Here is a 115,343-nt window from a genome sequence, read left to right as displayed (position 1 = left end):
CCGGTCCGGCATTGCAAAAATCCGCACCCGCCTGCCTGGAAAGGGCGATGGGGTATAAAACTTGCGCAAAACGCAATCAGAATATGCTTGATTTCAACCTTGGTGGTGCTTGCTGATCGGCTTGGCCGAATGCTATGGCAAAGGCTCAATCCTCCAATTTGCTGGAAACAAGCCATCATGTCCCAACTTCTCCACCTCGTCATCGGCGGTCGTGTGCGTGACCCGCAGGGCCTCGATTTCGTGGACCTCAACGCGCTCGATTATGTCGGCGTGTTTCCCGATTACGCTTCGGCCGTGGAAGCATGGCGGGGCGCCGCCCAGCGCAGCGTTGACGATGCCGAGATGAAGTATGTCGTCGTCCACCTGCACAAGCTGCTGGAACCCGGCCACGAGCATTGATAGCTGTCTGGCGTTGATCCCCGCTCGCGATCAATCCGGTCAAAACAGAAAAGGCCCCACCGGATGGCGGGGCCTTTTTCCTTGAACATGTTCCCTTGAACAGGGACCCGATGGATCAGATGAATTCGATCTTTTCCACGACATAGAAGCGCTCGCCCGCAGGCACGCGCACCTCGATCTCATCCTCAACCTTTTTGCCGATCAGCGCCCGGCCCAAAGGCGAGACATAGCTGATCCGGCCCAGTTTCGCGTCCGCCTCATAGGGGCCTACGATCTGATAGCGCACCGGCTTGTCGTCATCGTCCAGCAAAGTGACGGTGGCGCCAAAAATGATCCGGTCGCCAGAAAGCGAGGTGGGGTCGATGATCTGGGCCCGGCTGATCTTGTCCTCAAGATCGGCGATCGTGGCCTCAACCTGCCCCTGACGCTCCTTGGCGGCGTGATATTCCGCATTTTCGGAAAGGTCGCCATGCGCGCGCGCTTCCTCGATCGCATCAACGATCCGGGGGCGCTCTTCCCGCAGCGCCTTCAGCTCGGCCGTCAGCTTTTCATAGCCAATCGCCAGCATCGGCAGCTTTTCGATACTTGCCATCCGTGAAACTTCCTTCATGGCCCTTCCCTCCGCCGGGACAGTCGGAGGCACCTCCCCGCATTTTGGTGAAAACGCGGGGTTTGCCTTCCAACTTTTGCGGAAAGGACGTGGTCGGTCAGCTATAATAGGCTTGCAACGGGCACACTTCAAGACTGGCCGAACGCATCGCGCCAATCGCTTCCACAGCCGCGACGCTGCCCGCCGCGGTGGTGAAATAAGGCACCTTGTTACCCAGCGCTGCCTGACGGATGCTCTGCGAGTCCTTCAGGCTCTGCCAACCCTCGGTGGTGTTGAACACCAGCGCCACGCCGCCATCGATGATCCGGTCCACGATATGCGGGCGCCCTTCGGCCACCTTGTTGACCAGTTCGACGGCCACACCGGCCTCGGCCAGGAACTTCTGCGTGCCGCCGGTGGCGATCAGCTTGAAGCCCAGATCGACCAGCTTGCGCGCGGCGGGCAGCACGACCGCCTTGTCGGTGTCCTTGACCGAAATGAACACCACGCCTTCTTGAGGCAGCTTGACGCCCGCGCCCAACTGGCTCTTGGCAAAGGCCGTGGCGAAATCCTTGTCGAGGCCCATGACCTCGCCGGTGGACTTCATTTCGGGGCTCAGCACCGGGTCGACGCCAGGGAAACGGGCAAACGGGAACACCGCTTCCTTGACCGCCATATAGGGCAGATCGCGGCGGAACGGCGGGAACGTGTCCAGCTTTTCGCCCGCCATCACACGCGCGGCGATCTTGGCGACCGGCTGACCGATGGCCTTGGCCACGAAAGGCACCGTGCGCGAGGCGCGCGGGTTGACCTCGATGAGGTAAACCTCGCCATCCTTGACCGCGAACTGGATGTTCATCAGCCCCTTGACGCCCAGCGCCAGCGCCAGCGCTTCGGCCTGACGCTCCATCTCGGCGATGATGTCGGCCGAAAGGCTGTAAGGCGGCAGGGTGCAGGCGCTGTCGCCCGAGTGGATACCGGCCTCTTCGATATGCTGCATCACGCCCGCCACGACGACCTTTTCGCCATCGCACAGCGCATCGACATCGCATTCGATCGCATCGCGCAGATACTGGTCGATCAGCACCGGCGAGTCGCCCGACACCTGCACCGCCGTGGCGATATAGTCATCAAGCTGCGCCACGCTGTCGACGATTTCCATCGCGCGGCCGCCCAACACATAGGACGGACGCATCAGCACCGGATAACCGATGCGATTGGCCACGGCCACGGCTTCGTCGCGGCTGCGGGCGATGCCGTTTGCGGGCTGCTTCAGACCAAGCTGTTCGACCAGAGCGGCAAAACGCTCGCGGTCTTCGGCAAGGTCGATGGCATCCGGGCTGGTGCCCAGAATGGGGATGCCCGCGTCTTCCAGCGCCTGCGCCAGTTTCAGCGGGGTCTGCCCGCCGAACTGCACAATCACACCGACCAGTTCGCCCTTCGACTGTTCAACCGTCAGGATTTCCAGCACGTCCTCGGCCGTCAGCGGCTCGAAATACAGGCGGTCCGAGGTATCATAGTCGGTCGAAACCGTTTCCGGGTTGCAGTTGACCATGATGGTTTCATAGCCGACCTCGTCCAGCGCAAAGCAGGCATGGCAGCAGCAATAGTCGAACTCGATGCCCTGACCGATACGGTTCGGGCCGCCGCCAAGGATCACGATCTTCTTGCGGTCGCTGGGATCGGCCTCGTTCTCGGCCTCGCCAAACATCGGCGCTTCATAGGTCGAGTACATATAGGGCGTGATCGCCTCGAACTCGGCCGCGCAGCTGTCGATACGCTTGAACACCGGGCGCACGCCCAGACGGTGGCGCAGCGCGCGCACTTCGGCCTCGCTGGTGGCGCCCACCATCGCTTCGACCACATCATGCAGCAGGCCCGAGCGCGCCATATTGGCGCTGCCCGCCAGCGAAGCGGACTGCACCGCCAGCTTGGCCAGACGCTTGTCCGAGAAGCCCATCGCCTTCAAGCGGCGCAGACCCTCGGCATCATTGGGCAGGCCATTCTTGGCCACCTCGGCCTCGGCCGCGATGATTTCCTCGATATGGGCCAGGAACCACGGATCATAATGGGTGATCCGATTGATGTCGGCGGCGGTGAAGCCTTCACGAAACGCCTGCGCCACCACCAGCAGGCGGTCAGGCGTGGCCCGCGACAGGGCGGCGGTGATCTCGTCGCGGCTTGCGCCCACCAGTTCGTCGACGCGGTTGAAACCGTCGAGACCCGTTTCCAGCCCACGCAGCGCCTTCTGCATCGATTCCTTGATGTTGCGCCCGATCGCCATCACCTCGCCCACCGACTTCATCGCGGTGGACAGGATAGGCTCGGAGCCCTTGAACTTTTCAAAGGCGAAGCGCGGAATCTTGGTAACGACATAGTCGATGCTCGGCTCGAACGAGGCAGGCGTGGCGCCCGTGATCTCGTTGGTCAGTTCGTCCAGCGTATAGCCCACGGCCAGCTTGGCCGCGACGCGCGCGATGGGGAAGCCGGTGGCCTTCGACGCCAGCGCCGAGGAGCGCGACACGCGCGGGTTCATCTCGATGACGATCAGGCGGCCATCGGCCGGGTTAACCGCGAACTGAACGTTCGACCCGCCCGTTTCCACGCCGATCTCGCGCAGCACGTTGAGCGAGGCGGTCCGCATGATCTGATATTCTTTATCCGTCAGCGTCAGCGCGGGCGCGACCGTGATCGAGTCGCCCGTATGCACGCCCATCGGATCGATATTTTCGATCGAGCAGATGATGATGGAATTGTCGTTGCGATCGCGCACGACTTCCATCTCATATTCCTTCCAGCCCAGCAGAGATTCCTCGATGAGGACCTCGGTGGTGGGACTGGCTTCCAGACCGCTCTTCACGATCTTTTCGAACTCGGCCTTGTTATAGGCGATGCCGCCGCCCGTGCCGCCCAGCGTAAAGGACGGACGGATGATCGAGGGCAGGCCCGTGCGTTCGAGAACGGCGAAGGCTTCCTCGACCGTGTGGGCGACGCCGCTGCGCGCGCTTTCAAGGCCGATCTTGTCCATCGCCTCGCGGAAACGCTGGCGGTCTTCGGCCTTGTCGATGGCGTCGGCATCGGCGCCGATCATCTGCACGCCGTACTTTTCCAGCGTCCCGTCCTCAAACAGCGCCAGCGCGGTGTTGAGCGCGGTCTGGCCGCCCATCGTGGGCAGCACCGCATCGGGGCGCTCCTTTTCGATGATCTTGGCGACCATGGCCGGGGTGATCGGCTCGATATAGGTCGCGTCGGCCATTTCCGGGTCAGTCATGATCGTGGCCGGGTTCGAGTTGACCAGGATGACCCGGTAACCCTCTTCCTTCAGCGCCTTGATCGCCTGCGTGCCGGAATAGTCAAACTCGCAAGCCTGACCGATGATGATGGGCCCCGCGCCAATGACGAGGATCGAGGAGATGTCTGTCCGCTTAGGCATCAGGCAATGCTCTCAATGAATTTCGTGAAAAGATAAAAGCTGTCCATCGGCCCCGGCGAGGCTTCGGGGTGATACTGCACCGAGAAGGCCTTCTTGCCCGTGATCTCGATGCCGCAGTTCGAACCGTCAAACAGCGACTTGTGGGTTTCCACCACGCCCGCGGGCAGCGTTGCCGCATCCACCGCGAAACCATGGTTCATACTGGTGATCTCGACCACACCTTCGGCCATGCGCTTGACCGGATGGTTCGCGCCGCGATGGCCCTGGTGCATCTTGATGGTCTTGGCCCCGGCGGCCAGCGCCAGCATCTGATGGCCAAGGCAGATGCCGAAGATCGGGATGCCCTTATCCAGCAGCGCCTTGATGACCGGCACGGCATAAACGCCCGTGGCCGCCGGATCGCCGGGTCCGTTGGACAGGAACACGCCGTCGGGCTTGAGGCCAAGGATGACCTCCAGCGGCGTTTCAGCCGGAACCACGGTCACACTGGCGCCAGCGGCGACCAGATTGCGGAAAATATTGTCCTTGGCGCCGAAATCCATCGCCACGACATGCGGGCGCGGATCGTGGGGGCTGCGCCCATAGCCCTTGCCCAGATGCCAGACGCTGCCTTCCCAGTTCTCCTGCCCCTTGCGCGACACGATCTTGGCCAGATCCATGCCTTCAAGGCCGGGCCACTGCTGCGCCTTGGCCAGCAGTGCGGGAATGTCGAATTCGCCTGCTTCATTATAGGCGATGACGGCATTGGGCGCGCCCGACAGGCGGATGCGGCGCGTCAGGGCGCGGGTGTCGAGCCCGGCGATGCCGATCTTGCCCTTGGCCTTCATCCAGGCGTCAAAGCGGCCTTCGGAGCGGAAGTTCGAAGGGTTGGTCACATCCTCGCGCACGATGCAGCCGACGGCGCCGTCAACGGCCGCTTCATTGTCTTCGTGGTTCACGCCGACATTGCCGATGTGGGGAAAGGTGAAGGTCACGATCTGGCCCGCATAGCTGGGGTCGGTCATGATTTCCTGATAGCCGGTGATGGAAGTGTTGAAACACACTTCGCCAACCGCGCTGCCCTGGGCGCCGAAGCCTCGGCCCCAGGCGACATAACCATCGGCCAGTACCAGGACGGCAGTGGCGCCAACTGGTTTAGGCGCAAGCGAAGGGGCGGGGTCTGCCATGGGGGCGCTCCGTGAGAAGTTTCAACAATGGGTGCTAAGGCCCGCCCGCTAGACCCCATACCCTTATCCGTCAACCTATCAAAACCGGAAAAATCCGGCTAGGGTTATGCGCCCAGCCGCGAAATGCGCAAAACTCCACGGGAAAGTTCAGAAAAATGATCCGCGATTCGATCAAGGCCGCGCAGGTGGCCGCCATGAAATCGGGCGACAAGGCCCGCCTTGCCGCCGTGCGCCTTATTCTGGCCAAGCTGAAGGATAAGGATATCGAGCTGCGCACCGCGTCCAGCATCCCGGATGACGATGTGATCGTGACCGATGTGCTGCAAAAGATGGTGAAGCAGCGCCGCGAATCGATCGCCATGTATGAACAGGGCGGCCGCCCCGAACTGGCCGCGGCCGAAGCCGCCGAGGTTGCGGTGATCGAGGACTTCCTGCCCGCCCAGATGGGCGAGGATGAAGTCAAGGCCGCGATCGAGGCGATCAAGGCCGAAGTGGGCGCCACCAGCATCAAGGATATGGGCAAGGTTGTCGGCGCACTGAAGGCCCGCCACGGCACCCAGATCGACATGGGCAAGGCCAGCGCTCTGGTGAAGGCAGCGCTGGCGTAAGATGAGTCTCTCGCCCCAGTTCCTTGATGAATTGCGCAGCCGGATCACGCTGTCCGCCGTGATCGGCCGGACCGAGCGCGTGACCAAGGCGGGGCGCGAGTTCAAGGCCTGTTGCCCGTTTCACCACGAAAAGACGCCCAGCTTCACCATCAATGATGAAAAGGGCTTCTATCACTGCTTTGGCTGCGGCGCGCATGGCGATGTCATCCGCTGGATGACCGATCAGCGCGGCCTGTCCTTTATGGATGCGGTGAAACAACTGGCCGAGGAGGCGGGGATGGAAGTCCCCGCCCCCGACCCAAGGCAGGCCCAGCGCGCGGAAAAGCAAAAGAGCCTGCACGATGTGATGGGCGCGGCGCAGGCGTTTTTCGTCGACCAACTGGCCAGCCCCGAGGGCGGACAGGCGCGCTCCTATCTGGCCTCGCGCGGGTTCTCGCAGGCCGTGTGCCGCGAATTCGGCTTCGGCTATGCGCCAGAGGGGCGGCAGGCGTTGAAAGGCGCTTTGGGCCAATTCCCCGAGGCGATGCTGATCGAGGGCGGCCTTCGCATCGTGGTCGAGGACAAGGAGCCGTATGACCGGTTCCGGGGGCGACTGATGCTGCCCATCCACGATCCGCGCGGGCGGGTGATCGCTTTTGGCGGGCGCATTCTGGCCACGCACAAGACCGATGCGCCCAAGTACCTCAACTCCCCCGACACGCCTTTGTTCGACAAGGGGCGCACGCTTTACAACCATCACCGCGCCTCCCCTGCCTCTCGGCAATCGGGGCGGATCATCGTGGTCGAAGGCTATATGGACGTGATCGCGCTGGCGGCGGCGGGATTTCACGATGCGGTGGCGCCGCTGGGCACGGCATTGACCGAGACGCAGATCGAGATGATCTGGCGCATGGTGCCGATGCCGGTGCTGTGTTTCGACGGCGATGCGGCGGGGCAAAGAGCGGCGATGCGGGCGGTGACGCGCGCCCTGCCCTTGTTGCGCCCCGGCCATTCCTTGCGCATCGTGCGTATGCCGCAGGGGCAGGACCCGGACGATCTGATCAAGGCGCGTGGCCCCGCCGCGATGGAAGAAGTGCTGGCGGGCGCGCAAAGCCTGCTCGACACGTTGTGGCAATTCGAAATGGATGCCGCCCCGGCGGGCAGCCCCGAGGAAAAGGCCGGGCTGAAGGCGCGGTTGATGGCCCATGTCGACACGATTGCCGACAATGACATCAAGGCGCTCTATCGCCGCGAATTGCTCGAACGCTTCTCCGCCTTCGCTTTTCCCCGGCGCGAGGACAATCGCGCGCCATGGCAACCGCGCCAGCCTTTTGTGCGCCAACAGCGCGGCGGGCGGTTCGGGCGCGACATTCCCCCGCCCCTGCCCCACGAGGAAACCACCCAGAGGCTTCAGCGCCCCGCCAACCCGTTCCGCGCGGCCACAATCGAGGCGGCGCTGGCGGGCCTGATCCGTATGCCCGGCGAAATCGCCCGCCATGCCAGCCTGCTGGCGCGCCTGGCGCAGGAGGATGCGCGATGCGATGCACTTCTTGATGCGCTCGATGATGGCGCCCCCCTTGAAAGCGCCGCCATCGGCACCATCTTGGCGGAGAAAGGCTTAACGCCTCCCGACACCACCGCGCGTCCCGGCATGGGATTTGCCTTCCTTTGCGAATCGGGGGAAGGCGCGAAAACCCAATTGTCCGACGTGCTCTGTGTGCTGGCGGAAAAGCCGATGGTGGAGGCAGCACTGGCCCAAACCCGCGAAAGCGGTGAGGTGACCGAGGAAAGTTGGGCAGAACAACAGAGATTGTTGGCGCGTTTGCGCGATTTGGAAAAAAGAGAGCTGGATTTGAAGGCGCGACTCGGCCAAATGGCGGTTGCACAGGATAATGCTGCGGCGGCATCGCCCGATGCCGCGCACCTCTAGATGGCGTATAGGATGGACGAAGAGATTTCTGGCGCGGACATGTCGGACGGCGGCAAGGGCGAAGGCGGCGACGCTCCCCTGATCGACCTCAATGAAGCCTCGATCAAGAAGCTGATTGCCCGCGCCAAGCGTCGCGGCATCATCACCTATGACGAATTGAACGAGGCGCTGCCTCAGGACCAGTTCTCGAACGATCAGATCGAGGACATCATGGCCGCCATCAGCGAGATGGGCGTCAACATCGTGGAAAGCGATGAGGATGCTGTCGAGCAGGACGATAACGCCGCCGACGATGTGGATGATTCCGACTCGATGATGGCCGACAAGCCTGCCATCGAGAAGAAGAAGGAAACCGTCGAGCGCACGGACGATCCGGTCCGCATGTATCTGCGCGAAATGGGCGCGGTCGAACTGCTGAGCCGCGAAGGCGAAATCGCCATCGCCAAGCGGATCGAGGCCGGTCGCGACACGATGATCCTGGGCCTGTGCGAAAGCCCGATCACCTTCCATGCCATCATCCAGTGGTCCGAAGCGCTCAACAATGGCGAAATGCAGCTGCGCGAGATCCTCGATCTCGACGCCATGCTGTCGAAAGAGCCGCAGCCGGAAAACCTCTCGGAAGACGGCGAAGAAGCCGATGGCGAGATTTCCGAAGCCACGGCCGGTCCTTCCTTCAAGGAGGAAGAGGACATTGAGGAAACCGAATCCGCCGACGAGGAGGATGAGGACGGCATCGAGCGCCGCGCCAAGCGCCCCGTTGAGGAAGAGGAAGAGGACAACACCCTCTCGCTCGCCCAGATGGAAGCGCAGCTCAAGCCCGAGGCGCTGGAGAAATTCGCCCTCATCACCGATCTGTTCTACAGCTTTGAAAAGGCGCAGGCAGAGCGGCTGGAATACATGGCCGTCGGCAATGACTATCCGGCGGACAAGGAACGCACCTATCAGCAATTGCGCGAAGACCTGACAGCTCAGGTCGAAAGCGTGCAGTTCCACGGCCAGAAGATCGAATATCTGGTCGACAATCTCTATGCCTTCAACCGCCGCCTGACCGCCCTTGGCGGTCAGATGCTGCGCCTCGCCGAGCGCCACAAGGTAAGCCGCAAGGACTTCCTTGAGGCCTATGTCGGCCGCGAACTGGACGACAACTGGTTGGCCAGCGTTCAGGGCAAGGACAAGAAGTGGACGGCCTTTGCCGTCAACGAAGGCGACGCCGTCGAGCGCATCCGCGCCGAAGTTTCGGACATTGCCAGCCAGACCGGCATGGCTCTGCCTGAATTCCGCCGCATCGTGAACATGGTGCAAAAGGGCGAACGCGAGGCCCGCATCGCCAAGAAGGAAATGGTGGAAGCCAACCTTCGCCTCGTGATCTCGATTGCCAAGAAGTACACGAACCGTGGCCTGCAATTCCTTGATCTTATTCAGGAAGGTAACATCGGCCTGATGAAGGCCGTGGACAAGTTCGAGTATCGCCGCGGCTATAAGTTCAGCACCTATGCCACCTGGTGGATCCGTCAGGCCATTACCCGCTCCATCGCGGATCAGGCGCGCACGATCCGTATCCCGGTGCATATGATCGAAACGATCAACAAGCTGGTGCGCACCAGCCGCCAGTTCCTCCACGAGCAGGGCCGCGAGCCGACGCCCGAGGAAATGGCCGAGCGCCTGAGCATGCCGCTCGAAAAGGTTCGCAAGGTGATGAAGATCGCCAAGGAGCCGATCTCCCTTGAAACGCCGATCGGCGACGAGGAAGATTCGCATCTGGGCGATTTCATCGAGGACAAGAACGCGATCATCCCCGTCGATGCCGCGATTCAGTCCAACCTGAAGGAAACCGTCACCCGCGTGCTGGCTTCGCTGACCCCGCGTGAGGAACGCGTGCTGCGTATGCGCTTCGGCATCGGCATGAACACCGACCACACTTTGGAAGAAGTGGGCCAGCAGTTCAGCGTGACGCGCGAACGTATCCGCCAGATCGAAGCCAAGGCGCTGCGCAAGCTCAAGCACCCGAGCCGGTCACGCAAGATGCGGTCGTTCCTCGACCAATAATTGCGGAAATCTTGATGCAAAAGGGCGCGATTCTATTGGGAATCGCGCCCTTTTGCATTGAAAAGCGATGGATAGCGGCGTCAGACATGCCGCCATGGCGCAAACGGGCCACGGATGTCGCAAAACTGCCGCTTTTGCCCCCCGATGGGGGTGGCCATGGCGCTCTTTGACGCCTAAGGAGCCGCCAAGACGACTCTGCGAGAATGAGCCAGACCCATGAAAATTGCCATCGCATCCGACCATGCCGCCGTCGGCCTCAAGGCCGAACTCGCCCAGTTCCTGCGCGATGAGGGCCATGAGGTTAACGACCTTGGCCCTGCAACCGAGGACCGGGTCGATTATCCCGACTATGGCTACAAGCTGGCCGAGGCGGTGGCATCGGGCGCGGCCGAGTTTGGCGTGGCCCTGTGCGGCAGCGGCATCGGCATTTCCATTGCCGTAAACCGCCACCCCGCGCTGCGCTGCGCGCTGGTGGGCGAACCGCTCTCGGCCGCGCTGGCCCGCGAGCACAACAATGCCAATGCCATCGCCATGGGCGCGCGCCTGACCGGCGTCGATATGGCCAAGGCCTGCCTCACCGCATTCCTGAGCGCGCAATTCGGCGGCGGCCGCCACACCGGCCGCGTCGAAAAGCTGACCAACCCCACCTTCTGATCCCCAAAAGGACAAGCCACCATGACCGACATTCGCCCCGACGATTTCTTCACCGGCACGCTGTCTGATCGCGATCCCGTGATCGCTGGCTGGATCAACAAGGAACTGGGTCGTCAGCAGGACAAGATCGAGCTGATCGCGTCGGAAAACATCTGCTCGACCGCCGTGCTTGAGGCCGCCGGTTCGATCCTGACCAACAAGTATGCCGAGGGCTATCCGGGCCGTCGCTACTATGGCGGCTGCGAATATGTGGATGAGATCGAGCAGATCGCCATCGATCGCGCCAAGGAATTGTTCGGCGCCGCTTTCGCCAATGTTCAGCCCAATTCGGGCAGCCAGATGAACCAGGCCGTGTTCCTCGCGCTGTTGACGCCGGGCGACACGTTCATGGGTCTGGACCTGAACTCGGGCGGCCACCTCACCCATGGTTCGCCGGTGAACATGAGCGGCAAGTGGTTCAACGTGGTGCCCTATGGCGTGCGCGAGGACAACCAGCTCATCGACATGGACGAGGTTGCCCGCATCGCCCGCGAGTGCAAGCCCAAGCTGATCGTCTGCGGCGGCACGGCCTATTCGCGTGAATGGGACTGGGCCGGTTTCCGCGCGATTGCCGATGAAGTAGGCGCCTACCTGCTGGCCGACATGAGCCACATTTCGGGTCTGGTCGCGGGCGGCGCGCATCCCTCGCCGGTGCCTTTCGCCCATGTGACCACGACCACCACGCATAAGAGCCTGCGCGGCCCGCGTTCGGGCATCATCCTGTCGAACGACGAGGCGATTGCCAAGAAGCTGAACTCGGCGATCTTCCCCGGCCTTCAGGGCGGCCCGCTGATGCACATCATCGCGGCCAAGGCGGTTGCTTTTGGTGAGGCGCTCCAGCCTTCGTTCAAGGCCTATGCGGCCCAGATCAAGGCGAATGCCAAGGCGCTGGCCGACAGCCTTCAAGCCGAAGGTCTGGGCATCGTGTCGGGCGGCACCGACAACCACCTGATGCTGGTCGATCTGCGCCCCTATGGCGCCAAGGGCAAGCATGCGGAAAAGGCGCTCGACCGCGCCAGCATCACCTGCAACAAGAACTCGATCCCCTTCGACGACGAAAAGCCCCTGCTGACCAGCGGCATCCGTCTGGGTACGCCCGCCGGGACCACGCGTGGTTTCCGTGAGGAAGAGTTCACGCAGATCGGCAAGTGGATCGCGCAAGTGGTTGACGGCCTTCGCAAGAATGGCCCCGAAGGCGATGCGCAGGTCGAAGCCCGCGTGGCCGCCGAAGTCGCCGAAATGTGCGCCCGCTTCCCGATCTATCCCAAGCTGGGCTACTGATCCTTGCGCTGTCCGTTCTGCGCCTGTGACAATACGCAGGTGAAAGATTCGCGCCCGACGGAGGACAACACGTCCATCCGTCGGCGCCGACAATGCGAAGGCTGCGGTGCGCGTTTCACCACGTTTGAACGGGTGCAACTGCGCGAAATCACCGTGGTAAAAAGCAACGACCAGCGCGAACCGTTCGACCGTTCAAAGATCGAGCAATCCGTCGCGCTGGCCTGCCGCAAGCGCGGCATTGCACAGGAACGGCTGGACCAGCTCGTTTCGGGCATCCAGCGCCAGATCGAGACGCTGGGCGACAGCGAAGTGCCGTCCAAGGCGATTGGCGAAATGGTGATGGAAGGACTGCGCGCATTGGACAGCGTGGCCTATATTCGCTTTGCCAGCGTCTATCGCGACTTTTCCGAGGCGCGCGATTTCGAGGAATTTGCCGGCAACGTGCGCGACGCGGGGCATAAGAAATGAAACCTGTTATCGTCCTCGTCCGCCCGCAACTGGGCGAGAATATCGGCAAGGCGGCGCGCGCCATGCTCAATTTTGGTCTGGTCGAAATGCGGCTGGTCAGCCCTCGCGATGGCTGGCCCAACCCCAGCGCAGGCCCGGCCGCAGCAGGTGCCGACATCGTGCTGGAACAGGCCAAGGTGTTCGAGACGCTGGCGGAGGCGGTGGCCGATTGCCCGCATGTCTATGCCACCACGGTGCGCAAGCGCGGCGTGACAAAGCCAGTGCTGACACCTGAGGCCGCCACGCGCGAAATCCACGCTCAGCCGGGGCGCAGCGCGATCATCTTTGGCCCCGAACGTTCGGGTCTGGAAACCGACGATGTGGCACTGGCCCGCGCGATTATCACCGTGCCGATCAATCCCGAATTCGGCTCGCTCAATCTGGCGCAGGCGGTGATCCTGTGCGCCTATGAGTGGTCGAAGGGTGTCGCGCTGGAGCAGCCCCCGGTCGAGGAAATCCTGCCCCCTGCCCCGCAGGAAGAGCTGGAGGGGCTGATCAATCATCTCGACAGCCTGCTGATCCCACGCGGCTATTATTTCCCCGAGGCGCGGGCCGATGCCACGCGGCGCACGCTGCGCACCATGCTGACCAAACCGGCGTGGAACCATCTGGAAGTGCGCACGATGCGCGGGGTTCTCTCCGCGTTGATGCGCCAGCCCGGCGTGCCGCCGCCGCCGCGCGTGAAGCCCGCTCCTAAACCGAAAGACGAATCCGGCAACACGGGGGATTGACAAAACCCGTCATTCCCGCCAAGGGCGCCCTTTCACAAGGATGGCGCCCACCCGGCGCCATATTCCATTGGCCCTGCATGTCCGGTGAAGCAGTGGCCGCCTGATGCTCAAATCGCATCAGGGTGCGCGCCGGAACCTGTCGATCATCACGGTCGGCAACAGAAGGCACGAGGCATTCCGCCCTGCGCCATGAAGCAAATGTAAGGAAGACTATGTCGAAGCGTCACGCCTCGAAGTACAAGATTGACCGCCGCCTTGGCGAAAACATCTGGGGCCGTCCCAAGTCGTCGGTGAACCGCCGTTCGTATGGCCCCGGCCAGCACGGTCAGCGCCGCAAGAGCAAGATCTCGGACTTCGGTATCCAGCTGCGCGCCAAGCAGAAGCTCAAGGGCTACTATGGCGACATCACCGAAAAGCAGTTCAAGCGCACCTATCAGGAAGCGTCGCGCATGAAGGGCGATACCGGTCAGAACCTGATCGGTCTGCTCGAACAGCGTCTGGACGCGGTGGTCTATCGCTCGAAGTTCGCCCCCACCATCTTCTCTGCCCGTCAGGTCGTTTCGCATGGTCACATCTATGTGAACGGCGTGAAGTGCAACATCGCCTCGCGTCGCGTTCGCCCCGGCGACGTGATCAGCCTCGGCAAGAAGGCCAAGGAAATGGCCCTCATCGCTGAAGCCCAGGCCCTGCCCGAGCGCGAAGTGCCCGATTATGTGTCGCAGGACGCCGACAAGGTGACCTTCGTGCGCGTTCCGACGCTCGACGAAGTGCCCTATCCGGTGAAGATGGAACCGAATCTGGTCGTCGAATTCTATTCGCGCTAATTCGCGTTTCCTCGCGGAACAGACAGGGGGTGGAGAGCTTCGGCTTTCCGCCCTTTTTCTTTTTTGTAACAGAGGTTTTCCGGCACGTTTCTGTCATCAGATCGTCGCCTTGGTCCGTCATCTCACCGCGATCAACGGAACCAACGCGAACCAGAATCGTATCATCGCCATGAACAAGCTCTATCGTTATGTCACCGCCCACCGCGTGGGCAAATGGTACCCCGACCTCGTCACCGCACAGCGCTTTGCCTTCAAGATCGGCGCTGGCTTCATGGCGGAGAAAAGCGGGCAGTTTTCCAGCTATATGGGAACCCGGCTGGAAGTGCTGCTGCCTGATGGGCGGGTTTTGGTGACGGCCTGAAGACCGGAAACAGGCCTCTGGCGGGCAAAGGGTGTTACACCCTTTGCAATCCCATGAGTGGAGGCCGGCTCGCAGCTAAGCGCTGATCGAGATGATTTGACTGCCTGCGGCGCGTTGAAGTTGCGCTAAAGGCGCCGCAGGCTTTAATTCCCTAAGGTCGCGCCCGACACCCTCTGGCCGAACCCGGCACACAACGCAGACACTAACGGGAGCGCGAGGGACGAGTCCCTCGCATCACCTTCGTTACTTCCCGGCAAAATACCTTGCCCGAAACCCTGCGGCAAAAGCGGCAAACCGCCCCTCGGCAATCGCGGCGCGCATCCCCGCCATCAATTGCTGATAAAACGCGAGATTATGCTCGGTCATCAGCATGGCGCCCAGAATCTCTCCCGCCTTGTTCAGGTGGTGCAGATAGGCCCGGCTGTAGGTGGCGCAGACCGAGCAGGTGCAATCCTCGTCAATCGGCCCGGTATCCTCGGCATGTTTCGCGTTGCGGATGTTCAGCGGCCCGCTCCACGTAAACGCCTGCCCATTGCGGCCGGAGCGGCTGGGCAGCACGCAGTCGAACATATCGACACCGCGCTCGACCGCGCCCACCAGATCGTCGGGCTTGCCCACGCCCATCAGGTATCGCGGCTTGTCCTCGGGCAATTGGCTCGGCGCAAAGTCCAGCGTGGCGAACATCGCCTCCTGCCCCTCGCCCACGGCCAGCCCGCCGATGGCATAGCCGTCAAAGCCGATCTCCTGCAATTTGCCCGCCGAAATCGAGCGCAGATCCTCGTTGAGCCCGCCCTGCTGGATGCCGAACAGGGCCGAGCGCGCGGCATGTTCCTCACCCGAATCGAAGCCCTCGCGGCTGCGCTTCGCCCAGCGCATCGACATCAGCATCGAGCGCTCGATCACATCCTTGGGCTGATCGGCGCGGGGGCATTCATCGAAAGCCATCACGATATCGCTGCCCAGCAGGCGTTGGATTTCCATGCTGCGCTCGGGCGTCAGATTGTGGCGGCTGCCGTCGATATGGCTGGCAAAGGTCACGCCCTCCTCGGTGATCTTGCGCAGATCCGACAGGCTCATCACCTGATAGCCGCCGCTGTCGGTCAGGATCGGGCGGTCCCAGTTCATGAACTTGTGCAGCCCCCCCAGCCGCGCCACACGCTCGGCGCCGGGGCGCAGCATCAGGTGATAGGTGTTGCCCAGAATGATGTCGGCACCGATCGAGCGCACCGTCTCGGGCTTCATCGCCTTGACCGTGGCCGCCGTGCCCACCGGCATGAAGGCGGGCGTGCGGATTTCGCCGCGCTGCATCTGGATGGTGCCGGTGCGCGCCTTGCCGTCGCGCGCGTGGATGTTGAATTGAAAACGGGTCATGGGCCCGCGCCTTACGCGGAAATGCGATAGGCTGCAATTGGCCCGCAAACTGGACGCGGGCGCGGCTCGCCGCTAGCGTGGCGGACATGAAAAAAGCCGCCCTGCTCCTCGCCCTTCTGGCCTCCCCCGTTCTGGCTGCTGACGATCCGCTGACCCGCCCGATCACCACCAGCTATACCGACCGCTGGATGCAGCCGCGCGCGCCGATCCCCATCTATGGCAAGACATGGATGGCAGGTTCGGTCCATCTCAACACGGCGGTGATCGACACAGGCGCGGGGCTGGTGGTGATCGACGCAGGCCTGCCGCAATTCGAGCCGCAGTTGAAGGCCCAGATCCGCAGCCTTGGCCACAAGCCCTCGGATGTGCGCTATATCCTCGTCACCGAGGCGCATTTCGACCATGCAGGTGGCGTGGCGGCTTTGGCACGCGATACAGGCGCGACCGTGATCGCCAGCCCCTATACGGTGGCCGCGCTGCGTAAAGGACAGACCGGGGTGGAAGACCCGCAGAACGGCGATCTCCAACCCTTTCCCGCGCCCAAGCGCCTGCGCGCGGTCCCCGACGGGGGCCAGATCAAATTGGGCGATACCGTCATCACCGCCCGCTTCACCCCCGGCCACACCGCCGGATCGACCAGCTGGACCTGGCAAACCTGCGCGCCCAAAACCGGATGCCGCGCCATGGTCTTCATGGCCAGCCTGAGCGCCACGGCGGCCGATACCTATCGCTTTTCGGCGCCCGAACATGCCGCCGTCGTCGCCTCTTTCCGCCAGTCCTTCGCCAAGGCCAGAGCCTTCCCCTGCGATTACCTGATCACCGGCCATCCCGAACACAGCCTGACCGATGATAAAGTGGCCGCCGCGATGCGCGCGCCCGGCAGCGTCAGTTGGGAGGACAAGGGGGCCTGCGCCGCGACCGTGGCCCGGTTCGAGGACCGCTTGAACACCACCCTCGCCCGCGAGGCGGCCAAGTGACGATGGATGTGATGTATCCCGCATTGACCGGCGTTGCGGCGGTGGCGGGTTTTGTCGATGCGGTGGCGGGGGGCGGCGGGCTGATCACCGTGCCCGCGCTGATCTACGCGGGCCTGCCCCCGGCGATGGTGCTGGGCACGAACAAGCTGCAATCCTGCAGCGGCACGGCGCTGGCCACATGGCGTTATCACCGGGCGGGTCTTTTCCGGCTGCGGCCCAATCTCGCGGCGGTCGCCTTCGTGCTGGTGGGTGCGGCGCTGGGCGCTTGGGCGGTGCAGCGGATCAACCCCGCCGTGCTCAAGCTGCTGGTGCCGGTGCTGCTGATCGCCATGGCGGCCTATACGCTGCTCAGCCCCAAGATGCATGACCATGAGGGCGAGGCAAAGATCGACGAGAAGACCTATCTGCCCGTGGCTGGTGGGATCGGTTTCTATGACGGTTTCTTTGGCCCCGGCACAGGTCAGTTCTTTGCCATCACCCTGGTTTCCCTGCGCGGCTTTGGCCTGACGCGGGCGACAGGCCTGACCAAATTGTTCAACCTGACCAGCAATCTGGCCTCGCTGACGGTGTTTGCGCTGGGGGGGCAGATCATGGTGGGGCTGGGCCTGTGCATGGCGCTTGGTTCGATGACCGGGGCATGGGCGGGCTCGCATATGGCCACTAGGCTGGGCGCGAAATTCATCCGCCCGCTGCTGGTGACGGTCAGCCTGTCGCTGACCGTCAAGCTGGTCTGGGGCTGGTTCGCGGGATGAACCAGCCCGAGGATTTTACTGCTGGATCAGGCGGATGAAATCCTGCTGATTGATCTGCGAGACATAGCTGCGCACAATGCCGCTGGCCACGCCCGGTGTCGCCGAGAGTTCGCGAATGGCAAAGCGCCAGAACGCAGCGCCCGCCGCGCGAAACATCTGCGCGCTGCCCTGCTTGGCCAAAGGCTTGGCCACATCATAGCAATCCGTCACCACCAGCCGGGTGAAGATCTTGGCCACATCCTTGTCGAGCGCCGCCTTTTTCTCGGCATCGACCGTGACCACGCCCGCCGCCGGGGCCGAGGAAGCGATCTCGACCGCCACCCATTTGGACAGGGCCGCCTTATCCTCGGCGGTGGCCTTGGTGGTCACGCATTCGGCCAGCTTCTGCGAGCCCTCATCCACCGCCGGCGCCTGCGCCAGAGCGGGCGCGGCGACCATGGCCAACAGGCTTGCGATCCCAAGTGTCTTTTTCATATCGGCCATTCCTATCCATCCTGACTTTTCGATCCTCGCCGAAACTGGCCGAGCACCCGCCCCAAGGCAAGCCGCAATTCAGCCCCCCGGTTCGGCCCGTGTCAGCCTTGCGGCAAAAGCAGGCTGGAATCGCCGTAGGAATAGAAACGATAGCCCGTGGCGATGGCATGGGCATAGACCGCCTGCATCCGGTCCAGCCCCATCAGCGCGGACACCAGCATGAAGAGCGTGGATTTGGGCAGGTGGAAATTGGTCATCAGCCCGTCAATCGCGCGGAAACGATAGCCCGGCGTAATGAAGATCGAGGTATCGCCGCTGAAAGGCCGGATCACCCCATCCTCTCCGCAAGCCGATTCGAGCAGGCGCAGCGAGGTTGTCCCCACCGCGATGACCCGGCCCCCGGCGCGGCGGGCGGCATTCAGCCGTTCGGCGGCCTCGGGGCTGATCGTGCCCCATTCGGCATGCATCTGGTGGTCGGTGGTGTCATCGGCCTTGACCGGCAGGAACGTGCCAGCACCGACATGGAGCGTGAGAAATTCGCGCGCGATGCCAGCGGCTTCGAGGCCCGCGATCAGTTCGGGCGTGAAATGCAGCGCTGCCGTGGGCGCGGCCACCGCGCCGTCCTTTTGCGCAAACATCGTCTGATAATCGCGCTTGTCGGCCTCGTCGGTAGGCCGCTTGCCTGCGATATAGGGCGGCAGAGGCATTCGACCGGCGCGCTCCAGCAGAACCTCGACCGGCTCATCCCCATGGAAGGCCAGTGTCCAACTGCCATCCTCATGGCGGGCCTCGGCCGTGGCGGCAACCTCGGCCGGAAAGGCGATCACATCGCCCTCGCGCAGCCGCTTGCCATTGCGGACAAAGGCCTGCCAGCGGCGCAGGTCGATGCGTTTGTGCAGCGTCGCGCCGATACGCGCCTCGCCCCGCTGGCCCTCAAGCTGGGCCGGGATCACCCGCGTGTCGTTGAACACCAGCACATCGCCCGCGCGCAGCAATTGCGGCAGGTCGCGCACCTGATGCTCACCAAAATCGCCGGTGGGGCCAGCCAGCAGCATACGCGCCGAATCGCGCGGAGACACGGGCCTCAGCGCGATATTTTCGGGCGGCAGGGCAAAATCAAACAGATCGACGCGCAAAACAGCCTCAGTTCGAACGCGAGTTGTTCAACTGGTCGATGCTGATCTTGGGCGCAGCCGTCGGCGCGGCGATCACCGGGCGCGGCTTGTTGTCCGATGCAATCGATGCCTGCAGGATCTTGGTCGGATTGCTGGGCGGTTCGCCGCGCACGATGGCATCGACAATATCCATGCCCGCAATTACGCGGCCAAAGTTCGTATATCGCTTGTCTAGCGCAAAGCGCGGATAAAACACGATAAAGAACTGGCTGTTGGCGGTGTCCGGCTCATTGGTGCGCGCCATCGACACCGAGCCGCGCACATGCGGGATCGAATTGAATTCGGCCTTGAGGTCCGGCAGCTTCGATCCGCCCGCGCCCGTGCCCGTCGGGTCGCCCGTCTGGGCCATAAAGCCTTCGATCACGCGGTGAAAGATGATGCCGTCATAAAAACCCTGACGGGTCAGCGTCTTAATGCGTTCCACATGGGTGGGCGCCCATTTCGGCATCAGGCGGATGGCTACGCGGCCGCCATTCGACAGATCGAGCAGCAGCACATTGTCGGGATCATGCGAGATATCCTGATCGACCTTGGCCGACAGGTTGTTCGCCGGAAGCGCCGCTTCGGCCTTCAGATTGGCCAGCTTGGGCGTCTTGTCATGATGGCGGGCGCAGGCCCCGGTGGACAGCATCGCAGCGCCCAGCAACACAGCAAGCGCGGTTTTGGCGAAATCAGGACGTTTCATGCGGCTCTCTTGCAAGTATGGCACCCAAGGCCCGGCTTGGGACCAATTGCGGCGGCGATAGACCGCCAAGGCTGTCGTGGCAATGAACCAGTCACCGAAAATTCGGCACGGTTCATCCATCGTCTCCCATTCGCCCGACTTTATCAATACGCGCCATGACATCGGCGCGCACGGCGGGGCTGACGAATTTGGCGATTTCGCCACCGAACAGCGCGATTTCCTTGACCAGTTTGCTGGCTATGGGCTGTAAAGACACATCGGCCATCAGGAACACCGTCTCGATCCCGGCGTTCAACTGCTGGTTCATGCCAGCCATCTGATATTCATATTCGAAATCGGCCACCGCGCGCAGGCCGCGCAGGATAACGCTGGCCCCCTGCCTCTCGGCAAATTTCATCAGCAGCGCATTGAAGCCCACCACGCTGACATTATCCAGGCCCATATCCGCCACTTCGCGCGTGACCATGGCCATCCGCTCTTCGGGGGCGAACAACGGGTTTTTCGAGGGATTGGTGGTCACGCCGATAATCAGCCGATCCACCAGCTTCGCCCCGCGCCGGATAATATCGGCATGACCCAGCGTGATCGGATCGAACGTGCCGGGATAGACGCCGACCCGCTCGGTGACGCCGTGAAGTATATTTGCCATGCCTGACCCCTGCGCTCCCCCGGCCTAAGATTGCCTTATGCGTAAAGCCGGAGAAGCAACCGGTCCAGCCTATTAACGATCACGCTCAACGATAAAGCGGGCCAGCGCGCGCAGCAGGTCGGCCTCGGGGCCATGACTTGCCAGATGGGCAATGGCCTGATCGATCAGCAGCCGCGCCTGTTCGCGCGCCCGCTCGGCGCCCAGCAGCGAGACGAAGGTTTCCTTGCCCGCTTCGGCATCCTTGCGCAAAGCCTTGCCCGCCAGCGCCGCATCGCCTTCGTGATCCAGCAGATCGTCCACGATCTGGAACGCCAGGCCGATATCACGGGCATAGGCGCGCAGATGGCGACGACCTTCCGGCGGAACCTTGCCCAGAATTGCGCCCAGTTCGACCGCCGCGCCCAGCAAGGCGCCCGTCTTGAGCTGCTGCAGGCGGGTCACGGTCGCCAGATCGAAACTGGCGGTTTCGGCGGCAATATCCATCATCTGGCCGCCCGCCATGCCGTTGTGGCCGCTGGCCGTGGCCAGCGTCGTCACCAGTTCAACCCGCACAAAGGGATCGCCGCTGGTGGCCACATCGGCCAGCAGTTCAAAGGCAAAACATTGCAGCGCATCGCCCGCCAGCACCGCCGTGGCCTCGTCAAAGGCCAGATGCAGCGTCGGCTTGCCATGGCGCAGCGCGTCATTGTCCATACATGGCAAATCATCGTGGATCAGCGAATAGACATGAACCGATTCGATGGCCGCCCCCACACGCACCGCCGCATTCCGGTCCACCCCGTACATTTCGGCCACCGCCGCCACCAGCAAGGGCCGCACCCGCTTGCCCCCGCCGATCACGGCATAGCGCATCGCCTCGAACAGGCGGGCGCGCGGATCCTCGGGAACCGGCAGCAACGAATCGAAAGCAGCGTCAATATCGGCCTGGATGCTTTTCAGCCCCTGAGCCAACAGATTATCGGTCACAACAGCCATGGCTTGCCCCTTCCCTTATTGTTCGTCGAGCGGGCGCAGACCGGCGGGCGCGCCATCGGGCCCGGCCACGATGCGCTCGATGCGCGCCTGCGCCGAATCCAGTCGGGCCTGACAGGCCTTGCGCAGCGATTCGCCCCGTTCATACAAAGTGATTGATTCATCAAGCGGCACTTCGCCGCCCTCCAGCCGCCGCACGACATCTTCCAATGCGCGCAGGGCATCCTCGAAACTAAGACCGGAAAGCTCGGGCGAACTTGCAATTTCTTGGCTCATGCACATTGCCATGGCCCCAATTGCCCGGCCCGGTCAAGGCTCCCCCAAGGGCATCGTGCAACTATACACGTTCATGAGCGACCGATACGCTCTGGAAATCTGCCTGCCATGGCGCTAAGGGCGCGGCCATGACAAACGCCGCCAGCACGATCACCCCCGAAGTTGTCGCCGCCCACGGGCTTAGCCCGGAGGAATATGACAAGGTTCTCCACGCGCTCGGGCGCGAGCCGAACCTTGTCGAACTGGGCATTTTCTCGGTCATGTGGTCGGAGCATTGCTCGTACAAGTCGAGCCGCCTGCACCTCAAGAAGCTGCCGACCGAGGCGCCTTGGGTCATCTGCGGCCCCGGCGAAAATGCTGGCGTGATCGACATTGGCGATGGTCAGGCCGCCATCTTCAAGATGGAATCGCACAACCACCCCTCGTATATCGAACCCTATCAGGGCGCCGCGACCGGCGTTGGCGGCATTCTGCGCGACGTGTTCACCATGGGCGCGCGCCCGGTGGCCAATATGAACGCGCTGCGTTTCGGCCGCCCCGATCACCCCAAGATGAAGCATCTCGTGCAGGGCGTGGTTGCGGGCATCGGCGGTTATGGCAATTGCGTGGGCGTGCCCACCGTGGGCGGCGAGACCAATTTCCACAAGGCTTATGACGGCAACGTTCTTGTGAACGCCATGACCGTTGGCGTGGCCGACACGGACAAGATCTTCTATTCCGCCGCCACGGGCGTGGGCAACCCCATCGTCTATGTGGGTTCCAAGACCGGCCGCGACGGCATCCATGGCGCCACCATGGCCAGCGCTGATTTTGGCGACGACATCGAGGAGAAGCGCCCGACCGTGCAGGTTGGCGATCCTTTCGTCGAAAAGCTGCTGATCGAAGCCTGCCTCGAACTGATGGCCACCGACGCCATCGTCGCCATTCAGGACATGGGCGCTGCGGGCCTGACCTCCTCCTCGGTGGAAATGGCCACCAATGGCAAGGCCGGCATCATCCTCAACATGGACAAGGTGCCCTGCCGCGAAACCGGCATGACGCCCTATGAAATGATGCTCTCGGAAAGCCAGGAGCGCATGCTCATGGTGCTGAAGCCCGGCAAGGAGCCGATGGCCGAAGCGATCTTCAAGAAGTGGGAACTCGACTTTGCCGTGATCGGTGAAGTGACCGATACCGGCCATATGGTGCTGACCTTCAAGGGCGAGGAAGTTTGCAACATCCCGCTCGGCCCCCTGGCCGAGGATGCCCCGCTCTATGATCGCCCCTCCACGCCCACGCCCAAGCCCGCGCCTTTGGGCGATGTGGCCGAAAGCGCCGACATTGGCGCGGATCTGCTCAAGCTGATCGGCTGCCCCGATCTGGCCTCGCGCAAGTGGATTTTCGAGCAATACGATTCGCAGGTCGGCGGCGACACGCTGCAAAAGAGCGGCGGCGATGCGGCCGTGGTGCGCGTGCATGGCACCGACAAGGCGCTGGCCATCAGCACCGACTGCACCCCGCGCTATTGCTTCGTCGATCCCTATGAGGGCGGCAAGCAGGCCGTGGCCGAAACGTGGCGCAATATCTGCGCGGTGGGCGCAACGCCGCTGGCGATCACCAACTGCCTCAACTTCGCCAACCCGCAGCGCCCGGAAATCATGGGCCAGATCGTGGGCTGCCTCGAAGGCATGGGCGATGCCTGCCGCGCGCTGGACTATCCCATCGTGTCGGGCAACGTTTCGCTCTACAACGAATCGAAGGCCACCGGCGGCGGTTCGGCCATCCTGCCCACGCCCGCGATCGGCGGCGTCGGCCTGATGCTGAACCACGAAAAGATGGCCACCGTGAAGTTCAAGAAGGCGGGCGATGCGATCTGGCTGATCGGGCCGGAAGGCTCGCATCTTGGTCAGTCGATCTGGCTGCGCGAAACCACCGGGCGCGAGGAAGGCCCCGCACCTGTGGTCGACCTCGACCTCGAACGCCGCAATGGTGAAACCGTGCGCCAGTTGATCGCCGATGGCGTGGCCACCGCCGTGCATGACGTTTCGGATGGCGGCCTGCTGGTGGCGATTGCCGAAATGGCGATGGCGGGCGGCATTGGCGCGCGACTCGACGTGACGTTCGACACTGCGCAGGCCTTTGGTGAGGACCAGTCGCGCTATGTCGTGACCACGGCGGGTGATGTTGTGCTCGAAGGCGCGGTGCGTCTGGGCACTGTTGGCGGCGCGGATGTGGCCGGCGTGCTGGTGTCGGATCTGAAGAAGGCCCATGAGGCGTTCTTTAAGGATTGGATGGAGGGCTGAGTTTAGCCTCCGGCGGGCAAAGGGTCTTGGACCCTTTGCCCGCCGGAGGCCCCCCCCCTTTTACTGAACCCAATCACTCTCCGCCACGCCCAGCAAGCGCAACACCGCCGTCAGATCCCCACGATCCACCCAGCCATTGGCCGCAGCGCGGGCCTTGGGCTTGGCTTCAAACGCCACACCATAAGCCGCCGCTTCGATCATCGGGATGTCATTGGCGCCATCGCCGGTGGCCAGAGCCACGGCCCCCTCGCCCAGCGCCGCCATTTCCTCGATCAGCGTCGCCTTCTTGGTGCCGCTGTCGCAGATCGGGCCATCAAGCCCGCCGGTCAGCCGCCCATCGGCCACAGCGAGGCGGTTGGCCACCACGCGCTCAAAACCAAGCTGCTCGGCCACCGGATCGGCAAACTGATGGAAGCCACCCGTCACCAGCACGGTGCGACACCCCTTTGCCTTGAGCGTTTCAACCAGCACCTTGGCGCCCTTCATCGGGGCGATGCGCTGATCGAGGCAATCGGCAATCGCCTGCGCGGGCAAGTCCTTGAGCAGTCCGACCCGCTCGGTCAGCGCCTGGGCAAAGTCCAGTTCGCCGCGCATGGCACGCTCGGTGATATCGGCGACGCGGTCCTTGATCCCGGCGAAATCGGCCAGTTCATCGATGCATTCCGCCGAAATCATCGTCGAATCCATGTCCGAGATGAAGAGTTTGGGAATGCGGATTTTATGATCCGCGATCAACGCGTCCGAGACGCCCACATGGGTGTCGATGGCCCCGCGCAGATCCTCCAGCGCCACGCCTTCGACAATGACTTCCCACACATTGCCGGGCAGTTCGCGCGCATCGGCCGAGGCCTCGCCCTCGCTCAAAGCCTCGAGCAACGTATCAATCCTTGCCGACAGGTCCCCGCAATCTGCTAATACGCGCGCAATGAGCACCGAAATATCCCTTCATTCCTCGACAGGCCCGTCAGCCCGCCCTTTGGTCGGCCTCATTGCAGGCCCGACCGCCAGCGGCAAGAGCGATATTGCCATGGGCCTTGCGCGCGCGCTGGAAAGTTCCGGGCGGCGGGCCGTCATCATCAACGCCGACAGTGCGCAGCTTTATGTTGACCTGCCGGTCCTCTCTGCCGCCCCCTCGGCGCAGGAGCAGGCGGAAATCCCCCACCGCCTCTATGGCGCATGGGATGGGGCGCAAAGCTGCTCGGCCGCCGATTGGGCGGCGCGGGCGCGCGAGGAGATCGCGGCCGCCCATAATGCCGGGATCACGCCGATCCTTGTCGGCGGCACCGGGCTTTATCTGCGCACGCTGCTCTATGGCATCGCGCCCGTGCCCGAAATCGCGCCCGAAGTGCGCGAGGCGGTGCGCGCCATGCCTGTGAGCGAGGCGCATGAGGAACTGAGCCGCCTTGACCCCGAACGGGCAGCCACCTTGCACGCCAACGACACCACCCGCGTCCATCGCGCGCTGGAGGTGGTCCGCTCAACCGGCCAGACGCTGGCCCATTGGCAGCAAAGGCTCGAGGGCGGGATTGGCGAAACGATCCGGCTGGCCCCGCTGATCCTGCTGCCCGACCGCGACTGGCTTTATGAACGCTGCGACCGGCGCTTTGGGCTGATGGTAGAGCAAGGCGCGCTGGCCGAGGTCGAGGCGCTGGTTGCGCGCGGGCTGGACCCGGCGCTGCCGGTGATGCGGGCCATCGGGGTTTCCTCGCTGGCGGCGCATCTGCGTGGAGACATGTCGCTGGACGAAGCGATCACCGATGGCGCGCAGGCCACGCGCCAATATGCCAAGCGCCAATATACCTGGTTTCGCCACCAGCCGCCGGCCGACTGGCCACGCGCAGGCGAAACAAATGTCGCCCTAAAAACCCATTTTGATATTTTATTTCACGATTAATCCTTGACGAGACATTTTGCATCACCTAGAGCCCGAGCCGTCATCGATAGACAGGCGTGGAAGCGCCTGTGTGCCGGTGGGGCATGAATGGGCAGACAGCCGCAAAATGGCTGAATTTCGGGGTTTTGCACCATTTCCCCTCTTGCGCAGCAGGCCAAGCTTGGCCATGGCCGCGCGATTGTCGTGAGCACGCACCCCATACGGGGCCGGTGGCCGCAAACATTGTGATAGAAGGATGTATTCCCGTGAGCCAAGAGCTGAGCGGTGCGAAAATTCTGGTTGAAAGCCTTGCCCGTCAGGGGGTCGAATGCGTATTCGGCTATCCGGGCGGCGCGGTGCTGCCGATCTATGACGCGTTGTTTAACGATGCACGCATGCGCCACATCCTTGTCCGCCACGAAGCGGGCGCGGCCCATGCCGCCGAAGGCTATGCGCGCTCCACCGGCAAGCCCGGCGTGGTGCTGGTCACGTCCGGCCCCGGCGCAACCAATGCCGTCACCGGCATTGCCGACGCCTTCCTCGATTCGATCCCGATGGTGGTCATCACGGGTCAGGTCGGTACGCCGCTGATCGGTTCGGACGCGTTTCAGGAAGCCGACACCGTTGGCATCACGCGCCACTGCTGCAAGCACAATTATCTGGTCAAGGATCCCGCCGATCTGGCCAAGGTGATCGACGAGGCGTTCCAGATCGCCACGACGGGCCGCCCCGGTCCGGTCGTGATCGACATTCCCAAGGACGTGCAGATCGCCACCGCCCATTTCCCCGAAGGCCCGGTCCAGCGCCGCAACCGCTATCAGCCGCGCATGGCGGGCAGCGAAAGCGAGATCACGCAGGCGGTTGAACTGCTGGCCAATGCCAAGGCGCCGGTGCTGTATACCGGCGGCGGCGTGATCAACTCAGGCCCCCGCGCCTCTGAATTGCTGCGCCAGCTTCAGGCGCTGACGGGCGCGCCGGTCACGTCTACGCTGATGGGTCTGGGCGCATTCCCGGCCGGGCATGACGACTGGCTGGGGATGTTGGGCATGCATGGCACGTATGAGGCCAACTGGGCGATGAATCAGGCCGACCTGATCCTGTGCATCGGCGCGCGCTGGGATGACCGCGTGACGGGCCGTCTGGACGCCTTTGCGCCCAATTCGACCAAGATCCACATCGACATCGACCGCTCCAGCATCAACAAGATCATCCGCGTCGATCTGCCCATCGTGGGCGATTGCGCGACCGTTCTGGGCCAGATGGTCGAGGCTTGGGGCAATCGCAAGCCGCAGGATCTGACCGCGTGGAAGGAGCGCGTGAAAGGCTGGAAGGCGAAGAAGAGCCTGTCCTATCCGCGCTATAACAGCACCATCGCACCGCAATATGCGATCGAGCGCCTGTTCGAGCTGACCAAGGACCGCGATCCCGTCATCAGCACCGAGGTCGGCCAGCATCAGATGTGGGCGGCCCAGTATTTCCACTTCTTCGGCCCCAACAAGTGGCTGACGAGCGGGGGCCTTGGCACGATGGGCTATGGCCTGCCCGCCGCCATCGGCGCGCAGCTTGGCAATCCCGACAGTCTGGTGATCGACATTGCCGGTGACGCCTCGATCCAGATGAACATTCAGGAACTGGGCACCGCGACGCAATATCGCCTGCCGGTCAAGGTGTTCATCTTGAATAACGAATGGATGGGCATGGTCCGCCAGTGGCAGGAGCTGACCTATGAAAGCCGTTATTCGAACAGCTATTCGGACTCGCTGCCCGATTTCGTGAAGCTGGCCGAAGCCTATGGCTGGAAGGGCATCCGCATCCAGAACGAATCCGAACTGGACGCCGGCATTCAGGCGATGATCGACCATCCGGGTCCGGTGATCGTGGACTGCTGTGTTCACAAGGAAACCAACTGCTTCCCGATGATCCCTTCGGGCGCGGCGCATACCGACATGATCCTCTATGGCGACAATGTGGCCGGGATCATCGACGATGAAGCCAAGGCGCTGGTGTAAGGAGGGCGAGAGAGATGATGAAGATCAAGCACGCCGCCGAGGAACGCCATGTCCTGATGCTGGTGGTCGACAACGAGGCGGGCATTCTGGCCAAGATCGCGGGCCTGTTCACCGCGCGCGGCTATAATATCGACAGCCTGACCGTGTCGGAAATCACCGAGGATCATTCGACCAGCCGCATCACCATCGTGACGCATGGCCCGCCCGATGTGATCGACCAGATCCATGCCCAGCTTGACCGCCTTGTGCCCGTTCACAAGGTGATCGATCTGACCGAGGAAGGCCCCTATGTCGAGCGCGAACTGGCGCTGGTCAAGGTGGTCGGCAAGGGCGAGAACCGGGTCGAGGCGCTGCGCCTTGCCGATGTGTTTCGCGCGCGGCCCGTGGACACCACCACGCAGAGCTTCATTTTCGAGCTGACCGGCACGCCCGACAAGATCGACATGTTCGTCAGCCTGATGAACGAGCTGGGCCTTGTCGAAACCGCCCGTACGGGTGTGGTGGGCATGGTTCGCGGAACCCGGAAATCCTGAACTTGACCGGGGCGGCAGTCTGATGCAGATGCCGCGCCAAATCTGAAACCCGCCACCGACAGGTGGCACCTGTCCAGCCCCTTTGGAAGCGCCATGCGCGGGGGCATGCAAGGGGAATTGCTGTGAAGGTCTATTACGACGCCGACGCCGATCTGAACCTGATCGTCAACAAGAAGATCGCCATCCTCGGCTATGGTTCGCAGGGCCACGCCCATGCGCAGAACCTGCGCGATTCGGGCGTGAAGGAAGTGGCCATCGCGCTGCGTCCCGGTTCGGCCTCGGCCGCCAAGGCGGAAGGCGCCGGCTTCAAGGTTCTCTCGAACGCCGATGCCGCCGCTTGGGCCGACGTTCTCATGATCCTGGCTCCCGACGAGCATCAGGCCGCGATCTATGCTGCCGACCTGCACGCCAACCTGAAGCCGGGCGCTGCTCTGGCTTTCGCGCATGGCCTGAACGTTCACTTCGGCCTGATCGAACCGCGCGCTGACATCGACGTCATCATGATCGCCCCCAAGGGCCCGGGTCACACCGTGCGCGGCGAATATGTGAAGGGCGGCGGCGTGCCCTGCCTCGTTGCCATCCACCAGAACGTGACCGGCAATGCCCATGACATCGCTCTGGCCTATGCTTCGGGCGTTGGCGGCGGCCGCAGCGGCATCATCGAAACCAACTTCCGCGAAGAATGCGAAACCGACCTGTTCGGCGAGCAGGCTGTGCTTTGCGGCGGCGCCACCGCGCTGGTTCAGGCCGGTTTCGAAACGCTGGTCGAAGCCGGTTATGCGCCGGAAATGGCCTATTTCGAATGCCTTCACGAGCTGAAGCTGATCGTCGACCTGATGTATGAAGGCGGCATCGCCAACATGCGCTACTCGATCTCGAACACCGCCGAATATGGCGACATCGTGACCGGCCCGCGCATCATCACCGACGAAACCAAGAAGGAAATGAAGCGCGTTCTGGAAGATATCCAGTCGGGCCGCTTCGTGAAGAACTTCGTTCTCGACAACCGCGCCGGTCAGCCCGAACTGAAGGCTTCGCGCATCGCCGCCAAGCGTCACCCGATCGAGGAAACCGGCGCCAAGCTGCGCGCCATGATGCCCTGGATCGGCGCCAACAAGCTGGTTGACCAGACCAAGAACTAAGCGTTCTTTCCTGATCGCACAGAAGCGCGCCCGGCAGTCTTGCCCGGCGCGTTTTCTTGTTTATGGCTGGCGCGATGATGATGCTCGCCGACCATATCCTGATCTGTTTCCACGATTTCAACCGGGGCGGCACAGAGCGTATTGCCCTTGGCATGGCGCGACGCTGGATCGATCTGGGGCGGCGAGTGACGATCCTGTGCGGCGCGCGCATGGGCGGGTTGGAGGATACGGTCGATCCGCGCATCGAGGTGGTCGAACTTGACCCACCGCTGCCGCGCAGCCTGACCTCACGCCTGCGACTCGGGCCAGCGATGGCGCCCTATGTCGAGCGCCTGAAGCCCGATGTGATCTTCCTGCCGGGCAATTTCCATTTCCCGCTGATCCCGGCTTTGGCCAAAGTACGTGGTGCCGCCGCGCTGGTGGCCAAGATTTCCAATCCCGCCGTGCCCAAAGGCATCGTGGCGGGGCCGGTGCGCTGGCTCTTGCGCCGCTTTGCTCGCAATCTGGACGGGTTTGCCGCGATGAACACCGGGCTTGAGGCAGAGATCCGCGCCATCGCGCCATGGGTCAATGTCTCGACGCTGTATGATCCGGTCTTTCTGGCCGATAAGCCCGCCCCGCATCGCCCCACCGGGGATCGGCTGGAGATCCTGTGGGCGGGTCGGTTTGAGCCACAGAAGGACGCGCCCCTTGCGCTGAAAACCATCGCCGCGCTGAACCGGATCGCGCCAGCCCGCCTGACCATGCTGGGCGACGGCTATCTGCGCCCGCGCATGGAGAAGCTGGCCGCGCGCATGGGTATTGGCGATACGGTGCGTTTCATGGGCCATGTCCCGGCCATCGACCCCTTTCTGGCCGAGGCGGATGCACTGTTCGTCTCCAGCACTTTTGAGGGCGGCCCCGCCGTGGCGGTCGAGGCGCTGGCCCATGGCGTGCCGGTGGTTTCGACCGATTGCTCGCATTTCCTGCGCGACATCATGGCCATTCCCGAGGCAGGCATGATCGTGCCCTGTCGCAAACCCGATCCGCTGGCCCATGGCCTGCTGACGGTGGCGCGCACGCCCCGCCCCTCGCCTGCGCTGCTGCGCCCGTTGATCGCCCATCTGGCGGCCGAGCCATGTGCGGACGCCTATCTGGCGTGGTTCGACCGGGTGGTGCATGATCGCAATTCCGCCATGGGGGGCACGGCATGAGCAAGAACGACGATTCCTTTGAAACGCGCGGCAGCATCAGCCGGGTGGAGGCCTTTTCCGACGGCGTGCTGGCCATCATCATCACCATTATGGTGCTGGAACTGCACGCGCCCAAGGAAGAAGGCTGGCAACCCCTGCTCCAGCTCTGGCCGGTGTTCCTCGCTTATCTTGTCAGCTTTGCCTATGTAGCGATCTACTGGGTGAACCATCACCGCCTGCTGGCGCATGCCACGCGCGTCACCAACCGGCTGGTGTGGAACAATATGGGGCTGCTCTTCGTCCTTTCGCTGGTGCCCTTTGCCACCGCTTATCTGGGCGAACACCATTTCAACCGTGACGCCACGATGCTCTATCTGGCCGTCATGCTGGCGCCGGCGATCTGTTATGTGCCGTTGCAGGCCGATGTGCGGCGCCATGGCCATCGCACCCCCGCCGCCGAGGCCTATTACCGCACCAGCACGCGTAAGGGGCTGGTTTCGGCCATTCTCTATATTGGCGGGCTTGGTCTTGCGCTGTGGGAACCATGGGCCGGCATCGGCTGCGCCGGGGCGGTGGCGGTGCTGTGGTTTCTGCCCGCAGGGCCGATCGACCGCCTGTTCGAGGCCTGCGGCGCGGAGTGAACGGTTTCGCATGGTGGGCCAATCAACACTTTACTTCGCGCCCTTCTGAGGTCATAGGCAAAGGCATGACCATCCATCTGGACCTTACCCTGCGACTTATCCGCCCTTGGGCGTGAGCTGGCGTGCCGGTTGAGCGCGCGCGGCGCTCAAGGGAGCAAGCATCTAGCCTCAAGTCGCACATCCAGCCTTACGAGATCCTGTCATGTCCATGCTGAAAGACCCTTCGGTCAAGTATCGTCCGTTTCCGCAGATCAACATCCCCGATCGCACCTGGCCGTCCAAGGTGATCGAGAAAGCCCCCCGCTGGCTCTCGACCGACCTGCGCGACGGCAACCAGAGCCTGATCGACCCGATGGGCGCGGAAAAGAAGAACCGCTTCTTCGACCTGCTGGTCAAGGTGGGCCTCAAGGAAATCGAGGTCGGCTTCCCCAGCGCGGGCGCGACCGAATATGATTTCATCCGCGGCCTCGTCGATCAGGGCCGCGTGCCCGAGGACGTGCTGATTCAGGTGCTGACGCAGGCGCGCGAGGATCTGATCAAGACCAGCTTCGAATCGCTGGCGGGCATCCATTCGGCCATCGTCCATGTTTACAACGCCGTTTCGCCGCTGTGGCGCAATGTCGTGTTCGGCATGGAAAAGCCGCAGGTGCGCGCCATTGCCGAAAATGCCGCCAAGCTGCTGCGCGACAATGCCGCGCGTTTCCCGCAGACCAAGTGGCAGTTTGAATATTCGCCCGAAACCTTCTCCACCGCCGAGCTGGATTTCAGCATCGAGTGCTGCGAGGCGGTGATGAACATTCTCCAGCCTACGCCGGAGAACCCGATCATCCTCAACCTGCCCGCGACGGTCGAATGCGCGACGCCCAATGTTTACGCCGACCAGATCGAGTATTTCTGCCGCAACCTGCCCAATCGCGAAAGCGCGGTGATCAGCCTGCACACGCATAATGATCGCGGCACGGGCGTGGCGGCGGCCGAACTGGGCCTGATGGCGGGCGCGGATCGCGTCGAGGGCTGTCTGTTCGGCAATGGCGAGCGCACGGGCAATTGCTGCCTGGTGACCGTGGCGATGAACATGTACACGCAGGGCGTTTCGCCGGGTCTGGATTTTTCGGACATTGACGAGGTGATCCAGACGGTCGAATATTGCAATCAACTGCCCGTGCCCGAGCGCCATCCCTATGGCGGCGAACTGGTGTTTACCGCCTTTTCCGGCAGCCATCAGGACGCGATCAAGAAGGGCTTTGCCGCACAGGAAAAGCGCAATGACCAGCTCTGGGCGGTGCCCTATCTGCCCATCGATCCGGCGGATCTGGGCCGCAGCTATGAAGCCGTCATCCGCGTCAATTCGCAGAGCGGCAAGGGCGGCTTTGCCTGGGTGTTGGAGCAGGATCAGGGGCTGAAGCTGCCCAAGAAGATGCAGGCGCATTTCAGCCGCCATGTTCAGGAACTGGCTGATCAACTGGGCCGCGAACTGGTGGCCAGCGACATCTGGGATGTGTTCCAGCGTGTCTATTACGTCAACGATCCGCAGCACCTGCAACTGGTCGATTACGAGGAAGCGCGCGCGCCCGACGGCACCCGCGTGTTCGCCGGCAAAATCGGCGTCGATGGTCAGGAACGCAGCGTCTCCGGGCGCGGCAATGGCCTGATCTCCTCGGTCGTCGCCACGCTGGCCGAGCATTTCGGGGTGGCGATTTCGGTGAAGGATTATTCCGAACATGCCCTCTCGGCCGGTTCGGAAGCCAAGGCTGCGGCCTATATCGAGGCTGTTGGTCCCGATGGCCAGACCGTCTGGGGCGTTGGTCTCGACAATGACATCGCCACCGCCTCGGTACGCGCAGTGCTGAGCGCGGCCAATGCGCTGAAGCCTGCCTGACGGATCACGGCATCAGTAGAAAATGGAAAGGCCGGGGAGCGATCCTCGGCCTTTCTGTTTGCGTCCGTTACGCCTCTCAGCGCGTCATGCTGGACGGGTTTGGGCCTGCAGCCTGGAATGGCCATCGCCCAACAAAAAGGGCGCCCCTTGCCTTGCGACAGGGGGCGCCCAATTCCTTAGCCGAAGCTCTGCTTAGCGATAGCAGACCTTCTTGACCGCCTCGATGATGCGCGGCGTGTTGATCAGCGCAGCCTTTTCGAGGTTCGCCGCATAGGGCAGCGGAACGTCTTCATTGCACACGCGAACAACCGGCGCGTCGAGATAGTCGAAGCCATCTTCCATCGCGATGGCCGCGATTTCCGAAGCGATCGAGCAGGTCGGCCAGCCTTCTTCCGCCACGACAAGGCGGTTGGTCTTGGCCAGCGAGGCCAGCACCGTTTCCTTGTCGAGCGGACGCAGCGTGCGCAGATCGATGACTTCGGCATCAATGCCTTCGGCGGCCAGCGCTTCGGCGGCCTCAAGGGCCAGACCCACGCCGATCGAATAGGACACGATGGTCACGTCCTTGCCCTCACGCATGATGCGGGCCTTGCCGATGGGCAGAACGTGGTCGTCCAGTTCGGGCAGTTCGAAAGAACGGCCATAGATCAGCTCGTTTTCCAGGAACACGACCGGATCTTCGCTGCGGATAGCCGCCTTGAGCAGGCCCTTGGCGTCCGAGGCGTCATAAGGCGCGATCACGATCAGACCCGGCACGTTGGCATACCACGGACCATAGTTCTGCGAGTGTTGGGCGCCCACGCGGCTGGCCGCACCGTTCGGGCCACGGAACACCACCGGGCAACGCATCTGGCCGCCCGACATATAGTTGGTCTTGGCCGCCGAGTTGATGATGTGGTCAATCGCCTGCATGGCGAAGTTGAACGTCATGAACTCGATCACCGGGCGCAGACCGCCCATCGCCGCGCCTGTACCGATACCGGCAAAGCCATATTCGGTGATCGGTGTGTCGATGACGCGCTTCGGCCCGAATTCGGCCAGCAGGCCCTGGGTCACCTTATAGGCGCCCTGATATTCGGCCACTTCTTCGCCCATGACAAACACGCGCGGATCGCGGCGCATTTCCTCGGCCATGGCGTCACGCAGCGCGTCACGCACGGTCGAGGTCTTCATGTTGGTGCCATGCGGGATGACCGGGTCGGCCGGACGGGGCGCGGCCACCGGCGCGGGGGCCGAGGTAGCCGCCGCCGGAGCGGCCGGAGCAGCAACGGAAGCCGAAGCGGCAGGCGCCGCCTCACCTTCGCCGCCGATCAGCGCGATGACCGTGCCGACCTTCACGCCTTCGGTGCCTTCCGCGATCAGGATCGAACCGATGGTGCCTTCGTCCACCGCTTCGAATTCCATCGTCGCCTTGTCGGTTTCGATTTCGGCCAGAATGTCGCCGGAACGCACTTCATCGCCAACCTTGACCAGCCATTTGGCCAGCTTGCCCTCTTCCATGGTGGGCGAGAGAGCGGGCATCTTGAGTTCAATCGCCATCTCAGTAAGTCTCCACCAGAACGTCGGTATAAAGCTCGTTCATCGCCGGTTCGGGCGAATTTTCGGCAAAATCGGCCGCTTCGGTGCAGATGGCGCGGATGCGCTTTTCGATTTCCTTGAGCTTGTCCTCAGGAATGCCGCGATCCAGCAGGTCCTTCTTGGCCGCCTCGATCGGGTCGCGGTGGTCGCGCACTTCGTTGACTTCCTCGCGGCTGCGATACTTGGCCGGGTCGGACATCGAGTGGCCGCGATAGCGATAGGTGTTGAGCTCCATCAGCACCGGACCATTGCCCGCGCGGACATGCTCAACCGCCAGATTGGCCGCGCTGCGCACTTCCAGAACGTCCATGCCGTTCACGTCCATGCCGGGGATGCGGAAAGCCGCGCCGCGACGATGGAAATGCGTTTCGGCCGACGAACGGTTGACCGCCGTGCCCATCGCATACTGGTTGTTTTCAACAACGAAGATGATCGGCAGATTCCAGAGAGCCGCCATATTGAAGCTCTCGTAAACCTGACCCTGGTTGGCCGCGCCATCGCCGAAATAGGCAACGCACAGGCCATTGTCCTCGTTATACTGATGCGCAAAGGCCAGACCCGCGCCCAGCGACACCTGCGCGCCCACGATGCCGTGGCCGCCGTAGAACTTGTGGCTGGTCGAGAACATGTGCATCGAACCGCCCTTGCCGCGGCTGATACCAGCCTCGCGCCCGGTCAGTTCGGCCATGATCACCTTGGGATCGATGCCATAAGCCAACATGTGGCCGTGGTCGCGATAGCCGGTGATCACGCTGTCGTGGCCTTCTTTCAGCGCCGACTGGATGCCGACGGCCACTGCTTCCTGACCGATGTAGAGGTGGCAGAAGCCGCCGATCAGGCCGAGGCCATACAATTGACCCGCACGTTCCTCGAATCGGCGGATGAGCACCATCTGCTCATAGAAATGCAGCAATTCCTCATCGCTGGCGGCATAGCGCCGATTGGCCTCATAGGCGGCCTGAAGTGCATTGAGGGAGTTATCGGCTGCGGCAGGTGCCGCATTCTGGATTTTGCCGGTTCTGGCCAAGACGCTTCCCCTGAAGGTCGTTATGTTCAGCCTTGCCTATAGGAGTTAGACTCCATCCAGCAAACCGTCACATACGAATTTTGTAATGACCGCGCATCACTTCCAATGGCCCACTTGACAGGCCGCAAGGAATCACCGCGCGATCAGTTCACCATCATGATGATCTCATCAGGATGCGCAACATTAAGATTTTTCCGCAGCAATTCTCCGGCCAGATCGGGGTCGGCATGACGCGGATCGAGCAGGTTGACACGGTTGCGCAATTCATCGCGCTGAACCGCCAGTTTCTGGATTTCCTGACGGCGCTGCTCCAGCAACTGGCGATTCTCGCTCCACGCCAGCAGGCCGCTGGGCCCGGCGATCGCCACGGCAAGCATGATCAGAAGCAGACACAGGGCCACGCCCTGCGCCACGGCTTCACGCGCCATTTTTGGCCTGTGCATTCTTTGTCGCATAATTACCAAGAATCATAATTGAGGTCCGCTTTCAAGCGGGAACGCGCAGGAAACCGGGCAAAACCGCCGAAATTTTCGACGAAACCCCGCCCTCCTTCCTCACACCTACGTAAACTAACCTAATCCCCGGTTCAGGCCAACTTTGTCGGACTGTTTTAGAGAATCAGACCGCATTCCGCTTCAGGACAAAGTTATGTCTCAGCTCGACACCACCAATGATCCCTATGCTGACCAGCGCAATGCCCCGCGCAACAATCTGCTGCTTTCCTCTGTCTGTCACTGGCCCAACCGCCAGTTGGATGAACGGGTCAAGATCCGCAATGTTTCGGCCACCGGACTGATGGCCGAGGGCACGCTGGGCGCCACTGTCGGGGAACAGGTCGTGCTGGAATTGCGCAATATCGGGGCCATCGAGGGCATTGTCGCCTGGGTTCAAAGCAACCGCTTCGGCGTGGCCTTTGCCCGGCCGATTGACCCCGTCCTGCTGCGCACCCCGGCCGAAGTCGGCGCCAAACAGAGCGAGACCCGCGATTATTACCAGCGCGGCCCGGTCTCGGTGCTGAACCGCCAAGATGAAACAAGGACCGACCGCCTGCGCCGCATCTGATCAACGGGGACGCAGCACCAGAGTAAACCCGTCGCGCGGGCGCAGGGTCAGCCGCGCCACCACCTCCGGCCTGCGCCGCCCGGCGGGAAATTCCAGCCGGAAATGGCGGATCACCTCGGCCAGAATCAGCGCAGCCTCCTGCTGGGCAAAGCCCGCGCCGATGCAGATTCGCTCGCCCTTGCCAAAGGGAATCCACGCCTCCTTCAGCGCCTCGGCCCCCTCGGGCGTGGCGAAACGGTCGGGGGCAAAGGCATGGGGGCATGCCCAATTGCCCGGATTGCGCTGAACCAGCCATGGCGCGACCAGCATCAACTCGCCCGCCCCGATTCGCTTGTCGCGCATGGTCACGGGCCTCTCGGATGTGCGCGGCAGAAACCCCACCGGCGGATAGAGCCGCAGCGCCTCGCGATAGAGGTTGCGCACTCCCTCCAGCGCTCTGACATGCTCATAGTCGAGCGGCCCGCCCCCCGTCGCCCCCTCGATCTCGGCATGAAGCCTTTCCTGCATCTCCGGGCATTCCGAGAGCAGATAAAGCGCCCAGCCCAGCGAAGTTGCCGTCGTCTCATGCCCGGCCAGAAAGATCAGCGCCAGTTGGTCCACCAACTCGTCGGCGGTGAACGGCGCCCCGCTGACCGGATGGCGCGCATCGAGCAAGGCGTCGAGAATGTCGCGTCGCTCGCCTCGCCGCTGCGCCACCCTCACCTCCACCATAGGCGCAAAAACCGCCCGCACCCTCTGCCCCAACCGCCGCGCCCTGCGCCCCAGCCCAAAGCCGGGCAGCCGATATAGGCGCAGCAGATGCGCCCGCTGCGACACGCTCTGATATTCGCCAAAGGCGCGATAGACCGCTTCGGCCTCCGCCTCGCCCAGTTTCACCGAAAAGATCGTGCGGAAAATCACATCCGCTGTCACATGCGTCATCAGCGGATCGACATCCACTGCCCGTCCGCCGGCGGCATCCGCCTGCCCCCGCATCCGCGCGATCATATCCCGCGTGGCCGCCGCCATCAGCGGAAAGGCGCGTTTCAGATTGGTGTGAACAAAGGCCGGATTGACCATGGCGCGCTGATGCGCCCATTCCTCGCCATTGCTGACAAACACGCTGTTGCCGATCATCGGGGAGAGCATGTCATGCACCATGCGATGCTTGGGAAATTGCGCCGCATCGTCCAGCACCTGCTCGACCAGGGCCATATCGTTGACCATGAACGCCCGCCCCGCTGGCAATTGCGTCACGCCCAGCTTCATCGTGTAGGCCCGGCCATGGAGCATATCGAGCCAGCTCTTGCACCAGCCCAGATAGAAGCGGCGTATCAGCCCCGGCTTTTTGGCCAGAGGTTGCGGATAGGGCGGAGTGAAAGGGCATTCATGCATGGCGCTGCGCCTCAAACGCGGCGATGGATTGGCCGATCCGGCGCCCCGAGGCCACCAGCCCCAGATAATCCACCGGCGATGCGCGATCCAATCGGCGCAGATAATCGAAATGGGTCTGATATTTATCGCGCCGCCTCCGCGCATAGCGGGCCGGATCGCAATAGACGAACCATCGCGGCGTGATCTGCACCAGCCCCTCCGGCGCCTCCCTCGCCCGCCCAAGGCATGGTGCGACCAGAGGCACACAGGCCCCATCGGTGACCGAGGCGATATCCAGCCAGCGAAAATCCCCGGCAGCCACCGCGTCCAGATCCGCGCCAAACCACGCCGCATCCCCCCGGCAGGCGATGAGCTGCACGACGCTGCCCAGCGTCACCAACGCGAAATGGTCCGGCATCGCCCCGCCCCGCCGCGCCAGCAGACGCGCCATCACCATCACCGACAGGATCGTCCCCGCCGAATGGGCGATCAGCAGCACCTCGTCCCAATCCTCCTCCAGCGCCGTAGCGATGCGCTCGGCAAAACTGTCGAGCCGCTCCTCCAGCCCCGCCGCCTCCCGGCGCGATACGATCGTGCTGAAGATCACAAAGCGCAGCAGCCACAGGCTGTGCAGCCGCTTCTGCAGCTCTATCGCCAGCGCCCAACCCAGAGCGAGCGCCACCGGCAAAGCCAGCCACCCGCGCCCCAGCAGGCCCCACAGCCCCAGCGCAAACAGCATGGGCAGCGCGATAAACAGCACGCCGGGCGAAAACAGCGTCACCCACCCCGCCCTTGGCCAGCGCCGCGCCAATTGCCAGTCCAGATGGCGACACAGGTGCCAATAGGTCCTTATCCCCTGCCAAAGCAGCGCGGGAGGATGTTTTGCCCATGTGGCCCGGACGATATCGTCCCACACCAGAAATTCATGCGCGCCCGACACCGCCCCATCCTCACGCGCCAGCGTCCAGGCCACATTGCACCCCGCCCGCCCCCGGCGCGAGAGCGTCAAGCCCTCCTCCTTGCGCGCCTCTTCGGCCAGCAGCGCGTGGTAATAGCGCGCCCCGCGCGGGTCATATCCGGGCAGGTAGAAGATTTTGCGCTTGAAAGCGGGCGCGGGCGCGGGTCTATCCATGGCCATGACCCAGCGCCGCTACTGCCTGTTCATGAATGGCCGGATCCACAACCGCAACATCGGGTGCAAACGGCATGACAATGCCTATGGCATCCGCGGCGGCGGCAATGGGGCGGACCGGCGCCGGGCGGACCACGCGCTCTATGCCCATATGCGCGAAAACCGCGATCCGCTGGCCCTGCCCGTACTGGGTTTCACGCGTCTGTTCGGGTGGTTCTTCTTCAACTATCATGGCAAGCCCTGGCGCGGACAACTGATCCGCAAGCTCTTTCCGGGCTACTGAATTTGCCTCCTGCGCAACACAGGGCTTGCAACCGAAACGGCGGCAAGAATCAGTGTTTATGGCTTTTTTAGGTGCAAGCCATGCGGGGGCTGGATAGGCTGGGTATCAGAAAAACAAAACATGCCGGCCTTTGTCTGGCTTTCCGATCCGCAACTTTGTGTGGTCGCCTTCATCATCAACCTATCCCTAAGCGATATGAAGGCGGCCCCTTTCCTTTGTGCCCGTTTTCCTTCCGGCCCCGCAATCAGACCGACGCGGGCACCAGCAGACGATAACCCACGCCCGGTTCGGTCAGGATCATCTGGGGATCGGACGGATTGATCTCCAGCTTTTGCCGCAACATGCCGATATAGACGCGCAGATATTGCGGATCGGCTTCTGAGCGGCCCCAGCCCGCAGCTAGCAGGCGCTTTTGCGTCACCACCTGCCCCGCGCTGTCGGCGAGCATACGCAGCAGATTGTATTCCTTGGGCGAAAGTTTGATAAGATCGCCGCGCAGACGCACCTCGCGCGTGCCGAAATCAATGCTCAGATGGCCCAGATCCAGCCCCTCGGGCACCTCGATCAGATGCTGCCGCCGCCGCAGCGCCGAACGCACCCGCGCCAGCAATTCGCCCAGCACAAAAGGTTTGTCGACATAATCATCGGCCCCTTCGTCCAGCGCGGCGATCTTCTCGGCCTCCTGATGGCGGGCGGAAATCACGATGATCGGGGTCGAGGATGTCTCGCGGATCTTGCGGATCACCTGCTTGCCATCCATGTCGGGCAGACCCAGATCGAGCAGCACGACATCGGGATCGGCCAGCAGGAAACTGGCCAGAGCGGCGGTGCCGTCGCTGGCCACGGTCACCTCATGGCCAACCGCGCGCAGGGCCGGGCGCAGCGCCGTCACGATGCCCACTTCATCATCCACCAGCAAGATATGACCGCTAACCATATGTTCCCTTATGCCTTCATGCCTGCCGCGCCCGGCGCCGGATCAACAGCGTCATCCGCCATATTGGCGCAAATATCGTCCTCATCCTCATCGGCCAACCGGCTCTGGTCCTGCTCCATCAGGGGCAGGATGATGGTGATGCGCGTTCCCTGCCCATCGCGCAGCGGCGATTCAAGTCTAATCCTGCCGCCCGAGGCCTGAACAAAGCCGCGCACGATGGCCAGCCCGAGCCCCGAACCTTGCGGCACGCGGGCATCGCGCGCAAGCCGGTAGAAGCGGTCGAACACCCTTTCCTGCTCGGCAGGAGGGATGCCATGGCCCTCGTCGCTGATGGCGATATGGCACCACCGGCCCTCGGGCATACAGGCAATGGTGATCGGGCTGCCCGCCGGACTGTAGCGGATCGCGTTCTGCAGCACATTGGTCACGGCCAGATCAAACAGCGTGGCATCGGTGCGCACCAGCAATTCCTGCGGCGGCATATGCAGCGTCATCGGGTGGGTCTGGCGATGCATCTGCACCCGGCCCATGATCGCGCGCAAACTCTCGCCCACCGGCAGCAGCGACCAGCTCAACCCCTCCTCGCCCGCCTCAAGCCGCGTCATCTGGAGCAGGTTGGTGGTCAGGTCATTGAGCCTTGCCGATTCTTTCACGATGCCGTCCAGCAGCTCATGCGAGGTTTCGCTGTCAAATTGCGCCCCGAAACTCAGCAGGCTCGCCGCCGAGGCGCTGATCGCGGTCAGCGGGCTGCGCAGGTCATGGCTGACCGAGGCGAGCAGCGCCGATTTCAGCTCCTCGGTGCGGGCATGGGCATGGGCCTCGGACAGGCGCAGCGACAGATCGATCCGCTCGAGCGCCAGCGCCGCCATCCGCCCCTGCGCCAGCATGAAGCCGATGCCGCGGGCCCGCGCCGTGGCGCGATCCACCACCATCGCCCCCACGCAATGTTCGCCCGCCAGCAATCGGCAGCCGATCAGATGCTCATCCTCCAGCCATTCCGGCTCCCACAGCATCGCGGCCTTGGCCAGCGCGATCCATTCCGGGCCCTCGGCGCTATGGCCCACCGGCGCGGCGCGGCCCTCGGTCATGCGGTAAAGGCCCAGCGACCCGCCCTGTTCGGCCAGCAGGCTTTCGCACAGGATGTCATGCACGGCCTCATCGCTGCTCGCGCTCTGCAACTGGCGCGAAAGGGACAGCAGGCTGGCCAATTGCTGGTTCGAACGGTTGGCGCGCGTCGCCTCGTCGCGCAGGCGGCCCGAGAGCAGGCCCGAAATCACCGCGCAAAGCGCAAAGACCACCGGCGGGGCAAGGTCGGTGGTGCGGCTGATCGCCAGTTCAAACACCGGCTCGGATACAAAGAAGTCAAAGAGCAGCGAGGACAGCAGCGCGCAGAGCAGCGAGGGCATCAGCCCATAAAGCGCCCCGACCATCGAGACGCCCACCACGAACACCAGCGAAGCATAGCCCTCGCCCAGCCAGGGGTTGAGCAGGATGCCCAAAAGGGAAAAGCCCGCAACCAGCCCCAGCGAGGCCAGATAGGGCCATAAGGGATGCGCGCGCATGGGATCGCCCTTGATCGCGGGGCGTTCGGGCTCTGTCACAGCCTTGAGGTCAAGAGAAAGGGGGCTTTTCACGCCCCCTTTCCTTTGCAGATCCAAGACCTGCGGGCAATGGTGTTGCCGTCCGCGATCAGACCGCCAGCGACATCGGGCTCATCGCATTGTTGCGATTGCCCGCAAGTTCACGGTTGGCCCACAGCGCGATCAGCGTGGCCGCCGCGCCCGAGAGCAGATAGGCCCCCGACGAGATCAGCCCATAGGTCGTGGCCAGTTTCAGCGCGATCAGCGGCGCAAAGGCGGCCCCCACCAGCCATGCAATATCGCTGGTCAGCGCCGAACCCGTATAGCGATGCTGGGTCGAGAAGCTGGACGCCACAGCGCCCGAGGACTGGCCAAAGGAGATGCCCAGAATGGCAAAACCGATGGTCATGAAGGCCACCTCGCCCCCGGTTCCCTGGCCCAGCAATTGCGGGGCAAAGCCGGAGAAAGCCGCAATCGCCGCCGCCGAAGCGCCCAGCACAGCGCGGCGCCCGAAACGGTCCGCCATATAGCCCGAGACGATGATCGCCATCACGCCGATCATGGCCGCACCCGTTTCGATAATCAGGAACGAGGCCGGGCGTTCAGGCGTGTTGAGCATCACATAGGAGAGCGGGAACACCGTGACCATGTGGAACAGCGCAAAGCTGGCCAGAGGCGCCAAAGCGCCGATCAGGATGGTGCGGCCTTCCTCGCGGATGGTGACGATGGCCTTTTCCGGCTGCAGGTCGCGGCTTTCGAACAGGCGCACGAATTCGGGCGATTCCACCAGACGCAGGCGAGCGAACAGCGCCACCACATTGATGGCAAAGGCCACGAAGAACGGGAAGCGCCAGCCCCAGCTCAGGAAATCCTCGGTGGGCAGCGACGAGACGAAAAAGGCGAACATGGACGAGGCCACGATCAGACCCAGCGGCGCGCCCAATTGCGGCACCATCGCAAACCAGCCGCGGCGGTCACGCGGCGCATTGAGCGCCAGAAGCGAGGCCAGACCATCCCAACTGCCGCCCAGCGCGAAACCCTGACCCAGCCGGAACAGGGCGAGCAGCGCGATGGCCGTCTTGCCTAGCGTGGCGTAGCCCGGCAGGAAGGCAATCGCCGCCGTCGATCCGCCCAGCAAAAACAGCGCGATGGCCAGCTTGGCCGTGCGGCCGTAGAGTCGGTCGATGGTCATGAACACGAACGTGCCCAAGGGCCGCGCGACAAAGGCCAGCGGAAAGATCGCGAAGGAATAGAGCGTGCCGGTATAGGCATCGGTGAACGGGAAAAAGAAGCTCGGAAATACCAGCACCGAGGCGATGGCATAGACGAAAAAGTCAAAGAATTCCGAAGTTCGACCGATAATCACGCCAATGGCGATCTCACCGGGAGAAACGTGATCGGAATGGCCAGCATGGCCCGAAACGACCCCTGCGGCCACCCCGTTTGAAACGGAGGTGGTCATGTTCAGCATCCCCAAAATCGGGCCGGTGTTTTCCCCAAGGAACAACCCGGCTTTTCTCTTTAATTATGGTCCGTCCACAAGGTTCCAAAACGCGCGGAAAACCGCAGATTTCAGGGCCTTTTGGCGGGCCTGAAATGAGACTGCATCAAAAGATCCATGATGGCAATCAAATTGATGGGACAATATGTCCTATCGCGGTTGCAGCATGAGCCTCCTACGCGCGGGCGCCATGAGCACGCAACCCACCCTCCTTCGTCACGCGAGCCGGCTCGGCAGCCTTGTCAGCCTCGCCTCGCTCTCCGCCTGTAGCCCGGTGGTGCTGAACCCCGCGGGCGACATCGCCAAACAGGAAGCCAGCCTGGTGGTCACGGCCACGCTGCTGATGCTGCTGATCATCGTTCCGGTGATGGCGTTGACCGTTTATTTCGCGTGGAAATACCGCGCGACGGCCGGCGCCCGCTATGAGCCCGAATGGAACCATTCGACCCAGCTCGAACTGGTGATCTGGGCCGCGCCGCTGATGATCATCATCGCGCTCGGTTCGCTGACCTGGGTGACCACCCACACGCTCGACCCGTTCCGTCCGGTGGCCCGCATTGCCGAGGGCAAGCCCCTTGCTGCAGATGCGAAGCCGCTTGAAATTCAGGTCGTCGCGCTCGACTGGAAGTGGCTGTTTATTTATCCCGAGCAGAAAATCGCCACGGTCAACGAACTGGCCCTGCCGGTGGACCGCCCGGTGCATTTCAGCATCTCGTCCTCTTCGGTCATGAACTCGTTCTACATCCCGGCGCTGGCTGGTCAGATCTATGCAATGCCCGGCATGACGAGCGAACTGAACGCTGTACTCAACAAGACCGGCACGTTCGACGGCTTCTCGGCCAATTATTCTGGCTCGGGCTTCTCGCACATGCGCTTCAAGACCTATGGCCTGGCCGACGCCGATTTTGACCAGTGGGTCGCCAAGGTTGCCAAGGGCGGCGACAAGGACAGCGCGGGCGCGCTCGACACCGTGGCCTATCTTCAGCTGGAACAGCCCAGCGAGAAGGAACCGGTCCGTCACTTCACCACCGTGGCCGACGGCCTGTTCGACAAAATCGTCAACCTCTGCGTCCGTCCGGGCAAGATGTGCGTGCGCGACATGATGGCGCTCGACGCACGTGGCGGCGCCGGCAAGGCTGGCATCTATAATGTCGCCGCGCTGACCTATGACAAGAATGGCCGCGAAACGACCATCCCCGTCATCCCCGGTCGCGCTGCAGCGCAGGCCGATGCCCGCACCAAGGCTTTCGTGCGCGCGATCTGCGTTCCCGATGGCGTGAAGACCCCCGTTCCTGCCGCCGCTGCCAAGCTGTCGCTGGCCGCCCCTGCGCGCACCCCTCTTAGCTGATAGCGAGATCCCATGATCCCGACCCATTCCCATTGGACACCGCTGCTGGGCCGCCTTGGCCCGGACGCGATCCCGACCGAGCCGATCGTGCTCGCCACCTTTGCGGCCGTTTCACTCGGCGGCATCGCGCTGGTGGCCGCGCTCACCTATTTCCGCCTCTGGGGCTATCTGTGGAAGCAGTGGTTCACCAGCGTCGATCACAAGAAGATCGGCATCATGTATATGGTGCTGGGCCTCATCATGTTCCTGCGCGGCTTTGCCGACGCGATCATGATCCGCAGCCAGCAGGCGCTCGGCTTCGGCGGCTCTGACGGCTATTTGAACAGCCACCACTTCGATCAGGTGTTCACCGCCCACGGCGTCATCATGATCTTCTTTGTGGCGATGCCTTTCGTCACGGGCCTGATGAACTATGTCGTGCCCTTGCAGATCGGCGCGCGCGACGTGTCCTTCCCCTTCCTGAACAACTTCTCGTTCTGGATGACGGCGGGCGGCGCGGTGCTGGTCATGCTCTCGCTGTTTGTGGGCGAATTCGCGCGCACCGGCTGGCTGGCCTATCCTCCGCTCTCTGGATTGGCGTACAGTCCCGATGTCGGCGTGGATTACTACATCTGGTCGCTGCAGGTGGCCGGTGTCGGCACCACGCTTTCGGGCGTCAACCTGATCGCCACGATCATCAAGCTGCGCGCGCCGGGCATGACCATGATGAAGATGCCCGTCTTCACCTGGACCGCTCTGGTCACCAACATCCTGATCGTTGCCGTGTTCCCCGTGCTGACCGTCGTTCTGGCCCTGCTGGGTCTGGACCGCGTGTTCCACACCAACTTCTTCACCAATGACTTCGGCGGCTCGCCGATGCTCTATGTCAACCTGATCTGGATCTGGGGCCACCCGGAGGTTTACATTCTGGTGCTGCCGGTGTTCGGCGTGTTCTCGGAAATCGTCTCGACCTTCTGTTCCAAGCGCCTGTTCGGCTACACCTCGATGGTTTACGCCACCTGCGTCATCGGCATCCTGTCCTATTCGGTCTGGCTGCACCACTTCTTCACCATGGGTTCGGGCGCGTCCGTGAACTCGTTCTTCGGCATCACCACCATGGTGATCTCGATCCCCACCGGGGCCAAGCTGTTCAACTGGCTCTTCACCATGTTCCGCGGCCGCATCCGGTTTGAACTGCCGATGATGTGGACGGTCGCCTTCATGCTCACCTTCACCATCGGCGGCATGACCGGCGTGATGATGGCTGTGCCCGCCGCCGACTTTGTGCTGCACAACTCTGTGTTCCTCATTGCCCACTTCCATAACGTCATCATCGGCGGCGTGGTCTGGGGCGTGTTTGCCGCGATGAACTACTGGTGGCCCAAGGCTTTCGGCTTCAAGCTGAACCAGTTCTGGGGCAAGGTGTCGTTCTGGTGCTGGGTTCCGGGCTTCTGGATCGCCTTCACCCCGCTCTACATCCTTGGCTTCATGGGCGTGACGCGTCGTATGCGCGTGTTCGACGCCAGCTTCGATCCGCTGCGCGTCTATTACTGGATCGCGTTGGCAGGGGCCTTCCTGATCGCAGCCGGTATCGGTGCGATGCTGATCCAGTTCGCCGTGTCGATCTGGAAGCGTGAAGAATACAAGGACGAAAGCGGCGACCCGTGGGGCGGCCGCACCCTGGAATGGGCGACCTCTTCGCCTCCGCCGGAATATAACTTCGCCTTCACGCCCAAGATCCATGACATCGACGCCTGGGCCGACATGAAGGCCAAGGGTGTTGCCCGCCCGATCAGCGGTTTCCAGGACATCTACATGCCTCAGGGCACCTGGGCCGGTATCGTGCTGGCGGGTCTGTCGACGGTCTGCGGTTTCGCGCTGATCTGGCAGGTCTGGTGGCTGGCCGTGGTGATGCTGGCCGGCATCGTCGGCACCGCGATCTTCCACACCTTCAACTATAACCGCACCTTCTATATCAAGGCCGACCATGTCGCCGAGGTTGAAGCTGCGCGCACGGCCCAACTGGCCGCGCTGGAAAAGGGAGCCGCGTAATGGCGAGCACCAACCTCACCGAGCAGTATTACGATCTGCACGAACACGCCCACCCGGACGGCTACAGCACCACGCTGGGCTTCTGGATCTACCTGATGAGCGACTGCCTCATCTTCGGCATGCTGTTTGCCACCTTCGCGGTGCTGGGCGGCAATTATGCCGGAGGTCCGGCGCCCAAGGATCTGTTCGACCTGCCGCTGGTGGCGCTCAACACCTCGCTGCTGCTCTTCTCGTCGATCACCTATGGCTTTGCCATGATCGCGATGCAGAACGGCAGCAAGAAGGGCCTGATCGGCTGGCTGATCCTGACCCTGTGCTTTGGTCTGGGCTTCCTCTCGATCGAACTTTACGAATTCCATCACCTGATCGAGGAAGGCGCCGGGCCGCAGCGCAGCGCTTTCCTGTCGGCCTTCTTCACGCTGGTCGGCACCCACGGTCTGCACGTGACCTTCGGTTCGATCTGGCTGGTGACGCTGTTGTTCCAGGTGGGCAAGCATGGCCTGACCGAGGCCAACAAGCGCCGCCTGTCCTGCCTCTCGCTGTTCTGGCACTTCCTTGACGTGGTCTGGATCGGCGTGTTCACCTTTGTCTATCTGATGGGAGTGCTGCGCTAATGGCTGACCATTCGCATGGCCACGGCCACGAATCGGCGTTTCACGCCACCACCAAGGATTACGTGATCGGCTTCGTCCTTTCCGTCATCCTGACCGCCATCCCCTTCTGGCTGGTGATGAGCGGCGCGATCGCCGACAAGTCGACGACCGCCATCGTCATCACCGCCTTTGCCGCGGTTCAGGTTGTGGTCCACATGATCTACTTCCTGCACATGAACGGCAAGATCGAGGGCGGCTGGAACCTGATGGCCGCACTGTTCACCATCCTTTTGGTGGCGATCATCCTGTCTGGTACTCTGTGGGTGATGTTCCACCTCAATGCCAACATGATGCCGGTCAAGATGGACGGCATGGGCTGATGAGGCCCAGCCCATTGGGCCAGCAAAAGGGGCGGCGCCGGATTCTTCCGGTGGCCGCCCTGCTGCTTTGTGCGGCGCTGTTTTCGGCGCTGGGCGTATGGCAGGTGCAAAGGCTGGCGTGGAAACGCGCGTTGATCGCGCATGTGAACGAGGTTTCGACCGCCAATCCGGTCGAGGCGCGGCTGCTGCCGATGGCGCCAAACCCGCGCGATCTGGCCGATCTGGAATATCGCCACGTCTGGGCGCTGGGGCGGTTTGAGCCGCAGGGCACCACGCTGGTCTCCGCGCTGACCGAGCGGGGCGCGGGCTATTGGGTGATGGCGCCGCTGCGCATGGGCGACGGGCGCACGGTGTGGATAAATCGCGGCTATGTGCCGCTGGGCAGCACCGCTCTGGCCGAGGCCGCGCGCACGCCCATGGGCGAAGTGGCGATCACCGGCCTTCTGCGTAAAACCGAGCCAAAGGGCCGCTTTCTGCAGGCCAATGTGCCGACGCAGGACCGCTGGTATGCGCGCGACATTGCTGCCATGTCCGCCACGCGCGGGGTGAAGGGTCAGGCCGCATGGTTCATTGATGCGCAAGGCCCCGAAATCCCCGGCAACCCCATTCCCGGCCTGACCGTGGTGCAATTCCCCAACAGCCACCTGCAATATGCGCTGACATGGTTCGCCATGGCCCTGCTCAGCCTGTTTGCCATCTGGCTGGTCTGGCGGCGCGCACCCTGATAAAGCGCGGCCATGGCAACCCAAATCGCGCCCGATTATGACATAGCCCCCGCCTCCTATGGCAACATGGGACTGCTGGTTCAGCTGCGCTGGATCGCGGTGCTGGGGCAATTGGTGACGATCTGGGTGGCGTGGCGCGTGCTGGGTGTGCGCCTGCCCATGGCCGAACTGGTGGCGGTGCCGGCGCTTCTGGCGCTGATGAACATCGGCACATGGGCCTATGGGCGTCAGCGCGCGGGCTATTCCTATCTGGAACTTCTGGGCGCGCTGATGCTCGATGTCGAGGCGCTGAGTTGGCAGCTCTATTTCACCGGCGGCGCAACCAACCCCTTCATCTTCCTGTTTCTGGTCCAGATCATGCTGGGCGCGATCCTGCTGCCCGCACGGTGGAGCTGGATCGTCGCGCTGGTCGCGTGCTGCGATGTGGCGTTCCTGACCTTCGATTATCGCCCGCTCGATCTGCCCCCCGCATATGTGGGCGAACATTTCCGGCTCTATCTGCTGGGCAGTCTGGCCTGTTTTGTGCTGATCGCGGCGCTCTTGGTCTATTTCGTCGTCCGCATGGACCGCAACCAGCGCGCCAGCAGCGCCGCCCTTGCCGCCCTGCGCCAACAGGCGGCGGAGGAGAATCATATCATCCGATTGGGCCTGCTGGCCAGCGGCGCGGCGCATGAACTGGGTACGCCAATGGCCTCGATGTCGGTAATCCTTGGCGACTGGGCGCGGGAAAAAACCATTGCGGGCGACCCGGACCTAGCGGCCGATGTGGCCGATATGCAGGCGGAATTGAAACGCTGCAAAACCATCCTGTCGGGCATTTTGATGGCCGCGGGCGAGGTGCGCGGCGAGAACCCCAGCGTCACTACCGCGCGCAGTTTCTTAAGCGAAATCGTCGAGGACTGGCGCGCGCGCAGCCCCGCCCCCATCACGCTGGACGACCGGCTGGGCGAAGATGTGCCTATCATCGCCGACCCGGCGCTGCGGCAAGTGATCGGCAATGTGGTGGACAATGCGCTGGAGGTTTCGCCCGGCGGAATCGCCATCATCACAACGCGCGAGGGCGACATCTGGCGGATCGCCGTGCGCGATTTCGGCCCCGGTTTCGCCCCCGACATGATTGACCAGGTCGGCCGCCCCTATCGCTCGACCAAGGGGCGCGATGGCGGCGGGCTGGGCCTGTTCCTCGTAGTCAACGTGCTGCGTCAGCTTGGCGGGCGGATCGAGGTGAGCAACACTGAGGAGGGCGGCGCGCTTGTCATCCTCTCGATACCATTGTCGGCGCTCGCTTTTACGGGCAAAGGAACATCATGAACAACCCCCTGCCCCATCTCGTGATCGTCGAGGATGATCCCGCCTTTGGCCGCACGCTGCGCCGTTCGTTTGAGCGACGCGGCTATGAGGTGCTGCTGGCCACCAGCCCCGACGAACTGGGCCTGCTGATGACCAGCACACGGTTTCAATATGCGGTGGTGGACCTGAAACTGGGCACCGCCTCCGGGCTGACCTGCGTGCAGATGCTGCACGAAAAGGACCCTGAAACCACCATCGTCGTCCTCACCGGATTTGCCAGCATCGCCACCGCCGTCGAGGCCATCAAGCTTGGCGCATCGCATTACCTCGCCAAGCCGGCCAACACCGACGATATCGAGGAAGCCTTCTCCAAGCGCGAAGGCAATGCCGCCGTCCCCGTCGAAGGGCGCAAGACCAGCATCAAGACGGTGGAATGGGAATATATCCATACCACGCTGGCCGAATGCAATTTCAACATCTCTGAAGCCGCGCGGCGATTGGGGATGCATCGGCGGACTTTGGCCCGGAAGCTGGAGAAGCAGCAGGTTAAGTGAGGGGGTTTTAGGGGGGGGGTAAATATGCCTCCGGCGGGCAAAGGGACTCGGTCCCTTTGCAATCCCGTTAATGGGTGGCGCGAGATTGGCCAGGCTGTGTGGCGATTTTGAAAGCCTGCGGCGCGGGCTGCGCTGATTGGCGCCGCAAGCTTTAAAATTCAGACGTTGCGGCATTCAACCAAGGCCGATGTGAAGCGCAACAAAGACATTATGGGGATTGCAAAGGGCCCCCGCCCTTTGCCCGCCGGAGGCATAAACCCCTTAAGCCAACTCCTCCAACACCACCTTCAACGCCGCCGCATTGATCGCCGTCGCCTTGGCCACATCATCCGCCTCGCTGTAGCAGCGCAATTCCGGCGCATTGCCCGACCGGCGCAGATGCAGAACCGAACCATCGGCGCAGGACATGCGAATGCCATCGGTCAGATCGACGCGTGTGATCGCCCCGGCAATGCCGCCGAAATAGCTGGTCAGACGCGCGATCTGCTCCTGTGCATCGCCTTCGAGCAACGCGGCAAAGATCGCTTCGCTACGCTCGGTGGCAAAGTTCTGGATGCGGTCGGAATAGGTCACGCGGGGCGGCAATTCGCCCAGCAGGTCGGCCACCCGCCGCCCCCGCGCCGCCGCGATCACCGCCACCACCGGCAGCACCGCATCGCGCGTCGGCAGCGCGGAAATGCTCCGCCCGCCAAGGTCGAAACCACTGGCCAGCAGGAAGCCGCCATTGGCCTCATAACCGCAAACCCTATCCTGCCCGGCGGCCAGAGCGGCATTCATCGCATCGATCACAAAGGGCGAGCCGATCCGCGTGCGCGCGCAATGGGCAAACGCGCCCGACAGTTCCAGCACCGTGTTGCTCGACACCGGCGTCACCACCGTGCCCGCGCCCAGCGCCCGCGCGCAAAGCACGCCCAGCACATCGCCGCGCAGCCATTCGCCGGTGTGATCGGCCAGCAAAGGCCGGTCGCTGTCGCCATCGGTCGAGATGATCGCGTCAAAGCCATATTCCGCCGCCCATTCACGCGCCAGCACCACATCTTCCGGCCGGATCGCCTCGGTGTCGACGGGAATGAATTTGGTGGCACGGCCAATCGGCACGCCCTGCGCCCCCAGCGCATTGACGATGGAGAGCACGACATCGCGCCCCACCGCCGAATGCTGATAAACGCCGATCTTGCGCCCGGCCAAGGCATCCGCGCCAAAGGCATCGACATAGCGCGCGATATAGGCCTTCTCCACATCCGTCACCGGCGGCAAAGGCGCGGGCGACACCAACATGCCCGCATCGTCAAACGCGCCATCGCCCAGCGTCACCACCTGACGCTTCATCCCCGCCTCGTCCGACTTCAACACCTCACCGGCGGGGCGATAGAATTTGATGCCGTTGCGATCGTCGGGAATATGGCTGCCGGTCACCATCAGGCAGGGGATCGCCTGCCCAAAGGCATAAAGCGCCAGCGCGGGCGTGGGTACATAGCCGCAAAACACCGGCTCTCCGCCCAGATCGCGGATGGCCTGCGCGCAGGCGGCCAGAATGCGCGGCGTGCTGGGCCGCAGATCTCCCGCCAGCGCCACGCGCCCGCCCGCATATTCGCCAATTTCGCGCAGATAGGACAGGAAACCCTGCGTATAACCATAACACACGCGGTCCGTCATCGCGACGACTTCGCCCCGCGCGCCGCTGGTGCCAAATTGCACGCCCGATTGCTGCATCAGCATATCGACGGTGAGCGGAACAAGCGCGGCAGTAGTTTCCATGGCGGCCTTCCTAAGCAGGATCATCATATTCAAGGCAAAGTTGCCTAGGTTAACTCCACTATACAGTATCCTGCACTGCAGCAAAGTTCCAAAATGGATTTCACAAAGGAACCAATTTATCGGTTCAATGCGAACCGGAAGTGATAGTTCCCTGCCTTTGCAAAGCGCTTATTTGCCCCGCGCTTCAAACCCCAGCGCCGGATCGTCGGTAAAGAAACCGTCCAGCCCAAGCGCCAGATAGCGCCGCATTTCGGCCACGCTGCCCGCTGCATTGCGGGCATTCTCGCCCTCGCCATTGCGGAAATCGGCGGCGAGGAATCGGTTTTCAGGGCGGAAGGTCCATGTCCCCACCAACAGCCCCGCGCGCCGTGCCGCCTCGACCAGCCCGGTCGGCTTGCCCAGCCGTCCATCGGCCTCCAGCGGGATCAGCATCCGCGTGGCGGGCGCCAGCCAGTCGGCATAGGTGGCGATTTCCGTCAAACCCTGAGGCGTCAGAAGATCGGCCCAGCGCCTTTTGTCGCCCGTCGCCTCGAAATCGGCCGGGCTCTGGCGAGGATCGCCCACCAGTTGCATCAGTTGAATATTGCTCCGCCCGGCCAGATCGCGCCGCAAAGCCTTCAAATTCGCCACCTCAAAACTCTGGATCACCACCGGCGCCTTTTTCAAATAAGCGCTGGCATTCAGACGTTCGATCAGGCGCGGTTCGATCGGCAAACCGATCCGCGCGAAATAGGTCGAATGCTTGACCTCCGGGATCAGGCCGATCACCCGGCCCCGCGCCGCAGCCTCAGCCGCGACGAAATCGGCGATTTCCTCCAGCGTGACGATCTGAAACTGGCCATCATAGCTCTGGCTCTCGGGCCGCACCGCGCCAAGGCGCTCCTTGGCCCGCAGCGTCTTCAATTCCGCCAGCGTGAAATCCTCGGTGAACCAACCGGTCAGCTTTTCGCCGTCCACCACTTTTTCGACCCGTCGCGCGGCAAATTCGGGATGCGCGGCCACGTCGGTCGTCTCGGCAATATTGTTTTCATGGCGCGCCACCAGCACGCCATCCTTGGTGCAGCACAGATCGGGCTCGATAAAATCGGCCCCATCGGCAATCGCGCGGGCATAGGCGCCCAGCGTATGTTCGGGCCGCAGCGCGGAAGACCCGCGATGCGCCAGCAGGATAGGCCGCGCCGGGCGGGCGCGCGCCGAAACGCTGCCCCCCACAGGCGCGGCAAAAGCGATGCTCCGCCCCCCCGCCACGGCTGTTGCCGCGACCAGACCTTGCGACAGAACCTTGCGACGAGAGAGCGGATTACGCATCGATCAGAGACCCACCGCCAGAGTGACAAAGAACTGACGCGGGGCCACCGGATAGGCGGCGAAGCTGCCAGCATTGTTAAAGCTCGACACCTGCAGCCAACCCTTCTTGTCGAACAGGTTGGTCACGTTCAGGCTCAGCTCGGCCTTCTTGGCATGGACCAATTGCGCGGGCAACTGATAAGCCACGCGCGCCGAGGCCAGGAACAGGCTGGGGATCGAGGCATCATTGGTATAGGTGGCATAGCGACGGCCGATATAATCACCGATCAGCTGAACCTCGGCCCCGGCGTAATTCACCGTCAGCATGGTCTTGTTCATCCAGTTGGGCGAGCCGGGGATCTGCTTGCCGCCCGTGGGCACCACGCCCGCAACCGTGGCATAGCCGCCGATCTGGGTGCCGGTGGCCGCGCCCGTCACGGTCGAATAGTCGCTGGAATATTTCGAGCTGTTGTAGCTCAAGGCATTATACAGCTTCACATGCTGGCCAAAACCCAGCGTGATAGCCGCGTCCACGCCATCGGTGGTCACATTGCCCACGTTGAAGAGCGCCGTGGTCGAGGGGTTGATCGTGTTGATCGTGCCCGAAGTGGAAAGCGCCAGCAGGCGGTTGCTGAAATCGACGTGGTAATAGTTGATCTGCGCGTCGATGCTGCTGAGCAGGCCGGTGAAGTTGCGATGGCTGCGCAGGCCCACTTCATAGACCCATGCGGTTTCGGGGCGGACGTTCGACTTGATATAATCAAACGCGGCCTGGCTGCCCGTGCTCCACGGATCGGCCGAGCCGCCCGCGCCATAGGCCTGGAACTGGCGCAGGTTCTTCTGGATGTTGAAATAGACCTTTTCCGACCCGTTCAGGTCATAATTCGCGCCCACCGAGGGCAGGAACCAGTTGGTCGAATTGATGCGGCCGCTGGGGCGCGGATTGTTGATTTCCTGCACCGTGAACAGGCCGTTGGCGAATTGCGCGCTGGTCTTGATGCCCGCTTCCACGTTCAACCGGCTGTTGACGTGCCACGCATCCTGAATGTGGAGTTGCAGGTTATCCGTGCGCATTTCCACCGCATATTGCGTGATCAGATAGCCCGAAGGACGGATATAAGGGCTGTAGGCATCGGGCGTGTTCACATTCATCGGATACCACCGGCGATAGGCCGAGGATTCATTGTGGTGGAACCACACGCCCGCCTCGATATGGTGATCGCCCGCGTCAATGTTCAGGTTGCTGATGATGCCTTCGCGGTGGATCATATATTCGGTTGTGCGGATCGCATAGCCCGAGCCGCCGAACACGGTTTTCAGATCCTGACCGGGGAAATATTTGGCAAAGAGCGAAGGCAGGCCCGCCACCGTGATAGGCCCGGCCACCACGCCGACGCCGTCATTGTGGTGGATATAGAACTGGTTGGACCACTTGACAGCCTTCGAGAGGTTCACGTCATATTTGATATAGCCCAGATAGTCGGTGCGCTGGGCGTCCGAATAATAGTTGCGGTAATTGTTGGCCGCCACGGCGGGCACATTGCCGCTGGCGTCCAGATAGTTCAGCGCCGCGCTCAGGCTGGGATAGGTGAAGGGGCGCGTATAGGGCTGATAGGCCTGCACCGCATTGGTGGGATTGGTATAGATGGTGGTCGCGTCCTCATTCGGCTCGATCTTGTCCGAATAGGCGAAATAGGCGGTCAGCTTGCCGTGGCTGTCTTCATGGATGAATTTGCCATTGGCCTGATAGCCGCCCTGAACGCCTGCAAAGTCCCACGCGCGGGCGCGCTGGCGGCTGCCCGAGAGGAAGAGCTTGTTGCCATTGCCGAATTCGCCCGAATCCACGCGGACAAAGGTGCGCGCCGTGCCATAGGAACCGGCGGTATGGTTCATTTCCAGCCCGCGCTCGTTCGAGGGATCACGGCTGGTGATTTCCACCGCGCCGCCCAGGTTGCTGACCGAGGCCACGCCCAATTCGCCCGCGCCCGTGGCCACCACGGTGCGCCCGGTGTTTTCCGAAATCAGCGCGCGGCTGGGCGAAAGGCCGTTATAATTGCCATAGGACTGATCGCCCAGCGGCACGCCGTCCATGGTGTAGCCCAACTGCTGGGCCGAGAAGCCGTGGACGAACATCTGCGCGTTCTGCTCATTGTTGCCCCAAGGGTCGGCGGTCACATAGAGGACGCCGGGCAAGCTCTGGATCGCCTTCAAGGGCGAAATGCCGGGCAGGATCTTCTGCATTTCTGCCGCCGGGATGGCCGTGGCCGAACGGGTGGTCTTGGCGTTGACGACGATGGTTTCGCCCATATCAGCCGCGGGCGCTTCGGCATCGGCGGCGGGCGCCGCAGCAGGCACCTCAGCGGCCAGAGCGGGCGTGGTGGCAAGAGCCAGCGAAACAGCGGCCAGCGAGAGGCTGGTGCGCATCATGCTGGCGCGCAAAGTGATTCGACCCATGGTATTCCCCATCCTTGTGCAGCAAGCCTGCTGCATATGCGAAGGCCGCTAGGCGAAACCGATGACCGGAACACGACAGTTCGATGACAGGACTATGAAATATATGGCATTTCCGTGAATGTCTGCCCAGTTACACCGCCCCTTCCCTGCCCCGCGCCCGTCCGTCCCTCGCCCCCATGTCCGGTTGCCAATCCCACAGGCCGCGCCTAGTCATGCCATCATGTGCAGCGCGACCACCCCTTCCGAGAGACCCGCCGCCGAGGCGCCCAACGCCCCGCTGAGCGCCGAGCGCATCGTGGGCGAGGCCATCGCCTTGATGCAGGAACAGGGGCTGGACGCCGTCTCGCTGCGCCGCCTTGCCGGGCGGCTGGGGGTGCAGGCCATGTCGATCTATTGGCATATCCCGAACAAGGAGGAACTGCTGCGCCAGATGAGCCAGCGCCTCTATGCTCTGGCCATGGCCGATATGCCCGTGTGCGAGACATGGCAGGATTGGGCCCGCGCCTATGGCCGCGCGCTTTGGACGATGTATCACAGCGCCCGCGATGCGGCCCGGCTGACCTTCTCGCTCGGCTATGTCGAAGAGGATTTCCGCAATTTCCGCGAATATCTGGCCCAGCGCCTGCAGCCGCTGGGGCTGAGCGCGGCCGAGGCGGTGCAATTGCATTCAGCCATTCAGGCGCTGGTGATTGGCTGGGCCGGTTTTGACAACACCTATGGCGAGGCGATGGGCAAGCTGACCCCGATCGAACCAGCGGTGATGGACAGTCTGGAAGCGCTGATCGTGGGCTCGGAATGTCTGCGCCGGATGTGAAAACGCCCGAACGCGCGCCGGCATGGAGCCAGCCCGGCAACGGCCTGCTCTGGGGCAAGGATTTCTATACCACCGGCCCGCGCGACATCGCCATCGACACTCCGCGCGCCGATGGCGTCTTTCGCTGGCTGCATATGAGCCTGGCCGACAATGGCGCACGGCAATGGATCGAGCGCGCCGATTTCCTGCCCCAGAATGTGCGCGAGGCGATGCTGGCCCCCGACACGCATCAAAGCAGCTTTGTCGAGGGCGATACGCTCTCCTGCGTGCTTCAGGATCTCCAGCGCGATTTCGACATCCGCTATACCGACCGCGCCGGAACGGTCCATGTGGCGATTACGCCCGACATGATCATCACCGCACGGATGCATCCGCTGGGCTTTGCCGATGTGCTGCGCGATCGCTTTGCCGAAAAACTGTTCATCGACAGCCCGCAACGCGCGCTCGATGTGCTGGTGTCGGCCATTGTCGCCAATCAGGCGGCGCTGGTCACGCAATTGTCAGCCCGCGTGCAAAAGGCCGAGGATGCCGTGCTGGCGGGCAAGGCCCCGCCCTCGGCGCGCGATCTGCTGGAGACTTTCGATCATCCACCGCATTATGGACGGCACCAAGCGGGTGCTGATGCGGCTGGAGGAGGACGGTGATCTGGACGCCGCGCTCCACCCCACGGTGGAAAAGCTGACCCAGCGCGCGCAGGGGCTGGACGAGGACGTGACCGCCGCGCAAGGGCAGGTGCGCATGCTGCGTGAAGAGCTGGAGCTGGCCGCCAATCAGCGGATCAACCGCAACCTCTATATCCTCTCGGTGATGACGGTGCTGCTGATGCCCGCCACGCTGGTGACGGGCTTTTTCGGCATGAACACCGGCGCCCTGCCCTTTGCCCATGGCGAGGGAACATGGGTGGCGGGAGGCCTTGCCTTGCTGGCCTCGCTCGCCACCTATCTATATCTGCACTGGCGCGGGTTTTTCCGTTGAAGCGGCCCTGATTACCCGGCGGTTTTCGCAAAAACCTTCGCGCCATTTTGCGCCCAGTCCATCAGCGCGTCGGTGCGGGCCTTGGCGCCTTCCGGGTCGGCCTCCATCGGCAGAACGGCATCGACAATGCGGTCGAAATGGGCGCGGATCTGCTCCTTGGCCTCGGGATAGGGGATGATGTAGAGGTCGCCCTTCTCGATCCCCTTCTTGGTCCATTCGGCCAGTTCGACCGGCTCCATACCGTGGCGGTGGATCGAATGAAGCGACTGGATCGTCGCCTCATCCTCGCGGTATCCCGAGGGGCCAAGCCCTGCGGGGCGCAGCTTGCTGGCCTCGGCAATATTGCTCTTGATATTGGCGGGGCAGATCACCGAAACGCCGATATTGTGCTTGGCCAGGCCCTGCGCATAGCCTTCCATCAGGTTGATGACCGCCGCCTTGGCCGCCGAATAGGGCGCGGCCAGCGCGCTGCCCGAAAGGCCGCCAAGGGACGAGGTGGTGACGATATGGCCCGGCTTGCCGCTTGCGATCATGCGCGGCACGAACGTCACCATGCCATTGATGACCCCGCCAAGGTTCACCCCGATCAGCCAGTCGAAATCGGCATAGGTGGTCTTTTCCACCGGGCCAAAGCTGTTCACGCCAGCCGTGTTGAACAGCATCGTGGGGGCGGCCCCAAAGACCTGCTCAACCTCGTCGGCGGCGCGGGCATAGGCCTCGCGGTCGGTGATATCCAGCACGATGCCATGGGCGGTGATGCCCTCTGCGCGCAATTGGCCCAGCGCCGTTTCAATCGCATCGGCGCGCAGATCGGCGATGACCACCTTGGCCCCGGCCCGGCCAAACACCAGCGCCTGACCCAGCCCCGCGCCTGAGGCGCCGCCGGTGATAAAGGCCAGTTGCCCGTTGAAATCCTGCATAAAACGCATCCTCTCTTACCATACGGGCGATCTGCTGCCTGAGTCGCCTTTGTATGTTATACTTACATTGCAAGAGCGAATGCGCAAGAGGATCGCCACGCCCCGCGATCAGGGAACAAGCACCTCCAGCGCATCGAGATTGGCGTCCATGTCCTCCCATGTCGGCTGCCCTTTGGCGAGGCGCAGCAACAGGCTCAATTCAACCGCCTCGGGCCGCAGCAGGCGCGCGGCCAGATGCCAGCCAAACCAGCGCCGCGCCGCGTCCCGGTCGGGACCCGTCAATTCGGCCGGATCCTCGCCCGCCTTCGTCCATGGCGCCATCGCCCCTCGGCCCAGATGCAGCATCGGTTTCCCCGCAAAGGCGGCCAACGTCCAGCTATCGTATAGATCGGTCAGTACTGCCGATGCGCCCGCCACCATCGCCTCAATCCCGCGCTCAGCCATACTGATCCGGTCAGGCGCAGAGGCCACGAAAGCCTCCAACCCCGGGCGATCCCCATGCAGCCGGTTGAGCGGGTGATCGCAAACCTCGATCCGCCATTCCTCGGGCAGGCGCGCCAGCAGCGATTGCAGCAGCGCCACGCCGCCCTCATGCGCGGCATGGCGCAGAAACAGGTTCTCCTCATGCTGACAAGGCAAAGGCACCGCCAGCGACGGGCGGGACAAGGGAACCGAGAAAGGCCCAAACCGACCCGCCGCCGCCTTCCACAAGGCATCAAGGCGCGCGGCCAGATCCTCCGGCAATGCCCATCCCTCCGGCATCGCCCCACAGGAAAGGGGCGTTTCCTCCAGCACCACCCATGAAGGATCGGTGGCAAAGGGGGCGGCCGCGCCCTCCATGATATAACGCACGGTACGGGGAAACAGGGCTGGCGTGGCAAAATCGCTGCTGCGCACAAGGGTCAGGTCTGGGTTGATGCCCGCCACCGTCTCGATCAATCCCGGCACCGCCGCGCCATGCGTCCGAAACAGCGCCGGATCGCCCTGATCGACAATATGCCAGCGCAGTTTTTCCTGTGCGATCAAGGGCTCAAGCTGCGCCCCTTCCACCCCGGTGCTGCGCCAGAGCGGGGCCGCCATCACATGGATTTCCTTGACCCACGGGTCGGCGTTCAGCCGGATCAGCATCGGCGTCACAATGGTTTCGAACCACCACGGCGTGATGGCCGGAAGATAGAAGAAAAGGCGCATCCCCGTTCCCTGCCGCTGGGCGGCGAGAGCCTTGCCCTCGCCGCCTCGCTATATGAGCAGGGATACCTAAAGCATGACTGAGCCTTGGCTCGGCAAATGCCCTTAGGCGGATTTCAGAGAGCCAGAACGATGCGCCCCTCGATCTTGCCCGCGATCATCTTGTCGAACACGGCGTTGATGTCTTCCAGCTTGGCGGTGCTGATGGTGCTTTTCACCTTGCCCTCAACGGCAAAGGCGATGGCTTCGGCCAGATCGCGCCGCGTGCCTACGATAGAGCCCCGCACCGTGATGCGTTTGAGCACCACATCGAAGATCGGCGTGGGGAAAGCGCCCGGCGGCAGGCCCACCAGCGCCACCGTCCCCTTGCGACGCACCATGGCCAGCGCCTGTTCAAAGGCCGGGACCGAAACCGCCGTCACCAGCACGCCATGCACGCCCCCGCCCGTGGCCTCGACCACGCGGGCGGCCGCATCGGGATCGAGCGCATTGACCGCCAGATCCGCGCCCAGTTCAAGCGCAAGGTCGAGCTTGTCCTGCCCCACATCGACGCCCACGACTTTCAGCCCCATCGCCTTGGCATATTGCACGGCGACATGGCCAAGACCGCCCACGCCCGAAATCGCCACCCATTGCCCGGGCCGCGCCTCGGTTTCCTTCAGGCCCTTATAAGTGGTCACGCCCGCGCAAAGGATCGGGGCCAGCGGCACCAGATCCGCATCAGCGGGCAGACGCCCGACAAAGGCGGCGGGCGCCGTTACATATTCGGCATAGGTGCCATTGACCGAATAGCCGGTGTTATGCTGCTTTTCGCACAGGGTTTCCCACCCCGTTTGGCAAAATTCGCATTGGCCGCAGGCATCGTGCAGCCATGGCACACCCACCGCATCGCCGATCGCCAGATCATCGACCCCTTCGCCCAAGGCGACGACATGGCCCACGCCTTCGTGGCCGGGAATGAAAGGCAGGGTCGGCTGGACCGGCCAGTCGCCATGGGCGGCGTGAAGATCGGTATGGCAGACGCCCGTGGCCACCAGCTTGACCAGCACCTCGCCCCGCGCGGGGGTGGGGACGGGCCATTGCTCGATGGTGAGCGGCGCCCCGAATTCGCGGACGACCGCCGCGCGCATGGTGACGGGAATTGTGGGGGAAAGCGAAGTCATGGAGAATCTCCTTGAAAGGCTGGCGCTTACCTAGTCCCCGATTTTTCCCCGCGCCTTGATACCGGTCAACCCGCTTGGGCGGCCGCGGTTCCCGCCGCATGGGCGATGGCAGTTCCTGCCGCATGGCCGCTGGCCCATGCCCATTGAAAATTATAGCCGCCCAGCCAGCCCGTCACATCCACCGCCTCGCCAATGGCATAGAGGCCCGGCACGGTATTGGCCTCCATCGTCTTTTGCGACAGGCCGGTGGTGGCGATGCCGCCCGCCGTCACTTCGGCCTTGGCATAGCCCTCGCTGCCATCGGGATTGAAACGCCAGTCGGCCATTTGAGCCTCGGCGGCGCGCAACGCCTTGTCCGACAGATTGCCCAGATCGCCATCCAGCCCCAGCTTCTGCGCCAGAGCCGCCGCCAGACGATCGGGCAAATGCGCGCCCAACACGCGGCGCAGGCCCGCCTTGGGATTGGCCTTCTTGGCCTCGACCATCCAGCCGGGCGCCAGATCGGGCAGGAAATTGATGCCAAGCGGCACGCCGCGCTGCCAATAGGAGGAGATTTGCAGGATCGCCGGACCCGACAGCCCGCGATGGGTAAAAAGCGCCGCCTCGCGGAAGGCCGCCTTGCCCCACGGCCCATCGGCCACCCGCGCCTCGACCGGGGTGGCCACGCCCGACAATTCGCGAAACAGCGCCTCATCGCCCGGCAGCGTCAAAGGCACCAGCGCGGGGCGCGGCTGCACCACTTTCAGCCCGAATTGCCGGGCAAGATCATAGGCGATGCCGCTGGCCCCCATTTTGGGGATCGAAGGCCCGCCCGTGGCGATCACCAGATGGCGCGCCGACAGCATCCGATGGCCTGCGCGGACATGGAACATACCGTCGGCATGGCGCACCTCGCCCAGCGACAGGCCGCAGGCGATCTCGACGCCGCCAACCCGGCATTCCTCGACCAGCATGGCCAGAATCTCGCGCGCCGAACCATCGCAGAACAATTGCCCCAGCGTCTTTTCATGCCAGGCAATGCCATAACGCTCGACCAGTTCGAGGAAATCGGCGGGCGTGTAGCGCGACAGGGCCGAGCGCGCAAAATGACTGTTGGCCGACAGATAGCGCTCATGGGTGGCGTAAATATTGGTAAAATTGCAGCGCCCGCCGCCCGAAATCAGGATCTTGCGCCCCGGCTCCGGCGCATGATCGACCACGATCACCCGCGCCCCGCGCGCTCCGGCCTGCGCGGCGCAAAACAGCCCTGCCGCGCCCGCGCCCAGCACGATGGCATCATGATTTTCCGGTGTCGCCTTCATCGCGCCGCCCTTAGGCGATGATGCCCCCGCGCGCCAGCATCGATCTGCGGCTTGGAATAAGCGGCTTTCTGCCCTAGAACCCCTGTCATGTTGCCTGACGAGATGATCCAGCACAGCCCCATCGCCGCCGTCGTGAGCGATCCCCGGCTGCCCGACAATCCGATTGTCGCCTGCAATCAGGCATTTATCGACCTGACCGGCTTTGCCCGTGAGGAAATCATCGGGCGCAACTGCCGATTTCTGCGCGGGCCCGACACCGAGGACGAGCTGACCGAAACGCTGCGCCGTGCGATCCACAATCGCCAACCCGCCCTGGTCGAAATCCGCAATTACAAAAAAGACGGCACCCCTTTCCGCAATGCTGTGATGATCGCGCCGGTGTTCGATGCCGAGGGCCATGTCGAATATTTCCTCGGCTCTCAGGTCGAGGTGACGGAACAGGGCGCGCACAGCAGCGATCTGGCCCGCGAAGAAGCGACGGCCCGCGTCAATACCCTGCCCCCGCGCCAGCGCCAGATCCTGATCGAAATGGCCCATGGCAAGCTGAACAAGCAGGTGGCTTGGGAATTGGGCCTGTCGGAGCGCACGATCAAGATGCACCGCTCGGCCATGTTCAAAACGCTGGGCGTGCGATCCAGCGCCGAGGCGATCCGCGTGGCGGTTGAGGCGGGGCTTTAAAGCTTCAACGAGGGCGCAGCGACAGCGCCACGCCCAGCCCCACCGCGCAGATCCCGCCCGTCAGCACAACCACGCCCGGCCATTGCCAGTGCTGATAGAACCAGCCGCCCGCAGTGCCGGTGATCCCGGCGCCAAGGTAATAGAACAGCAGATAGAGCGAGGCGGCATGGCCCTTGTCCGGCCCCGCCCATTGGCCCACCCAGCCGCTGGCCGCCGCATGGGCCGAGAAAAAGCCCAGTGTGAGCAGCAGAATGCCCAGCACGATCAGCGGCAGAGCCCCCGAAAGCGTCAGCAGCGCCCCGATCAGCATCGCCATCAGCCCCATGGCCAGCACCGGTCGCCGCCCCCATGCCTCGGTCAAATGGCCGGTGATGGATGAGGAGAAAATGCCCGAAATATAGGTCAGGAAAATCGCGCTGATCGCGCCATGGCTCAGCGAAAAGGGCGGGCGCACCAGACGAAAGCCGACATAGTTGAACAGGGTGACAAAGACGCTCATCAGCGCGAAGGCGATGAAGAATAGGCGGAGCAGCCCATTATCCTGCATCAGCCGCCACCACACCGCCCGGTGATGCGCCCAACCCAGCCCCCGCTGGGGCACAAACCGGCGCGAGGGCGGCAAAAGCAGGCCAAAGCCCAGCGCGGCCGCCAGCCCCAACCCGCCCATCGCCTCCAACCCAATGCGCCACGAGCCAAACTCGGTGAACCATCCGGTAGCAAAGCGGCCCATCATCCCGCCAAAGGCTGTGCCGGCGACATACAGCCCCATGGCTTTCACCAGATCGGCCGGGTGCATCTCCTCGGCAATATAGGCCATGGCGACGGCCGGAACGCCCCCCAGCGCCACCCCTTCGAGCAAGCGCGCCGCCACCAGCCATGGCCAGTGCGTGGCCGCCCCCGCCACCAGATTGAGCAGGCTGGCCGCGATCAGCGAGCCGAGCATCAGCGAGCGGCGCGGCATCGCCTGCCCGATGGCTCCGGCCAAAAACACCGCCGCCGCCAGCGCGCCCGAAGTCAGGGACAAAGCCAGCGAGGCCCCCGCAGGCGCCAACCCAAACTCGCGCGCGAATTCGGGCAACAGCGGCTGAACGCAATAGAGCAGCGAGAAAGTGGCATTGCCCGCCAGAAACAGCGCGAGGCTGGCCCGGCGATATTCGGCGCTGCCCCGGCGCATTCCGGCAAAGGGGACCCGTTCAGTCATGGGTGCCGCGATGCGCCATCAGGCGGCGGATTCCAAGCGCTTACTTTTCCACCGCCCCTTTGAACGCCGCCCCGGCATCGACCGTGGCGCGATAGGAAGGCGCCGTCCGCGCCCGCGCCGCCTGTTCATAAACATAGCCCGCGCCCAGCAATTTGCCCTCCTCATAGGGCCGCGCGATAAAGGACAGGCCCACCGGCAAGCCCCCCACCAGCCCCATCGGCACGGTCAGATGCGGATAGCCCGATACCGCCGGAAGCCCGCTGGCCGAAGGGCCGCGCGATTGGTCGGTATAGATGGGGTCGATCAGCCATGCCGGGCCCGTGGTGGGCTGAACCAGAATATCGGCCTTGGCCAGCATCACCTCCAGCCCTTCCTGCGCCGCCAAACGCAAGGATTTGGCCCGCGCGCCCAGATATTCGGCATCGGCAAGGCCGCGCGTCCCCTCGGCCTCCTCAAAGCTTTCCTGAGCGAACAGGGGCATTTCGGCCTCCGAATTGGCGCGGTTGAAGGCGATGATATCGGCCAGCGTCCGCAGCTTTACCGCAGCCGTGGCCCCGGCCAGATAGGCGTTGAGATCGGCCTTGAGCTCGCTGCGCAACACCTCATGTTCGGCCGCGCCCAGACCATCGAGTCCGGGCCGCGCCACCTCGACCAATTCGGCCCCCTGGGCCTTGAGCACCTCCAGCGCTGCGGCAAACCGCTCGCCCAGAGCCTCGCTCATTGTCGGGCGATAATAGGCCACGCGCACACCCTTCAGGCTGGCCTGCGCCAATGGTGAGGCATAATCCTGCTTGTGGGCATCGGCCTCCGCCGTGGCGGGATCGGCCGGATCACTCCTCGCCATGGCCGAGAGCATCATGGCCACATCGCGCACGCTGCGCGCCATCGGGCCGGGCGTGTCCTGACTGTGGCTGATCGGCACGATATGGTGGCGGCTGAGCAGGCCCACCGTGGGTTTGAGCCCCACCAGACCGTTCACCGAGGAAGGACAGACCACCGAGCCGTCGGTCTCTGTCCCCAGTCCGCCCGCGCCGAAACTGGCCGCCACGCCCGCCCCGGTGCCGCTCGACGATCCGCATGGGCTGCGGTCCAGCGCATAGGGGTTGCGCACCTGCCCTCCAACCGCGCTCCACCCGGAAATCGAATGGGTCGAGCGGATATTGGCCCATTCCGACAGATTGGTCTTGGCCAGGATCACCGCCCCGCCCGCGCGCAGCCGCGCCACCACCGGCGCATCGCGCCCGCCCACATTGTCGCGCAGCGCAAGACTGCCCGCCGTGGTGGCGATGGGGTCCTGTGTCTCGATATTGTCCTTGATCAGGATCGGCACGCCATCCAATGGCCCCAGCGCCTTGCCCGCCCGCCGCCGCGCGTCCGAGGCGCGGGCCTGGGCCATGGCGTCGGGGTTGATGGCGATGATGGCGCGCAATTGCGGCCCCTTGCGATCCATCGCAGCAATACGCTCGAGATACGCCCCCGTCACCGCCTCGCTGCTGACCGCGCCCCGCTCCAATTGGGCCGAGATTTCCCAGAGCGGCACTTCCTCCACTCTGGTTGCGGCCTGTGCCGTTTGCGCCGCCAATGCCCATGCGATCCAGTAAAGCCTCATGCAGCCCCCCTTTGTGCCGCCACGAGATTAGCCCGCAGCCACTCACAAGCAATGCGTCGAATCTGCATAAATGCAGAGGGCGTCGAATCTGCATAAATGCAGGAGGCATTAAACCCGCAACAGATCCCGCATATACCAGACCGGCAGATAGGGCCGCGCCAGCGCCTTATCGATGGCATAGGGCCACCATCCCGGACCAAAGGGCAGATAGACCCGCACATTCACCCCCAGATCGCGCGCCATATCCATCGTCCGCACGCGCGGCAGGCCCCGCAACTGCTCCAGCTCGCAAGGCGTGCCGCCGCGCAGCAGCGCCTCCAGCGCCCGCCCCGCCAGCGCCGGATCATGCGTGGCCACCGCCACCGGCGCGGCGCGCCCGGCAAGGCTGTGGGTCAGCCCAAGATAGCGTGAGGGATCATCCGCCGCCGGATCGGCCCATTCACCCTTGACCAGCCGCAGCCGCAGCGGCGCATCGGCAAAGCGCGCCGCATCCGCCCCCGACCGCGCCCAGCGCGCAGGGATCGCGCATCCCGCATCAAAACCCTGCGCCGACAGGTCCTCCATCGCCGCATGGGTCGCGTCGGCCAGAGCGGGCGCATGGGCATCAAGCACAAGCGGCAACCCGCCCTGCGCAATCCGCCGCAGACGCGCATTATCAAACCCCAATTGCGGCGCCTTAACCGCCAGCAGCGCCGCAGATCCGCCCATCGCCGCGCAAAGCGAAAGATTGGCCGCCTCCACCTGATCCGGTCCGTCGCCATCCCCGCCGAAATAGCCAAAGCTGAGCAGGAGCCCCTTGCGAGCCAGAGCGCGCCCCAAGGCCGCCGCATCGGGCGAGGGCAGCCGTGCCCCCAACCAGCCGGGCAAAGCATAGCGCAAATCGCGCAGCGCGGCCCACAGGCTCATTGGCTCAGCCGCGCCTTTATCCAGGCCAGCCCGTCCTGGGCCAGCGCCACCATGCCCTGGCGCGAATAGGGATAGGTGCGCAGATGCACCATCGGATGCGCATCCTGCGTCCATAATTGCGCGATCCACGGCTCCACCCCGCCCAGCAATTCGTAGGCCGCCAATCCGCGCCGCGCCGCATGGGCCAGCGTATGGAGCATCAGCAATGCGCCGGGCGAACAACGGGCATAGGCCTCGTCAAAGCCGATCTTGAACAGCCAGAAACGCCCATCGCTTTCCAGCGCCAGCTGCATCGCGGCGGGGCGGTTGTCGATCCGCATGAAGGCGATGCGCAGCGTGCCCTCCTCGGCCGCATGGCGGAAATAGGCGCGGAAAAAACTCTCCTTGCCCGCATCCATGGCCATGGCCGTTCCCGCCGCACGCTTCCAACTGGCCAGTTCGACCGCCAGCGCCTCGTCGAACAAGGCGTCGAATTCGCCCGGATCGGGGGCAATGATTTCGTAATCCACCCGGCCCATGGCCGCGGCCCGCCGCGCGGCGCGGCGAAAATCGGAACGGCGGCCCGCGTTGAACGCCTGCTCGGGCCTGTGCCATTTTTCATCCAGCGCGATGGTCGGGCAGGCCAACGAAGGGCGCAGCGACACCAGCCCCTTGCCCCGCATCGCCGCCTTCAGGGCCGGGATCAAAGGCGAAGCGGCGGGCAGGCGGTGCAGTTCCACCGCCCGCCTGTCCTGTGCCAGCAGGGAGGCGATCTGCGCGGCGGCGGCATCATCGGCATAGGCGCCGTCGCAGGCCTCATAGACCTCCTGCGCGCCGGGCTGGCGCCAGCGGGCGGAAAAACCCGCGCCCCGACACAGCGGCAACAGGGCCGCAATCCCCTTGTCGCGCCGGGCGATCAGCACTTCGAAATGGTCCTCGACCTGCATCGTGGCGGCCAGCGCGACCACGAAATCGCGCGATCCGGTCGGCGATCCGCCCAGCCGCCGCCACGCCTGCGCCAGAGGCCCGCCGCTGCGAAACCGGTCCAGCCCGAGCACCACCTCGTCCGGCAAACGCTCACCCGGCCACAAGACCTTGTCGAACAGCGCGTGTTTCACCCGAAATTCCCTCCGCGCGTAAGGAATAGAGGAAAACCCCTAAAAATTCCTTGGCTCGCCCGGCTGGAATCGGCGGCGAGACGGGCTCATAGTGCGGCCATGACCGGCCCCCGCCCCGCCATCCGCCCGCTGACGCCCGCCGAAAGGAATATGATCGCCGCCATGTTCGGGCCGGCGCTCGATCCCGAACCGGTCCGGGTGATCCGCCGCCGGTGGTGGTGGTTTCAACCGCGCAATGTGGTGATGGCCCCGCGCGGCCATCTCCATTTCCACCCCGACAGCCATTTTTGGCACCCCTGCTTTGCCCAAGGATCGCTGGCGGCGCAGGGCCTGTTCATCCACGAAATGGCCCATGTCTGGCAGCATCAGGCGGGGATGAACCTGCTGCTGCGCCGAATGCCCTTTTGCCGCTATGATTATGCGCTGCGCCCCGGCGCGGCCTTGGGCGATTACAATATCGAGCAACAGGCCGAGATCATCCGCCACACCTTTCTGCTGCGGCAAGGCGCATCATGGCCCGGTGCGCCGCATCTGGGCGATCTTGAACGGATCATCCCTTTTGGCCGGGCAAAATAGCGTATCGGGCAGGACTTGACCCGGCCCGCTTCCCCCTGTTCACTCAGGATCAGGGGGGACCACGCTTGGCCGCACATGACAACCAGCTTCAGGCCGCGCTGAAATCGCGCCATGTCTCGATGATCGCGATTGGCGGGATCATCGGCGCGGGGCTTTTCGTCGGCTCGTCCAGTTCGATTGCCCAGGTCGGCCCGGCGGTGGTCATGTCCTATGGTCTGGCGGGGCTGGTTGTACTGATGGTAATGCGGATGATGGCCGAGATGGCCGCGCTGCGCCCCGGCCTTGGCGCGTTCACCGAGCTTGTGCGCGAAGTGTTGGGGCCGCGCGCAGGTTTCGTCTGCGGCTGGCTCTATTGGTATTTCTGGGTCATCGTCGTGCCGATCGAGGCGATTGCCGGGGCCAAGATCCTGCATATCTGGATCGACGCGCCGGTCTGGGCCATCGGGGTCGCGCTCTTGGGCATGCTGACCGGGGTAAACCTGATGTCCACCCGCTCCTATGGCGAGTTCGAGTATTGGTTCTCGCTGATGAAGGTTCTGGCCATTGTCAGCTTTATCGCGATTGCGGGCGTCTGGGCTTTCGGTCTCACCTCGCCCACCGGGCCGACATGGAGCAACCTGAGCGCCTATGGCGGCTTTGCCCCGCATGGCTGGGGCGCGGTTCTGGCGGGCACGGCCAGCGTGATCTTTGCCCTGACCGGCGCGGAGATCGCCACGGTGGCGGCGGCCGAATCGCACGAACCGGCGCGCACCATCGCCCGCATCACCAGCAGCGTGGCCGCGCGGATCATCCTGTTCTATGTGCTGTCGCTGCTGCTGATCGTGGCCGTCATGCCATGGACATCCATCGTGCCCGGCACATCGCCCTTTGCCATTGCGCTGGGCCATATGGCCATTCCCCATGCCGAATTCGTGATGAACCTTGTGGTGCTGGTCGCTGTGCTCTCCTGCCTCAATTCGGGCATGTATGTGACCAGCCGGGTTTTGTTCGTTCTGGCCGACAAGGGCGATGCGCCCGCTTGGCTGGTCGCGGTCAACCGGCGCAAGGTGCCCGCCCGCGCGATCCTGATCGCCAGCCTGTTCGGCTATCTGGCCCTGGCCGCCTCGGTCATCTCGCCGGAGCTGGTGTTTTCCTTTCTGGTCAATGCCTCGGGCGCGCTGATGCTGTTCATTTATTTCACCGTGGGCGTCGCGCAGATCGTCCAGCGCCGCCGGATCGAGGCGCAGGGTCGGGAAACATTGCCCATCCGCATGTGGCTGTTTCCCTATCTCTCCTATGCCACGCTGGGCGCGATCCTGAGCATTCTGGTGGCGATGATGTTTGCGCCTGCGCGGCGGGTCGAACTGGTCAGCAGCCTTGTGACGCTGGGCGTGGCGATGGGGGCGGCGTGGTGGAGAAACCGCCGCGTCTGAAAGCCCCCTCCTATTTCGGCGTCATCCACCGACGGCGCCGGGCAGAGTAAGCCGCCCATCCCGTGGATGCCAACGCAACAAACGCCATGCCAAGCCCCGGCACAATCTGCGCAATCCCGAATGCGACCAGCGCGATGGCAAAGGCAACCGCCACATAGACCGATACCGGAAACATAGGCCTCTCTCCGACTGCAGAATGCAAAGGCTAATTCAGAACGCCAAATTTGTCCACGCGGCGCTAAACGACCAGCGGCAATTTGCGCATCCTCTGTCCACTGGCGGCAAAAACCGCATTGGCCAGCGCGGGCGCCACCACTGCGCAGGGCGGCTCGCCCATACCACCCGGATCGGCCTGACTGGCGATGATATGGGTGGCGATGCGGGGCGCCTCATTCATGCGCAAAATGCGGAAATCGTGATAATTCGACTGCTGCGCCGCCCCGTCCTTCATGGTGATCTCGCCATAGAGCGCGGCGGAGAGGCCAAAGATCACCCCGCTTTCCACCTGCGCCTCGATGCCCAGAGGGTTGATCGCCAGCCCGCAATCGACCGCAATCGTCACGCGCACCGCGCTGATCTGGCCCTCCGCCACCTTGGCCTCGACCACGGCGGCAATATGCGTGCCCCATAGTTTGAGCACGGCCATCCCCATCCCCTGCCCCTTGGGCATGGGCCGCCCCCATCCCGCCTCCTTCGCCGCGCGGGACAAAACCGCCCGGCTGCGCGCATCCTCCATCAGCGCCAGCCGATAGGCCAGCGGATCAGCCCCCGCGCCATGAGCCAGCTCGTCAATGAAACTTTCCACCACGAAACAGGAGCGCAAGCCCCCCACCCCCCGCCACCAACTGGTCGGCACCGCGCTTTCCACCTGCTGAAACGTGACGTGATGGGCCGCGACGGCATAGGGCATCTCCACCGCGCCCTCGATGGCATCACCATCCACGCCCTTGAACCCATCGCCCATCAACCGCGCCATGATCGAGGAACCGGCGATGCGATGCTCCCACGCGATGGGCCTGCCCTTGTCGTCGATCACCGCGCTGATCCGGTCGGCATAGGCGGGGCGGAACATGTCGTGCTGGACATCCTCCTCGCGGCTCCAGACCAGCTTGACCGGATAGGGCACCGCCCGCCCCAGCTCGACCGCGCGCAACACCATGTCGGTTTCCAGCCGCCGCCCGAAACCGCCGCCCATCTGGAAGTTGTGAAAGGTCACCTTGTCCTCGCCCATGCCCAGCGCCTTGGCCGCATCGGCGCGGGCTTGGGCCGGAACCTGCGAGCCGGACCAGATTTCGCACCCTTTTTCGGTGACATGGATGGTGCAGGCCAAAGGCTCCATCGCCGCATGGGCAAGGAAGGGCTGATGATAGGTGGCGGAAAATTCGCGACCCCGTGCGGCGTTCAGGTCGCCCTGCGCCTTGGCCGAATGGCCGGGCTGGGCCAGCGCCGCGTCCAGATCGGCGACAATCGCGCCCTGATCGGCCATTTTCGGTCCCGGCGCCCATTGCACATTGGCCGCCACATAGCCCTGCAGCGCGGCCCAGTAATGATCGGCCACGACAAAGACCACATCGCGGCCCTTGACCAGTTTGACCACGCCGGGCGTCGCCAGCGCCGCCTTTTCATCCAGCCCGGCCAGCGTGCCGCCATAGATCGGGCATTGCGCCAGCGTGGCCACCTTCATGCCCGGCAGGCGGAAGTCGATCCCGAACTGCATCGCCCCGGTGATCTTGGGCCGCGCGTCGATACGGGGGGTGGGTCGCCCGATCAGGCGCAGGTTCTGCCGCATGGGCGCTTCGCGGGGCAGGACCGCCGATGCGATCAGATCGCCCATGGCCAGCCGCCGCTTGCCCGCAACCACCACGCCATCGACCAGATCGCATTGCCCCGGCGGAACGCCCCATTGCCGCGCCGCCGCCTCGATCAAACCCACACGCGCCCGCGCCGCAGCCTGGCGCATCGGCTTGTAAACCTCGCGGATCGAGGTCGAGCCGCCCGTCTCTTGCGTGATGGGGGCAAAGCGGGGCGCATCGCCATCGGGAATGCTCACCCGCACCTTGTTCAGGGCCACGCCCAATTCCTCGGCCACCAGCATGGAGAGCGAGGTGATCACCCCCTGCCCCATCTCGGTCTTGGGCAGGGCCAGTTCGACGCCCGAGGCCGTCACCGAAATATAGGCATTGGCCGCCAAGGCCCCGCCGGCCGACCCGCGCGCCACCGGCACCACCAGCGCGGCGCCAACCGCCGCCGCGCCCTGCAACACGCCCCGGCGCGAAATTCCGCCATCGATCATTTCACGCCTCCCGCCGCCAGTTTCACCGCCTTGCGAATGCGCGGATAGGTGCCGCAGCGGCACAGATTGCCGCTCATCCCTTCGTCAATCGCCGCATCGTCGGGGCGCGGATTGGCCTTCAGCAAGGCGCAGGCCGCGATCAACTGGCCGGGCTGGCAATAGCCGCATTGCACGACATCGACCTCCTCCCACGCCTGTTGCAGCGCCGCGCCATGGGGGTCCTCGCCCAGCCCCTCGATTGTGGTCACATCGCGCCCGATCACCGCGCGCAAAGGTGTCTGGCAGCTGAAGAACCGCTGTCCCCCGATCAGCACGCCGCAGGCCCCGCAAAGCCCCACGCCGCAGCCGAATTTCGTGCCCGTCATGCCCACCATATCGCGCAGCACCCACAGCAAGGGCACATCGGCGGCGGCATTGTCGATACTGTGCTTTTGCCCATTCACGCTCAGGATGATCGGCATGATAAGTCCCCCTTGGCGCGCAAGCTAACCCATGGCGCATAGGCGCGAAAATACGCAAAGCTGGCGCGGGTTTGACCCTTTGCGGCGGCGCGGCATTCTGCAATGATCGGTCCGATGTGCGATTGGGGGGAATGGGTATGAGAAGGCAGACCGCTTTGATAGGATGGTGGCTGCTGGCTTTGGCCGCCCCCGCCGCCGCCGCCGATCTTGAAACCCAGATCCGCGCCGTGCTGAACAAACCGGCCATTGAGGGTACCCGCTGGGGCCTGCGGGTGGAGGACAAGGAAGGCCATGTCATCGCCTCCATCGCCCCGGATGAGAGGTTTCAGCCCGCGTCCAACACAAAGGTCTTTGTCACCACCGCCGTGTTTGACGCGATGGCGCGCGGACCTTTTCCCAATATGGGCAATGGCGTGCGGATCGAAAGCGATCATGGCCGCCAGAACATCGCGCTGATCGGGCGCGGCGATGCGATGATGAAGGATACGCCCGATTGCGAAAAGGATTGCCTTGCCGCTCTGGCCGATGCGGTGGCAGCGAGCGGGGTGAAACGCGTGGGCGATGTGATCGGCGATGACAGCTTCATGCCCTTTGAACGCTGGATCATCTCCGACCGCATCCGCCCCGGCACGCGCACCCAGATTTCCGCGCTGACGATCAATGACAATGAGCTGACCGTGCTGGCCAATCCGGGCGATGCGGTGGGGGCGCCGGGCCGCGCCGCGCTGGAAATCGCCGCGCCCGAGATGGAGATCGTCAACCAGATCACGACCGGCGCGCCCGATTCCCGCGCCGAAGTCATGGTCGAAATGATCCCCGGCACACGCCAGATCCGCCTGTTCGGATCGCTGCCCCTTGGCGGGCGTGAGCAAAGGCTGGATTTCGACATTGACGATCCGGCCGATTATGCCGCGATCCGTCTGGCCCAATTGCTGCGCGAGCGTGGCGTGAAAGTGACGGGCCATCCTCGTGCGCGCCATGCGCCGATGGGGCCGGTGGACATGATCCCCGCGCCTGTCGCGCCCGCCATTCAGGCCAAGGATCTCTCCACCCTCACCCCGCCCGACCTGATCGATGATCTGACTATTACCTCGAAGGTCAGCCAGAACCTGCACGCCCATCTGTTTCTGAAGAAACTGGCGTTGACGCAGGGCTTTTCACCCACCACGCCCGCCGGGCGGATCGTGCTGAACCAGACGATTGCGCGGGCCGGTCTGCCCGCCTCTGCTCATGATTTCTACGATGGTTCGGGCCTCTCGCCGGACAATCGCATCACCCCGCGCGCGATGGTGCAATATCTCCATTGGGTCGAGACGCAGCCTTGGGCGGCAGACTGGCGCAAGACCTTGCCCATCGGCGGGGTGGACGGCACGCTGGGCCGCCGGATGAAAAATCCCGTGCTGCAAGGCAAGGTCTTTGCCAAGACCGGCACGCTGCTGGCGGCCAACGCGCTGGCGGGCTATCTGGTGGCGGCCAGCGGGCGCGAATTGACCTTTGCCATTTATGCCAATGACCGGCCCTCGGGAGCGCCCTCGGTCCTGCCCACGATGGACGAGGCGCTGGCGCTGATCGCGGCGGCCAACTAAAGCACCACCATGAGCAGTCATCAGCCGCAACGGCACCTTCACAGCCTGCATGCGATGCTGCTGGCGCTTGGCATGATCATGTCCACCGACGCGCTGAAAACCGCGCCCACGATTGTCGCCTCGATTGGCCATTGGCATTTTCTGGGCCTGTGGATCGCCGGGGCGGCGATCTCGATCGTGGGCGGATTATCCTATGTCGAAATGGCCGCCGCCTTTCCCGATGCCGGGGGCGAATACACTTTCATCCGCCGCGCATGGGGCGAGAGGGTGGGCACGCTTTACGCATGGTCGCGCTTTGCCATCATGCATACCGGATGGGTGGCGCTGATGGCGCATCTGGCCGCCGACTATATCGGCGCGCCGCTGGGCCTGGGCGCGGGCGGGCGGCTGGTGCTCTCGGTGGGGCTGGTGGCGGCGATGACAGGGCTCAATCTGGCCCATGTGCGACTGGGTTTTCTGACGCAGGCGGCGCTGGTGCTGGCCGTGGCGCTGGGTTTCATCAGCGTCATTCTGGCCGGGATGGTGGTGCCCGCCGCCCCCGTCATGCCCGATGCGCCGCGCCCGCCTATGGGCGGGATCGCGGTGGCGCTGATCTACATCTTCCTTGCCTATGGCGGGTGGAGCGATGCGGCCACCCTCTCGGCCGAGGTGCGGTCCGGCAGGCGCGGCATGTTCATCGCGGTGATCGGCTCCATCGGCCTGCTGGGGCTGATCTATGTCGCGCTCAACTGGGCGCTGATGCGGGGCCTTGGCGAGGGCGCGCTGGCCCATTCGGTCGCGCCTGCCGCCGATCTGGCGCGCATGGCCTTTGGCTGGCCGGGACAGGCGCTGGTGGTAACGGTGGTGGGCATATCCGCGGTGGCCAGCATCAATTCGACCATCATCGTTTGCGCGCGCACCACCTATGCCGCCGCGCGCGATCATCCCGGCCTTGGCGCTCTGGCCCATTGGCATCCCACGCGCGGCGCGCCCACCCGCGCGGCGCTGGCGGTGGGCGGCGTGTCGCTGGTGCTGACCTTGCTTTCCGCACTGACGGGCAGCGGGTTTAACGCGATGGTGGATTATATGACGCCGGTCTATTGGCTGTTTATCGGCATGGGCATGGCCGCCGCGATCCGACTGCGGATCATGCATCCTGCCCTGCCCCGCCCGGTCAGAACGCCGCTCTTTCCGCTGTTTCCCGCCGTTTTTATCGCTCTGACGGCCTATATGCTCTATGCCTCCTTTGTTCAGCTTGGGCTGGGCGCGGTGTTTGGTGCGGGGGTGCTGGCGCTGGGCGCGGGGCTGGATTTTCTATTGCGCCGCCGCGCGCAAGCATACGCAAAATAGCGCTTTACGGCGGTCTTGGCGGCGTCATCCCCGCGTGCCACAAAGGCGCGTCCTTCCATCAGGAGTAGAACCGATGAAACGCCTTTTGACCGCCGCCGCTCTCCTTGCCGCCATCCCCGCCGCGGCGCAGGCGCAGGACGTCACCCGCATTCCGGGCGGGGCCACCTCGCCCATTCTGGCGGGCGTGTTCGTGCCGGCCAAGGCGGATATGCTGATCCTGTCGGGTCAGGTTCCCGCGCCCGCCGTTCAGGGCGGCGCCCCTGATGCCATCGCCACCTATGGCGACACCAAGACTCAGGCAATCAGCACGTTCAAGAAGATCGAGGCCCTGCTGAAAGCGCAGGGTTATGAGATGTCGGACGTCATCAAGCTGACGGTTTTCCTCGTGGGCGATCCGGCCAATGGCGGCAAGCTGGACTTCAAGGGCTTCAACGAGGCCTACAGCCAGTTCTTCGGCACCGCGACCCAGCCCAACAAGTCGGCCCGTTCGGTGGTTCAGGTGGCCGCGCTGGCCGGCCCGGCCTTCCTGGTGGAAATCGAGGCGACCGCCGCCAAGACGCCCAAGAAGTAAGCATGTCCAAGGGCGGCGGGATACCTGCCGCCCTTATTCTTTGGCCCCCCTATTCTTTGGGAGCCGTCGGGTCGGCAATCTCGGGCCTTGGCACGGCAAAGATGCCCGCATGGCCCGCCCTTGATCCCAGATCCTCGCTGGACGTCAGGCTGATCAGCCATGGCGAAAGCAGCAGGCCCAGCGCCAAAGGCGAAAGCCACAGCCCAAGGCTGGTGCTGTAGAAAAAGGTCGCGGCAAACAGCGCGCCCAGCAACAGATGTTCGCGCAAAGACCCCAGCAGCCCCCGCACCGGCAGCCGCCGCGCCTCGCGCGCCTGCGTGTTCCAGCCCGAGGGCACACCCATCAGCAACGCCCCCAGCGCCTTGGTCTGGGTCACCATCGTCACCGGCGCCAGCAGGATCGAAAGCACCGTCTCCAGCGCCACCGAGCGCACAATGCTGCCGCCTCCGCCAAAAGTCCGCGCCCGCGCCGGATCCGCCAACAGCCAGAGCATACCCATCACTTTAGGCCCGAACAGCAGCACCAGCGTCAGCCACAGCACATTGAGCGGCATCCCCCCCGCCGCCTGCCACTCGCCCGCCGCGCCCATGCGCAGGATCGAGGTGATGACCAGCAGCAGCCAGCCCGGCGAGGTGAGATAGGCCGAAGCCCCCAGCAAGAGATGCAGCCGATGCGTCAGGCTCAGCCCCGAAGCGCCCAGCAATTGCAGATGCTGCAGATTGCCCTGCATCCAGCGCCGGTCGCGGATGGCGAAATCGACGATGCTGGGCGGGAATTCCTCATAACTGCCGCCGATCATGATCATGTGGACCGCCCAGCCGCGACGGCGCAGCAGGGCCGATTCAAACATGTCATGGCTCTGGATCGGCCCGCCAAAGGGCGGATTGCCGGGCAATTGCGGCAATCCGCAGGCCTCGGCAAAGGCACGGGTGCGCACGATCGCATTATGGCCCCAGAAATTGGCCTCCGACCCCGACCACCACAGCAACCCCGCCGAGGCAATCGGGCCATAGGCCTCGCTGGCAAACTGCATCCAGCGCTGAAACAGGGTGCGCGCGTTCGTAATCATCGGCACGGTCTGCAACAGGCCGACCGAGGGGCGCTCCTCCATGATCGCCGCCATGCCGACAATCGCATGGCCGCTCATCAGACTGTCGGCGTCCAGCACCAGCATATTCTCATAAGATCCCCCAAAGCGGCGGACCCATTCGGCAATATTGCCCGGCTTACGTTCGGTATTTTCGGCGCGGCGGCGATAGAACAGGCGGATCGGCAGGCGGGGCGCCAGTCTGGCCCAAGCCTCCTCCTCCAGCGCGCCATGATCAGGGCGCGAATCGCTCAGTACGAAGAAGTCGATCCACGGACCGCCTCCCGATGCGGCAATCGAATGACCCATCGCCTCGACACGGGCAAAGACTTCCTCGACGCTTTCATTATAGACCGGCATCAGCACCGCTGTGCGATGGCGCAGCGCCTTGGCAGGGCTGGGAATTTCGGTGAAGCCGGGATGTTCGCCGCTGATCAGCTGTACAAAACCGATCGTCGAGGTGACAAAGCCAAAGGCCACCCAGCTGAACAAGGGCACAAAGCAGATCAGCAGCGCCACCTCGAACCAGTCCAGCCCGTCGAGCGAGAATTGCACCCGCAGTTCGCTCGAGGCCGCCAGACTGAGCACCGCCGTCAGCAGCACCAGCAACAACCGCTTCATCCCCATGCCGTGCGGGCGGGTCAGCACCTCGATCCGCGCGGGCGGATTGCCGAACAGATCCTGCACCGGCATGGCCAGCGGCGCCTCGGGCGGCAGTTGGGGCAGATGCGCGGCGCCCTTAGGGGGTGTCATGGCCGCACCGTCTTGATGACTGTCTCGCTCAAAGCCCCGCCCGCCCGGCGCAGGAACAGGCGGAACTCATTCTGCTTCAGCCCTTCGACCCGGACATCCATCACCACGCGCCACAGGCCGCTTTGCCCCTCCACCGGAAAGACATTGGCCATGATCATCGCCACGCCCAGATCGGTCACCGCCTCAACCTTGCTGTCCCGCGTCAGGCCGCGCAGCGCCGGGCCGGAAAAGTCGAAGACATAGCGCGTGGCCCCGGCAATCGGATCGGCGCCCGGCACCCCGCCCGGGCCAATGAAGTGATTGACGCAGACCGCATTGGCATCGCCCGCCAGATCGCCCTGTCCCCAGCGCAGTCGATAGGCGAAATCGCGGCGGTCCCCGGCGCGCACGGGCCGGTCGGACACCCACATTGCCGCCATATTATCAACATTTTCCGAGATCGTGTTCATCTCGTACAGCATCACCGCGCCCGGCCCCCAATCACCCTCCGGCGATACCCAGAGCGAAGGGCGGCGGTTGTAGAAATTGAGGTCATCCTGATAATGGTCAAAGGTGGTGTCGCGCTGGATCATGCCAAAGCCCTTCACCCCATCGGCGCGCAGCATATGGACGCGCGGCCCCGGCGGATTGTCCAGCGGGCGCCAGATCCGCTCGCCCGTGCCGGTGTGGATGGCAAGGCCGTCGCTGTCATGCACCTCGGGCCGCCAGTCGCCATGGGCGGGGCGGGCGGACTGGTCGAAATCGAACATGCTGGTGATGGGTGCCACGCCCAGCCGCGCAATGTCGCGCCGGACGAACAGCGCCGTACGCACCCCGTGTTCCACCCCCGCAGCCGTGCGCGTGATGTCAAACGCATAGGCGCCGCACAGCGAAGGTCCGTCGACCAGCGCATGGATCAACAGATGATCCGCCCCCTTCTGTTCGATCCAGAAATCGGTGAAGGCGGGAAATTCCTCAGGCCCCGGCATGGCGGTGTTCACAGCAATTGCGCGGGCCGACAGGCCATATTGCCCGGTCGGCCCCACCGCGCGGAAATAGGACGCGCCAAGGCTGGCCAGCCAGTCGCCCCCGCCATGGGCCTCCATCACGCGGAAACCGGCAACATCGGCCGATTGTCCGCCGCCGAACAGGCCATGGGTGTCCACGATCGCGCGCGCCACGCCATTTTCCACGACATGGATGTTCACCGCATCGGGCGCCGTATCCACCTTGGCCGGAAACAGGCGCAACCGGCCCGCCACCATCTCGGCGGGATCATAGCTCAGCCGCACATGGGTGTCGAAATCGGGCACGGCATGGGCGGCTATCTGGCGGGCATAGGGGCGGCGGGCGCGGGCCTGCGCCTGTGCAACCAGATCATCCCACGAAAAGCGCCGGGCGGGGCCGAAACGCCCCGGTATGGCCGCCTCGCCCAGGGCGCGCCCGGCAAAAGCCATCAGCAAGGCGCCCAATCCGCTTTTCGTCACATTCCTTCGGGTCAATCGGGAAATCATCATGGTCCTTTGTGGTCGCGCCGCCAACCGATGATCACCTGATCGCCCGGCTGCAACGCGCTCGACAAGACTTCGCTGCGGTGGCCGTCATTGGCCCCCAGCGCAACGGCGACAAAACGCGGGGCACCATCGCTGTCTGCCACATAAACGCCGCTCTGGCGGCTGCGTTCCTCGCCATGCAGGCTGAAAGTCAAAGCGGCATTAGGAACCAGCAGGACATTCTCGCGCTCGGCCAGATCGATTTGGGCCAGCGCCTCAAGGCCGGGCAGCAAGGCCGCGCCCTCTTTTTCCGGCGGCGCCAACGCGAATACCGCCTCGCGCCCGCCATGGGGCAGACGGTCGATGCGCACCAATGTGGCCTTGCGCTCAACGTCGCTTTTGCCATCGACCAGCACCCGCGCCCCGGCCTTGGCCGCCATGCGCCCGGCATCGCTTTCGGTGATCGGCACGGATATGCTCAGCTTTTCGGGATTGGCCGCGATGGTGCAAAGCGGTTGTCCGGCATGGACCCATTGCCCCGGCGCCACCGAACAGGCCACCAGATAGCCCGCAAAAGGCGCCCGCGCGATCGCATTGGCCATGGATGCCTGATCCATCTCGATCTGCCGCTCGCCCTGCGCAATGGCGTCCTGCGCGCGGGACAGGTCGATCTGCGCGCGTGAAACGTCGGCGCGCGCGCCCTCCATCTCGTTAAGCGAAGGCACCCGCCCGCCCGATTTGCGCCACACGCCCTCATAGCGATCCAGCCGCACCTGATGCTCGCGCAGGGTGATCTGGGCGCGTTGTGCGGCCTCCTTGGCGCTCTCCAGCGCGGCCTGATTGCTCTCCAGACTGCGCGCCAGCGCCTGCGTGTCGAGCACCACCAGTTCCTGCCCCGCCGCCACGCGCATTCCGCCCGGCGAGGCAAGGCTGACCACCACGCCATCCTGCGCGGCGGCAATCGTCACTTCGCCCTCGCCATGCAATGTGCCGCGCAGCGAGAGTGTGGGCGTCAGATCGCCGCGCTCAACGGGGGCCGAGAAATAGGGCGAATCCGTCCCCACCAGAAAGCGCGTGAACAGCCAGAGCGCCGCAAACCCGGCCAACACCACCAGCAGCAGCACGGTCAGCCCACGCCGCCGCCGGGGCGTCTGCGCGCCCAACAGGCTGTCGGTCGGCGATAATTCAGCCACAATGCGCCTCCTCGGCCATGGCCTTTTCGCTCCATTGGCGGATGGTGGCAAGCGCGGCGGTGTGATTGGCCATGATCTGCGCCTCGCGCGCGGCCAAGGCATTGGCCTCGGCCACATAGAGCGTGGCGAAACTGGCCGCCCCGCCGCGATAGGCGATGCGGGCATTGGTCAAGGCCGCCTCGGCCTGCGCCAGCAAAGGATTATGGGGTGCCGGATTGCCGATCGGCATGGCCGAGGTCTTGTCCAGCCTTGCGCGCAGAGCCGCGCCGTCCTGTCCGGTCAGGCGCGCCAGATCAGCCAGCGCGCGCTCCAGCCCGGCGCGGGCGGCCTCCTCGTCGCTGGCATTCAGGCCCACCATCACGCCTGCCATATCCTCGTCCAGCGCGGGCACCAGACCGGCCTCGCGGCGGAAATGGGCGATTTCGGCATTGTCGGCCCATGGCGCCAGCATCGCATGGCGCGCGGCCAGACGGTCGGCCCAAGCACGCAGCCGCAGATAGGCCCCGGCCACCGCCTCGGCCTTTTGCAGGCGCTGCACCATACGCTCATGCTCCTGCGCGTGGCGTTTTTCGGCGCTTTGGTGATGCAGCACGGCCCGGATGCCGCCGCCGATGCCCCGCTGCGGCGCGTCGCAAACCGGCGGCAGGGCGCTCAACGCCTGGGCCACCATTTCATCCAGCAGCGCATCGCCCGATTGATGCCACCAATCCCCCGCCGCCGATGGCTCAGCCTGGGCCGGAGCCTGCGTATGAAGCCCCGCTTGCGGCGTACAGGCCGCGCAGGCGAGGAGGAGCGCCGGAACCAGCCCTTGGAAACGGGTCCGTTCGTGAAGAAACATGAACTTGTGCACCTTCGCTGCTTAGCAGAAGCGGGGATGGACCGTAGGGAAAGCCCGCTCCATCCATCGCGCGTAGGCAACGCTTTAGCGGTCAACCTGTGGCAAATCCTTGGTTTGCAATGGGGCAAGCGGGGTCTTGATCTTCACCCCGATTGGAACATAATAAGAACATATGAGAATCATAAACGCCCCCTCTCCCTTGCCCGATGCGCCGCCCATCCGCCGGTGGAGCAGCGGCATGGAGGCCATGGACGCCGCGCTGGGCGGCGGGCTGGCTCATGGCTGCCTGCATGAAATCTATGCGGCCGAGGTGGGCGATGGGGCGGCGGCGGCGGGTTTCACACTGGCCGCCGCTATGGGGATGTGCGGAGGCGGCATGGGCGGGGCGCGGCCCCTACTCTGGCTGCGTTCGCGCCGGGCGGTGGGCGCGCTGGGCGTCTTTCAGGGCGCAGGTTGGGCAGAACTGGGCGGCGCGCCCGATGGCGGGCTGGTCGGTGTGGTGGGCGATACGATGGGGCTGCTGCGCGCTGCGGTCGATGGCTTGCGCTGTGCAGCGCTGGGGGCGGTGGTGGTGGAAAGCTGGGGGACGATGCGCGAGCTGGATCTGACGGCGAGCCGCCGGTTCGCGCTGGCGGCGGAGCAGTCGGGCGTGCCCCTGCTGCTGCTGCGCGTGGATGCCGAGCCATCACCCAGCGCCGCGCGCACGCGCTGGCAGGTAAGCGCCGCGCCCTCCTGCGCCCTGCCACAGGCCGGGCCGGGCGATGCGCCGGGCGCGCCCTGTTTCGATATTACCTTGTTGCGCCAACGCTCCGGCCCCTCGGGCCAGAGCTGGCGGCTGGAGTGGGACCGTGAAAAATGCCAATTCCGTGAAGCGCTATCTGGCGCTGTGGTTCCCGCTCCTCTCGACAGACCGGCTGGTGATCGAGCAGGAAAACGGCACGCTGCATAACGCCCCCTTGGCGATGGTGACCAAGGTGCGCGGGGCCTTGCGGCTGGGCGCGGTGAATGGCGCCGCGCGGGATCGGGGCATGGCGGTGGGCATGGCGCTGGCCGATGCGCGGGCGGTTTTGCCCGATCTGATCGTGGCCGAAATGGATGAACAGGCCGATGCGCATTGGCTGATGCGTCTGGCGCGGCGCTGCGGCGCGTGGTCGCCCCATGTGATGGTCACGCCGCCCGATGGGCTGGTGATGGAAAGCACCGGGGTCGATCATCTGTTCGGCGGCGAGGCAGGTCTGGCCGCGCAGGTCGAGGATGCGATGGCCGATATCGGCATGACCACGCGGGTCGCCATGGCCGCCACATCCGAGGCGGCACAGGCTCTGGTTCGTTATGGGGTGCATAATGGCCAGGGGCCGGTGGCCGATGAAGGCGGCGCCATCCGCGCCCTGCCGATTGCCGCGCTGGGGCTGGAGGATGAGGCGGCTCTGGCGCTGTCGCGCGCGGGGCTGAAAACGGTAGGCGATGTGGCGGGGCGCTCGATGGCCGCCATCGCCGCGCGTTTCGGAGGCGAAGCCGTAACCGCCCTGCGCCGCCTGCTGGGCGAGGAACAGGCGCCGATTGCGCCCATAATTCGCCCCCGCCCGCTGCGTTTCGAGCGGCGTTTTCCCGAGCCCATCGGCCTGCAATCCTCCATCGCGGCCTGTTTCCTCGACCTGATGCATCAGGCTGCGGGCGAGATGGCGCAGCGCGATCTGGGCGGGCGGCGCTTTGCCCTCACCCTGTTTCGCAGCGATGGGGCGCGGCATCGGCTGATGATCGAAACCGGCCTGCCCACGCGAGATCCGGCGCTGGTGCTGCGCCTGTTCGATGAACGGATCGCGGCGCTGGCCGATCCGCTCGACCCCGGCTTCGGCTATGACCGGATCACGCTGCTGGTGCCTCTGGCCGAACCGCTGTTGGCCAGCCAGAGCGCGCTGGATGGCGAGGAAAAGCAGGAAGCCGCGCTGGCCGAATTGATCGACCGGCTGAGCACGAGGCTGGGGCCGGATGCGCTGCGCCGCCTTGTGCCACAGGACAGCCATATGCCGGAACAGGCGCAATATGCCGTAGCCGCGATCCATCATGCGCCGGGCCATCACGCGCCGATTGCATGGCCCGCCCCCGCGCAGGGAGAGCCGCCCTTGCGCCCCCTGTTCCTGTTCGATCCGCCGCAACAGGTTGATATCATTGCCGAAGTGCCCGACGGCCCGCCCCATCGTTTCCGCTGGCGGGGCACGCTTTATGAGGTGAGCCGGTTTGAAGGGCCCGAGCGCATCGCCGCGCAATGGTGGCGGCGCAAGGAGGGCGAGATCCCCGGCATGGGCGGATTGACCCGCGACTATTACCGGGTCGAGGATCGGCACGGGCGGCGCTACTGGATTTTCCGCCATGGCTTGTATGAGGAAAAGCCCGATCCGCATTGGTATATGCATGGGCTTTTCGCATGAGCGCGCCTGCTTTTGCCGAGTTGATCGCGGCCAGCAATTACAGCTTTCTGCGCGGGGCATCGCATCCGGCCGAAATGGTGGCGCGGGCCGTCAAGCTGGAGATGGCCGGACTGGGCATCGCCGACCGCAACAGCGTGGCGGGCGTGGTGCGCGCGCATAAGGCGTGGAAGGATCTGGGGCGCGAGAGTTGCGGGCTGAAACTGGTGGTGGGCGCGCGGCTGGTCTTTGCCGATGAGACGCCCGACATCATCGCCTATCCGGCCACGCGGCATGGCTGGGGGCGGCTGACGCGGCTGCTGACTTTGGGCAATCGGCGGGCGGAAAAGGGCGATTGCATCCTGCGTCTGCCCGATCTGCTCGATCATGCCGAAGACCTGCTGCTGATCGCGACAGGTCAGGATCGCGGCGTGCTCGAACGCTTGCAGGAGGCGCGGCCCGGCGCGGTCTGGCTGGCCGCGCATATGCTGCGCGGCGGGGCCGATGCGCGGCGTCTGGCGGCGGCGCAGGCTTTGTCGGCGGCCACCGGCGTGCCTTTGCTGGCCAGCAATGACGCGCTTTACGACAGTCCGCAGGCGCGGCCCCTGCACGATATCCTCACCTGTATCCGCGAGGGCGTGACGATCCAGAGTGCCGGCCGCCGCCTTGCCATCAATGCCGAGCGCCATCTGAAAAGCCCCGCCGAAATGGCGCGTCTGTTCCGCGCCTGTCCGGTGGCGGTGGAGGCGAGCATGGACCTGCTCTCACGTGTGCAGTTCAGGCTGGATGAGCTGCACTATGAATATCCGCATGAGCCGGTGCCCGATGGGTGGCAGCCGCAGGGTTGGCTGGAACATCTGGTGATGCGGGGCATCAAAAACCACTTCGCCAATGGCCTGCCCAAGAAGTATTTCACTGTATTACAGGAGGAATTTAGCCTCATCCGATCGCGCAACTACGCGCCCTATTTCCTGACCGTGCATGATATCGTGCATCACGCGCGCAGCCTCGATCCCCCCATCCTGTGTCAGGGGCGCGGCAGCGCGGCCAATTCGCTGGTCTGCTATTTTCTGGGCATCACGCCGATTGATCCGGTGCGCGAGAAACTGCTTTTCTCGCGCTTTCTGTCCGAAGCGCGCGACGAACCGCCCGACATTGACGTCGATTTTGAACATGAGCGGCGCGAGGAGGTCATGCAATATATCTATGCCCGCTATGGCCGGGACCGCGCCGGGATCGCCGCCACCGTCATCCATTACCGCCCGCGCAGCACAATCCGCGAGGTGGGCAAGGCGCTGGGCATGAGCGAGGATGTGACCGCGCGCCTGTCCTCGACGATCTGGGGCAGTTGGGGCGGCGATGTGCCGCAGGCGCGCGTCGAGCAGGCGGGCTTTGACCCGGCCAATCCGGTGATCGCGCGAATGAAAAATCTGGTCGATCAATTGCTGGAATATCCACGCCATCTTTCGCAGCATGTCGGCGGCTTCGTGCTGTCGCAGGGGCGGCTGGACGAGATGGTGCCGATCCACAATGCCGCGATGCCCGACCGCACCTTCATCGAATGGGACAAGGACGATATTGAAGAGCTGGGCCTGATGAAGGTCGATGTGCTGGCGCTGGGGATGCTGACCTGTATCCGCAAGAGCTTCGACCTGCTGCGCCAGCATGGGTTGGGCGATTTCAGCTTGCGCAATGTGCCGCTAGAAGACCCAGGCGTGTACCAAATGCTGTCAAAAGGCGACAGTATCGGCACGTTTCAGGTCGAAAGCCGGGCGCAGATTGCGATGTTGCCGCGCATGAGGCCGCGTAAACTCTACGATCTGGTGATTCAGGTGGCGATCGTGCGGCCCGGTCCCATCCAAGGGGGCATGGTCCATCCCTATCTGCGCCGCCGCACGGGGGAGGAAAAAGCGACCCTGCCCAGCCCGGGTCCGGGATATCCTCAAAAGGAACTGGAGGAGGTGTTGGCCAAAACAGAGGGGGTCCCCCTGTTTCAGGAACAGGCCATGAAGCTGGCCATCGTGGCGGCTGCCTTCACCCCGGCCGAAGCCGACGGATTGCGCCGCGCCATGGCCGCCTTTCGCCACAAGGGCACGGTGGACCGTTATAAGGAAAGGCTGGTGGGCGGCATGATGGCGCGCGGTTATGACCCTGAATTTGCCGAAAGATGCTTCAAACAGATCGAAGGCTTTGGCGACTACGGCTTTCCCGAAAGCCATGCGCAGGCTTTTGCCTGGCTGGCCTATGTGTCCTCATGGCTGAAATGTCGGCATCCGGCGGCCTTCACCTGCGCGCTGCTCAACAGCCAGCCGATGGGCTTTTACGCCCCCGCGCAACTGATCCGCGATGCGCTGGAGCATAGCGTGGTGGTGCGCCGCATTGATGTGAGCCACAGCGCATGGGACTGCACGCTGGAGGAAGGCGGGCTTGTGCTGCGGCTGGGTTTTTCGCGGCTGGACGGGTTTCGCCGCGAATGGGCCGATGCGATTGCCGATGGGCGCGATCATGGCCCTTATCAATCGGTGGAGGATCTGGCCCGGCGCGCCGCCCTGCCGCCTGCGGCCTTGCGCAAACTGGCCGATGCCGATGCGCTGAAATCTCTTGGCCATTCGCGGCGCAGCGGTTTGTGGGAAGTGCGCCGCAAGCCGCCCGCGCAATTGCCGCTTTTCGCCCATACCGGGGCGGCCGAACTGGGGCGGGAAACTGATGCTCCCCTGCCCGAAATGCCCAAACAAGAGGAGATCGTAGCCGATTATCAGACCTTGCGCTATTCGCTCAAAGGCCATCCGATGCAGTTCCTGCGCGATGCTTTCAAACAGGAGGGCGTGTCGCCTTGCTCGCACACGCTGGATCGGGCCGATGGGCGCAAGATCCGCGTGGCGGGCGTGGTGCTGACCCGCCAGCGGCCCGGCAAGGGCAATGCGGTTTTCATCACCATTGAGGATGAAACCGGCATTGCCAACGGGCTGCTCTGGGCGCGCGATCTGGAAAAACAGCGCAGCGCGGTGATGGCCGCGCGGCTGATGCTGATCGAGGGGGTGATCCAGCGCAGCAAGGAGGGCGTTGTGCATGTGATGATCGACCAAGTAATCGACCGCACCGCAATGTTGGCCGGGCTGTCGGGAATGTCCGGAGGCGAAACGCACCGGCCATCGGCGCACCGCCATCCGCGCAATGTTCGCATCCTGCCGAAATCACGCGATTTTCATTGAGGCGACAAAAGCCTCGCCGGCCGCGCTCAAACGCCGCGCGCGATGGGTCAGCATGGCAAAGCGGCGCGGGGCAAAGGGCCAGTCGAGCCGCACCACCCGCCCCGCCGCCACGCGCGAAGCCGCCGCATATTCCGACACCGCCGTGATCAGATCGCCCGCCTCCAAGGCTTCGAGCACCGCGCCATTGGCGGGCAGTTCGAGCCGAATATCCAGATCGCCCCAATCCAGCCCCGCCTGCGCCAGGGCCAGCCCCAGATGCGCGCGCGTGCCCGACCCCTGTTCGCGCAGCACCCAGACCGCCGCGCGCAGGGCATCGCGGTCCAGCGCCCGCCCCGCCAGCGGATGATCGATCCGCGCATAGAGGCCCAGCCGGTCCTCGCCCACCGGCTGCACCCGGAGCAGATCCGCACCCGCCTCGCCCTCGACAAAGGCCAGATCGGCCTCGCCCGCCAGCACAGCCTCGGCGCTTTCCTGCGTGTTGCCAAGGGCAAGGTCGAGCGTGATGCCCGGATGACGCGCGGCAAACCGGGCCATGCGCGCGGGCAGCCAATAGGTCGCTACGGTCTGGCTGGCCGCGATACGCAGGGTGCCCCGCCGCAATCCGGCCAGATCGTCGAGCGCCTGCGCCGCCTCGCGCGCCCGCGCCAGCACCACGCGCGCCTCGGGCAGAAAGGCTCGCCCCGCCTCGGACAATTCGATCGAGCGCCCCACCCGGTCGAACAGCCGCAGCCCGTGCCGCCCCTCCAGCGCGGCAATCGCGGCGCTGACCGAGGGCTGGGTCAGGTTGAGCTCCTGCGCCGCGCGCGTCATGTTCAGGCTTTGCGCGACGGCGACAAAGATGCGGAGTTGTTCGAGAGTCATTTAATAGATTTACTCTATCATAAATACAAATTCAATTGATTGGATCATTGAATGGCGCGGGCGCAAAAGCCGCCCATGCCCATACGATCTCTCCTCCCCGGCCTTGCCTTTGCCTCGGCCATCGCCCTTGCCGCTTTCGCTCTTGAACAGGTCCAGCTTGCGCTGCTGGGCAAGGTCTGGCTCGATGCGCTGGTGCTGGCAATCCTGCTGGGCGCCTGCGCGCGCAGCCTCAGGCCGGTGCCCGATGCCTGTACGCGGGGTATCACCTTTGCCGCCAAGCCGGTGATGGAATGGGCCGTCGCGCTGATGGGCGCCACGGTCAGCCTTGGCGCGCTGGCGGGCATGGGCGCAGGGCTGGTAGCCGCGATTGTCGCGCTGATCGCGCTGACCATCGCGCTGGGATATGCCCTTGGCCGCTGGCTGGGGCTAAGCGGGCGAATGGCGCTGCTGGTGGCCTGCGGCAATGCGATTTGCGGCAATTCGGCCATCGCCGCTGTTGCCCCCGCCATTGATGCCGATGGCGATGATGTAGCCGCCTCCATCGGCTTTACCGCAGTGCTGGGCATTGCGGTGGTGCTGATCGTGCCTGTGCTGGCGGGGGCCTTGCATCTCGATGCGGTGCGCGGGGGGATGCTGGCGGGGCTGACGGTCTATGCCGTGCCGCAGGTGCTGGCCGCCGCCCATCCGCTGGGGCCGATTGCGGTGCAGGTGGGCGCGCTGGTCAAGCTGGTGCGCGTGCTGATGCTGGGGCCGGTGGTCGCGGTGCTCTCGCTGGTCCATCGCGGCGGGGGCGGACGCGGCGTGGCCAAGGGGCGCTCCTTCCCGCTGTTTATCCTTGGCTTTCTGGCGCTGGCCGTCGCGCATACGGCCGGAATGATCCCGCCCGCGCTGTGCGATGCCGCCCATCATGCCAGCCTGTTGCTGACCGTGCTGGCCATGGCGGGGCTGGGCCTCAGCGTCGATCTGGCGCTGGTGGCCCGCGCCGGGCTGCGGGTCAGCGCCAGCGCAATTCTGTGCCTGATGGTGCTGTTTGCCATGGCGGTGCTGATCGTGCGCGTGCTGGCGTAAATTGCATTTCACTTGCCCCTCCCCGCGCCGAGGCACTAGGGAGCAGGCATGACCCAGATCATGGTGGTGGAAGACGATGCCGAAGTGGCGCAGGTGATCGCCGATCGCCTGCGGGCGCAGGGCTATGACGTGCTGCACGCCACCACCGGGCGCGAGGCGCTGGCCCATACCCATGCCGCCCGTTTCGATGCGATCACGCTGGACCGGATGCTGCCCGATATGGACGGGATGGCGCTGGTCGCGCGGCTGCGCGCCGAAGGGGTGACCACGCCGGTGCTGATGATTTCCTCGCTGGGCGATGTCGATCAACGCATCGCTGGCCTGCGGGCGGGCGGCGATGATTACATGGTCAAACCCTTTGCTCCCGACGAAGTGGCGATGCGGGTCGAGGTCCTGCTGCGGCGCGGACGCGACTATCCGGCCGAAGGGCGGATCACGGTCGGCCCGCTGGAAATGGATCTTATCAAGCGCAAGGTCTGGCTGCATGGCGAGCCGGTGGCCCTGCTGCAAAAAGAGTTCCGCCTGCTCGAACTTCTCGCCCGCCATCCGGGCCAGATCCTGAGCCGCCAGATGATCTTTGAACAGGTCTGGGGCTATTTCTTCGATCCGGCGGACAATCTCATCAATGTCCATATCGGCAAATTGCGGCGCAAGCTGGAAAAGCCTGGCCATGCCCCCATCATCGAAACGGTGAAGGGCGAAGGCTATCGGCTGGTGGTGGGCTGATCTTGCCGGCCACGCGCCCTTCCCTGCGGCGCCCGTCGCTGCGCCATCCCTCGCTTCGCTGGGCGGAATTGCGGCGCACGTCCACCTTTCGGCTGATGCTGGCGCTGGGGGCGGTGTTTCTGGCGGCGGTGGCCCTGCTGCTGGGCGTGACCTATCGCTTGACCCAGCGCGAGCTGATCAGCCGTTCCGATCTCATCCTGGCCTCGGAAACCGCGCGGCTTGGCAGCGGGGCCGCCGATGAACGCGCAGGCCGGGTGCAGGCCGCGATTGCTGCCAGCACATCGGGCCTCAACTATTTCGCACTGATCGACGTGCAGGGCCGCGAGATCGCAGGCAATCTGCATTGGCAAGGCCCCCCGCCCGCCGAAACCATGAAGGAATGGCGCGCCGGAACGCTGGCCCCCAGCCCGCTGCTGACCATGACCACGCGGCTGCCCGACGGGCAAAGCCTGATCGTGGCGCGCGACATTACGCCTGCGGTGGAATTTCGCGCCCGCATCCTTGCGCTCTCGCTGACAACCGGGGCTGTCGTGGTGCTCTCGGCGGTGGTGGCGGCGGTCGCGCTGGGGCTGGGGCCGCTGCGCCGCATCGGGCAATTGCGCGCGGATGCCAAACGCATCGCGGCGGGCGAGTTTGCGCACCGGATGCCGGTATCGACGCGCGGTGACGAACTCGATCTGGTGGCCACCACGATGAACGGCATGGTCGAGGAAATCGAGCGGCTGATGGAGCAGGTGAAGGGCGCGACCGATGCCATCGCCCATGACCTGCGCAGCCCGCTGGCCCGATTGCGGATGCGTCTGGCCATGATCCAGCCAAGGCCCGAAGGGGTCGATCAGGCGGTCGAGGATATTGATGCGCTGCTGGCCCGTTTCGACGCGCTGTTGCGTATTGCCGAGCTGGAAGCGGCCAATCGGCGCGCCGGTTTCGGCCCGCTCGACCCGATGATGCTGATGACCAGCGCGGCCGAACTCTACGAACCGCTGGCCGAGGAGCGCGAGATCGAAATCGCACTGAGCGGAAGTTATGGCCATCAGATCATCGGCGATGAAGCGCTGCTGGTCGAGGCGGTCGGCAATCTGCTGGACAATGCCATCAAGTTCACGCCCCATGGCGGCAGGATCCGCCTGTGCCTGATCCGGCGGGGCGAAGAACTGGCGATCGAACTGGCCGACAACGGGCCGGGCATTGCGCGATCCGAACGCGATGCGGTGCTGCGCCGTTTCTATCGCGGCGCGGCCAGTCGGCAAACGCCCGGCTCCGGGCTGGGCCTCAATCTGGTGGCCGCAATTGTCCATCTCCACGGCTTCGGGCTGGAACTGGACGATGCCGCGCCGGGTCTGATCGTGCGGATCCGCGCGCCCGAATATCGCGCCGCCGGGGCCTGAACGTCGGCCTGCGCACCCTTGTGCGCAACCTAAAATCCAATTCATTTGAATCCTGACCCGCGCGGTACGAAACGCATGATCGCAACCGGCGCATCCTCCTACCGCGTCGTCAAGATCGGGTATTCATGCTCCAACTCGTCAAAATCGCGCTTGGCAAACCATACACATTCGTGGTCATGGCCATTCTCATCGTGCTGGGCGGCTCCATCGCCTGGCTGCGTTCGCCCACCGATATTTTCCCCGATATCAAGATGCCGGTCATCGCGGCGGTGTGGACCTACAAGGGTCTGCCGCCCGAAGACATGGCCGGGCGCGTGGTCTATTATTACGAGCGCCAGCTTTCCACCACCGTCAACGATATCGACCACGTTGAAAGCCAGTCCTATGCGGGCGTGGGCGTGGTCAAGATCTTCTTTCACCCCGGCGTCGACATCCGCACCGCCACCGCGCAGGTGACCGCGATTTCGCAGACCGTGCTGAAACAGATGCCGCCGGGCATGACCCCGCCGCTGGTGATGAATTACAACGCCTCTACCGTGCCGATCCTGCAATTGGCGCTGTCCTCGCCTTCGCTGGGCGAACAGAAAGTGTTCGACTACGGCATCAACGCCATTCGCCCCGGTCTGGCCCAGGTCGAAGGCGCCGCCGTCCCCACCCCCTATGGCGGGCGCGAACGTCAGATCCAGATCGACATCGATCCCGCCGCGCTTCAGGCCCACCACCTGTCGGCCACCGATGTCGGCTCGGCGCTTGCCGCGCAGAACCAGATCGTGCCGCCCGGATCGGCGCGCATCGGCACCTATGAATATAACGTCCATCTCAACAACAGTCCCAGCGCCATCGACGATCTCAACAAGCTGCCCATCCGCACGGTGGGCGGCACGACGATCACCATCGGCGATGTGGCCCATGTGCATGACGGTTCGCCGCCCCAGCAGAATATCGTGCGCGTCGACGGCACCCGCGCGGTGCTGATGACGATCCTCAAGGCGGGGTCTGCCTCGACGGTGGCGATCGTAGACGGGGTTAAGCAGATCGTGCCGCAACTGGCCGTGACGCTGCCTTCCGATCTCAAGATCTCCTATCTGGCCGACCAGTCGATCTTTGTGAAAGGCGCGGTTTCGGGCGTGATCCGCGAAGGCGTGATCGCCGCTGTGCTGACCAGCCTGATGATCCTGCTCTTCCTTGGTTCGTGGCGTTCGACGGTCATCATTGCGGCCTCGATTCCGCTGGCGGTGCTGGCCGCCGTGATGGGCCTTGCGGTCAGCGGCGAGACGCTCAACATCATGACGCTGGGCGGCTTGTCGCTGGCGGTGGGCATTCTGGTGGACGATGCCACCGTCACCATCGAGAACATCAACTGGCATCTTGAACAGGGCAAGGGCGTGCAGGACGCGATCCTGGACGGCGCGCAGCAGATCGTTCAGCCCGCGCTGGTCAGCCTGCTGTGCATCTGCATCGCCTTTGTGCCGATGTTCTTTCTGCCGGGCGTGGCGGGCTTTCTCTTTGCCCCCATGGCCAAGGCGGTGGTCTTCGCCATGATCGCCTCCTTCATCCTCAGCCGCACGCTGGTGCCCACCATGGGCAATTTCCTGCTGCGCGCCCATGCCCCCGAACATATCGGCGAACAGATGCGCGAGCATGACGCCACCGTGGGCCACCCCCAGACACACAACCCCCTGCGCCGTTTCCAGCATGGTTTCGAAGTCCGCTTCGAAAAGGCGCGCAGCTGGTATGTCGGCGCGCTCAGCCTGGCGCTGGCCCGGCGCAAGCAGGTGGTGATCGGCTTTGCCGTCATCGTTGCGCTTTCGCTGGCGCTGGTGCCGTTTCTGGGGCGCAATTTCTTCCCCTCGGTCGACACCGGGCAGATCGGCATCCACGTCCGCGCGCCGGTCGGCACCCGTATCGAAGAGGCCGCCGCGCAATTCGACCGCATTGAGGCCCGCGTGCGCGCCGATCTGCCCAAGGGCGAGATCGCCAGCGTGACCGACAATATCGGCCCGCCGGTTTCGGGCATCAACCGCGCCTATTCGAACACCGGCGGCATCGGCCCGCAGGATGGCGACATCCTGATCTCGCTGAAGGAGGATCACGCCCCCACCGACGAGTATCTGCGCAAGCTGCGCGCCGATCTGCCCCGCGCATTTCCGGGCACGGTGTTCTCGTTCCTGCCGGTTGATATCGTCAGCCAGATTCTGAACTTTGGCGCGCCCGCCCCCATCGACGTGATGATCACCGGCCCCGACGCCAAGGCCAATGAAGCCTATGCCCATATGGTGGCGGGGCGGATGGAGCGGCTGGGCGGCGTGGTGGACGTTCGCCTGCAACAGGCGTCGAACTATCCCCAGATCGGCGTCGATATCGACCGTGCGCAGGCAGACCGTCTGGGCATCACCGAAAACGATGTGACGCGTTCGCTCTCGGTGGGCCTGTCGGGGTCCAGCCAGATTGCGCCAACCTTCTGGCTCAACCCCAAGAACGGCGTGTCCTACCCCATCGTGGTTCAGGCGCCGCTGTGGCACACCGACAGTATCGCCGCGCTGCAAAACACCCCCGTCAGCGGCAGCACCGGTGCGTTCCAGACGCTTTCCGCGCTGGGCACGCTGAAGCGCGGCCCCAGCGCGGCGGTGATTTCCCACTATGCCGTCCAGCCCGCCTTCGACATCTATGCCGCCACGCAAGGGCGCGATCTGGGCGCGGTTTCGGCCGATATCCAGAAGATCCTGGATGCCACCAAAGGCGATCTGCCCAAGGGCGCCAAGGTCACGCTGCGCGGCCAGACCCAGACGATGAACACCGCCTTTGTCGGCCTGATTGCCGGTCTGGCGGGTGCTATCGTGCTGATCTACCTGCTGATCGTGGTCAATTTCCAGAGCTGGGCCGATCCGGCCGCCATCGTCTCGGCCTTGCCCGCGGCGCTGGCGGGGATCGCCTGGATCCTGTTTGCCACGGGCACCACGCTTTCGGTGCCTGCGCTGACAGGCGCGATCCTTTGCATGGGCGTGGCCACGGCCAACTCAGTGCTGGTGGTCAGCTTTGCCCGCGAAAGGCTGGCGGCCTGCGGCGATGCGCTTCAGGCCGCGCTCGAGGCCGGTTCCACCCGTTTCCGTCCCGTTCTGATGACGGCGCTGGCGATGATCATCGGCATGGGCCCGATGGCGCTGGGCATGGGCGAAGGGGGCGAACAGAACGCCCCGCTTGGCCGCGCCGTCATCGGCGGTCTTATCTTTGCCACCATGGCCACGCTGGTTTTCGTGCCTGTGGTGTTCAGCCTGATCCATCGCGGCGATCAGAAGGAGCTTTCCCACAATGACTGATTTTTCCTCAACGCAGGCCACCCCTCCCCCCCCCCGGGGCCTGCGGTCGGCGGGCATCGCGGCCGGCATCGTCGCGATCGCCGTGGTGCTCGCCGGCACCTATTGGCGCATGCATGAAAATGCCGAGGCGCATGAATGGGCCGACACGCAAAGCACGCCCACCGTGCGCCTGATCACCCCCAAGCCCAGCGGGGCCAGCGACGAGCTGGTCCAGCCCGGCACGATCGAGGCATGGACATCGGCGCGCCTGTTCGCCCGCGTGCCCGGCTATGTGCGCGCATGGTATGCCGATATCGGCGCGCATGTGGCCGCCGGTGCGCCGCTGGGCGCCATCGACACGCCCGAACTGGACCAGCAGATCATTCAGGCCCGCGCCACGCTTGTCCGCGTCAAGGCCGAGGCCACGCTGGCGCGCACCACGGCGGCCCGCTGGACCGACCTTCTCAAATCCCATTCGGTTTCGCAGCAGGAGACCGATGAAAAGAACGCCAATGCCGCCACCCATGTCGCCGCCGTGGCCGAGGCGCAGGCCAATCTGGGCCGGTTGCTGGCCATGAAGGCCTATGCCACGATCCGCGCGCCTTTTGCCGGAACCGTGACACTGCGCAATGCCGACATCGGCGATCTGGTCGGGCCGGGGGCAACCAATCAGAACCCGATGTTCGCCATGGCCGACGGCCACCGGCTGCGCGTCTATGTCAGCGTGCCGCAGCAATATGCGCCGCTGATGCATCCGGGCCTGTCGGCGCGGCTGACCGCGCCCGCCTGGCCGGGGCGCAATTTTGAGGCAAAGCTGGTCGATCAATCGGGCGCGATCAATCCGCAGACCGGCGCGCTTCAGGTGCAATTGGTGATGGACAATGCCGATGGCGCGCTGCGCCCCGGCGGTTTTGCGCAGGTGCATTTCGATGTGCCGGTGCCTGCCGGACGCCTAAATGTGCCGTCGAGCGCGCTGATCCTGCGCGGCGGCGGGGTCAAGGTGGCCACCGTGGACGCATCGGGCCATGTCCATTTCGCCACCGTCACCATCGCGCAGGATCAGGGCAATTCGGTCGAGATCAGCTCGGGCCTGAAGCCGGGCGAAAAGGTGATCGACAGCCCGCCCGATTCGCTGCTGGAAGGGGAAAGCGTGCATGTTGCGCAATAACAAGCGCTGGATCGGGCTGCTGCCCCTGCTGGCGGCGGCATGCAGTCAGGCCCCCGCCTATCATCCGCCTGTCACCCCCCTGCCCGCCAAATTCGCCGATGCTGACAAGGTATGGGGCGAGGCCCAGCCCGCCGCGCCGCAGGTGGACAAGACATGGTGGCGCGCGCTGGGGGATCCCGGTCTGGACGCGATGGAGGACCGGCTGGAGCAGGACAATCCCAGCCTTGCCGTCATCCTTGCCAAGCATCGTCTGGCCATGGCCGCGCTGCGCCAGAGCAAGGCGGCCACGATGCCCGATGTGGAATCGAGCGGCACCCTCTCCCGCAACCGGCAATCGGACGACCGTCCGTTACGCGGCGGAACCCAGCCCGCCTATTACGAGGCCGATACGGTGGGCGCAGGCATCAGCTATGAGCTGGACCTGTGGGGCCGGGTGCGCGACAGCGTGAAGGCCGCGCGCGCCAATGCGCAAGCCAGCGCCGAAGACGCCGCCGCGCTGCGCCTTGCCCTTCAGGCCGATCTGGCCAGCACATGGGCGGCGATGCGCGGGGCCGATCTGGAAATCGCGATCCTGTCGGACGCCGTGGGCGCCTATCAGCGCGCCGATGATGTGACGCATCACCGCTATGACGGCGGCATTGCCACCGGCATCGATGTGGGCCGCGCCGATGCGCAATTGGCCGATGCGCAGGCGCAATTGGCGCAGGTGCGCGCCCAGCGCGCCGTGCTGGCCCATGCGGTGGCCACGCTGGCGGGCATTCCGGCGGGCGAGGAAAAGATCGACACGCTCGACCATCCGCTCTCGGTGATCGGCGCGCCGACGGCCCTGCCCGCCGCCTTGCTGCAACGCAGGCCCGATATCGCTGCGGCCGAAAGGCGGATGTATGCCGCCAATCGTGCCATCGGCGTGGCCCGCGCCGCGCGTTTCCCCCAGATCTCACTGGGCGGCAATGGCGGTTTTCAGAGCATGGCCGTGTCCAGCCTGATTTCAGCGCCCAATGCTTTCTGGGCGCTGGGGCCGCAATTCTCGCTGCCGATCTTTGACGGCGGCCGGATCAAGGCCCGCATCGAATCCGCCCGCGCCGATTGGGATGCCGCCGCCGCCAATTATCGCGGCAGCGTGCTTCAGGCCATGCGCGAGGTCGAGGACGGTCTGACCTCGATGGACCAGTTGCAGCAGGAAAGCGCCGCGCAAAACCGCGCCGCCGACGCGGCGGGCAAGGCGTCCAAACTGTCCTATGAACTCTATATCAAGGGCGCGAACACGCTGCTCGACGTGGTGACGGCCGAGACCGCCGAACTGGCCGCCCGCCGCCGCGCCGCGCAGGTCGCCACCCAAAGGGTGCAGACCAGCATCGCTCTTGTCCGCGCGCTGGGAGGAGCGGCCTAAAACAGCGCGTCATCGAACAGGGCGTCATCATCATCCGGCGGCGGACTGATGGCGCCCGCAGTCCCGGCATGGCCCGTTGAAGCCCCCGTCAACGGCGCCATGCCGGGCAACAGATGGCGGTCATGCACCCGCCGCTCGCTGCTCATCGTATAGCGGCGAGCCAGATCCTCCATCAGCGCGGCGGCGGGATGCGGGGATGCGGCATCCGGGTCGGCCTGATCCGCCCCGGCCAGCACGGCGAAACTGTCCGTCATCGCGCGCAGGCTTTCCGACAATTCGCCGCAGATCGACAATTCGTCGCAGGCCACATCGATCATGCCCGCAATGCCCTGGGCGCGCCGATCGACCTCGGACATTGCCTCCTCGCTCTGGCCCGCGCCCTGCTGGATGATCGAGAGCGCATTGGTCAGCATCGTGTCCACGCCCGATTGCGCACCGGCCTCATGGCCGATTTCAAAGGCCTCGCTGCGAACGCCCAGATCATCGGCCACCTTGGCAATGCCCAGGATCAGCTCGGCCAGTTGCTGGGAGCAGATGCGGATTTCATCGGCGATCACCGCGACAGGCCGCCCGATCTGGGCATCCCGGCGAGCGCGGATGTTCACATTGATCGCCATGTAATCGACATCGAAACGCAGGCTCTCGATCGTCTGCACCCGCTGGCGCAGGGCATGGACCACCTGCACCACGACATCGGCGATCTCGACGGCCTTTTCATTGGCGCGCTGCAACTGGCTGGTCATGCCACGGGCGCCCGCGATGCAATCGCCCAGATCGCGCAGAAAATGGCCGTTTTGCTGCATCATGTCATCGCGGTGGCCATGGCTCAGCAATTCCGCGCAATCGGGCCCCAGCGCCCCCAGCGCGTCGAGCAGATCGCCGGTCTGGGCGATGAAGTCCCCGGCCAGATCGCCCAGTTGGTCGCCATAGAGGCGCAGCATATGGCCGCGCGTTCCGGCAGCATCGAGCGCGGCCGGATCGGCCAGCACCTGTTCCAGCGCACGGCAACCGTCCAGCACATGCTCCAGCCTTTGGCGGGTGATATCGCCGATTTGCATCGCCCCCAGCGCATCGCCCACCCGCGATTGCAGGCGCAGGATAATGTCGCGCGAAAAGGCGGCCACCTGCGCCAGCCACATCTGGCGCGAGCGCAATTGATCAACCTCGCGCACCAGCCGGTCGGGCACCTGCGGGATCACGCGCGAACATTCGCGCGCCAGCACATCGTCCACCCGCCGCATATCGGCCAGACTGGACTGCATCAGCTTGATCTGGTTGTTGAATGCCTCGACCTCGCGGCTGCCCGATTTCAGCTTCACGCTCATATCATTGGCAAATTCGACAAATTCATCGGCACCCGCCGCCGCGATCTTCAGATTGACCGTATAGAATTCCAGCACGGTCAATATGCGCGCGATTTCCGCCGAATGGGTGCCCAATTGCTGCATCACGGCGGCCAGAGCGGTGACCTGACGCGACCTTTCGGCCTGCCGCGCGGGGGCCTCGCGCAATTGCCGGGCGGCGCAGAGCAGCGCCTCGGCGGCCTCACTGTCCTCGCCCGAATCCTCGCCCAGCACGCGGCTCATCATGTCGAGGCCCGACAGGACCGCCCCCATCGCCTCGACCAGCCGCGCCAGCGTTTCGCCCGCCGGGATGAAGCGGGAATCAAGGCTGGCGACAATATCGGCCATGCCCGCCTGCGCATCGGCGGTCTGGCCAGAGGCCGGGGCGGGGTTGTTCTCAACCAGCGTGAAGCGGGCGTGTTTCATGGCAATACCTTCACTTTGCCGCGGCGTGGAGCAATTCGCGCGCCACATTGCCCAGCGGCACGATACGATCGACCGCGCCGCGCGCGATGGCTTCCTTGGGCATGCCGAAGACCACGCTGGTCGCCTCGTCCTGGGCGATGGTGCGCGCGCCGGCCTGCTTCATTTCCAGCATCCCCTGCGCCCCATCATCGCCCATCCCGGTCAGGATCACGCCCACCGCATTGCCCCCCGCCGATTGCGCGGCCGAACGGAACAGCACATCGACCGAAGGACGATGGCGCGAGACCAGCGGCCCATCGCGCACGCTGACGGTATAGCGTGCGCCCTGCCGCGTCAGCAGCGTGTGGCGCCCGCCCGGCGCGATCAGGACATGGCCGCGCATCACCGTGTCGCCATCCTCGGCCTCCTTCACATCGACCTCGCACAGATCGTTGAGGCGCTGGGCAAAGGAGCGGGTGAAATGCTCGGGCATATGCTGGACAATGACGATGCCGGGCGCATTGGCGGGCAAAGCCTCCAACACCTCGCGCAGCGCCTCGGTGCCCCCGGTCGAGGCGCCGATGCAGACGATCTGTTCGGTGGTCCGGCTCATCGCGCGCGATCCGGGTGGAGGCAGCACGGCGTCGGCGGTCAGCTTTTTCTGCGGCATGACCGGCTTGCGCTCGGTGCGGGCGCGCACGCGGGCGCGGGCCGCTCCCTTGACCACGTCGCAGATCCGCTGATGCTGCTCGGCCAGAAAATCGGCCACGCCCGCCTGAGGCTTCAGGATCACATCCACCGCGCCCGCCTCCAGCGCCTGCAGCAGCGTGTCGGACCCGCTCTCGGTCAGCGAGGAACACATCACCACCGGCAACGGACACTGGCTCATCAGTTTACGCAGGAAGGTGATGCCGTCCATACGCGGCATTTCCACATCCAGCGTCACCACATCGGGCAATTCTTCCTTGATATAGCGCGCCGCTGCAAAGGGGTCGCTGGCCGCGGCGATCACTTCGATCTGTGGATCGGCCGACAGGATGCGCGTCATCATCTGGCGCACGCTGGCCGAATCATCCACGATCAGCACTCGGATCTTGGCCATGGCCTCTATCCCTTCTTTTTGAACACCGTGTTGGCCACGGTGATGAGCGGCAGATCGAGCCCGTGGATCGATTCCGAATGGCCAAGGATCAGATGGCCTCCGGGGCGCAGATTGTCGCACAGCCGCGCGATCACCTTGGCCTGAACATCGCGTTCGAAATAGATCAGGACGTTGCGACAAAAGATGACATCCATCGGCTCGCCCACCGGATAATGGTTGTCCATCAGGTTGAGCCGGGCAAAACCCACCTTGCGGCGCAATTCGGGGATGATGCGCCCCTCCTTGCGCTGGGGGTCGCGGGCATTGACGACATAGCGCGCGCGCATGGCCGCAGGCACCGGGGCCAGAGCGACATGCGGATAAATGCCCCGCCGCGCCTCAGCCAGAACATTGGTGTCAATGTCGGTGGCCAGAATGAAATAATCCATATCGCGTTGTTCGGCCACGAAATCATCCAGCATCATGGCCAGCGTATAGGCCTCCATGCCGGTGGATGCGGCCGCGCTCCAGCAACGGATGCGGCGGCAACGCTGCTCCCGCAATGCGGGCAGGATATGTTGGGCCAGATAGTCGAAATGACCCGGTTCGCGGAAAAAATCGGTCTTGTTGGTGGTGATGGCATTGATGAAATCATCGACGGCCTCGTCGCTGGCATAGCCCGACAGGATATGCTCGCAATAATCGTCCATGCTTTCAAACCCGCCCTCGCGCACGCGCCTGACCAGGCGGCCCTCGATCATCTGGGCCTTGGTGACGGGCATCTTGATGCCGGTTTCGGCCTGGATGTAGGCGGCCACGCGGCGGAACTGTCGGTCGCCGATCGCGGTCTTGGCCGGTTCGACGCCAAATCCCTTGCCCGCCTTTCTGTCGGAAGGGCCGCTCAAGGCACCTGTTCCCGCGTTTCGTCCGAGGACATGCCGATCATCGCGGCATCCTGACTGGTCAGCACCTTGGCGATATCGATCAGCACGACAAAGCCGCCATCCTGACGGATCACCCCGGTGATATAGTCCGAACGCCAGCGGATGCCGATGTCGGGCGCCTTTTCAATGCTTTCCCGCGCAAAGGCGCTGACCACCAACGCCCGGTCGATCACGAGTCCCAGCAGGATGATCTCGCCATCGCGCATGACCTCAAGGATCAGGATGCGCGTCAAAGGCGTCGGCTCGGCGCGCGGCAGGCCAAGGCGCAGGCGCAGGTCGATGGTCGGCACGCCAACCCCGCGCACATCGATCAGCCCCAGAAAATGCTCGGGCGCACCGGGCAGGCGGAACGTCTCCTGATAATCGAGGATCTCGCGCACCTGCTCGACCGGCACGGCAAAGACCTCGGCGCCGATGCTGAAGGTGACCGCCTGCACAGGCCCCGCCGCGGTCACGCCACGCGCTCGAAATCAAGGTCGTCGCTGTCCGGCCCGCCCTGATCCATGTCCAGCGCAAAGCCGCGCAGGCGCTCCTGCTGATGGGCCAGCGAATGGGCGCGCGGCGCGGGTTTGGCCGGACGGGCCGCCGCCTTGCGCGCAGGTTGGGCAGGTTTGGCGCGGGCGGGCGCGGCGTGGGCGGGCGAAGCATGGGCCTGATCGCCGGTGCGGAAATAGGCCATGCTCGCCTGCAATTCCTCGGCCTGCGAGGCCAGTTCCTCGGCAGTGGCCGAGATTTCCTCCGACGAACCGGCGTTCTGCTGGGTCACCTTGTCGAGCTGCTGGATCGCGGTGTTGATCTGGGCCGAGCCGATATCCTGTTCGCGGCAGGCCGCGCTGATTTCGGCCACCAGTTCGGCGGTGCGGCGAATATCGGGCACCAGACGGGTCAGCATCTCGCCCGCTTCGGCCGCCGCCTTGACCGTGTCGGCCGAGAGCGTGCTGATCTCGCTGGCCGCTTCCTGGCTGCGTTCGGCCAGTTTGCGCACTTCGGAGGCAACGACCGCAAAGCCGCGCCCATGTTCGCCCGCCCGCGCGGCCTCGACCGCAGCGTTGAGCGCCAGAAGATCGGTCTGGCGGGCGATTTCCTGCACGATGGAAATCTTGGCCGCGATGGTTTGCATCGCCACCACCGCCTTGCTGACCGCCGCGCCGCTGGCTTCGGCATCCTTGGCCGATTGGCGGGCGATCTTTTCGGTCTGGGCCGAATTGTCGGCGTTCTGCTTGATGTTGCCCGCCATTTCCTCGATCGAGCTGGAGGCTTCCTCGGTGCTGGCGGCCTGTTCGGTCGCGCCTTGCGAGAGGGTTTCGGCGCCCGATGCCATTTCCTGCGCGCCCGAGGCCACATTGCTGGCGGCAAACAGCGCACCACCCACAACATCGCTCAAACGGTCGGTCATCGCGATCAGCGCATGGCCCAGCTTGTCCTGAGAGGACAGCGCGGTGTGCTTGACCGTCAGATCGCCCCCGGCGATCTTTTCGGCCAGATTGGCCGCATCGCGCAGATTGGCCGTCATGCGATTGACCGTGTCGACCAGATCGCGGATCTCGTCCTGACTGGTCACCGCGATCTCCTGATCCAGATCGCCCAGCGCCACCGCATCCAGCGCCAGCCGCACCCGCGCCAGCCCATGCGTGACGGTCCGCGAAATCCAGAACGCGCCCGCCATGCCCACGATCAGCGCCACAGCGGCGGTGATCAGCAGGGTCGTGCGCGAACTGTTGTACAGTTCGTCGGTTTGGGCATTGGCGCGGTCCATGTCCCTTTGCGCGGCATCGACCAACTGGCCGAGAACAGAGCTCATGGCATTGGCCATTTCGCGCGATTTGGTGATCGAAACGACGCCCGCCTCGGCATTCTTGTTGGCCAGCCCAAGGCTGCGCACCTGATCCTCAACCGGAATGAAATCGGCCCAGCGGGTCTGGAGCTGCGCCCAGAGGGGGCGCGTTTCGGCCGTCGCACCCGCGCTGCCCTGCGCCAGCAAGGCCTGCGCCTCGTTGCGCGCCTTCAACAGGTCGCCGTCAAACTTGCGCGTCATCGCGTCATCCGTGGTCAGCGCCATGTTCTTTTCCATGCGCAGCACGTAATTGATCTTGCCATCCAGCGTCAGCGCCCGCTGCTGACGCTTGGCCGGGCCGGTGATCACATTGGAAATCGCATCATTCAACGCGCTCATGCGCATCACGCCGACCGTCACCACGGCCGCCATCAACAGGATCAGAACGGCAAAGACACCGATCAGTTTTGCACGAATAGTTGCATTCATCACACGCCACCTTTGGGCTAGATATTTATATCGGAATGGACGGAGTGGCCCCGCCTAGGGCGCCGCGCCCGCACGCACAGATTGCGCCAGACTTTCGGCAAAGATCAGTTCGAGATCGGGCAGGATCACGAATTGCCCCTGAGGCCGGGCGATGGCGCGGATGAAATCGGCGCGCCAGCGCATGCCCACAGGCGGCGCCTCCTCCACCGGCACGCCCTCCATCGCGGCCACATCCAGCACCTTGTCCGCGACCAGACCGATGGTGGTGGGCTCGCCCTCAACCTCGGCCTCGATGACGATGACGCGCGTGTCCTCGCCATGATCGGCGTGCGCCATGCCAAAGGCCACGGCCAGATCGGTCAAAGGCACAATCGCCCCGCGCACATTGATCAGCCCGCTGGCAAAACCGGGCGCGCCCGGCACGCGGGTGATCGCGGGCACTTCAAGGATCTCGCGCACCGCCTGCGCGTCGATGGCAAAGATTTCGCCATCCAGCGCAAAGGTCAAAACACGTTCGGGAATGCTCATGCCACTTCCCCCGCTCTCTCGCCCAGCAGGCGCTGGTTCTTTTGCGCCGCAACGATCAGATTACCCACGTCAAGGATCAGCGCGACATTGCCGTCGCCAAGGATCGTGGCGCCTGAAAAGCTGCCTTGCCCCGCGTGGAAGCGCGACAGGGATTTGATGACGGTCTGGGTGTTGCCGATGATCTGATCGACGACGAGGCCGACCCGGCCCCGGCCCTGCCCGACGATCACCACCTTTTGGAACAGGTCCGCCGGATAATCGGTGCCGAATGTGTCGCGCAGGCGCAGATAGGGCACCAGTTCGCCGCGCACATCGAGGAAATTGCGCCGCGCGGTCGAAGTCACCTCGGCGGCGGGCAATTCGATGCATTCCTCCACCACGGACAGCGGGATGGCGTAACTCCCCTCGCCCACGCGTACCAACATGCATTCGATGATCGCCAGCGTCAGCGGCAGATGCAACGTCATGGTCGTGCCCATGCCCGGCGTGCTGGCGATGTCGATCGTGCCGCGCAGGCTTTCGATGCTGCGCTTGACCACATCCATGCCCACGCCCCGGCCCGACAGGTTGGTGATCGCCGCCGCCGTCGAAAATCCGGGATGAAAGATCATCTGGAACAATTCGCCATCGCCAAGGATCGCGCCCGGCTGGATCAGCCCCTGCGCCTCGGCCTTGGCGCGCACGCGCTCGCGGTCGATGCCCTTTCCATCGTCGGTGATGGCGATCAGCACCTCGCCGCCCGCCTGCCGCGCCGACAATGTCAGGCGGCCCGTCACCGGCTTGCCCGCCGCCACGCGGTCATCGGCGGCTTCCAGCCCGTGATCGCAGGAATTGCGGATCAGATGGATCATCGGATCGGCCAGACGCTCGATCACCGTCTTGTCGACCTCGGTCGCCTCGCCATGCGTGACCAGTTCGATGGTCTTGCCCGTTTCGCGCGCCAGATCGTGGACAAGGCGGCGGAAACGGCCGAACAGATTGCCCACCGGCATCATCCGCATCGCCATCGTCGTATCGCGCAACTCGGCCGACAGGCGCTCGATATCCTCCGACACCGCGCGCAGCGTCAGTTCGTTGACCGGGCCGACGCTGGAGGCCAATTGCGCCAGACGGCTCTGCGCGATCACCAGTTCGCCCACGCGGTTCATCAATTCATCCAGACGTTCGGCGGCCACGCGCACGCTTTCCTGCGCGGGCGGTGCGGCTTTAGCCACCGGCTGAGGCGCGGCCAGCACTGTGGCGACGGGCAGAACCTCGACCGGCTCGTCGCTTTCGGGCTCCTCGATGAGAGGGGTGATCGCCAGATCCATGTCGTCGATGACAAAGATGAAGACATCCTCGATGTCCTCGCAGGTCACATCGCCCTCGATCACGATGTCCCAGTAGATATAGCATTCGGTGGGCACGAGAGAAGCCAGCGGCGGCAGTTCATCAAGGCGCGGCGTAATCCGGCAGTCGCCAAGCTCGCGCAATTCATCCAGCAAGGGCAAGGGATTGGTGCCGTTGACCATCGCGCCGGGGGGCAGCTTGAAGGAAATGTGCCAGCCCTTGCGCTCGGCCTGAACAGGCCGGGGAACGGCCACGCCCTCGCTGTTGGCAACCGCCTTTTCCAGCGCGGAGAGGATCGCCTCGCCCGCCACCTCCAGCATGGGGTCGCCCTGCGTGCCCACATCGATCAGCGCCTGCATATGATCGCGCGCCGAGAGGACCACGCCGATCAGCGCCTGCGAGGCCTCGGCATGGCCCTTGCGCACGCGGTCAAAGGCAGTTTCGCAATGGTGGGTGAAACGCGCCAGCGCCTCAAAGCCGAACATCGCACCCGACCCTTTAAGGGTGTGGAGCCCGCGAAACACCTCGTCGACCAGCCCGGTATTGGTCGAATCCCCGGCCAGATCGAGCAGCGCCGCCTCGACAGAATCGAGCAGTTCTGCTGCCTCCACCCGAAAGGCGGCTACCGGATCATCCTCGCTCATCGGCCAAGAACCTTGCGGGCGATCTTGACCAGTTGATCGGCGTTAAACGGTTTGACCAGCCAGCCCGTCGCGCCTGCCGCCTTGGCCTGTCCCTTGACGCCATCATCGCTTTCCGTGGTCAGAAAGATGATCGGCACACCGGTCTGCTTGCCGCTCTTGCGGATTTCGCGGATCATGGTCAGCCCGTCCATGCGCGGCATGTTCAGATCGGTGATGATCATGTCGAAACGCTGGGCGCCCGCCTTGGTCAATCCTTCCATGCCGTCGCCCGCCTCGGTGACGGTATAGCCCGCCCCCGTCAGCGCGATGCGCACCGCCATGCGCAGGCTGGAGGAATCATCAACGGTAAGAATGGACGCGCTCATGCGGGGATAACTCCGTGGAACCAGAAATCGATATCGGCATGGGTCTGGGGATAAAGGCCGGTGCGGGCCAGCAGCGAGATCAGCACCGGATTGGCAGGCGCGGTCAGGCGAAACTGGCGATGATTGGCCTCGGCCTCGGCCCGTGCGGCAAGGATCAGTTGCACCACGCCCAGATCGCCCTGTTCCAGACGGTCCACGTCCAGATCGACATCCTGTCCGGCCAGAAAGGCCTCGCACAGCGCCTCATGCGCCGCGCCGATTGTCTGCAGCGTTACATCCTGTGCCAGCTTTACCAAAATCGCCATTGTCCAAGCCCGCCCTGCCAAGGGTCAACCAGAATGCCCTTGCGTCAGGTTGGTTTATCAAAAGCGTGTAGATGGTTGCTTTGGGAGGGACTGCGTAAAGTCACGCAGTCGGGGGGAAATCATAAGGCGCCCGAGGGGCAAAATCGGCGCGCGCCTGCCCGGTTCTCAATCGCGGTCCGACCGGCCGTCCCCGATCTGGCGCGGGCCGATCGCATGGGACAACACCTGCGCCACATCCTCGGCCGCCAGTGGGCGGCTGAAGAGGAAACCCTGCATTTCCGAACAAATCTGGCGCTTGAGATAATCGAGCTGCTCGCGGCTCTCGACCCCTTCGGCCACACAGCCCAGTCCCAGATTTTGCGCCAGCGAGAGGATGCCCTGCACCACGGCGGCGGCATTGGGCTCGGTGGCCACCTCGCTCATGAAGGTGCGGTCGATCTTGATCCGGTCGAGCGGAAAGCGGCGCAGATAGGACAACGAAGACCAGCCCGTGCCGAAATCATCGAGCGAGAGGGTTACGCCCAATGTCTTGAGATCATTCATGATCTGGATCGTCACCTCGGTATCGTCCAGCGTCAGGCTCTCGGTCAGTTCCAGTTCGAGCCATTGCGGGTCCATGCCCGAAATCTCCAGCGCGCGCCTGACGCTCCTGACGATATCGCCGCGATAGAATTGCTGGGCCGAAAGGTTGACCGCCATGCGGATCGGCGGATGCCCCGCCCTCTGCCAAGCCACATTCTGGCGGCAGGCCTGTTCCAGCACCCATTCGCCCACCTCGACGATCAGCCCCAGTTCCTCAAGCAGCGGCACAAAGACCGAGGGCAGCACCAGCCCCTGCACCGGATGGTTCCAGCGCAGCAAGGCCTCGACCCCGGTCACGTGGTAACCATCCAGGGCGACCTGCGGCTGGTAATACAGGGTGAACTCGCCGTTGACGCAGGCCATGTGAATATCATTGGCCAATTCCTGCCAACGCATCGTGGCCTCATTCATCGCCGGGGTGAAATGGCGGTGGATGCCGCGCCCGTTGCCCTTGGCGTCATACATGGCGGTGTCGGCCGAACGCAGCAGCTTGGCCGGGTCCTCGCCGTCCTGCGGAAATGTGCTGACGCCAATGCTGCCGCCGATGTGCAACTGGTGCTGCTCGATCAGGAACGCGCTTTTGAGCGCCTGAAGCACCTTGGCCGCCACCACATCGACATCGCCCGCATGAGCCACATCGCCCAGCAGGATGACAAATTCATCGCCCCCCAGCCGCGCCGCCGTATCGCATTCGCGCAGGCAGGAGCGCAGCCGGTCCGCCACGGTCTGCAACAGCATATCGCCCACATGATGGCCCAGCGAATCGTTGATATGCTTAAAATGGTCCAGATCGAGCATCATCACGGCGACCTGCTGACCGCTGCGCCGGGCCTGCGCAACGGCCTGTCCCAGCCGATCGGTCAACAGCGTGCGGTTGGGCAGACCCGTCAGCGCATCATGCAGCGCCATATAGCGGATGCGGGCCTCTGCCTCCTTGCGGTCGTTGATATTGCGGAAATTGAACAGGACCACCTGACGCTGATCGGTTTCATAGGTTCGCGCGATCACTTCGGCATGGGTGACCACACCGCTGGCGGCGGTCAATTCCCAATCGTCATATTTCACCATGCCAAGGCGCATGGATTCCCGCAGCATCGCCTCGCCAAAAGTCATGCGGGCCGCGGCGGCCAGTTCCCAGATCGTTTTGCCCAGCACATCGGCCGGGTCATGGCTGAACATATCCATGGCGGCGGGGTTCGCGTCAAACACCTCGCCGGACTGCGCGTCGACCAGCATCAGCCCATCGGGCGCCGTTTCGAACAGGCGGCGATAGCTGACCTCGGAGCGTTTCAGGTTCACCTCGGCAATATGGCGCGCGGCCATTTCCATTTCGAGCCTGGCATTCCTGGCCGCCAGATTCCTCTGGGCATTGCGAAGGCTCAGATGCGTGCGCACGCGGGCCAGCATTTCCTCGGTCTGGAACGGCTTGCTGATATAATCGACCCCGCCCGCCTGAAAGGCCGACACCTTGTCATTCACATCGGTCAGCGCCGTCATGAAGATCACGGGAATTTCGGCGGTCAGCGGATTGGCCTTCAGTCGCCGGCAGGTTTCAAACCCGTCGATGCCCGGCATCATCACATCCAGCAGGATCAGGTCGGGCTGGCCCAGTTCGGCACGTTTCAGGCCTTCCATCCCGTCCTGCGCGACGGTGACATTATAGTTGTTGTCCTCCAGATGTTCGCCCACCACGCCCAGATTGACGGGATTGTCATCCACCACCAGAATGGTCTGAACCTGCGCGCCCGCATCGGCAACGAAAGCGCCCGACATGTCGCTCATGGCCGCTTCTCCATGCTGGCCTCGACCATTGCGAGCAGGGCCTGCGATTGAAACGCGCGAGCCATGCGCGTGATCATCTCGGCAAAGACGCGATAGGCCGGATCAAGCGCGGCAATCCTCTCGGCCTCGCCGCGCACCGCGCGCATATTGCCCGCCTCCACCGCTTGATACAGCGCGCCCAGCACATCGGGCGCGGGAATGGTCATGGCATCATCCTTGGCCTCGGCCTGTTCGACCACCCATTCCAGCCCGACCGCCTCGCCCACCAGCCGGATCATCTCGGCCCGGTCCAGCGGCTTGGGCAGGAAGGAGCGCGCGCCGGCCGCCAGCGCGGCGGCCTGATTTTGCGGCGAGATGCCAGAGGATACCGCGATGATCGGGACATGGCGCAAGCCTTTGTGTTCCCCCAGCGCGTGGATCGCCTCCAGCCCGTCCATGCCAGGCATACGGATGTCCATCAGGATCAGATCGGGCGGCGAGGCGATGGCCTGCGCAATCCCATCCTGCGCATTGGGCGCCTGTTCAACGATAAAGCCCAGATCGGCCAGCAGCGCAGCCAGCACTTCGCGGTTGGCGGTGATGTCATCGACGATCAGCACCCGGCGCCGGTCGCCGCGATAGCCGGTGCATTCGGCCGGATTGACCCCGCCGTCCGCCTGGCGGTGCGACACGGCCAAATCAAGGTCGAACCAGAACAGGCTGCCCTCACCCACCGCGCTTTCGACCTTGAGCGTGCCATCCATCAATTCGATCAACTGGCGGCTGATCGACAGGCCAAGCCCGGTGCCGCCCGAACGCTTGTCATTGGCGCCCACCTGTTCAAATGGCATGAAGATCGCGGACAGATCCTGCGCGGCGATCCCCACCCCGGTGTCGCGCACCGCGAAATTGAGCCGCACGTTCTGGCCGCTGATCATCAGTACGCTGGCGCACAGCGTCACCCGGCCCCGGTCGGTGAATTTGACCGCATTGCCCAGCAGGTTGAGCAACACCTGACGCAGCCGCTTTTCATCGGCCAGCACGAAATCAGGCAGATCGGGGGCCAGATCGCAGGCAAAATCCAGCGCCTTTTCCTCGGTCCGCACGCGCATGATCGCCGCGATCCCATTGAGGAATCCGCGCAGGTCGATGCTGGCGGGATAAAGCTCCAGCTTGCCCGCCTCGATTTTCGACAGATCCAGAATGTCATTGATCAGCGTGAGCAGATGCTGGCCGCTGTCATGGATGGTGCGGGCGGCGTGCTGGTGGCGCTCCTCGATGCCCTTTTCGCGCATCAGCAATTGGGCATAGCCCATCACGGCATTGAGCGGCGTGCGCAATTCATGGCTCATATTGGCCAGAAAATTCGACTTGGCCTGGCTGGCGCTTTCGGCCACGGATCGGGCAATGTCCAGTTCGCGGCTGCGGTCGGCCAGTTGGGCCTGAATGCTTCGGCGCTCGGCGATTTCGGCCTGCAATTGCTCGATGGCCGCATCGCGCTCCTCGACCCGCGCGGCCAGCGCCTCATTGGCCAGCCGCAATTGCGCGGGCGATGGAATGGCCAGCAGCTTGGGCATCAGCGGCCAGAGCGCGGCGGCCGTTGCCACCGAAACCACGGCGGTCAGCGCCTTGACCAGCGCCTGAATGCCGTAAATCGGATGCCACAGGGTGATGATCGAAATGACATGCGTGGCCCCGCAGGCCAGAATGAACACCGCAAAGCAGATGAACACCCAGCTGAACGCGATATCGCCGCGCTTGCGCACCAGCATGACCAGCGCGACCGGGATGGTGAAATAGGCCAGCGCCGTGATCGCATCGGCCATCACATGCGTCCAGATCAGTTCCGGTTGCCACAGCAGGCAGAAGCCATGCGGGGCATAACCATGATCATTCAGAATATTATGAAAATACCGCAGCAAGGCCATGCCTTTCATCCACCCAAACGCGGATGATTTAACACGGCATCTTTTTATATATTGCGGACCGCACCTCAGGCAAAATAGAGAAAACCACCTATGCTTTCGTATTAGGCAGATTTACCCATAACAGGCCCGCCGCCCCGCTCGGGCGCAAGCGGCAGGCCCCGACAGGCGTCAGATCCGGTTCAATTCCACCCTTGCCGCCGCCACCTTGTCGGCCAGACGCGGATCGTTGAGCAAGAGCGTGGCCGCCAGCGTGCCGATCACCTCGCTGGCCTGAATGTCGCTGGCGTAATGCGCGCCGCAATATTCGCGGCTCATCGCATAATCCTGTGCGCGGTCCATGATTCTGTCCGCCTTGGCGGGCAACAGCCGCGCCAGAGCCACACCCACCGCATAGCCCAGCGTCGAATGGCCCGAGGGATAGGAGCGATAGGCAGGCTTGGCCGGATCGACCTTGCCTTCGCAAAAAGGCAGCGAGGCATCCGCGCTGTAGGGCCGCATGCGATGGAAATGATCCTTGGCAATGCTGGCCACGACAGCGGATTCATGGTTGACGATTTCCAGCAATTCCCACGTCGCGGGCAGTTTTTTTAGATCGACGCCCAGCGTTTCGTTAAAGACCGCCGGGTCCTCGTGGATCGCATCCTGATAGGCCTGCTTCAAACGCTGAGGGCTGGCGCCGGCGATCAACTGGTGCAACATGGCCAGCTCGCGCGCATTGGCGGGCATATCCCTGGCCACCGGCGCGGGCAGGATCAGCACCGGCTGGAACAGCGTGGCATCCAGATATTGCAGTGTTTTGGGCTTGGCAGGCGCGTTTTGCGCCAAGGCGGCCGTGGGCACCATCGCAGGCATGGCCACCGCCAGCAGGGCAGCGCTCAGTATCGCTTTCATCATCGCGAATTCCTTCCTCAGGCTTTGGGCGACACAACCAGAATGACGAAACTGCCCGGCACCGGCTTGCCGCGCTTGGCCCCGGCCTCGGGCGCGGCCAGCGTGGCGGCGGGCAGATAGACCCGGCCATCGCGCGGGTCCACAGCGCCGGTCTTGGCGCCGATCTGGGTGGGGATGACCTGCGCCACGGCGATATGATCGGGGCGGCGGATGTCGAGCGCGACCAGCGTGCCGCTGCCGCCGCAGGGGATGAAGGCCAGCCCGCGCTCCTCGTCGGCGATGACCGCATCGGCATCCTTGCCAATGGGCAGCCTGGCCACGGCCTTGCCGCTGGCCACATCGGCCACCACCGCCACGCCATTGGCGCAGGCCGAGATCAGCCGCTTGCCCCCGGCCACCATCGCCAGCCCCGTGGGGCCGACGCAACCGGGCATGGCAATCTTGCGCAGCACCCGGCCCGCCTTCAGATCGACCTCGGCAATCCTGTTCTCATCCTCAAGATTGACAAAGGCCCCGCCGCGCCCGTTGCTGACCGCAAATTCCAGCCCGCCTGCCAGCTTCATCGTGCCGGTCACAGCATGGGTCTTGGCGTCGATGCTGGTGATCGTGTCGCTGCCGGGGCTCATGACGGCAATCCGGCCGGTGGCGGCATCGTAAAACGCCGCGTCCGGCTTCTTGCCGCTGGGCACCTGCGCGATCACCTTGCCACTGGCTACTTCAACAAAGCGGGTCAGGCCGCTCTTGCCGTCGGTTTCCACAAGGGTCGCGCCATCGTCGATCAGGATCACCTGATGCGCGCCCTCGGCGCTGGTGACCGCGTCGGTCACCTTGCGCGTGGCCAGATCGAGCGCCATCACCGCATTGCTGCGCGCCACATACAGCACGCCGCGCGGGGCATCGACGCGCGCATAATCCCAGCCGCCATCGGCCCCGGCGATCCTGTCGGTCACGCTGTAATTCACGCGGGTCTGCGCGGCGACGGGCGCGGCCGCGATCATTGCGGCCAAAAGGCCGGTGCCTGCCCATTTCGTTCCGGTCATCATTGTCGGTGTCCTGTCCGGCCGACAGTCCGATCCTGCCGCGCTCGATAGGTGGCGGGTAGGAACCATTTATGACAGATAGATGACAAGCCGCCCCCGGCCCCGCAGAATGCCGCAAATGACAAATTTAGAATGTCAGCGACCGCCCTCTCCCCCGCGCACCAGCAGCGCCAGTTCGGTGCGATTGCCCACATTCAGCCGGTCGAAGATGCGGTGGAGATAGACCTTCACCGAGCCTTCGGAAATGGCTAGGTTTTCAGCAATTTCGCGGTTGCGCAGGCCCGCCGCCACCCCTTCGACGATCCGCCGGTCGCGCTCGCCAAGCGCATCGAGCGGGTTGGCTGGCGAGGGCTGCGAGGCCAGCATAAAGGCCCGCTCCATCATCGCCATCGAGATCGCCCGCGTTCCGGCCATCACCGTGTCGATGGCCTCCTTCAAGGCCGAGGCATCGCTGTCTTTCAGCAGGATGCCGTTGACGCCCAGCCGAATCGCGGCAACCAGACTGGCATCGTCGATCTCGGCCGCCAACATCAGCACAGGCCGGGTATCGCCCTGCGCCCGCAGCGCCTCCAGCACCGCCACCCCATTGCGCCCCGGCATCCGTAGATCGACGATCACCAGATCGGGGTCCTTTTCCGCCACCGCCGCCAGCGCCGCATCGCCATCGCCCACCGAGGCCACAATCGCAAAACCCAGACTGCCCAGCACCTGCTCCAGCCCGGCGCGCAAAAACGCATGATCGTCGGCAATGACGATTCTGGTCATCCGGCAGGCTCCATGGGCAGAGTTACAAGCACGCGCGTTTGCCCGTGGATCAGCCCGATGGTCAAGCCCCCTCCCAGCCTTGCCACGCGCGCGGCGATAGATTGCGGGGGATCGCCCAACGCATCGGGGGCAAAGCCGATGCCATCGTCGACAATGGCCATGCTCAGCCCGCCGTCGGTGGTGTCCAGTTCGACACGGACATGGCGCGCCTGTCCATGGCGGGCGGCATTGGCGGTGGCCTCGCGCAGGATCTGCTGGATCTCGAAATTGAGCGCGGTGGGTACGATGATCGGCCCCTCCCCCTCCGCCGACACCGATACCGACACCGCCACCAGCCATTGCGCGGAAAGCTGGTCGGCCAGCGGGATCAGTTCCTGAAGCAGGTCGCGCTGCCCCGGCTGGATCTGGCCCTGACGCAGGCGCTCGATGATGGCGCGCACATGGCCCTGTTCGGCCGCCAGCCCGGCGCAGAGCAGGTCGATGTCATCAGGCGCGGCCGTCCCTTGCGCCAGTTTATAGCGCAAGGCCTCCAGCCGGAATTTCGCCCCGGCCAGCGTTTGCACCACGCTGTCATGCAGATCGGCGGCGATCTGGGTGCGCAGGCGCGACATGGCCACTTCGCGCGCCATGGCCTCGGTTTCCTCCTCATCCATCGCGGCAGCCACTTCGCGCACCACGCTTTTGGCAGCAAAGAGATCGTCGCAATTGAGGCCCGCTATGCCCGTCAGCACCAGTTGCCCGCGCCCGGTGCGCCCGATGATCGGCAAGGACAGGCCCTGCGCCCCCGCAAAGCCCGCGATCAGCCCCTCCATCGGCGCGGGCGCCATGGCCACCATGCGATCCTGATCATTGAGGAGCAGCGCGCGGCGACGCGGAGCATCGAACACCATGCCGCCCGCCGGCAAAGGCAGATCCAGAGCGGCCAGTTCCGGCCCCTCGCCCATCTTGCCGCAAGTGCGGATGACAGGGCGGCTCTCACCCTGCGCCATCCATGCAATGGCGCCCCCGGCCGCGCCATAGGCCCCCATCGCATAATCCAGCACCCCGGCCAGAGGGTCCTGTGCCTGCTCGGGCCTTATGTATCGTGCCACGGGCACATTCTGTCGGTTGAAGGCGAACCAGCCCAGCATCAGCGAGAGCAGCGCCAGCGTGCTGAAGCGGCGGATGAATTTGGTCGTGTCGAAATGAAACTCGCCCCATTCGACCAGCAGCCCCGCCAGCAGGAAACAGGCCGCCAGCCCCACCGCGATCAGCAGGATGCTCCGCCTGTTCCACCGCGTGGCCGAATTGAGCATCAGAAAGGCGAAGAAGGCCATGAAGGAGCTGAAGAAATCCAGCGTCACCGCCTCGGTCAGATAGAGACCGACAAGGAAGGTGGCGACATCGACCGCAAAGGCCGCCCGCGCCAGCCGGAAATCATACCACCAGCTTTGCGCCGCCACCGCCAGCATCATCAGCGCAAAGACCAGATAGGCGCCAAACAGCCACACCGTTTCGGCCCCGCCCTGCGCATGATGATGCGGCGCCATCCAGAGCCACACCGCAAACAGGGCCGCCATCAAACTGCGCATCACGGCCAGAACCAGACCAGAACGCGATCGGGTCAAACCCGGTTCCTTTCCTGATGTTGCGGCATGGCCTTCTTCCTTGGCATGAATTTCGGCCCAGTCAATGCGGCCCTTTCATCAGGGTGCGCACGCACCAAGCCCCAGGAAAGGACATCTGAGAAGAATGCTTCCGAATCGTCACAAAAGTGCAAACATCGATGGATAGAGGGCGCTGTAACTTACCTATTAACTAAAGTTACTGCCAACAGCAGCCATCCTCTCCAACCCTGGCTGCACCCCTCGGAGGAATATCAGGTGAAACATTCCAAGGCCCTTCTGGCCCTGCCGTTGAGCGCGCTTGTGCTGATGAATGCGGGCGTTGCCCATGCAGCCGACGCCGCCC

General features: G+C 64.1%; 101 protein-coding genes (2 of these 101 only partly in view). 49 read left to right on the top strand and 52 right to left on the bottom strand.

Going from position 1 to position 115,343, the window contains the following annotated elements; all coding sequences use genetic code 11:
- Positions 1-58, top strand: the end of a protein-coding gene (locus FHW92_RS07105) for a hypothetical protein (RefSeq protein ID WP_168602552.1). Its footprint begins 317 nt before the window's first position; only the last 58 of its 375 coding nucleotides appear in the window; its start codon lies off the left edge, out of view; the stop codon is at positions 56-58.
- Positions 59-177: 119 nt separating this feature from the next.
- Positions 178-399, top strand: a complete 222-nt coding sequence (locus FHW92_RS07100; protein WP_168602551.1) for a DUF4170 domain-containing protein — start codon at positions 178-180, stop codon at positions 397-399.
- Between the two features lie 115 nt (positions 400-514).
- Here FHW92_RS07100 and greA read toward each other — a convergent pair whose 3' ends face one another.
- The 3 genes from greA to carA form a co-directional block, all read right to left on the bottom strand.
- Positions 515-991 (bottom strand): transcription elongation factor GreA, encoded by a 477-nt coding sequence (greA, locus tag FHW92_RS07095; RefSeq protein WP_168602550.1) that lies wholly within the window; start codon positions 989-991, stop codon positions 515-517.
- Positions 992-1,106: 115 nt separating this feature from the next.
- Positions 1,107-4,421, bottom strand: coding sequence for a carbamoyl-phosphate synthase large subunit (carB, locus tag FHW92_RS07090; RefSeq protein ID WP_168602549.1), 3,315 nt, complete (start codon positions 4,419-4,421; stop codon positions 1,107-1,109).
- The gene (carA, locus tag FHW92_RS07085) at positions 4,421-5,587 is read right to left on the bottom strand and encodes a glutamine-hydrolyzing carbamoyl-phosphate synthase small subunit (RefSeq protein WP_168602548.1); all 1,167 of its coding nucleotides are present in this window, start codon (positions 5,585-5,587) and stop codon (positions 4,421-4,423) included. The genes carB and carA overlap by 1 nt, the downstream gene beginning before the upstream one ends.
- Positions 5,588-5,742: 155 nt before the next feature.
- On the opposite strand from carA, the gene FHW92_RS07080 reads away from it, so the two are divergent.
- From FHW92_RS07080 to FHW92_RS07040, 9 genes are all read left to right on the top strand, one after another.
- A complete protein-coding gene (locus tag FHW92_RS07080; protein ID WP_168602547.1) occupies positions 5,743-6,195 on the top strand; it encodes a GatB/YqeY domain-containing protein in 453 nt (150 codons plus the stop codon).
- Between the two features lies 1 nt (position 6,196).
- The gene (gene dnaG, locus FHW92_RS07075; RefSeq protein ID WP_168602546.1) at positions 6,197-8,104 is read left to right on the top strand and encodes a DNA primase; all 1,908 of its coding nucleotides are present in this window, start codon (positions 6,197-6,199) and stop codon (positions 8,102-8,104) included.
- 12 nt (positions 8,105-8,116) lie between these two features.
- Positions 8,117-10,150, top strand: a complete 2,034-nt coding sequence (rpoD, locus tag FHW92_RS07070) for an RNA polymerase sigma factor RpoD (protein WP_246869989.1) — start codon at positions 8,117-8,119, stop codon at positions 10,148-10,150.
- A gap of 216 nt (positions 10,151-10,366) precedes the next feature.
- Positions 10,367-10,804, top strand: coding sequence for a ribose 5-phosphate isomerase B (rpiB, locus tag FHW92_RS07065; RefSeq protein ID WP_168602545.1), 438 nt, complete (start codon positions 10,367-10,369; stop codon positions 10,802-10,804).
- Positions 10,805-10,825: 21 nt separating this feature from the next.
- On the top strand, positions 10,826-12,124 hold the full coding sequence (gene glyA / locus FHW92_RS07060) for a serine hydroxymethyltransferase (protein ID WP_168602544.1): 1,299 nt from the start codon (positions 10,826-10,828) through the stop codon (positions 12,122-12,124).
- 3 nt (positions 12,125-12,127) lie between these two features.
- Positions 12,128-12,592, top strand: a complete 465-nt coding sequence (gene nrdR, locus FHW92_RS07055) for a transcriptional regulator NrdR (RefSeq protein WP_168602543.1) — start codon at positions 12,128-12,130, stop codon at positions 12,590-12,592.
- Entirely contained in the window at positions 12,589-13,362 is a 774-nt protein-coding gene (locus tag FHW92_RS07050) for an RNA methyltransferase (RefSeq protein WP_168602542.1), read from the top strand. The genes nrdR and FHW92_RS07050 overlap by 4 nt, the downstream gene beginning before the upstream one ends.
- Positions 13,363-13,574: 212 nt before the next feature.
- A complete protein-coding gene (rpsD, locus tag FHW92_RS07045; RefSeq protein ID WP_168602541.1) occupies positions 13,575-14,186 on the top strand; it encodes a 30S ribosomal protein S4 in 612 nt (203 codons plus the stop codon).
- A 109-nt stretch (positions 14,187-14,295) separates the two neighbouring features.
- Positions 14,296-14,547 carry a hypothetical protein gene (locus tag FHW92_RS07040; protein WP_246869988.1) on the top strand — a complete coding sequence of 84 codons (252 nt, stop codon included), beginning with the start codon at positions 14,296-14,298 and terminating at the stop codon, positions 14,545-14,547.
- 243 nt (positions 14,548-14,790) lie between these two features.
- On the opposite strand, the gene tgt is transcribed toward FHW92_RS07040, so the two are convergent.
- Positions 14,791-15,918 (bottom strand): tRNA guanosine(34) transglycosylase Tgt, encoded by a 1,128-nt coding sequence (tgt, locus tag FHW92_RS07035; protein WP_168602540.1) that lies wholly within the window; start codon positions 15,916-15,918, stop codon positions 14,791-14,793.
- Positions 15,919-16,004: 86 nt separating this feature from the next.
- Between tgt and bla the strand changes: the two genes are divergently transcribed.
- Positions 16,005-16,895, top strand: coding sequence for a subclass B3 metallo-beta-lactamase (bla, locus tag FHW92_RS07030; RefSeq protein WP_168602539.1), 891 nt, complete (start codon positions 16,005-16,007; stop codon positions 16,893-16,895).
- A gap of 2 nt (positions 16,896-16,897) precedes the next feature.
- Positions 16,898-17,647 carry a TSUP family transporter gene (locus FHW92_RS07025; RefSeq protein ID WP_168602538.1) on the top strand — a complete coding sequence of 250 codons (750 nt, stop codon included), beginning with the start codon at positions 16,898-16,900 and terminating at the stop codon, positions 17,645-17,647.
- Between the two features lie 15 nt (positions 17,648-17,662).
- Here the strand turns inward: FHW92_RS07025 and FHW92_RS07020 are convergent, their stop codons facing one another.
- From FHW92_RS07020 to FHW92_RS06995, 6 genes are all read right to left on the bottom strand, one after another.
- Entirely contained in the window at positions 17,663-18,121 is a 459-nt protein-coding gene (locus tag FHW92_RS07020; protein ID WP_168602537.1) for a hypothetical protein, read from the bottom strand.
- Between the two features lie 101 nt (positions 18,122-18,222).
- Positions 18,223-19,257 carry a tRNA preQ1(34) S-adenosylmethionine ribosyltransferase-isomerase QueA gene (gene queA / locus FHW92_RS07015; RefSeq protein WP_168602536.1) on the bottom strand — a complete coding sequence of 345 codons (1,035 nt, stop codon included), beginning with the start codon at positions 19,255-19,257 and terminating at the stop codon, positions 18,223-18,225.
- 7 nt (positions 19,258-19,264) lie between these two features.
- The gene (locus FHW92_RS07010) at positions 19,265-19,981 is read right to left on the bottom strand and encodes a peptidylprolyl isomerase (protein WP_168602535.1); all 717 of its coding nucleotides are present in this window, start codon (positions 19,979-19,981) and stop codon (positions 19,265-19,267) included.
- Positions 19,982-20,093: 112 nt separating this feature from the next.
- Positions 20,094-20,630, bottom strand: a complete 537-nt coding sequence (coaD, locus tag FHW92_RS07005) for a pantetheine-phosphate adenylyltransferase (RefSeq protein ID WP_168602534.1) — start codon at positions 20,628-20,630, stop codon at positions 20,094-20,096.
- A 72-nt stretch (positions 20,631-20,702) separates the two neighbouring features.
- Positions 20,703-21,605, bottom strand: a complete 903-nt coding sequence (locus tag FHW92_RS07000; protein WP_168602533.1) for a polyprenyl synthetase family protein — start codon at positions 21,603-21,605, stop codon at positions 20,703-20,705.
- A gap of 15 nt (positions 21,606-21,620) precedes the next feature.
- Positions 21,621-21,878, bottom strand: coding sequence for an exodeoxyribonuclease VII small subunit (locus tag FHW92_RS06995; protein WP_168602532.1), 258 nt, complete (start codon positions 21,876-21,878; stop codon positions 21,621-21,623).
- A gap of 128 nt (positions 21,879-22,006) precedes the next feature.
- On the opposite strand from FHW92_RS06995, the gene purL reads away from it, so the two are divergent.
- Positions 22,007-24,160: a phosphoribosylformylglycinamidine synthase subunit PurL gene (purL, locus tag FHW92_RS06990; protein ID WP_168602531.1), complete on the top strand. Its 2,154-nt coding sequence runs from the start codon at positions 22,007-22,009 to the stop codon at positions 24,158-24,160.
- Positions 24,161-24,220: 60 nt separating this feature from the next.
- Here the strand turns inward: purL and serB are convergent, their stop codons facing one another.
- Entirely contained in the window at positions 24,221-24,964 is a 744-nt protein-coding gene (gene serB, locus FHW92_RS06985; RefSeq protein ID WP_349237659.1) for a phosphoserine phosphatase SerB, read from the bottom strand.
- 121 nt (positions 24,965-25,085) lie between these two features.
- Between serB and miaA the strand changes: the two genes are divergently transcribed.
- From miaA to leuA, 7 genes are all read left to right on the top strand, one after another.
- Positions 25,086-26,054 (top strand): tRNA (adenosine(37)-N6)-dimethylallyltransferase MiaA, encoded by a 969-nt coding sequence (miaA, locus tag FHW92_RS06980; protein ID WP_168602529.1) that lies wholly within the window; start codon positions 25,086-25,088, stop codon positions 26,052-26,054.
- Between the two features lie 245 nt (positions 26,055-26,299).
- Complete coding sequence (gene ilvB, locus FHW92_RS06975; RefSeq protein WP_168602528.1) at positions 26,300-28,042, top strand: biosynthetic-type acetolactate synthase large subunit; 1,743 nt, start codon at positions 26,300-26,302, stop codon at positions 28,040-28,042.
- A gap of 17 nt (positions 28,043-28,059) precedes the next feature.
- Positions 28,060-28,575 carry an acetolactate synthase small subunit gene (ilvN, locus tag FHW92_RS06970; protein WP_168602881.1) on the top strand — a complete coding sequence of 172 codons (516 nt, stop codon included), beginning with the start codon at positions 28,060-28,062 and terminating at the stop codon, positions 28,573-28,575.
- Between the two features lie 122 nt (positions 28,576-28,697).
- Positions 28,698-29,717 carry a ketol-acid reductoisomerase gene (gene ilvC / locus FHW92_RS06965; protein ID WP_168602527.1) on the top strand — a complete coding sequence of 340 codons (1,020 nt, stop codon included), beginning with the start codon at positions 28,698-28,700 and terminating at the stop codon, positions 29,715-29,717.
- A 74-nt stretch (positions 29,718-29,791) separates the two neighbouring features.
- Complete coding sequence (locus FHW92_RS06960) at positions 29,792-30,910, top strand: glycosyltransferase (RefSeq protein WP_168602526.1); 1,119 nt, start codon at positions 29,792-29,794, stop codon at positions 30,908-30,910.
- The gene (locus FHW92_RS06955) at positions 30,907-31,530 is read left to right on the top strand and encodes a TMEM175 family protein (RefSeq protein ID WP_168602525.1); all 624 of its coding nucleotides are present in this window, start codon (positions 30,907-30,909) and stop codon (positions 31,528-31,530) included. Before FHW92_RS06960 ends, FHW92_RS06955 begins: the two co-directional genes overlap by 4 nt.
- Before the next feature lie 202 nt (positions 31,531-31,732).
- Positions 31,733-33,409 carry a 2-isopropylmalate synthase gene (gene leuA, locus FHW92_RS06950; protein ID WP_168602524.1) on the top strand — a complete coding sequence of 559 codons (1,677 nt, stop codon included), beginning with the start codon at positions 31,733-31,735 and terminating at the stop codon, positions 33,407-33,409.
- 192 nt (positions 33,410-33,601) lie between these two features.
- Here the strand turns inward: leuA and FHW92_RS06945 are convergent, their stop codons facing one another.
- The 3 genes from FHW92_RS06945 to FHW92_RS06935 all read right to left on the bottom strand — a co-directional run bounded on the left by FHW92_RS06945 (position 33,602) and on the right by FHW92_RS06935 (position 36,442).
- Positions 33,602-34,948: a pyruvate dehydrogenase complex E1 component subunit beta gene (locus tag FHW92_RS06945; protein ID WP_168602523.1), complete on the bottom strand. Its 1,347-nt coding sequence runs from the start codon at positions 34,946-34,948 to the stop codon at positions 33,602-33,604.
- Position 34,949: 1 nt separating this feature from the next.
- Entirely contained in the window at positions 34,950-36,014 is a 1,065-nt protein-coding gene (gene pdhA / locus FHW92_RS06940; protein ID WP_168602522.1) for a pyruvate dehydrogenase (acetyl-transferring) E1 component subunit alpha, read from the bottom strand.
- Positions 36,015-36,157: 143 nt separating this feature from the next.
- Positions 36,158-36,442, bottom strand: coding sequence for a septum formation initiator family protein (locus FHW92_RS06935; protein ID WP_246869987.1), 285 nt, complete (start codon positions 36,440-36,442; stop codon positions 36,158-36,160).
- Between the two features lie 220 nt (positions 36,443-36,662).
- Here FHW92_RS06935 and FHW92_RS06930 point away from each other — a divergent pair, with 220 nt between their 5' ends.
- Positions 36,663-37,076: a PilZ domain-containing protein gene (locus tag FHW92_RS06930; RefSeq protein ID WP_168602520.1), complete on the top strand. Its 414-nt coding sequence runs from the start codon at positions 36,663-36,665 to the stop codon at positions 37,074-37,076.
- On the opposite strand, the gene FHW92_RS06925 is transcribed toward FHW92_RS06930, so the two are convergent.
- Together FHW92_RS06925 and FHW92_RS06920 are read right to left on the bottom strand one after the other, a co-directional pair.
- Positions 37,077-38,450 carry a cytochrome P450 gene (locus FHW92_RS06925; protein ID WP_168602519.1) on the bottom strand — a complete coding sequence of 458 codons (1,374 nt, stop codon included), beginning with the start codon at positions 38,448-38,450 and terminating at the stop codon, positions 37,077-37,079. It abuts the gene before it with no gap.
- Positions 38,443-39,561, bottom strand: a complete 1,119-nt coding sequence (locus FHW92_RS06920; protein ID WP_168602518.1) for a hypothetical protein — start codon at positions 39,559-39,561, stop codon at positions 38,443-38,445. Before FHW92_RS06920 ends, FHW92_RS06925 begins: the two co-directional genes overlap by 8 nt.
- A 4-nt stretch (positions 39,562-39,565) precedes the next feature.
- On the opposite strand from FHW92_RS06920, the gene FHW92_RS06915 reads away from it, so the two are divergent.
- Positions 39,566-39,844 carry a hypothetical protein gene (locus FHW92_RS06915; RefSeq protein WP_246869986.1) on the top strand — a complete coding sequence of 93 codons (279 nt, stop codon included), beginning with the start codon at positions 39,566-39,568 and terminating at the stop codon, positions 39,842-39,844.
- A 244-nt stretch (positions 39,845-40,088) separates the two neighbouring features.
- Here FHW92_RS06915 and FHW92_RS06910 read toward each other — a convergent pair whose 3' ends face one another.
- From FHW92_RS06910 to FHW92_RS06900, 3 genes are read right to left on the bottom strand one after another with little or no spacing between them, the layout of a single operon-like run.
- Positions 40,089-40,781 carry a response regulator transcription factor gene (locus FHW92_RS06910; RefSeq protein ID WP_168602516.1) on the bottom strand — a complete coding sequence of 231 codons (693 nt, stop codon included), beginning with the start codon at positions 40,779-40,781 and terminating at the stop codon, positions 40,089-40,091.
- 8 nt (positions 40,782-40,789) lie between these two features.
- Positions 40,790-42,415, bottom strand: coding sequence for an ATP-binding protein (locus tag FHW92_RS06905; protein ID WP_168602515.1), 1,626 nt, complete (start codon positions 42,413-42,415; stop codon positions 40,790-40,792).
- Between the two features lie 55 nt (positions 42,416-42,470).
- The gene (locus tag FHW92_RS06900; protein WP_168602514.1) at positions 42,471-43,823 is read right to left on the bottom strand and encodes an MFS transporter; all 1,353 of its coding nucleotides are present in this window, start codon (positions 43,821-43,823) and stop codon (positions 42,471-42,473) included.
- Positions 43,824-44,052: 229 nt separating this feature from the next.
- Between FHW92_RS06900 and cyoA the strand changes: the two genes are divergently transcribed.
- Genes cyoA through FHW92_RS06865 form a run of 7 tightly spaced genes read left to right on the top strand, consistent with a single transcriptional unit; the run spans position 44,053 to position 50,783 of the window.
- Entirely contained in the window at positions 44,053-45,210 is a 1,158-nt protein-coding gene (gene cyoA / locus FHW92_RS06895) for a ubiquinol oxidase subunit II (RefSeq protein WP_172249243.1), read from the top strand.
- Positions 45,211-45,222: 12 nt separating this feature from the next.
- Complete coding sequence (gene cyoB / locus FHW92_RS06890) at positions 45,223-47,241, top strand: cytochrome o ubiquinol oxidase subunit I (RefSeq protein WP_168602512.1); 2,019 nt, start codon at positions 45,223-45,225, stop codon at positions 47,239-47,241.
- A complete protein-coding gene (gene cyoC, locus FHW92_RS06885) occupies positions 47,241-47,855 on the top strand; it encodes a cytochrome o ubiquinol oxidase subunit III (protein WP_168602511.1) in 615 nt (204 codons plus the stop codon). Before cyoB ends, cyoC begins: the two co-directional genes overlap by 1 nt.
- Positions 47,855-48,214: a cytochrome o ubiquinol oxidase subunit IV gene (gene cyoD, locus FHW92_RS06880; protein WP_168602510.1), complete on the top strand. Its 360-nt coding sequence runs from the start codon at positions 47,855-47,857 to the stop codon at positions 48,212-48,214. The genes cyoC and cyoD overlap by 1 nt, the downstream gene beginning before the upstream one ends.
- The gene (locus FHW92_RS06875) at positions 48,214-48,939 is read left to right on the top strand and encodes an SURF1 family protein (RefSeq protein ID WP_168602509.1); all 726 of its coding nucleotides are present in this window, start codon (positions 48,214-48,216) and stop codon (positions 48,937-48,939) included. Before cyoD ends, FHW92_RS06875 begins: the two co-directional genes overlap by 1 nt.
- A 12-nt stretch (positions 48,940-48,951) precedes the next feature.
- Positions 48,952-50,250, top strand: coding sequence for an ATP-binding protein (locus FHW92_RS06870; RefSeq protein WP_246869985.1), 1,299 nt, complete (start codon positions 48,952-48,954; stop codon positions 50,248-50,250).
- Entirely contained in the window at positions 50,247-50,783 is a 537-nt protein-coding gene (locus FHW92_RS06865) for a response regulator transcription factor (protein WP_168602508.1), read from the top strand. Before FHW92_RS06870 ends, FHW92_RS06865 begins: the two co-directional genes overlap by 4 nt.
- Positions 50,784-51,044: 261 nt before the next feature.
- Here FHW92_RS06865 and FHW92_RS06860 read toward each other — a convergent pair whose 3' ends face one another.
- The 3 genes from FHW92_RS06860 to FHW92_RS06850 form a co-directional block, all read right to left on the bottom strand.
- Complete coding sequence (locus FHW92_RS06860) at positions 51,045-52,541, bottom strand: phosphomannomutase (RefSeq protein ID WP_246869984.1); 1,497 nt, start codon at positions 52,539-52,541, stop codon at positions 51,045-51,047.
- A gap of 168 nt (positions 52,542-52,709) precedes the next feature.
- Complete coding sequence (locus FHW92_RS06855) at positions 52,710-53,849, bottom strand: glycerophosphodiester phosphodiesterase (protein ID WP_168602507.1); 1,140 nt, start codon at positions 53,847-53,849, stop codon at positions 52,710-52,712.
- A 3-nt stretch (positions 53,850-53,852) separates the two neighbouring features.
- The gene (locus tag FHW92_RS06850) at positions 53,853-56,282 is read right to left on the bottom strand and encodes a TonB-dependent receptor plug domain-containing protein (protein ID WP_246869983.1); all 2,430 of its coding nucleotides are present in this window, start codon (positions 56,280-56,282) and stop codon (positions 53,853-53,855) included.
- 220 nt (positions 56,283-56,502) lie between these two features.
- Here FHW92_RS06850 and FHW92_RS06845 point away from each other — a divergent pair, with 220 nt between their 5' ends.
- Genes FHW92_RS06845 through FHW92_RS26025 form a run of 3 tightly spaced genes read left to right on the top strand, consistent with a single transcriptional unit; the run spans position 56,503 to position 58,071 of the window.
- Positions 56,503-57,096: a TetR family transcriptional regulator gene (locus FHW92_RS06845; protein ID WP_168602506.1), complete on the top strand. Its 594-nt coding sequence runs from the start codon at positions 56,503-56,505 to the stop codon at positions 57,094-57,096.
- Entirely contained in the window at positions 57,078-57,740 is a 663-nt protein-coding gene (locus FHW92_RS26030) for a CorA family divalent cation transporter (protein ID WP_168602505.1), read from the top strand. The genes FHW92_RS06845 and FHW92_RS26030 overlap by 19 nt, the downstream gene beginning before the upstream one ends.
- The gene (locus FHW92_RS26025; RefSeq protein WP_168602504.1) at positions 57,694-58,071 is read left to right on the top strand and encodes a CorA family divalent cation transporter; all 378 of its coding nucleotides are present in this window, start codon (positions 57,694-57,696) and stop codon (positions 58,069-58,071) included. The genes FHW92_RS26030 and FHW92_RS26025 overlap by 47 nt, the downstream gene beginning before the upstream one ends.
- Before the next feature lie 11 nt (positions 58,072-58,082).
- Here the strand turns inward: FHW92_RS26025 and FHW92_RS06830 are convergent, their stop codons facing one another.
- From FHW92_RS06830 to FHW92_RS06815, 4 genes are all read right to left on the bottom strand, one after another.
- Complete coding sequence (locus FHW92_RS06830; protein ID WP_168602503.1) at positions 58,083-58,991, bottom strand: SDR family NAD(P)-dependent oxidoreductase; 909 nt, start codon at positions 58,989-58,991, stop codon at positions 58,083-58,085.
- Between the two features lie 108 nt (positions 58,992-59,099).
- Positions 59,100-60,182, bottom strand: coding sequence for a hypothetical protein (locus tag FHW92_RS06825; RefSeq protein ID WP_168602502.1), 1,083 nt, complete (start codon positions 60,180-60,182; stop codon positions 59,100-59,102).
- A gap of 113 nt (positions 60,183-60,295) precedes the next feature.
- Complete coding sequence (gene adhP / locus FHW92_RS06820) at positions 60,296-61,321, bottom strand: alcohol dehydrogenase AdhP (protein ID WP_349237658.1); 1,026 nt, start codon at positions 61,319-61,321, stop codon at positions 60,296-60,298.
- A gap of 86 nt (positions 61,322-61,407) precedes the next feature.
- Positions 61,408-62,643 (bottom strand): NAD(P)/FAD-dependent oxidoreductase, encoded by a 1,236-nt coding sequence (locus tag FHW92_RS06815; protein ID WP_168602500.1) that lies wholly within the window; start codon positions 62,641-62,643, stop codon positions 61,408-61,410.
- A gap of 87 nt (positions 62,644-62,730) precedes the next feature.
- On the opposite strand from FHW92_RS06815, the gene FHW92_RS06810 reads away from it, so the two are divergent.
- The gene (locus FHW92_RS06810; protein WP_168602499.1) at positions 62,731-63,321 is read left to right on the top strand and encodes a PAS domain-containing protein; all 591 of its coding nucleotides are present in this window, start codon (positions 62,731-62,733) and stop codon (positions 63,319-63,321) included.
- A gap of 4 nt (positions 63,322-63,325) precedes the next feature.
- On the opposite strand, the gene FHW92_RS06805 is transcribed toward FHW92_RS06810, so the two are convergent.
- The 4 genes from FHW92_RS06805 to FHW92_RS26200 all read right to left on the bottom strand — a co-directional run bounded on the left by FHW92_RS06805 (position 63,326) and on the right by FHW92_RS26200 (position 68,134).
- Positions 63,326-64,522, bottom strand: a complete 1,197-nt coding sequence (locus FHW92_RS06805) for an MFS transporter (RefSeq protein ID WP_210428392.1) — start codon at positions 64,520-64,522, stop codon at positions 63,326-63,328.
- Between the two features lie 40 nt (positions 64,523-64,562).
- Positions 64,563-66,131, bottom strand: a complete 1,569-nt coding sequence (locus tag FHW92_RS06800; protein WP_168602498.1) for an amidase — start codon at positions 66,129-66,131, stop codon at positions 64,563-64,565.
- Between the two features lie 108 nt (positions 66,132-66,239).
- Entirely contained in the window at positions 66,240-67,037 is a 798-nt protein-coding gene (locus FHW92_RS06795; protein ID WP_168602497.1) for a proline dehydrogenase, read from the bottom strand.
- The gene (locus tag FHW92_RS26200; RefSeq protein WP_168602496.1) at positions 67,034-68,134 is read right to left on the bottom strand and encodes a GNAT family N-acetyltransferase; all 1,101 of its coding nucleotides are present in this window, start codon (positions 68,132-68,134) and stop codon (positions 67,034-67,036) included. Before FHW92_RS26200 ends, FHW92_RS06795 begins: the two co-directional genes overlap by 4 nt.
- Positions 68,135-68,233: 99 nt before the next feature.
- On the opposite strand from FHW92_RS26200, the gene FHW92_RS06785 reads away from it, so the two are divergent.
- Positions 68,234-68,710, top strand: coding sequence for a vgr related protein (locus tag FHW92_RS06785; protein ID WP_168602495.1), 477 nt, complete (start codon positions 68,234-68,236; stop codon positions 68,708-68,710).
- A gap of 65 nt (positions 68,711-68,775) precedes the next feature.
- Positions 68,776-70,122 carry an amino acid permease gene (locus tag FHW92_RS06780; protein WP_246869982.1) on the top strand — a complete coding sequence of 449 codons (1,347 nt, stop codon included), beginning with the start codon at positions 68,776-68,778 and terminating at the stop codon, positions 70,120-70,122.
- A gap of 238 nt (positions 70,123-70,360) precedes the next feature.
- Here FHW92_RS06780 and FHW92_RS06775 read toward each other — a convergent pair whose 3' ends face one another.
- Both FHW92_RS06775 and FHW92_RS06770 read right to left on the bottom strand, forming a co-directional pair.
- Positions 70,361-72,415, bottom strand: coding sequence for a molybdopterin cofactor-binding domain-containing protein (locus tag FHW92_RS06775; RefSeq protein ID WP_168602494.1), 2,055 nt, complete (start codon positions 72,413-72,415; stop codon positions 70,361-70,363).
- Positions 72,412-72,876: a (2Fe-2S)-binding protein gene (locus FHW92_RS06770; protein WP_168602493.1), complete on the bottom strand. Its 465-nt coding sequence runs from the start codon at positions 72,874-72,876 to the stop codon at positions 72,412-72,414. Before FHW92_RS06770 ends, FHW92_RS06775 begins: the two co-directional genes overlap by 4 nt.
- Positions 72,877-73,013: 137 nt before the next feature.
- Here FHW92_RS06770 and dacB point away from each other — a divergent pair, with 137 nt between their 5' ends.
- From dacB to FHW92_RS06755, 3 genes are all read left to right on the top strand, one after another.
- Positions 73,014-74,462 (top strand): D-alanyl-D-alanine carboxypeptidase/D-alanyl-D-alanine-endopeptidase, encoded by a 1,449-nt coding sequence (gene dacB, locus FHW92_RS06765; RefSeq protein ID WP_168602492.1) that lies wholly within the window; start codon positions 73,014-73,016, stop codon positions 74,460-74,462.
- 9 nt (positions 74,463-74,471) lie between these two features.
- Positions 74,472-75,791, top strand: a complete 1,320-nt coding sequence (locus tag FHW92_RS06760; RefSeq protein WP_168602491.1) for an amino acid permease — start codon at positions 74,472-74,474, stop codon at positions 75,789-75,791.
- Between the two features lie 73 nt (positions 75,792-75,864).
- Positions 75,865-76,362, top strand: coding sequence for a RidA family protein (locus tag FHW92_RS06755; protein ID WP_168602490.1), 498 nt, complete (start codon positions 75,865-75,867; stop codon positions 76,360-76,362).
- A gap of 49 nt (positions 76,363-76,411) precedes the next feature.
- Here FHW92_RS06755 and mdoH read toward each other — a convergent pair whose 3' ends face one another.
- The 4 genes from mdoH to FHW92_RS06735 are packed head-to-tail and all read right to left on the bottom strand — an operon-like array spanning position 76,412 to position 81,705.
- Positions 76,412-78,202, bottom strand: coding sequence for a glucans biosynthesis glucosyltransferase MdoH (gene mdoH, locus FHW92_RS06750; protein WP_168602489.1), 1,791 nt, complete (start codon positions 78,200-78,202; stop codon positions 76,412-76,414).
- Positions 78,199-79,698: a glucan biosynthesis protein gene (locus FHW92_RS06745; RefSeq protein WP_246869981.1), complete on the bottom strand. Its 1,500-nt coding sequence runs from the start codon at positions 79,696-79,698 to the stop codon at positions 78,199-78,201. The genes mdoH and FHW92_RS06745 overlap by 4 nt, the downstream gene beginning before the upstream one ends.
- Complete coding sequence (locus FHW92_RS06740; protein ID WP_349237654.1) at positions 79,695-80,867, bottom strand: efflux RND transporter periplasmic adaptor subunit; 1,173 nt, start codon at positions 80,865-80,867, stop codon at positions 79,695-79,697. Before FHW92_RS06740 ends, FHW92_RS06745 begins: the two co-directional genes overlap by 4 nt.
- On the bottom strand, positions 80,860-81,705 hold the full coding sequence (locus FHW92_RS06735; protein WP_168602487.1) for a TolC family protein: 846 nt from the start codon (positions 81,703-81,705) through the stop codon (positions 80,860-80,862). Before FHW92_RS06735 ends, FHW92_RS06740 begins: the two co-directional genes overlap by 8 nt.
- Positions 81,706-81,877: 172 nt before the next feature.
- Here FHW92_RS06735 and FHW92_RS25670 point away from each other — a divergent pair, with 172 nt between their 5' ends.
- The 3 genes from FHW92_RS25670 to FHW92_RS06725 are packed head-to-tail and all read left to right on the top strand — an operon-like array spanning position 81,878 to position 87,322.
- Positions 81,878-82,654 (top strand): hypothetical protein, encoded by a 777-nt coding sequence (locus FHW92_RS25670; protein ID WP_246869980.1) that lies wholly within the window; start codon positions 81,878-81,880, stop codon positions 82,652-82,654.
- Positions 82,655-82,667: 13 nt separating this feature from the next.
- Positions 82,668-84,134, top strand: a complete 1,467-nt coding sequence (locus FHW92_RS06730) for a DNA polymerase Y family protein (RefSeq protein ID WP_246870025.1) — start codon at positions 82,668-82,670, stop codon at positions 84,132-84,134.
- Positions 84,131-87,322, top strand: a complete 3,192-nt coding sequence (locus FHW92_RS06725) for an error-prone DNA polymerase (RefSeq protein ID WP_168602485.1) — start codon at positions 84,131-84,133, stop codon at positions 87,320-87,322. The genes FHW92_RS06730 and FHW92_RS06725 overlap by 4 nt, the downstream gene beginning before the upstream one ends.
- Here FHW92_RS06725 and FHW92_RS06720 read toward each other — a convergent pair.
- Positions 87,305-88,183, bottom strand: a complete 879-nt coding sequence (locus FHW92_RS06720; RefSeq protein WP_168602484.1) for a LysR substrate-binding domain-containing protein — start codon at positions 88,181-88,183, stop codon at positions 87,305-87,307. The two genes, FHW92_RS06725 and FHW92_RS06720, sit on opposite strands and share 18 nt — an antisense overlap.
- Positions 88,184-88,258: 75 nt before the next feature.
- Between FHW92_RS06720 and FHW92_RS06715 the strand changes: the two genes are divergently transcribed.
- The 6 genes from FHW92_RS06715 to FHW92_RS06690 all read left to right on the top strand — a co-directional run bounded on the left by FHW92_RS06715 (position 88,259) and on the right by FHW92_RS06690 (position 97,219).
- The gene (locus FHW92_RS06715) at positions 88,259-89,251 is read left to right on the top strand and encodes a putative sulfate exporter family transporter (protein WP_246869979.1); all 993 of its coding nucleotides are present in this window, start codon (positions 88,259-88,261) and stop codon (positions 89,249-89,251) included.
- Positions 89,252-89,299: 48 nt separating this feature from the next.
- Positions 89,300-89,977: a response regulator transcription factor gene (locus tag FHW92_RS06710; protein WP_168602482.1), complete on the top strand. Its 678-nt coding sequence runs from the start codon at positions 89,300-89,302 to the stop codon at positions 89,975-89,977.
- Between the two features lie 2 nt (positions 89,978-89,979).
- Complete coding sequence (locus tag FHW92_RS06705; RefSeq protein WP_168602481.1) at positions 89,980-91,365, top strand: HAMP domain-containing sensor histidine kinase; 1,386 nt, start codon at positions 89,980-89,982, stop codon at positions 91,363-91,365.
- 125 nt (positions 91,366-91,490) lie between these two features.
- Entirely contained in the window at positions 91,491-94,682 is a 3,192-nt protein-coding gene (locus FHW92_RS06700) for an efflux RND transporter permease subunit (protein ID WP_168602480.1), read from the top strand.
- Positions 94,675-95,829, top strand: a complete 1,155-nt coding sequence (locus FHW92_RS06695; RefSeq protein ID WP_168602479.1) for an efflux RND transporter periplasmic adaptor subunit — start codon at positions 94,675-94,677, stop codon at positions 95,827-95,829. Before FHW92_RS06700 ends, FHW92_RS06695 begins: the two co-directional genes overlap by 8 nt.
- Entirely contained in the window at positions 95,816-97,219 is a 1,404-nt protein-coding gene (locus FHW92_RS06690; protein ID WP_168602478.1) for an efflux transporter outer membrane subunit, read from the top strand. The genes FHW92_RS06695 and FHW92_RS06690 overlap by 14 nt, the downstream gene beginning before the upstream one ends.
- Here FHW92_RS06690 and FHW92_RS06685 read toward each other — a convergent pair.
- The 15 genes from FHW92_RS06685 to FHW92_RS06615 all read right to left on the bottom strand — a co-directional run bounded on the left by FHW92_RS06685 (position 97,216) and on the right by FHW92_RS06615 (position 115,000).
- Positions 97,216-98,988 carry a chemotaxis protein gene (locus tag FHW92_RS06685; RefSeq protein ID WP_168602477.1) on the bottom strand — a complete coding sequence of 591 codons (1,773 nt, stop codon included), beginning with the start codon at positions 98,986-98,988 and terminating at the stop codon, positions 97,216-97,218. The two genes, FHW92_RS06690 and FHW92_RS06685, sit on opposite strands and share 4 nt — an antisense overlap.
- A gap of 10 nt (positions 98,989-98,998) precedes the next feature.
- A complete protein-coding gene (locus FHW92_RS06680; RefSeq protein WP_168602476.1) occupies positions 98,999-100,069 on the bottom strand; it encodes a chemotaxis response regulator protein-glutamate methylesterase in 1,071 nt (356 codons plus the stop codon).
- 5 nt (positions 100,070-100,074) lie between these two features.
- Positions 100,075-100,953 (bottom strand): CheR family methyltransferase, encoded by an 879-nt coding sequence (locus FHW92_RS06675; RefSeq protein ID WP_282599683.1) that lies wholly within the window; start codon positions 100,951-100,953, stop codon positions 100,075-100,077.
- Complete coding sequence (locus tag FHW92_RS06670; protein WP_168602475.1) at positions 100,950-101,447, bottom strand: chemotaxis protein CheW; 498 nt, start codon at positions 101,445-101,447, stop codon at positions 100,950-100,952. The genes FHW92_RS06675 and FHW92_RS06670 overlap by 4 nt, the downstream gene beginning before the upstream one ends.
- A complete protein-coding gene (locus FHW92_RS06665) occupies positions 101,444-103,255 on the bottom strand; it encodes a methyl-accepting chemotaxis protein (RefSeq protein WP_168602474.1) in 1,812 nt (603 codons plus the stop codon). Before FHW92_RS06665 ends, FHW92_RS06670 begins: the two co-directional genes overlap by 4 nt.
- 54 nt (positions 103,256-103,309) lie before the next feature.
- Complete coding sequence (locus FHW92_RS06660) at positions 103,310-103,783, bottom strand: chemotaxis protein CheW (RefSeq protein WP_168602473.1); 474 nt, start codon at positions 103,781-103,783, stop codon at positions 103,310-103,312.
- The gene (locus tag FHW92_RS06655; RefSeq protein ID WP_168602472.1) at positions 103,780-105,756 is read right to left on the bottom strand and encodes a chemotaxis protein CheA; all 1,977 of its coding nucleotides are present in this window, start codon (positions 105,754-105,756) and stop codon (positions 103,780-103,782) included. The genes FHW92_RS06660 and FHW92_RS06655 overlap by 4 nt, the downstream gene beginning before the upstream one ends.
- On the bottom strand, positions 105,753-106,121 hold the full coding sequence (locus FHW92_RS06650; protein WP_168602471.1) for a response regulator: 369 nt from the start codon (positions 106,119-106,121) through the stop codon (positions 105,753-105,755). Before FHW92_RS06650 ends, FHW92_RS06655 begins: the two co-directional genes overlap by 4 nt.
- Positions 106,118-106,426 (bottom strand): STAS domain-containing protein, encoded by a 309-nt coding sequence (locus tag FHW92_RS06645; protein WP_168602470.1) that lies wholly within the window; start codon positions 106,424-106,426, stop codon positions 106,118-106,120. The genes FHW92_RS06650 and FHW92_RS06645 overlap by 4 nt, the downstream gene beginning before the upstream one ends.
- Positions 106,427-106,591: 165 nt before the next feature.
- Complete coding sequence (locus FHW92_RS06640; RefSeq protein ID WP_168602469.1) at positions 106,592-108,790, bottom strand: EAL domain-containing protein; 2,199 nt, start codon at positions 108,788-108,790, stop codon at positions 106,592-106,594.
- Entirely contained in the window at positions 108,787-110,697 is a 1,911-nt protein-coding gene (locus FHW92_RS06635; protein WP_168602468.1) for an ATP-binding protein, read from the bottom strand. Before FHW92_RS06635 ends, FHW92_RS06640 begins: the two co-directional genes overlap by 4 nt.
- 168 nt (positions 110,698-110,865) lie before the next feature.
- On the bottom strand, positions 110,866-111,591 hold the full coding sequence (locus FHW92_RS06630; protein WP_168602467.1) for a phosphatase PAP2 family protein: 726 nt from the start codon (positions 111,589-111,591) through the stop codon (positions 110,866-110,868).
- A gap of 14 nt (positions 111,592-111,605) precedes the next feature.
- Entirely contained in the window at positions 111,606-112,631 is a 1,026-nt protein-coding gene (locus FHW92_RS06625) for a PQQ-binding-like beta-propeller repeat protein (protein WP_172249237.1), read from the bottom strand.
- A gap of 132 nt (positions 112,632-112,763) precedes the next feature.
- Positions 112,764-113,393: a response regulator transcription factor gene (locus FHW92_RS06620; RefSeq protein WP_168602465.1), complete on the bottom strand. Its 630-nt coding sequence runs from the start codon at positions 113,391-113,393 to the stop codon at positions 112,764-112,766.
- Positions 113,390-115,000, bottom strand: a complete 1,611-nt coding sequence (locus FHW92_RS06615) for an ATP-binding protein (RefSeq protein WP_246869978.1) — start codon at positions 114,998-115,000, stop codon at positions 113,390-113,392. The genes FHW92_RS06620 and FHW92_RS06615 overlap by 4 nt, the downstream gene beginning before the upstream one ends.
- A gap of 306 nt (positions 115,001-115,306) precedes the next feature.
- Between FHW92_RS06615 and FHW92_RS06610 the strand changes: the two genes are divergently transcribed.
- Positions 115,307-115,343: the 5' portion of a TonB-dependent receptor gene (locus FHW92_RS06610; protein ID WP_168602872.1), read on the top strand. The gene runs 2,294 nt beyond the window's last position; 37 of the gene's 2,331 nt are visible here — the first part of the coding sequence; the start codon lies at positions 115,307-115,309; its stop codon lies beyond the right edge, outside the window.

Origin of the sequence: Novosphingobium sp. SG707, assembly GCF_012275515.1 — a bacterium.
Classification (GTDB): Bacteria; Pseudomonadota; Alphaproteobacteria; order Sphingomonadales; family Sphingomonadaceae; genus Novosphingobium.
This window is presented reverse-complemented; position numbering and strand designations above follow the sequence as displayed.

What these genes read in the sequence shown, in the direction of transcription:
- FHW92_RS07100 (WP_168602551.1), top strand. Translation starts at nt 178, where the DNA reads ATGTCCCAACTTCTCCACCTCGTCATCGGCGGTCGTGTGCGTGACCCG.
- greA (WP_168602550.1), bottom strand. Translation starts at nt 991, where the DNA reads ATGGCAAGTATCGAAAAGCTGCCGATGCTGGCGATTGGCTATGAAAAG.
- carB (WP_168602549.1), bottom strand. Translation starts at nt 4,421, where the DNA reads ATGCCTAAGCGGACAGACATCTCCTCGATCCTCGTCATTGGCGCGGGG.
- carA (WP_168602548.1), bottom strand. Translation starts at nt 5,587, where the DNA reads ATGGCAGACCCCGCCCCTTCGCTTGCGCCTAAACCAGTTGGCGCCACT.
- FHW92_RS07080 (WP_168602547.1), top strand. Translation starts at nt 5,743, where the DNA reads ATGATCCGCGATTCGATCAAGGCCGCGCAGGTGGCCGCCATGAAATCG.
- dnaG (WP_168602546.1), top strand. Translation starts at nt 6,197, where the DNA reads ATGAGTCTCTCGCCCCAGTTCCTTGATGAATTGCGCAGCCGGATCACG.
- rpoD (WP_246869989.1), top strand. Translation starts at nt 8,117, where the DNA reads ATGGACGAAGAGATTTCTGGCGCGGACATGTCGGACGGCGGCAAGGGC.
- rpiB (WP_168602545.1), top strand. Translation starts at nt 10,367, where the DNA reads ATGAAAATTGCCATCGCATCCGACCATGCCGCCGTCGGCCTCAAGGCC.
- glyA (WP_168602544.1), top strand. Translation starts at nt 10,826, where the DNA reads ATGACCGACATTCGCCCCGACGATTTCTTCACCGGCACGCTGTCTGAT.
- FHW92_RS07050 (WP_168602542.1), top strand. Translation starts at nt 12,589, where the DNA reads ATGAAACCTGTTATCGTCCTCGTCCGCCCGCAACTGGGCGAGAATATC.
- rpsD (WP_168602541.1), top strand. Translation starts at nt 13,575, where the DNA reads ATGTCGAAGCGTCACGCCTCGAAGTACAAGATTGACCGCCGCCTTGGC.
- tgt (WP_168602540.1), bottom strand. Translation starts at nt 15,918, where the DNA reads ATGACCCGTTTTCAATTCAACATCCACGCGCGCGACGGCAAGGCGCGC.
- bla (WP_168602539.1), top strand. Translation starts at nt 16,005, where the DNA reads ATGAAAAAAGCCGCCCTGCTCCTCGCCCTTCTGGCCTCCCCCGTTCTG.
- FHW92_RS07025 (WP_168602538.1), top strand. Translation starts at nt 16,898, where the DNA reads ATGGATGTGATGTATCCCGCATTGACCGGCGTTGCGGCGGTGGCGGGT.
- FHW92_RS07020 (WP_168602537.1), bottom strand. Translation starts at nt 18,121, where the DNA reads ATGAAAAAGACACTTGGGATCGCAAGCCTGTTGGCCATGGTCGCCGCG.
- FHW92_RS07010 (WP_168602535.1), bottom strand. Translation starts at nt 19,981, where the DNA reads ATGAAACGTCCTGATTTCGCCAAAACCGCGCTTGCTGTGTTGCTGGGC.
- coaD (WP_168602534.1), bottom strand. Translation starts at nt 20,630, where the DNA reads ATGGCAAATATACTTCACGGCGTCACCGAGCGGGTCGGCGTCTATCCC.
- FHW92_RS07000 (WP_168602533.1), bottom strand. Translation starts at nt 21,605, where the DNA reads ATGGCTGTTGTGACCGATAATCTGTTGGCTCAGGGGCTGAAAAGCATC.
- FHW92_RS06995 (WP_168602532.1), bottom strand. Translation starts at nt 21,878, where the DNA reads ATGAGCCAAGAAATTGCAAGTTCGCCCGAGCTTTCCGGTCTTAGTTTC.
- purL (WP_168602531.1), top strand. Translation starts at nt 22,007, where the DNA reads ATGACAAACGCCGCCAGCACGATCACCCCCGAAGTTGTCGCCGCCCAC.
- miaA (WP_168602529.1), top strand. Translation starts at nt 25,086, where the DNA reads ATGAGCACCGAAATATCCCTTCATTCCTCGACAGGCCCGTCAGCCCGC.
- ilvN (WP_168602881.1), top strand. Translation starts at nt 28,060, where the DNA reads ATGAAGATCAAGCACGCCGCCGAGGAACGCCATGTCCTGATGCTGGTG.
- FHW92_RS06960 (WP_168602526.1), top strand. Translation starts at nt 29,792, where the DNA reads ATGATGATGCTCGCCGACCATATCCTGATCTGTTTCCACGATTTCAAC.
- FHW92_RS06955 (WP_168602525.1), top strand. Translation starts at nt 30,907, where the DNA reads ATGAGCAAGAACGACGATTCCTTTGAAACGCGCGGCAGCATCAGCCGG.
- leuA (WP_168602524.1), top strand. Translation starts at nt 31,733, where the DNA reads ATGTCCATGCTGAAAGACCCTTCGGTCAAGTATCGTCCGTTTCCGCAG.
- FHW92_RS06945 (WP_168602523.1), bottom strand. Translation starts at nt 34,948, where the DNA reads ATGGCGATTGAACTCAAGATGCCCGCTCTCTCGCCCACCATGGAAGAG.
- FHW92_RS06935 (WP_246869987.1), bottom strand. Translation starts at nt 36,442, where the DNA reads ATGGCGCGTGAAGCCGTGGCGCAGGGCGTGGCCCTGTGTCTGCTTCTG.
- FHW92_RS06930 (WP_168602520.1), top strand. Translation starts at nt 36,663, where the DNA reads ATGTCTCAGCTCGACACCACCAATGATCCCTATGCTGACCAGCGCAAT.
- FHW92_RS06925 (WP_168602519.1), bottom strand. Translation starts at nt 38,450, where the DNA reads ATGCATGAATGCCCTTTCACTCCGCCCTATCCGCAACCTCTGGCCAAA.
- FHW92_RS06920 (WP_168602518.1), bottom strand. Translation starts at nt 39,561, where the DNA reads ATGGATAGACCCGCGCCCGCGCCCGCTTTCAAGCGCAAAATCTTCTAC.
- FHW92_RS06915 (WP_246869986.1), top strand. Translation starts at nt 39,566, where the DNA reads ATGACCCAGCGCCGCTACTGCCTGTTCATGAATGGCCGGATCCACAAC.
- FHW92_RS06910 (WP_168602516.1), bottom strand. Translation starts at nt 40,781, where the DNA reads ATGGTTAGCGGTCATATCTTGCTGGTGGATGATGAAGTGGGCATCGTG.
- FHW92_RS06900 (WP_168602514.1), bottom strand. Translation starts at nt 43,823, where the DNA reads ATGACCACCTCCGTTTCAAACGGGGTGGCCGCAGGGGTCGTTTCGGGC.
- cyoA (WP_172249243.1), top strand. Translation starts at nt 44,053, where the DNA reads ATGAGCACGCAACCCACCCTCCTTCGTCACGCGAGCCGGCTCGGCAGC.
- cyoB (WP_168602512.1), top strand. Translation starts at nt 45,223, where the DNA reads ATGATCCCGACCCATTCCCATTGGACACCGCTGCTGGGCCGCCTTGGC.
- cyoC (WP_168602511.1), top strand. Translation starts at nt 47,241, where the DNA reads ATGGCGAGCACCAACCTCACCGAGCAGTATTACGATCTGCACGAACAC.
- cyoD (WP_168602510.1), top strand. Translation starts at nt 47,855, where the DNA reads ATGGCTGACCATTCGCATGGCCACGGCCACGAATCGGCGTTTCACGCC.
- FHW92_RS06875 (WP_168602509.1), top strand. Translation starts at nt 48,214, where the DNA reads ATGAGGCCCAGCCCATTGGGCCAGCAAAAGGGGCGGCGCCGGATTCTT.
- FHW92_RS06870 (WP_246869985.1), top strand. Translation starts at nt 48,952, where the DNA reads ATGGCAACCCAAATCGCGCCCGATTATGACATAGCCCCCGCCTCCTAT.
- FHW92_RS06865 (WP_168602508.1), top strand. Translation starts at nt 50,247, where the DNA reads ATGAACAACCCCCTGCCCCATCTCGTGATCGTCGAGGATGATCCCGCC.
- FHW92_RS06860 (WP_246869984.1), bottom strand. Translation starts at nt 52,541, where the DNA reads ATGGAAACTACTGCCGCGCTTGTTCCGCTCACCGTCGATATGCTGATG.
- FHW92_RS06855 (WP_168602507.1), bottom strand. Translation starts at nt 53,849, where the DNA reads ATGCGTAATCCGCTCTCTCGTCGCAAGGTTCTGTCGCAAGGTCTGGTC.
- FHW92_RS06850 (WP_246869983.1), bottom strand. Translation starts at nt 56,282, where the DNA reads ATGGGTCGAATCACTTTGCGCGCCAGCATGATGCGCACCAGCCTCTCG.
- FHW92_RS06845 (WP_168602506.1), top strand. Translation starts at nt 56,503, where the DNA reads ATGTGCAGCGCGACCACCCCTTCCGAGAGACCCGCCGCCGAGGCGCCC.
- FHW92_RS26030 (WP_168602505.1), top strand. Translation starts at nt 57,078, where the DNA reads ATGTCTGCGCCGGATGTGAAAACGCCCGAACGCGCGCCGGCATGGAGC.
- FHW92_RS26025 (WP_168602504.1), top strand. Translation starts at nt 57,694, where the DNA reads ATGGACGGCACCAAGCGGGTGCTGATGCGGCTGGAGGAGGACGGTGAT.
- FHW92_RS06830 (WP_168602503.1), bottom strand. Translation starts at nt 58,991, where the DNA reads ATGCAGGATTTCAACGGGCAACTGGCCTTTATCACCGGCGGCGCCTCA.
- FHW92_RS06825 (WP_168602502.1), bottom strand. Translation starts at nt 60,182, where the DNA reads ATGCGCCTTTTCTTCTATCTTCCGGCCATCACGCCGTGGTGGTTCGAA.
- FHW92_RS06815 (WP_168602500.1), bottom strand. Translation starts at nt 62,643, where the DNA reads ATGAAGGCGACACCGGAAAATCATGATGCCATCGTGCTGGGCGCGGGC.
- FHW92_RS06810 (WP_168602499.1), top strand. Translation starts at nt 62,731, where the DNA reads ATGTTGCCTGACGAGATGATCCAGCACAGCCCCATCGCCGCCGTCGTG.
- FHW92_RS06805 (WP_210428392.1), bottom strand. Translation starts at nt 64,522, where the DNA reads ATGACTGAACGGGTCCCCTTTGCCGGAATGCGCCGGGGCAGCGCCGAA.
- FHW92_RS06800 (WP_168602498.1), bottom strand. Translation starts at nt 66,131, where the DNA reads ATGAGGCTTTACTGGATCGCATGGGCATTGGCGGCGCAAACGGCACAG.
- FHW92_RS06795 (WP_168602497.1), bottom strand. Translation starts at nt 67,037, where the DNA reads ATGAGCCTGTGGGCCGCGCTGCGCGATTTGCGCTATGCTTTGCCCGGC.
- FHW92_RS06785 (WP_168602495.1), top strand. Translation starts at nt 68,234, where the DNA reads ATGACCGGCCCCCGCCCCGCCATCCGCCCGCTGACGCCCGCCGAAAGG.
- FHW92_RS06775 (WP_168602494.1), bottom strand. Translation starts at nt 72,415, where the DNA reads ATGATCGATGGCGGAATTTCGCGCCGGGGCGTGTTGCAGGGCGCGGCG.
- FHW92_RS06770 (WP_168602493.1), bottom strand. Translation starts at nt 72,876, where the DNA reads ATGCCGATCATCCTGAGCGTGAATGGGCAAAAGCACAGTATCGACAAT.
- dacB (WP_168602492.1), top strand. Translation starts at nt 73,014, where the DNA reads ATGAGAAGGCAGACCGCTTTGATAGGATGGTGGCTGCTGGCTTTGGCC.
- FHW92_RS06760 (WP_168602491.1), top strand. Translation starts at nt 74,472, where the DNA reads ATGAGCAGTCATCAGCCGCAACGGCACCTTCACAGCCTGCATGCGATG.
- FHW92_RS06755 (WP_168602490.1), top strand. Translation starts at nt 75,865, where the DNA reads ATGAAACGCCTTTTGACCGCCGCCGCTCTCCTTGCCGCCATCCCCGCC.
- mdoH (WP_168602489.1), bottom strand. Translation starts at nt 78,202, where the DNA reads ATGACACCCCCTAAGGGCGCCGCGCATCTGCCCCAACTGCCGCCCGAG.
- FHW92_RS06745 (WP_246869981.1), bottom strand. Translation starts at nt 79,698, where the DNA reads ATGATGATTTCCCGATTGACCCGAAGGAATGTGACGAAAAGCGGATTG.
- FHW92_RS06735 (WP_168602487.1), bottom strand. Translation starts at nt 81,705, where the DNA reads ATGTTTCTTCACGAACGGACCCGTTTCCAAGGGCTGGTTCCGGCGCTC.
- FHW92_RS25670 (WP_246869980.1), top strand. Translation starts at nt 81,878, where the DNA reads ATGAGAATCATAAACGCCCCCTCTCCCTTGCCCGATGCGCCGCCCATC.
- FHW92_RS06730 (WP_246870025.1), top strand. Translation starts at nt 82,668, where the DNA reads ATGGTGACCAAGGTGCGCGGGGCCTTGCGGCTGGGCGCGGTGAATGGC.
- FHW92_RS06725 (WP_168602485.1), top strand. Translation starts at nt 84,131, where the DNA reads ATGAGCGCGCCTGCTTTTGCCGAGTTGATCGCGGCCAGCAATTACAGC.
- FHW92_RS06720 (WP_168602484.1), bottom strand. Translation starts at nt 88,183, where the DNA reads ATGACTCTCGAACAACTCCGCATCTTTGTCGCCGTCGCGCAAAGCCTG.
- FHW92_RS06715 (WP_246869979.1), top strand. Translation starts at nt 88,259, where the DNA reads ATGCCCATACGATCTCTCCTCCCCGGCCTTGCCTTTGCCTCGGCCATC.
- FHW92_RS06710 (WP_168602482.1), top strand. Translation starts at nt 89,300, where the DNA reads ATGACCCAGATCATGGTGGTGGAAGACGATGCCGAAGTGGCGCAGGTG.
- FHW92_RS06700 (WP_168602480.1), top strand. Translation starts at nt 91,491, where the DNA reads ATGCTCCAACTCGTCAAAATCGCGCTTGGCAAACCATACACATTCGTG.
- FHW92_RS06695 (WP_168602479.1), top strand. Translation starts at nt 94,675, where the DNA reads ATGACTGATTTTTCCTCAACGCAGGCCACCCCTCCCCCCCCCCGGGGC.
- FHW92_RS06690 (WP_168602478.1), top strand. Translation starts at nt 95,816, where the DNA reads ATGTTGCGCAATAACAAGCGCTGGATCGGGCTGCTGCCCCTGCTGGCG.
- FHW92_RS06685 (WP_168602477.1), bottom strand. Translation starts at nt 98,988, where the DNA reads ATGAAACACGCCCGCTTCACGCTGGTTGAGAACAACCCCGCCCCGGCC.
- FHW92_RS06680 (WP_168602476.1), bottom strand. Translation starts at nt 100,069, where the DNA reads ATGGCCAAGATCCGAGTGCTGATCGTGGATGATTCGGCCAGCGTGCGC.
- FHW92_RS06665 (WP_168602474.1), bottom strand. Translation starts at nt 103,255, where the DNA reads ATGAATGCAACTATTCGTGCAAAACTGATCGGTGTCTTTGCCGTTCTG.
- FHW92_RS06660 (WP_168602473.1), bottom strand. Translation starts at nt 103,783, where the DNA reads ATGAGCATTCCCGAACGTGTTTTGACCTTTGCGCTGGATGGCGAAATC.
- FHW92_RS06655 (WP_168602472.1), bottom strand. Translation starts at nt 105,756, where the DNA reads ATGAGCGAGGATGATCCGGTAGCCGCCTTTCGGGTGGAGGCAGCAGAA.
- FHW92_RS06650 (WP_168602471.1), bottom strand. Translation starts at nt 106,121, where the DNA reads ATGAGCGCGTCCATTCTTACCGTTGATGATTCCTCCAGCCTGCGCATG.
- FHW92_RS06645 (WP_168602470.1), bottom strand. Translation starts at nt 106,426, where the DNA reads ATGGCGATTTTGGTAAAGCTGGCACAGGATGTAACGCTGCAGACAATC.
- FHW92_RS06640 (WP_168602469.1), bottom strand. Translation starts at nt 108,790, where the DNA reads ATGAGCGACATGTCGGGCGCTTTCGTTGCCGATGCGGGCGCGCAGGTT.
- FHW92_RS06635 (WP_168602468.1), bottom strand. Translation starts at nt 110,697, where the DNA reads ATGGCCTTGCTGCGGTATTTTCATAATATTCTGAATGATCATGGTTAT.
- FHW92_RS06630 (WP_168602467.1), bottom strand. Translation starts at nt 111,591, where the DNA reads ATGATGAAAGCGATACTGAGCGCTGCCCTGCTGGCGGTGGCCATGCCT.
- FHW92_RS06625 (WP_172249237.1), bottom strand. Translation starts at nt 112,631, where the DNA reads ATGATGACCGGAACGAAATGGGCAGGCACCGGCCTTTTGGCCGCAATG.
- FHW92_RS06620 (WP_168602465.1), bottom strand. Translation starts at nt 113,393, where the DNA reads ATGACCAGAATCGTCATTGCCGACGATCATGCGTTTTTGCGCGCCGGG.